107 protein-coding genes, 1 tRNA gene and 2 riboswitches (2 of these 110 cut by a window edge) are annotated in these 113,769 nt (G+C 59.1%); of the genes, 40 read left to right on the top strand and 68 right to left on the bottom strand.

Features of this window, described 5'->3' with window-relative positions:
- Positions 1–232 carry the end of a ketol-acid reductoisomerase gene (ilvC, locus tag BOA8489_RS14725; protein WP_093975055.1) on the top strand. The gene continues 791 nt to the left of window position 1, outside the view, so the window shows 232 of its 1,023 coding nt (coding positions 792–1,023); its start codon lies off the left edge, out of view; its stop codon occupies positions 230–232.
- A 63-nt stretch (positions 233–295) separates the two neighbouring features.
- Positions 296–1,204 carry a DMT family transporter gene (locus tag BOA8489_RS14720; RefSeq protein ID WP_245813876.1) on the top strand — a complete coding sequence of 303 codons (909 nt, stop codon included), beginning with the start codon at positions 296–298 and terminating at the stop codon, positions 1,202–1,204.
- On the opposite strand, the gene glmM is transcribed toward BOA8489_RS14720, so the two are convergent.
- The 6 genes from glmM to BOA8489_RS14690 all read right to left on the bottom strand — a co-directional run bounded on the left by glmM (position 1,201) and on the right by BOA8489_RS14690 (position 10,063).
- Positions 1,201–2,547, bottom strand: coding sequence for a phosphoglucosamine mutase (gene glmM / locus BOA8489_RS14715; protein WP_093975054.1), 1,347 nt, complete (start codon positions 2,545–2,547; stop codon positions 1,201–1,203). The two genes, BOA8489_RS14720 and glmM, sit on opposite strands and share 4 nt — an antisense overlap.
- Positions 2,548–2,670: 123 nt before the next feature.
- Entirely contained in the window at positions 2,671–3,360 is a 690-nt protein-coding gene (locus BOA8489_RS14710; protein WP_245813874.1) for a cell wall hydrolase, read from the bottom strand.
- Between the two features lie 180 nt (positions 3,361–3,540).
- A complete protein-coding gene (locus BOA8489_RS14705; RefSeq protein ID WP_245813873.1) occupies positions 3,541–6,096 on the bottom strand; it encodes a putative PEP-binding protein in 2,556 nt (851 codons plus the stop codon).
- A gap of 234 nt (positions 6,097–6,330) precedes the next feature.
- On the bottom strand, positions 6,331–8,583 hold the full coding sequence (gene glyS, locus BOA8489_RS14700) for a glycine--tRNA ligase subunit beta (protein ID WP_093975053.1): 2,253 nt from the start codon (positions 8,581–8,583) through the stop codon (positions 6,331–6,333).
- Positions 8,584–9,114 (bottom strand): DUF6446 family protein, encoded by a 531-nt coding sequence (locus BOA8489_RS14695; protein WP_093975052.1) that lies wholly within the window; start codon positions 9,112–9,114, stop codon positions 8,584–8,586.
- 25 nt (positions 9,115–9,139) lie between these two features.
- Positions 9,140–10,063, bottom strand: coding sequence for a glycine--tRNA ligase subunit alpha (locus tag BOA8489_RS14690; protein WP_093975051.1), 924 nt, complete (start codon positions 10,061–10,063; stop codon positions 9,140–9,142).
- A 154-nt stretch (positions 10,064–10,217) separates the two neighbouring features.
- On the opposite strand from BOA8489_RS14690, the gene BOA8489_RS14685 reads away from it, so the two are divergent.
- Positions 10,218–11,906 carry a serine protease gene (locus BOA8489_RS14685; RefSeq protein ID WP_093975050.1) on the top strand — a complete coding sequence of 563 codons (1,689 nt, stop codon included), beginning with the start codon at positions 10,218–10,220 and terminating at the stop codon, positions 11,904–11,906.
- Here the strand turns inward: BOA8489_RS14685 and BOA8489_RS14680 are convergent.
- From BOA8489_RS14680 to metZ, 6 genes are all read right to left on the bottom strand, one after another.
- Positions 11,890–13,479 (bottom strand): thiamine pyrophosphate-binding protein, encoded by a 1,590-nt coding sequence (locus tag BOA8489_RS14680; protein ID WP_245813870.1) that lies wholly within the window; start codon positions 13,477–13,479, stop codon positions 11,890–11,892. The genes BOA8489_RS14685 and BOA8489_RS14680 overlap by 17 nt on opposite strands.
- The gene (locus BOA8489_RS14675; protein ID WP_093975049.1) at positions 13,479–14,927 is read right to left on the bottom strand and encodes a TrkH family potassium uptake protein; all 1,449 of its coding nucleotides are present in this window, start codon (positions 14,925–14,927) and stop codon (positions 13,479–13,481) included. Before BOA8489_RS14675 ends, BOA8489_RS14680 begins: the two co-directional genes overlap by 1 nt.
- A 33-nt stretch (positions 14,928–14,960) precedes the next feature.
- Positions 14,961–15,548: a DUF6151 family protein gene (locus tag BOA8489_RS14670; RefSeq protein WP_093975048.1), complete on the bottom strand. Its 588-nt coding sequence runs from the start codon at positions 15,546–15,548 to the stop codon at positions 14,961–14,963.
- Between the two features lie 53 nt (positions 15,549–15,601).
- Complete coding sequence (folE2, locus tag BOA8489_RS14665) at positions 15,602–16,702, bottom strand: GTP cyclohydrolase FolE2 (protein WP_093975047.1); 1,101 nt, start codon at positions 16,700–16,702, stop codon at positions 15,602–15,604.
- Positions 16,703–16,798: 96 nt separating this feature from the next.
- On the bottom strand, positions 16,799–17,533 hold the full coding sequence (locus BOA8489_RS14660) for a glutamine amidotransferase (protein WP_093975046.1): 735 nt from the start codon (positions 17,531–17,533) through the stop codon (positions 16,799–16,801).
- A gap of 110 nt (positions 17,534–17,643) precedes the next feature.
- On the bottom strand, positions 17,644–18,825 hold the full coding sequence (gene metZ, locus BOA8489_RS14655) for an O-succinylhomoserine sulfhydrylase (RefSeq protein WP_093975045.1): 1,182 nt from the start codon (positions 18,823–18,825) through the stop codon (positions 17,644–17,646).
- 52 nt (positions 18,826–18,877) lie between these two features.
- Positions 18,878–18,956: riboswitch (SAM riboswitch) on the bottom strand.
- Positions 18,957–19,062: 106 nt separating this feature from the next.
- On the opposite strand from metZ, the gene BOA8489_RS14650 reads away from it, so the two are divergent.
- Complete coding sequence (locus tag BOA8489_RS14650) at positions 19,063–19,779, top strand: glutathione S-transferase N-terminal domain-containing protein (protein WP_093975090.1); 717 nt, start codon at positions 19,063–19,065, stop codon at positions 19,777–19,779.
- 29 nt (positions 19,780–19,808) lie between these two features.
- On the top strand, positions 19,809–20,138 hold the full coding sequence (locus BOA8489_RS14645; RefSeq protein ID WP_093975044.1) for a PilZ domain-containing protein: 330 nt from the start codon (positions 19,809–19,811) through the stop codon (positions 20,136–20,138).
- Here the strand turns inward: BOA8489_RS14645 and BOA8489_RS14640 are convergent.
- From BOA8489_RS14640 to BOA8489_RS14620, 5 genes are all read right to left on the bottom strand, one after another.
- On the bottom strand, positions 20,135–20,746 hold the full coding sequence (locus tag BOA8489_RS14640; protein WP_093975043.1) for an inner membrane-spanning protein YciB: 612 nt from the start codon (positions 20,744–20,746) through the stop codon (positions 20,135–20,137). The two genes, BOA8489_RS14645 and BOA8489_RS14640, sit on opposite strands and share 4 nt — an antisense overlap.
- Positions 20,747–20,799: 53 nt before the next feature.
- On the bottom strand, positions 20,800–21,699 hold the full coding sequence (locus BOA8489_RS14635) for an EamA family transporter (RefSeq protein ID WP_093975042.1): 900 nt from the start codon (positions 21,697–21,699) through the stop codon (positions 20,800–20,802).
- Positions 21,696–22,088 (bottom strand): GNAT family N-acetyltransferase, encoded by a 393-nt coding sequence (locus BOA8489_RS14630; protein ID WP_093975041.1) that lies wholly within the window; start codon positions 22,086–22,088, stop codon positions 21,696–21,698. Before BOA8489_RS14630 ends, BOA8489_RS14635 begins: the two co-directional genes overlap by 4 nt.
- A gap of 27 nt (positions 22,089–22,115) precedes the next feature.
- Positions 22,116–23,312 carry a signal recognition particle-docking protein FtsY gene (gene ftsY / locus BOA8489_RS14625; protein WP_093975040.1) on the bottom strand — a complete coding sequence of 399 codons (1,197 nt, stop codon included), beginning with the start codon at positions 23,310–23,312 and terminating at the stop codon, positions 22,116–22,118.
- A 66-nt stretch (positions 23,313–23,378) separates the two neighbouring features.
- The gene (locus tag BOA8489_RS14620; RefSeq protein WP_093975039.1) at positions 23,379–25,067 is read right to left on the bottom strand and encodes an NAD(P)H-dependent oxidoreductase subunit E; all 1,689 of its coding nucleotides are present in this window, start codon (positions 25,065–25,067) and stop codon (positions 23,379–23,381) included.
- A gap of 136 nt (positions 25,068–25,203) precedes the next feature.
- On the opposite strand from BOA8489_RS14620, the gene BOA8489_RS14615 reads away from it, so the two are divergent.
- Positions 25,204–25,599 (top strand): hypothetical protein, encoded by a 396-nt coding sequence (locus tag BOA8489_RS14615; RefSeq protein WP_093975089.1) that lies wholly within the window; start codon positions 25,204–25,206, stop codon positions 25,597–25,599.
- Here the strand turns inward: BOA8489_RS14615 and xseA are convergent.
- On the bottom strand, positions 25,596–27,134 hold the full coding sequence (gene xseA, locus BOA8489_RS14610; RefSeq protein WP_093975038.1) for an exodeoxyribonuclease VII large subunit: 1,539 nt from the start codon (positions 27,132–27,134) through the stop codon (positions 25,596–25,598). The genes BOA8489_RS14615 and xseA overlap by 4 nt on opposite strands.
- 73 nt (positions 27,135–27,207) lie before the next feature.
- On the opposite strand from xseA, the gene purD reads away from it, so the two are divergent.
- Complete coding sequence (gene purD, locus BOA8489_RS14605) at positions 27,208–28,473, top strand: phosphoribosylamine--glycine ligase (RefSeq protein WP_093975037.1); 1,266 nt, start codon at positions 27,208–27,210, stop codon at positions 28,471–28,473.
- Between the two features lie 28 nt (positions 28,474–28,501).
- The gene (locus tag BOA8489_RS14600) at positions 28,502–29,893 is read left to right on the top strand and encodes an FAD-binding oxidoreductase (RefSeq protein ID WP_093975036.1); all 1,392 of its coding nucleotides are present in this window, start codon (positions 28,502–28,504) and stop codon (positions 29,891–29,893) included.
- Between the two features lie 66 nt (positions 29,894–29,959).
- Here the strand turns inward: BOA8489_RS14600 and BOA8489_RS14595 are convergent, their stop codons facing one another.
- From BOA8489_RS14595 to hppD, 7 genes are all read right to left on the bottom strand, one after another.
- Positions 29,960–30,961, bottom strand: a complete 1,002-nt coding sequence (locus tag BOA8489_RS14595) for a DMT family transporter (RefSeq protein ID WP_093975035.1) — start codon at positions 30,959–30,961, stop codon at positions 29,960–29,962.
- A 112-nt stretch (positions 30,962–31,073) separates the two neighbouring features.
- On the bottom strand, positions 31,074–32,180 hold the full coding sequence (gene leuB, locus BOA8489_RS14590; protein WP_093975034.1) for a 3-isopropylmalate dehydrogenase: 1,107 nt from the start codon (positions 32,178–32,180) through the stop codon (positions 31,074–31,076).
- 173 nt (positions 32,181–32,353) lie between these two features.
- Positions 32,354–33,235, bottom strand: coding sequence for an endonuclease/exonuclease/phosphatase family protein (locus BOA8489_RS14585; protein ID WP_306345766.1), 882 nt, complete (start codon positions 33,233–33,235; stop codon positions 32,354–32,356).
- A 104-nt stretch (positions 33,236–33,339) separates the two neighbouring features.
- Positions 33,340–34,182: a hypothetical protein gene (locus BOA8489_RS14580; protein ID WP_093975033.1), complete on the bottom strand. Its 843-nt coding sequence runs from the start codon at positions 34,180–34,182 to the stop codon at positions 33,340–33,342.
- Between the two features lie 253 nt (positions 34,183–34,435).
- Positions 34,436–35,044 carry a 3-isopropylmalate dehydratase small subunit gene (gene leuD / locus BOA8489_RS14575; RefSeq protein WP_093975032.1) on the bottom strand — a complete coding sequence of 203 codons (609 nt, stop codon included), beginning with the start codon at positions 35,042–35,044 and terminating at the stop codon, positions 34,436–34,438.
- Positions 35,045–35,159: 115 nt separating this feature from the next.
- Positions 35,160–36,566, bottom strand: a complete 1,407-nt coding sequence (gene leuC / locus BOA8489_RS14570; protein ID WP_093975031.1) for a 3-isopropylmalate dehydratase large subunit — start codon at positions 36,564–36,566, stop codon at positions 35,160–35,162.
- Positions 36,567–36,847: 281 nt separating this feature from the next.
- Positions 36,848–37,933 carry a 4-hydroxyphenylpyruvate dioxygenase gene (gene hppD / locus BOA8489_RS14560; protein ID WP_093975029.1) on the bottom strand — a complete coding sequence of 362 codons (1,086 nt, stop codon included), beginning with the start codon at positions 37,931–37,933 and terminating at the stop codon, positions 36,848–36,850.
- A 133-nt stretch (positions 37,934–38,066) separates the two neighbouring features.
- On the opposite strand from hppD, the gene BOA8489_RS14555 reads away from it, so the two are divergent.
- Positions 38,067–38,528 carry an Lrp/AsnC family transcriptional regulator gene (locus BOA8489_RS14555; RefSeq protein WP_093975088.1) on the top strand — a complete coding sequence of 154 codons (462 nt, stop codon included), beginning with the start codon at positions 38,067–38,069 and terminating at the stop codon, positions 38,526–38,528.
- 9 nt (positions 38,529–38,537) lie between these two features.
- Positions 38,538–40,544: a cation:proton antiporter domain-containing protein gene (locus BOA8489_RS14550; protein ID WP_093975028.1), complete on the top strand. Its 2,007-nt coding sequence runs from the start codon at positions 38,538–38,540 to the stop codon at positions 40,542–40,544.
- On the opposite strand, the gene BOA8489_RS14545 is transcribed toward BOA8489_RS14550, so the two are convergent.
- The 4 genes from BOA8489_RS14545 to BOA8489_RS14530 are packed head-to-tail and all read right to left on the bottom strand — an operon-like array spanning position 40,541 to position 44,419.
- The gene (locus BOA8489_RS14545) at positions 40,541–41,455 is read right to left on the bottom strand and encodes a metal ABC transporter permease (protein ID WP_093975027.1); all 915 of its coding nucleotides are present in this window, start codon (positions 41,453–41,455) and stop codon (positions 40,541–40,543) included. The genes BOA8489_RS14550 and BOA8489_RS14545 overlap by 4 nt on opposite strands.
- Positions 41,452–42,657 carry a metal ABC transporter permease gene (locus BOA8489_RS14540; protein WP_093975026.1) on the bottom strand — a complete coding sequence of 402 codons (1,206 nt, stop codon included), beginning with the start codon at positions 42,655–42,657 and terminating at the stop codon, positions 41,452–41,454. The genes BOA8489_RS14545 and BOA8489_RS14540 overlap by 4 nt, the downstream gene beginning before the upstream one ends.
- Positions 42,658–42,661: 4 nt before the next feature.
- Entirely contained in the window at positions 42,662–43,462 is an 801-nt protein-coding gene (aztA, locus tag BOA8489_RS14535) for a zinc ABC transporter ATP-binding protein AztA (RefSeq protein ID WP_093975025.1), read from the bottom strand.
- Between the two features lie 9 nt (positions 43,463–43,471).
- Positions 43,472–44,419 (bottom strand): metal ABC transporter solute-binding protein, Zn/Mn family, encoded by a 948-nt coding sequence (locus BOA8489_RS14530; RefSeq protein ID WP_093975024.1) that lies wholly within the window; start codon positions 44,417–44,419, stop codon positions 43,472–43,474.
- Between the two features lie 195 nt (positions 44,420–44,614).
- A riboswitch (cobalamin riboswitch) is annotated at positions 44,615–44,817 on the top strand.
- 48 nt (positions 44,818–44,865) lie between these two features.
- Here BOA8489_RS14530 and BOA8489_RS14525 point away from each other — a divergent pair.
- Genes BOA8489_RS14525 through BOA8489_RS14510 form a run of 4 tightly spaced genes read left to right on the top strand, consistent with a single transcriptional unit; the run spans position 44,866 to position 48,459 of the window.
- Positions 44,866–45,990, top strand: a complete 1,125-nt coding sequence (locus BOA8489_RS14525; RefSeq protein ID WP_093975023.1) for a FecCD family ABC transporter permease — start codon at positions 44,866–44,868, stop codon at positions 45,988–45,990.
- Positions 45,987–46,742 (top strand): ABC transporter ATP-binding protein, encoded by a 756-nt coding sequence (locus BOA8489_RS14520; protein ID WP_093975022.1) that lies wholly within the window; start codon positions 45,987–45,989, stop codon positions 46,740–46,742. Before BOA8489_RS14525 ends, BOA8489_RS14520 begins: the two co-directional genes overlap by 4 nt.
- Entirely contained in the window at positions 46,739–47,539 is an 801-nt protein-coding gene (locus BOA8489_RS14515) for a cobalamin-binding protein (RefSeq protein WP_093975021.1), read from the top strand. The genes BOA8489_RS14520 and BOA8489_RS14515 overlap by 4 nt, the downstream gene beginning before the upstream one ends.
- Entirely contained in the window at positions 47,536–48,459 is a 924-nt protein-coding gene (locus BOA8489_RS14510) for a TonB family protein (protein WP_093975020.1), read from the top strand. Before BOA8489_RS14515 ends, BOA8489_RS14510 begins: the two co-directional genes overlap by 4 nt.
- On the opposite strand, the gene BOA8489_RS14505 is transcribed toward BOA8489_RS14510, so the two are convergent.
- The 4 genes from BOA8489_RS14505 to BOA8489_RS14490 all read right to left on the bottom strand — a co-directional run bounded on the left by BOA8489_RS14505 (position 48,456) and on the right by BOA8489_RS14490 (position 50,613).
- Positions 48,456–48,638, bottom strand: a complete 183-nt coding sequence (locus BOA8489_RS14505; protein WP_093975019.1) for a hypothetical protein — start codon at positions 48,636–48,638, stop codon at positions 48,456–48,458. The two genes, BOA8489_RS14510 and BOA8489_RS14505, sit on opposite strands and share 4 nt — an antisense overlap.
- Position 48,639: 1 nt before the next feature.
- Positions 48,640–49,440: an ABC transporter substrate-binding protein gene (locus tag BOA8489_RS14500; RefSeq protein WP_093975018.1), complete on the bottom strand. Its 801-nt coding sequence runs from the start codon at positions 49,438–49,440 to the stop codon at positions 48,640–48,642.
- Entirely contained in the window at positions 49,437–49,595 is a 159-nt protein-coding gene (locus BOA8489_RS20510) for a hypothetical protein (RefSeq protein ID WP_176440321.1), read from the bottom strand. Before BOA8489_RS20510 ends, BOA8489_RS14500 begins: the two co-directional genes overlap by 4 nt.
- 82 nt (positions 49,596–49,677) lie before the next feature.
- A complete protein-coding gene (locus tag BOA8489_RS14490) occupies positions 49,678–50,613 on the bottom strand; it encodes a hypothetical protein (protein WP_093975016.1) in 936 nt (311 codons plus the stop codon).
- 307 nt (positions 50,614–50,920) lie between these two features.
- Between BOA8489_RS14490 and BOA8489_RS14485 the strand changes: the two genes are divergently transcribed.
- Both BOA8489_RS14485 and BOA8489_RS14480 read left to right on the top strand, forming a co-directional pair.
- Entirely contained in the window at positions 50,921–51,877 is a 957-nt protein-coding gene (locus BOA8489_RS14485) for an NAD(P)-dependent oxidoreductase (RefSeq protein WP_093975015.1), read from the top strand.
- A gap of 32 nt (positions 51,878–51,909) precedes the next feature.
- The gene (locus BOA8489_RS14480) at positions 51,910–52,452 is read left to right on the top strand and encodes a pseudouridine synthase (protein WP_093975014.1); all 543 of its coding nucleotides are present in this window, start codon (positions 51,910–51,912) and stop codon (positions 52,450–52,452) included.
- 7 nt (positions 52,453–52,459) lie between these two features.
- Here BOA8489_RS14480 and BOA8489_RS14475 read toward each other — a convergent pair whose 3' ends face one another.
- The 4 genes from BOA8489_RS14475 to BOA8489_RS14460 all read right to left on the bottom strand — a co-directional run bounded on the left by BOA8489_RS14475 (position 52,460) and on the right by BOA8489_RS14460 (position 56,774).
- Positions 52,460–52,966, bottom strand: a complete 507-nt coding sequence (locus BOA8489_RS14475) for a hypothetical protein (protein ID WP_093975013.1) — start codon at positions 52,964–52,966, stop codon at positions 52,460–52,462.
- A 159-nt stretch (positions 52,967–53,125) separates the two neighbouring features.
- Complete coding sequence (locus tag BOA8489_RS14470) at positions 53,126–54,643, bottom strand: NAD(P)(+) transhydrogenase (Re/Si-specific) subunit beta (RefSeq protein WP_093975012.1); 1,518 nt, start codon at positions 54,641–54,643, stop codon at positions 53,126–53,128.
- A 12-nt stretch (positions 54,644–54,655) separates the two neighbouring features.
- Positions 54,656–56,227 carry a Re/Si-specific NAD(P)(+) transhydrogenase subunit alpha gene (locus BOA8489_RS14465; protein WP_093975011.1) on the bottom strand — a complete coding sequence of 524 codons (1,572 nt, stop codon included), beginning with the start codon at positions 56,225–56,227 and terminating at the stop codon, positions 54,656–54,658.
- Positions 56,228–56,339: 112 nt separating this feature from the next.
- On the bottom strand, positions 56,340–56,774 hold the full coding sequence (locus BOA8489_RS14460) for a methyltransferase family protein (RefSeq protein WP_245813868.1): 435 nt from the start codon (positions 56,772–56,774) through the stop codon (positions 56,340–56,342).
- Positions 56,775–56,822: 48 nt separating this feature from the next.
- Between BOA8489_RS14460 and kynU the strand changes: the two genes are divergently transcribed.
- Together kynU and BOA8489_RS14450 are read left to right on the top strand one after the other, a co-directional pair.
- Positions 56,823–58,016, top strand: coding sequence for a kynureninase (gene kynU, locus BOA8489_RS14455; RefSeq protein ID WP_093975010.1), 1,194 nt, complete (start codon positions 56,823–56,825; stop codon positions 58,014–58,016).
- Positions 58,016–58,489 (top strand): GNAT family N-acetyltransferase, encoded by a 474-nt coding sequence (locus BOA8489_RS14450; protein WP_176440320.1) that lies wholly within the window; start codon positions 58,016–58,018, stop codon positions 58,487–58,489. The genes kynU and BOA8489_RS14450 overlap by 1 nt, the downstream gene beginning before the upstream one ends.
- Here the strand turns inward: BOA8489_RS14450 and BOA8489_RS14445 are convergent.
- From BOA8489_RS14445 to BOA8489_RS14425, 5 genes are all read right to left on the bottom strand, one after another.
- The gene (locus BOA8489_RS14445) at positions 58,465–59,151 is read right to left on the bottom strand and encodes a D-lyxose/D-mannose family sugar isomerase (protein ID WP_093975008.1); all 687 of its coding nucleotides are present in this window, start codon (positions 59,149–59,151) and stop codon (positions 58,465–58,467) included. The genes BOA8489_RS14450 and BOA8489_RS14445 overlap by 25 nt on opposite strands.
- A 33-nt stretch (positions 59,152–59,184) precedes the next feature.
- Positions 59,185–59,727 (bottom strand): flavodoxin domain-containing protein, encoded by a 543-nt coding sequence (locus BOA8489_RS14440; protein ID WP_176440319.1) that lies wholly within the window; start codon positions 59,725–59,727, stop codon positions 59,185–59,187.
- Between the two features lie 85 nt (positions 59,728–59,812).
- Positions 59,813–60,586 (bottom strand): gamma-glutamyl-gamma-aminobutyrate hydrolase family protein, encoded by a 774-nt coding sequence (locus BOA8489_RS14435; RefSeq protein WP_245813866.1) that lies wholly within the window; start codon positions 60,584–60,586, stop codon positions 59,813–59,815.
- A gap of 209 nt (positions 60,587–60,795) precedes the next feature.
- Positions 60,796–62,937, bottom strand: a complete 2,142-nt coding sequence (locus BOA8489_RS14430) for a malate synthase G (protein ID WP_093975005.1) — start codon at positions 62,935–62,937, stop codon at positions 60,796–60,798.
- A gap of 73 nt (positions 62,938–63,010) precedes the next feature.
- The gene (locus BOA8489_RS14425; protein ID WP_093975004.1) at positions 63,011–63,154 is read right to left on the bottom strand and encodes a DUF2256 domain-containing protein; all 144 of its coding nucleotides are present in this window, start codon (positions 63,152–63,154) and stop codon (positions 63,011–63,013) included.
- Positions 63,155–63,194: 40 nt separating this feature from the next.
- Between BOA8489_RS14425 and BOA8489_RS14420 the strand changes: the two genes are divergently transcribed.
- From BOA8489_RS14420 to BOA8489_RS14410, 3 genes are all read left to right on the top strand, one after another.
- Positions 63,195–63,614 (top strand): hypothetical protein, encoded by a 420-nt coding sequence (locus BOA8489_RS14420; RefSeq protein ID WP_141138308.1) that lies wholly within the window; start codon positions 63,195–63,197, stop codon positions 63,612–63,614.
- A gap of 122 nt (positions 63,615–63,736) precedes the next feature.
- On the top strand, positions 63,737–64,597 hold the full coding sequence (locus BOA8489_RS14415; protein WP_093975002.1) for a lysophospholipid acyltransferase family protein: 861 nt from the start codon (positions 63,737–63,739) through the stop codon (positions 64,595–64,597).
- An 84-nt stretch (positions 64,598–64,681) separates the two neighbouring features.
- The gene (locus BOA8489_RS14410; protein ID WP_093975001.1) at positions 64,682–65,923 is read left to right on the top strand and encodes a hypothetical protein; all 1,242 of its coding nucleotides are present in this window, start codon (positions 64,682–64,684) and stop codon (positions 65,921–65,923) included.
- Here BOA8489_RS14410 and BOA8489_RS14405 read toward each other — a convergent pair.
- Both BOA8489_RS14405 and BOA8489_RS14400 read right to left on the bottom strand, forming a co-directional pair.
- Complete coding sequence (locus tag BOA8489_RS14405; protein ID WP_245813880.1) at positions 65,902–66,600, bottom strand: transglycosylase SLT domain-containing protein; 699 nt, start codon at positions 66,598–66,600, stop codon at positions 65,902–65,904. The two genes, BOA8489_RS14410 and BOA8489_RS14405, sit on opposite strands and share 22 nt — an antisense overlap.
- A complete protein-coding gene (locus BOA8489_RS14400; RefSeq protein ID WP_245813864.1) occupies positions 66,597–67,370 on the bottom strand; it encodes a transglycosylase SLT domain-containing protein in 774 nt (257 codons plus the stop codon). The genes BOA8489_RS14405 and BOA8489_RS14400 overlap by 4 nt, the downstream gene beginning before the upstream one ends.
- On the opposite strand from BOA8489_RS14400, the gene gatB reads away from it, so the two are divergent.
- Positions 67,369–68,880 carry an Asp-tRNA(Asn)/Glu-tRNA(Gln) amidotransferase subunit GatB gene (gatB, locus tag BOA8489_RS14395; RefSeq protein ID WP_093975000.1) on the top strand — a complete coding sequence of 504 codons (1,512 nt, stop codon included), beginning with the start codon at positions 67,369–67,371 and terminating at the stop codon, positions 68,878–68,880. The genes BOA8489_RS14400 and gatB overlap by 2 nt on opposite strands.
- 77 nt (positions 68,881–68,957) lie before the next feature.
- Positions 68,958–69,317, top strand: a complete 360-nt coding sequence (locus BOA8489_RS14390; protein WP_093974999.1) for a DUF4177 domain-containing protein — start codon at positions 68,958–68,960, stop codon at positions 69,315–69,317.
- Here BOA8489_RS14390 and BOA8489_RS14385 read toward each other — a convergent pair.
- Positions 69,314–69,571, bottom strand: a complete 258-nt coding sequence (locus BOA8489_RS14385) for a BolA family protein (RefSeq protein ID WP_093974998.1) — start codon at positions 69,569–69,571, stop codon at positions 69,314–69,316. The genes BOA8489_RS14390 and BOA8489_RS14385 overlap by 4 nt on opposite strands.
- Positions 69,572–69,648: 77 nt before the next feature.
- On the opposite strand from BOA8489_RS14385, the gene BOA8489_RS14380 reads away from it, so the two are divergent.
- From BOA8489_RS14380 to BOA8489_RS14355, 6 genes are all read left to right on the top strand, one after another.
- Entirely contained in the window at positions 69,649–70,278 is a 630-nt protein-coding gene (locus tag BOA8489_RS14380; protein ID WP_093974997.1) for a DnaJ domain-containing protein, read from the top strand.
- A gap of 85 nt (positions 70,279–70,363) precedes the next feature.
- Entirely contained in the window at positions 70,364–72,676 is a 2,313-nt protein-coding gene (locus BOA8489_RS14375) for a methyl-accepting chemotaxis protein (RefSeq protein ID WP_093974996.1), read from the top strand.
- Between the two features lie 285 nt (positions 72,677–72,961).
- Entirely contained in the window at positions 72,962–73,945 is a 984-nt protein-coding gene (gene cobS / locus BOA8489_RS14370) for a cobaltochelatase subunit CobS (RefSeq protein WP_093974995.1), read from the top strand.
- Positions 73,946–74,024: 79 nt separating this feature from the next.
- Positions 74,025–75,899 (top strand): cobaltochelatase subunit CobT, encoded by a 1,875-nt coding sequence (gene cobT, locus BOA8489_RS14365; protein WP_093974994.1) that lies wholly within the window; start codon positions 74,025–74,027, stop codon positions 75,897–75,899.
- A 2-nt stretch (positions 75,900–75,901) separates the two neighbouring features.
- Positions 75,902–77,698 (top strand): aminopeptidase P family protein, encoded by a 1,797-nt coding sequence (locus BOA8489_RS14360; protein ID WP_093974993.1) that lies wholly within the window; start codon positions 75,902–75,904, stop codon positions 77,696–77,698.
- 63 nt (positions 77,699–77,761) lie between these two features.
- Complete coding sequence (locus BOA8489_RS14355; RefSeq protein WP_093974992.1) at positions 77,762–78,106, top strand: DUF427 domain-containing protein; 345 nt, start codon at positions 77,762–77,764, stop codon at positions 78,104–78,106.
- 7 nt (positions 78,107–78,113) lie between these two features.
- Here the strand turns inward: BOA8489_RS14355 and BOA8489_RS14350 are convergent, their stop codons facing one another.
- Entirely contained in the window at positions 78,114–79,802 is a 1,689-nt protein-coding gene (locus BOA8489_RS14350) for a chloride channel protein (RefSeq protein WP_093974991.1), read from the bottom strand.
- Between the two features lie 295 nt (positions 79,803–80,097).
- Here BOA8489_RS14350 and BOA8489_RS14345 point away from each other — a divergent pair, with 295 nt between their 5' ends.
- The 4 genes from BOA8489_RS14345 (at position 80,098) to BOA8489_RS14330 (ending at position 85,072) form a co-directional block, all read left to right on the top strand.
- Complete coding sequence (locus BOA8489_RS14345; RefSeq protein ID WP_093974990.1) at positions 80,098–81,315, top strand: bifunctional alpha/beta hydrolase/OsmC family protein; 1,218 nt, start codon at positions 80,098–80,100, stop codon at positions 81,313–81,315.
- Positions 81,316–81,490: 175 nt separating this feature from the next.
- Complete coding sequence (gene deoC, locus BOA8489_RS14340) at positions 81,491–82,492, top strand: deoxyribose-phosphate aldolase (protein WP_093974989.1); 1,002 nt, start codon at positions 81,491–81,493, stop codon at positions 82,490–82,492.
- Positions 82,493–82,496: 4 nt separating this feature from the next.
- Positions 82,497–82,739, top strand: a complete 243-nt coding sequence (locus tag BOA8489_RS14335; protein ID WP_093974988.1) for a DUF1272 domain-containing protein — start codon at positions 82,497–82,499, stop codon at positions 82,737–82,739.
- Positions 82,736–85,072, top strand: coding sequence for an aldehyde dehydrogenase family protein (locus BOA8489_RS14330; protein ID WP_093974987.1), 2,337 nt, complete (start codon positions 82,736–82,738; stop codon positions 85,070–85,072). Before BOA8489_RS14335 ends, BOA8489_RS14330 begins: the two co-directional genes overlap by 4 nt.
- Positions 85,073–85,157: 85 nt before the next feature.
- Here BOA8489_RS14330 and BOA8489_RS14325 read toward each other — a convergent pair whose 3' ends face one another.
- The 7 genes from BOA8489_RS14325 to BOA8489_RS14295 all read right to left on the bottom strand — a co-directional run bounded on the left by BOA8489_RS14325 (position 85,158) and on the right by BOA8489_RS14295 (position 91,730).
- The gene (locus BOA8489_RS14325; RefSeq protein WP_093974986.1) at positions 85,158–85,625 is read right to left on the bottom strand and encodes an Hsp20 family protein; all 468 of its coding nucleotides are present in this window, start codon (positions 85,623–85,625) and stop codon (positions 85,158–85,160) included.
- A 121-nt stretch (positions 85,626–85,746) separates the two neighbouring features.
- On the bottom strand, positions 85,747–86,433 hold the full coding sequence (locus BOA8489_RS14320; protein ID WP_093974985.1) for a trypsin-like serine peptidase: 687 nt from the start codon (positions 86,431–86,433) through the stop codon (positions 85,747–85,749).
- A 39-nt stretch (positions 86,434–86,472) separates the two neighbouring features.
- Positions 86,473–87,324: a trypsin-like serine peptidase gene (locus BOA8489_RS14315; protein WP_093974984.1), complete on the bottom strand. Its 852-nt coding sequence runs from the start codon at positions 87,322–87,324 to the stop codon at positions 86,473–86,475.
- A 65-nt stretch (positions 87,325–87,389) separates the two neighbouring features.
- Entirely contained in the window at positions 87,390–88,712 is a 1,323-nt protein-coding gene (gene glcF, locus BOA8489_RS14310; RefSeq protein ID WP_093974983.1) for a glycolate oxidase subunit GlcF, read from the bottom strand.
- Between the two features lies 1 nt (position 88,713).
- A complete protein-coding gene (locus BOA8489_RS14305; protein ID WP_093974982.1) occupies positions 88,714–89,034 on the bottom strand; it encodes a hypothetical protein in 321 nt (106 codons plus the stop codon).
- Positions 89,034–90,212, bottom strand: coding sequence for an FAD-binding protein (locus BOA8489_RS14300; protein ID WP_306345765.1), 1,179 nt, complete (start codon positions 90,210–90,212; stop codon positions 89,034–89,036). The genes BOA8489_RS14305 and BOA8489_RS14300 overlap by 1 nt, the downstream gene beginning before the upstream one ends.
- Positions 90,213–90,281: 69 nt before the next feature.
- Positions 90,282–91,730, bottom strand: coding sequence for an FAD-linked oxidase C-terminal domain-containing protein (locus BOA8489_RS14295; RefSeq protein WP_093974981.1), 1,449 nt, complete (start codon positions 91,728–91,730; stop codon positions 90,282–90,284).
- Positions 91,731–91,878: 148 nt separating this feature from the next.
- Between BOA8489_RS14295 and BOA8489_RS14290 the strand changes: the two genes are divergently transcribed.
- On the top strand, positions 91,879–92,214 hold the full coding sequence (locus BOA8489_RS14290) for a hypothetical protein (RefSeq protein WP_093974980.1): 336 nt from the start codon (positions 91,879–91,881) through the stop codon (positions 92,212–92,214).
- 3 nt (positions 92,215–92,217) lie between these two features.
- Here BOA8489_RS14290 and BOA8489_RS14285 read toward each other — a convergent pair whose 3' ends face one another.
- The 3 genes from BOA8489_RS14285 to BOA8489_RS14275 form a co-directional block, all read right to left on the bottom strand.
- Positions 92,218–92,964, bottom strand: coding sequence for an SDR family oxidoreductase (locus BOA8489_RS14285; protein ID WP_093974979.1), 747 nt, complete (start codon positions 92,962–92,964; stop codon positions 92,218–92,220).
- A gap of 9 nt (positions 92,965–92,973) precedes the next feature.
- Entirely contained in the window at positions 92,974–94,428 is a 1,455-nt protein-coding gene (locus tag BOA8489_RS14280; protein WP_093974978.1) for an aldehyde dehydrogenase family protein, read from the bottom strand.
- 677 nt (positions 94,429–95,105) lie between these two features.
- A complete protein-coding gene (locus BOA8489_RS14275) occupies positions 95,106–95,372 on the bottom strand; it encodes a hypothetical protein (protein WP_093974977.1) in 267 nt (88 codons plus the stop codon).
- A gap of 306 nt (positions 95,373–95,678) precedes the next feature.
- Between BOA8489_RS14275 and BOA8489_RS14270 the strand changes: the two genes are divergently transcribed.
- The 3 genes from BOA8489_RS14270 to BOA8489_RS14260 all read left to right on the top strand — a co-directional run bounded on the left by BOA8489_RS14270 (position 95,679) and on the right by BOA8489_RS14260 (position 98,678).
- Complete coding sequence (locus BOA8489_RS14270; RefSeq protein ID WP_141138307.1) at positions 95,679–96,569, top strand: helix-turn-helix domain-containing protein; 891 nt, start codon at positions 95,679–95,681, stop codon at positions 96,567–96,569.
- 139 nt (positions 96,570–96,708) lie between these two features.
- On the top strand, positions 96,709–97,461 hold the full coding sequence (locus BOA8489_RS14265; protein ID WP_306345764.1) for a hypothetical protein: 753 nt from the start codon (positions 96,709–96,711) through the stop codon (positions 97,459–97,461).
- Between the two features lie 80 nt (positions 97,462–97,541).
- Positions 97,542–98,678: an MFS transporter gene (locus BOA8489_RS14260; RefSeq protein WP_245813861.1), complete on the top strand. Its 1,137-nt coding sequence runs from the start codon at positions 97,542–97,544 to the stop codon at positions 98,676–98,678.
- A 6-nt stretch (positions 98,679–98,684) separates the two neighbouring features.
- Here BOA8489_RS14260 and BOA8489_RS20505 read toward each other — a convergent pair whose 3' ends face one another.
- The 6 genes from BOA8489_RS20505 to BOA8489_RS20225 form a co-directional block, all read right to left on the bottom strand.
- Positions 98,685–98,858, bottom strand: coding sequence for a hypothetical protein (locus BOA8489_RS20505; RefSeq protein ID WP_176440318.1), 174 nt, complete (start codon positions 98,856–98,858; stop codon positions 98,685–98,687).
- 448 nt (positions 98,859–99,306) lie between these two features.
- Positions 99,307–99,383: transfer RNA gene (locus tag BOA8489_RS14255), tRNA-Met, on the bottom strand.
- A gap of 512 nt (positions 99,384–99,895) precedes the next feature.
- The gene (locus BOA8489_RS14245; RefSeq protein ID WP_093974967.1) at positions 99,896–103,033 is read right to left on the bottom strand and encodes an efflux RND transporter permease subunit; all 3,138 of its coding nucleotides are present in this window, start codon (positions 103,031–103,033) and stop codon (positions 99,896–99,898) included.
- Positions 103,030–104,184: an efflux RND transporter periplasmic adaptor subunit gene (locus BOA8489_RS14240; protein ID WP_093974965.1), complete on the bottom strand. Its 1,155-nt coding sequence runs from the start codon at positions 104,182–104,184 to the stop codon at positions 103,030–103,032. Before BOA8489_RS14240 ends, BOA8489_RS14245 begins: the two co-directional genes overlap by 4 nt.
- On the bottom strand, positions 104,181–104,693 hold the full coding sequence (locus BOA8489_RS14235) for a GbsR/MarR family transcriptional regulator (protein ID WP_093974963.1): 513 nt from the start codon (positions 104,691–104,693) through the stop codon (positions 104,181–104,183). Before BOA8489_RS14235 ends, BOA8489_RS14240 begins: the two co-directional genes overlap by 4 nt.
- Positions 104,694–104,911: 218 nt before the next feature.
- On the bottom strand, positions 104,912–105,130 hold the full coding sequence (locus BOA8489_RS20225; RefSeq protein WP_141138306.1) for a hypothetical protein: 219 nt from the start codon (positions 105,128–105,130) through the stop codon (positions 104,912–104,914).
- Between the two features lie 301 nt (positions 105,131–105,431).
- On the opposite strand from BOA8489_RS20225, the gene BOA8489_RS14225 reads away from it, so the two are divergent.
- Positions 105,432–106,040: a copper-containing nitrite reductase gene (locus BOA8489_RS14225; RefSeq protein WP_245813859.1), complete on the top strand. Its 609-nt coding sequence runs from the start codon at positions 105,432–105,434 to the stop codon at positions 106,038–106,040.
- A gap of 122 nt (positions 106,041–106,162) precedes the next feature.
- On the opposite strand, the gene BOA8489_RS14220 is transcribed toward BOA8489_RS14225, so the two are convergent.
- From BOA8489_RS14220 to BOA8489_RS14195, 6 genes are all read right to left on the bottom strand, one after another.
- The gene (locus BOA8489_RS14220; protein ID WP_093974959.1) at positions 106,163–106,690 is read right to left on the bottom strand and encodes a hypothetical protein; all 528 of its coding nucleotides are present in this window, start codon (positions 106,688–106,690) and stop codon (positions 106,163–106,165) included.
- A gap of 14 nt (positions 106,691–106,704) precedes the next feature.
- On the bottom strand, positions 106,705–107,433 hold the full coding sequence (locus tag BOA8489_RS14215) for an amino acid ABC transporter ATP-binding protein (RefSeq protein ID WP_093974956.1): 729 nt from the start codon (positions 107,431–107,433) through the stop codon (positions 106,705–106,707).
- Entirely contained in the window at positions 107,433–108,287 is an 855-nt protein-coding gene (locus tag BOA8489_RS14210; protein ID WP_093974953.1) for an amino acid ABC transporter permease, read from the bottom strand. The genes BOA8489_RS14215 and BOA8489_RS14210 overlap by 1 nt, the downstream gene beginning before the upstream one ends.
- Entirely contained in the window at positions 108,288–109,118 is an 831-nt protein-coding gene (locus BOA8489_RS14205) for an ABC transporter substrate-binding protein (RefSeq protein ID WP_093974951.1), read from the bottom strand.
- 106 nt (positions 109,119–109,224) lie between these two features.
- On the bottom strand, positions 109,225–111,753 hold the full coding sequence (locus BOA8489_RS14200; RefSeq protein WP_093974949.1) for an ABC transporter permease: 2,529 nt from the start codon (positions 111,751–111,753) through the stop codon (positions 109,225–109,227).
- Entirely contained in the window at positions 111,750–112,445 is a 696-nt protein-coding gene (locus BOA8489_RS14195) for an ABC transporter ATP-binding protein (RefSeq protein ID WP_093974947.1), read from the bottom strand. Before BOA8489_RS14195 ends, BOA8489_RS14200 begins: the two co-directional genes overlap by 4 nt.
- Positions 112,446–112,458: 13 nt before the next feature.
- On the opposite strand from BOA8489_RS14195, the gene BOA8489_RS14190 reads away from it, so the two are divergent.
- Both BOA8489_RS14190 and BOA8489_RS14185 read left to right on the top strand, forming a co-directional pair.
- Positions 112,459–113,130 (top strand): arylesterase, encoded by a 672-nt coding sequence (locus BOA8489_RS14190; RefSeq protein WP_093974945.1) that lies wholly within the window; start codon positions 112,459–112,461, stop codon positions 113,128–113,130.
- 67 nt (positions 113,131–113,197) lie between these two features.
- Positions 113,198–113,769, top strand: the 5' portion of a protein-coding gene (locus BOA8489_RS14185) for a LamB/YcsF family protein (RefSeq protein ID WP_093974942.1). The gene runs 202 nt beyond the window's last position; only the first 572 of its 774 coding nucleotides appear in the window; its start codon is at positions 113,198–113,200; its stop codon lies off the right edge, out of view.

Raw genomic sequence — 113,769 nt, 5'->3', positions numbered from 1 at the left:
GCGCATCCTGCCTTACGACGAAACCAAGGCGCGGATGAAAGAGGTACTGACCGACATTCAAACCGGTCGCTTTGTGCGTGATTTCATGGCGGAAAACATGGTTGGTCAGCCGATGTTCAAGTCTACACGCCGCATCAACGACGCCCACCAGATCGAAGAAGTCGGTGCGAAGCTGCGCGGCATGATGCCATGGATTTCCGACGGCAAGATGGTGGACAAAGCCCGCAACTAAGGCCACACCACACTTTCAAGGCCCCGGCGTTGTCCGGGGCCTTTTTCGTTTCAGGACCTGCCGATGCAACCCGACATCACGGCGAAAAGCTGGATCATGGTCGCGACCCTTGGACTAGTCTGGGGGGCGTCGTTTCTGTTTATCGAACTGGCGCTGGTCGGGATCGGTCCGTTCTGGTTGGCGGCGTCGCGGATACTGTTTGCAGGGCTTCTGACCGCCGCGATCTGGCAGCTCCGCGGCGGGCGGCTTTACGAGACAACGGCGAGCGCGCATTGGGCGCCTTTGTTGACGGTCGGTGTGCTGAGTTCCGCCCTGCCCTTCATGGCAATCTCTTGGGGGCAGCAATTCGTGACGTCAGGCTTTGCCGGCGTATCCATGGCGGCTGTGGCACTGATCGTGTTGCCGCTCGCACATTTTTTTGTGCCGGGTGAGCGGCTGACACTGCGCAAGACGCTGGGATTTCTAATCGGCTTTGTTGGGGTCGCCGTGTTGATCGGGCCTGAAGCCTTTCAATCAACAGGCGTGGACGGTGAGTTGCTGGGCCGGTTTGCATGCGTGCTTGGGGCGTCATGTTATGCGGTCTCTTCGGTGGTCATGCGTCGGCTCCCCCCAGTGGACCCAATAGGCTTGTCGGCAGTGACGCTGATGATAGGTGCTGTGCCAGTAACGGTTCTGGCCTTGATTATCGAGGGCCTGCCACCGGTCCCAAGCCGGGAAGTCATCGCCGTGATCCTGATACTGGGTCTTGTTCAGACGGCCGCGGCGAACCTGCTTCGTGTCATGGTAATCCGAAGCGCGGGACCGGTTTTCATGTCTCTCACGAACTATCAGGTACCACTCTGGTCGGTCTTGTTGGGCGTCTTGCTGCTCGGTGAAGCCGTCGAGCCGTCGCTGTTTGTGGCTATGGTCTTGATCCTTGCGGGCGTCTTTCTCAGCCAGTGGGGCGCGTTGAAACGCCTGTTTGCGCGCTAACCGGCGACGCTGGCAACCTCATCGACGATCGCGTCCACCAGACGAAGCAATTCGCCTTGGTCTTCACACTCGGCCATGACACGGATCAGGGGTTCGGTCCCGGATTTTCGGATCAGGACGCGGCCCTTGCCTGATAGCGTAGCTTCTGCGCTGGCGATGGCATCTTTGACGCGAGGATCGGACAGCGGGTCATTCCCCTCTTCGAAGCGCACGTTTTTCAAAAGCTGCGGAACTGGCTCGAAGGCCTGACGCAGAGCGCTCGCCGGTTGACCGGTACGCTTCAACTCAGCGAGGAACTGCAAGCCCGCCTGAAGACCGTCACCCGTCGTGGCAAAGTCGGTCATGACGATGTGGCCGGATTGCTCGCCGCCGAGGTTAAAGCCGCCTGCCCTCATCGCTTCAACGACATAGCGGTCACCGACGGACGTTCGATGCAAAGATACACCTTTAGTGCTGAGGTAACGTTCAAGCCCAAGGTTCGACATGACCGTGGCGACCAGCGTGTCATTCGCAAGGCGTCCTTCGGCTGACCAACGTGCAGCGAACAGGGCCATTATCTGATCGCCATCCGCGATGTGGCCGTTCTCGTCGATGATCATCACGCGGTCCGCATCACCATCAAGGCAGATGCCAACATGCGCGCCATGCGCGACAACAGTTTCAGCCGCGAGGCTGGTACTCGTCGAACCGCAGCCATCGTTGATGTTCTTGCCGTTCGGGGAAACACCGATCGGAATAACCTCGGCGCCAAGCTCCCAAAGGACCGCGGGCGCGGCTTTGTAGGCCGCTCCGTTCGCGCAGTCGACAACAACCTTGAGGCCGTCGAGCGTAAGGTCATGCGGAAATGTAGATTTGACGCGTTCGACATAGCGGTAAAGACCGTCGTCGATGCGCTTGGCGCGTCCGATGTTTTCGGCAGCGGCGGGAGCATTTTCGCTTGAGATGGCAGCCTCTATTTCGGCTTCTGCCTCGTCGTTCAGCTTGAAGCCATCGGGACCGAAGAACTTGATACCGTTGTCGTGGTGGGGGTTGTGGCTAGCGGAAATCATCACGCCCACATCGGCGCGCATCGAACGCACCATCATGCCGACTGCGGGCGTTGGCACGGGTCCAAGTAGCAGCACGTTCATGCCCGTCGAAGTGAACCCGGCGGTCAAGGCGTTCTCGAACATATATCCGGAAAGCCGCGTATCCTTGCCAATGACGACACGATGCGCCGGCGAACCATCGCGACGGAAATACCGGCCTGCCGCTGCGCCAATCCTGAGCGCAAGTTCTGCGGTCATCGGATAGGTGTTGGCAAGGCCGCGCACACCATCGGTGCCAAATAGCTTTCGGGTCATGTGACTGTCTCGTTTCTTATGCCTCACGCATGAGTAACACGTCGGTGCGTGCTCTGCACAGAGGGCAGCGCGTGCCTTTCAGCAAAGCGGCGCCTAGATTTGTGACAGTGTGAAACAGAAGGTCTAGTTCTGCGCGACGCGGCTCGGTTCGCGATAGAAGTGATGGTAGCCGATTGTCGTCGTGCGCGGAAATACACGGGCCCAACGCGGGTTCACGGATTTGGTGTGATAATGCGTCGCCCCGTCTGTCAATTCGCGCTCGGCGCCGTCGAGCATGAAGCGCGCAATCTTGCCGAGTTTCTTGTAGGCGTTCATTTCCGTGATCGTTTCAGGCTGTCCGTCACAGGTATAGGTGAACTGGCAGCGATAGCGCTCACCGGTGCCTTGGTTCACAACGTCACACACGGAGCCAGGATAACGCTTGTCGTCGACACGGTTCAGGATTACCTCGGCCACGCCCAAAATGCCTTTGAGTGACTCTCCGCGGGCCTCGAAGTAGAGCGCTTCGGTCAGACAGGACCATTGCTCACCGCCGCTTGCCGGGGGCATGGCCGCCAATTTCGTGGAAGTGAGATCATCAACGCTTTCAAGCACGGGGCCACCCTGATCGCTTGGCATCCGCGTCAGCCGTGCCATGTCGCGCGCGCCAAAGGCGGCAAGAGCATTGGTTTCGGCGCCGAACAGGCTGCCCAATCTTTGATTCAAAGATACGGTCGGATTGTTCGATGTGCCCATCGTCACATCGGCCACCGCAGGTACACACAGGGTCGAAGCAGCGATAAATGCCGCGACCCATTTCATGGGTTTTAACATCTTGGAGCCCCCTCCAGAACTTGTGGTTGACCGGTATTGGCCGCCTTCATTTAGCGGGGCGCATACCCAAAGGACGCCCAAACGTCCACCCTAGGCCTGTGCGACAGAGTGTTCCGCAAGGGGAAATGAACGCGAAAAGCAGGCTCTTGACGCATTGCTACATTTTTAGGCAATTGATTTCTATGGTCTTTTGGGCCGCGGACCGTCTGTTAACGCTATATGTGCGGCAGCTAGTCGCGCGACGGGCACACGGAAGGGTGAACAGCTTACATAGTCGAAACCGGCGTCGCGGCAAAAGGAAATCGAATCAGGGTCACCCCCGTGTTCACCGCAAATCGACAGTGTTATTTCGGGCTTGCCCTTGCGTCCCCGCTCGGCCCCGAGCGTCAGTAACTCGCCAACGCCTTCAACGTCCAGCCTGTGGAATGGGTCTTCGGGGAAGACGCCTTGATTGACGTATGCGCCCATAAAGCGTCCCGCGTCATCGCGGCTGAGACCATAGGCCATCTGTGTCAGATCGTTGGTGCCGAAGCTGAGGAACGCGCAATGAGGGGCGATCTCTTCGGCGCGCAAGGCGGCGCGCGGAGTTTCGACCATGACGCCGAGGCGGTAGTTGAATTCGGCGCCTGTTTCCGCCCGCACCGCCTCTGCAACGGCCTTGATCCGCTCGCTAACCAGCTCGACCTCACGGCGGGCCGACACAAGCGGAATCATGATTTCAGGGATGATGCTTTCACCGTCTTTGCTGGCAGCAATAGCCGCAAGGAAAATCGCACGGGCCTGTGCCTCGTAGATCTCAGGCATCGTCACACCAAGACGCACACCGCGCAACCCAAGCATCGGGTTGAATTCACTCAAGGCTTCCACACGGCGCGTCACTTTTGACAAGGACAGATCGAGCGCATCGGCAAGATCACGCAAGGCGTCGCGTCCCGAAGGCAGGAATTCATGAAGCGGCGGATCGAGGAGACGGATGCATACCGGCAACCCTGACATGATTTTGAAAAGATCTGTCAGATCAGACACTTGCATTGGTACTAACCGCTCAAGCGCGGCTTTGCGGCCCTCGGTGTTTTCGGCAAAGATCATCTCGCGCATGACGATCATGCGGTCGCCTTCAAAGAACATGTGCTCGGTGCGGCAAAGCCCGATGCCTTCCGCATCAAAAGCGCGTGCAACCTTGGCTTCGGCAGGCGTGTCGGCGTTGGCGCGCACGGCAATGTCGCGTACCTGGTCGGCCCATCCAAGCAGCGTACGGAACGCGTCGTCAAGCGCGGGCTCAAGCAAGGGAACGTCACCGCCCAGGATTTGACCCGTGGTTCCGTCGATCGTGACGATGTCTCCGGCTTTCAACGTCCGTCCATCAGGCAAAGTTATTAAATTATCTTTTCGATTCAATATGATATCGGACACACCGACAACGCCGGGAAGCCCAAGACCCCGCGCGATCACTGCTGCGTGGCTGGTCATGCCGCCGCGTTCGGTCAAAACACCCTGCGCGGCATGCATGCCGCGAATGTCTTCCGGGGAGGTTTCGCGACGCACCAGAATACAAGGCTCGCCGCGCGCCGCGCTGGCCTGGGCGTCGGCGGAATTGAACACAAGGCGACCGGTCGCAGCCCCCGGACTGGCCGCGACGCCGCGCGCCAGAACATCGCGCGGTGCCGCCGCATCCACCTGACGGTGCAGCATTTCCGACAAGGCGCGTGGTTGGACGCGCAAAATCGCGTCTTCGCGCGAAATGATCCCGTCTTCCGCCAGAGAAACGGCAATCCGCATATTGGCGCGTTCCGATCGGGCAATCCGAACCGCGTCCAGAACGCTGAGATTTCCACCGTCCAGCGTGAATTCAATCTGCATTTCTTCGCGCAGTTGTTCCCGACACACCCTTCCATACCCCAAAAGTGTTTCGAAAACCTGAGGGCATAGCTCTTCAAGTGAAATACCGCGGTGGTCGCGCGTCAGGTATAGCGCGCCTTCCGCATTCAGCGCATCGCGGCCTTGGCTTTGGCTGAGGTAGCGCCCGGTGATTTGGGGCATTCCGGTGGTCGGTTCGGCGAACTGTATGACGCCCGAGCCGGATTCGGGCGGGCCAAGGCCAGGGGCCATCGCTTGCACCACAAGTCCAAGTCCCGCATCCGCCGGCGCGCCCCGTGCCTGCCGCAGCAAACGCGCGGTCGTGCCCTCCCAGGCGCGCGCCATGGAACGCAGCACGCCCGTAAGTTGATACGCTGGGCCTTGAGGGAAGGTTTCGTCTGTCTCTTCCTCGTAGGTATCGAGCATTGCGTGCAGCGTTTCTGCCGAGATTTCGTCTTCAATTACAAAGAGATCAGGATCGAGGTGGGCGACATGAACCGAATAGGTCGTAATGAAACGCGCATAGAGCTTGTTGGCTGCTTCATGCCCCAGAAGGTTGGCATATTCTGCATGGCGGGCACTGTTCATGCCGATGTTCAGGATCGCACCGGGGCCGCCCCAGTCGGGGTCTTCGGATGAAGGCCGCACCGACACGAGGGGGGCTTCTCCGAAGTGGTCGAGAATGGCTTGCGTGTCGATCTCTTCGCCAGACGCGATATGGCGCACGGTTGTGAATGGCAAGGCGACGGTTTGCGGAACCGGTAAATCGAGGCGGATCAGGCGTTGCAAACACTTGGCGCGGCCGCCATGCGTGTGCGTGGCGACGTTTGCCGTTGGGTCGACGACAATAAATTCAGATATTTCAACGAGTTTCTGCACCGCGGCGATTCCTTCCGACACAGCATACGCACATGCAGAGTCCGATCAAGGACTGTCAGAAAAGATTGACACTAAGTCGCGGGATGCGTGTCTACGCGGTCGCATCGCAAAGCGGGTTTTGGGGCCCGAAATGGTGGAAACTGACGCATCGGTGCCACGTCGGTATGACGTCGGTTTTACGTCGGTGCGCCCGTTCTTTGCGTTTACCCCGGCTTAACCTCTGCCCCGCTCGGGTCAGGAGGCTTCGATGCGCGTCAGGTCCACGACGGCCAGGCAGGCGGCACTGATACGGTGAAGCAGGTTCAGACGGTTCCGGCGCAGGATCGCGCTTTCCGCGTTGACCTGAACCGCTTCGAAGAAGGCGTCGATGGGCGCGCGCAGACCGGCAAGTGCGGACATCGCGGCGGCGAAGTCTTCGGCCTCCATTGCGGGCGTGATGGCGGCTTCGGCAGAGTCGAGGGCGGCGAACAGGGCCGTTTCTTCGGGCGTTTCGGCCAGTTTGGTGTCGGGACCAAAGGAGTATTCGACGCCGTCTTTTTCCTCGGCCTGACGGAGGATGTTGTGGGCGCGTTTGAAGCCCTGGATGAGGTTTGTGCCGTCGTCGGTGGCGAGGAAGGACTGAAGCGCGGTAGCGCGGTTGACGAGGAGCGTGAGGTCGTCGGCTCCTGGCATGGCGAGGGCGGCGTCGATCACATCGTGACGGATGTCGCGGTCGCGCAGGTAGACTTTGAGGCGGTCGTGGAGGAATGCGAGGAGGTTGGCAAACGTTTCGTCAATGCGGGCGAGCAGCTCATAGTAGAGATCAAATGTATCCGAACTATCGCCTGTTGAGCTCGCAAATGCAGCTCTTGCAGCTGCGGATGTGTCATGAAGAGAAACGGCGACGGAAAAATCGAGGCGTTCACCAACAAACTTGTGAAATTCCAGGTCTGTGCCCCGCAAGTTAGACCGTTCTAAGAGTAGATCGTAAGTCGTCTTTCTAAACACACGCCCAACTTGAATTCTGGTATTATTCTCCAACACTAACCGAATAACGCCCAAAGCCGCCCTTCTCAGCGCAAACGGGTCTTTACTCCCCGTCGGCTTCTCATCAATCGCCCAGAAGCCCGTGAGCGTGTCGATCTTATCTGCAAGCGCCACGGCCACCGACACCGGATGCGTCGGCACATCGTCAGACGGGCCAAGCGGCTGGTAGTGTTCTTCGCAGGCCTCTGGCACGCCGTCGTTGTGACCGGCGGCTTGGGCGTAGTATTTGCCCATGGTGCCCTGAAGTTCCGGGAATTCGTAGACCATTTCGGACGCAAGGTCGGCTTTCACTAGGCGTGCGGCTTCTTCGGCGAGGTCGGGTTTTGCGCCGACGATTGGGGCAATCTCGCGGGCGAGGACAGCGATGCGGTCAACCTTTTCGGCGACGGTACCGAGCTTGTTGTGGAAGGTGACCTGAGACAACGGCTCACCTAGACCAGTCATGCCGATTTGCGCGACCTTTCGCAGATCGTTCTCCCAGAAGAACTTCGCATCTGCCAGACGGGCGGACAGAACTTTTTTATTGCCCGCAATAATCGTCGCGCCGTGGTCGTCGGTTTCGACGTTGGAGACGGTGATGAAATGCGTGATGCGGCCCGACTTGTCCCTCACCGAAAAGAACTTCTGATGTTCTTTCATTGAGGTTTGCAAAACCTCGGGCGGCAGGTCGAGGAAGTCCTCGGCGATTGCCCCCATGAGGACGACGGGCCATTCGACGAGGCCGGCGACTTCGGCCAACAAGCCCTTGTCTTCAACGACCTCCAGACCGTTGGCAAAGGCCGCCTGTGTCGCGTCGTGCCAGATGGTCTCCATACGTTGTTCAGCGGACAGGATAACGTGCGCTCGTTTCAGCTTTGCGGCGTAATCCTCGAAACTCGCGACGGAAAACCGAACCGGGCTGAGGAAGCGGTGGCCGGAGGTCATGTCGGACGATGTGATGCCGTCAATGTTGAGATCGACAATGTCGGTTTCGCCGTTTTCACTCAGTATGCAGACGATGGAATGCAAGGGGCGTACCCAGCGCATCGACCCTGCCCCCCAGCGCATGGACTTGGGCCAGGGGAAGTTACGAACGGTTTTTTCCAGCGTTTCGGCGATGATCTCGGATGCGGTGCGACCCGGCTTTTCGATCTTGGCAAACCAGACCTGACCCTTTTTGTCGTCTCGTGCTTCAAGTTGCTCTTTGGTCAGACCAGTTGAGCGCAGGAAGCCTTCAAGCGCTTTTTCAGGCGCATCGGTGCGCGGGCCTTTGCGTTCTTCATGAACGGTAGGGCTTTCGGCCAGAAGTCCTTCGACGCTGAGCACGAGGCGGCGCGGCGTGGCGAAGGCGCCGGCGCTTTCATAGGTCAGGCCCGCTTCGACAAGGGCGTCCGTCATCAGCCGTTTCAGATCGTCGGCGGCGCGCGACTGCATCTTGGCAGGGATTTCTTCGGAAAAGAGCTCGATCAGGAGATCAGGCATTTACTCGGTCCTCTCGGGGGGCGTGGGACAGCCTTCGGGGGGCGCGTTGCCGTCGAAGACTTCCTCGCCGCATTCGTTGATCTGGTGCCAGACAAAGCCACGGCCGTCTTCATGGATCGCGACGATGCGGTCGATTCCGTATGTCACGTTTTCAGTGCCCATGAAGGCGAATGCGGTGCCTGTATCGAGGGCTTCGGCGATGGCGTCGGCGTCAAAGCAGTCGAACCAGCCCGGTGCGTTCAGGGGCGTTGGTGTGTCGTAGAGTTCGTAGGTTTCGGTCATCATCGCAAGCGATTGCGGTGTCGTGAAACAGGCGCGATAGCGGATGGGCGAGCTGTCGGCGTCGATGGCCTGAAAGTCGGAGAAGAGGATTGATTCGGGCGCGTCTGTGGTGACGCTGGTTATCTGGACCATGTCGTCGGACGTGGCTTCGATGGTTTCATAAAACCCGTATTCCTGCAGGTAATATACGCCGGCTCCGCCGAAGACGCCGGTTGCGATGAGGATAATGCCGATCACTTTGCCGTTCATGCCTTTTGCTGCCTGTTGATGCGCATCAGGCGGCCCCTGCGGCGTCGGTTTGCACGAAGGCGTCGGCGCAGGCTTTAGCGAGTGTGCGGACGCGACCGATATAGGCCTGGCGTTCGGTGACCGAGATCACGCCGCGTGCGTCGAGGAGGTTGAAGAGATGGCTGGCCTTGATGCATTGGTCATAGGCCGGGTGGGCCATGATAATTTTATGGCCGGATTTCGGGTCTGTGGCGTCCTGTTCAAGGATGCGGTTGCATTCAGCTTCGGCGTCTTTGAAGTGTTGCAGCAGCGTGTCGGTGTCGGCCACGTCGAAGTTCCAGCGCGAGTATTCCTGTTCGGTCTGTTTGAACACGTCGCCGTATTTCAGCGGGAACGTCGCGTCTGGCGCGTTGAAGGGCATCTCCATAACGTGATCGACGCCAAGCACATACATTGCGAGGCGTTCGAGGCCATAGGTCAGTTCGCCCGAGACCGGGTGGCAGTCGTGGCCTCCGACCTGTTGGAAGTAGGTGAATTGCGAAACTTCCATGCCGTCGCACCAGACTTCCCAGCCAAGGCCCCATGCGCCAAGCGTCGGGCTTTCCCAGTCGTCTTCGACGAAGCGGATGTCGTGGGCGGCCATGTCGATGCCGATGGCCTCAAGGCTGCCAAGATAGAGGTCCTGAAGGTCGGGCGGTGATGGTTTGATGATGACCTGAAACTGGTAGTAGTGCTGCAGGCGGTTCGGGTTTTCGCCGTAGCGCCCATCGGTGGGGCGGCGTGAGGGTTGTACGTAGGCTGCGGCCCAGGGTTTGTTGCCGAGCGCGCGCAGGGTGGTGGCCGGATGGAACGTCCCTGCCCCGACTTCCATGTCGTAGGGTTGCAGGATCGCGCAGCCGTTTGCCGCCCAGTAAGACTGAAGGCGCAGGATAATCTCCTGAAAGGACGTCGGGGTGTCGGCGGCGGCCATGGGGCGTGTCTCCGGGGCGTGAAAATCGCGTTCTCAATAGGCAACAGGCGACAGGTGGTCAATGAAGCCCGTGTCGCTTTTGACGTGCATGTCCCTGTGGCCTAGGTAAATACGTTGAAACGATGCGAACACGCCAGATGCGAACAGGTGAAATATGACGATTGTGATGCGGTTTATTGCGGCGACGGCCATGGTGCTTTGGGCTGGCGTTGTGCTGGCTCAGGGCAGCGCCTGGGTGCAGATTGAGGCACGCCCGACGGCGGGTGCGGCACAGGAGCGGGCCGAGTTCTACGCCGGCAGTCTGCCGGATGTGCAGGGCTATCGGTTGGCATCGGGGTGGTACGCGATTGCGCTGGGGCCCTATAGCGAAGTCGAGGCCGCCAGCGTTCTCAGTCAGTTACGGGCTTCGGGTCGTATTCCGCGCGACAGTTTTCTGGCCAATGGCGCCAATTTCCGCGGCCAGTTTTTTGCGGGTGAACCCGGCGCGGCCCCTGTTGAGACCGTTGCAGCGCCACTGGTCGCGGGCGAGGAGACCGAAGCTGACGCCCGCAGAGGTGAGCGGCTTTTGACGCGCGAAGAACGTGCGGAAGTTCAGATCGCCTTGCGATGGGAAGGTGTCTATACGGCGGGGATCGACGCGGATTTCGGTCCCGGCACGCGGCGTGCGATGGCCGCATGGCAGCAACAAAACGGTTTCGAAGCCACGGGCGTAATGACCACCAAGCAGCGTCAGGACATGATCGCGGCGTATCGGGCGGCGGTTGCGGCCCTTGATATGACTACCACTATCGAGCCGACGGCGGGCATTCAGATCGATCTGCCGCTTGGTCTGGTCGCATTTGACCGTTTTGAGCCGCCGTTCGCGCATTATCGTTCGACCACATCGGACGATGTTCAGGTTCTGTTGATTTCTCAAACGGGCGATCTTGCGACGCTGGCGTCGCTCTATGAGGTGATGCAGACACTTGAGATCGTGCCCCTGAACGGAGCGCGGGATTTGCGGCGCAATGACTTCACTCTGACTGGCGCCAACGACAAGATCATTTCGCATTCGTATGCGCGGCTCGATGGCGGGACGATCAAGGGGTATTCGCTGATCTGGCCAGCAAGCGATGCCAAGCGCCAGCGATTGGCGCTTCAGGCGATGCAAGAGAGCTTTTTGCCGACCGAAGGCGTGCTGCCCGATGACGCCGGCGCGGGTGTACAGGATATCGATCTGCTTGCCGGACTGGCAATCCGCCGCCCCGAGCGCGCGCGATCCGGGTTTTACGTGGATGCAACAGGCACAGTTCTTACGACGGCCTCGGCTGTAACCCAGTGTTCCCGAGTGACGGTTGGTGAAGATATCGACATGTCCGTGGGAGCGGTGGATGCCGCTCTTGGCGTTGCCTATCTGACGCCGCAACGCACGATTGCACCCCTTGCCGCAGCACAATTTGTGGGGCAAGAGCCTCGGCTGCAATCTGATATCGCTGTCGCAGGTTTCAGCTTTGGTGGCATTCTGACGGCACCTTCGCTGACTTATGGCACCTTCTCGGACGTGAAGGGGCTTGATGGCGATATTCGGGTTCAGCGCCTTGACGTGGACAGCCAGCCGAGCGACGCGGGCGGGCCGGTGTTCGAAGCGTCAGGCGCGGTCATGGGCATGTTGCTGGAGGCCGAAGACAGCGCGCGGCAGTTACCGGGCAGCGTGGCATTTGCCCTGGATTCCAGTGTTCTGGCCGAGTTCCTGGCAGCCAATGGCGTTGCGACACCGGCCAGCGTCTTCGATGGTGTGATGGCACCCGAAGATCTGACGCTCTTGGCGGCGGATATGACCGTGTTAGTTAGCTGCTGGAACTGATCTCGGGCGTTGCTACGATCACTGTTGGGCGGCCTGCGTTCAGGGCCTCCAGCGTGGCCTCGCAAAGCGCCTTGGTGGTTGTCGGCGCGGCGTAAGCGCACCGGTACGCCGTTGCGAGGTTTTCCCAGTCCGGGTTGAGCGCGTGGACGGCGTTCGGGGCAATCTGAGCTTCGACCATGTTGTCGCGGATTTCTCCCAAGGCTTGGTTGTCCCAGATGAGAATGGGAAGACTCAGGCCCAATTCTGCTGCAGTTCCAAGCTCTTGCATGGTGTATTGAAAGCCATAGTCGCCCGCGATGGCGAGGGTTGCACCGCCGGTAACAGCGCATCCGATGGCGGCAGGAAGCGCGTAGCCCAAAGTTCCAAAACCGACCGGGTGGTGCCAAAGACCGGCGGCTTGCATGTCCCATATTTCCTTTGCGGCATAGGCGAATTGGGTCATGTCCGAATAGATGCGCAGATTCTGCGGAAGGGCCGCGCGCAGGGCATCGCTTGCTGGCACGATGCCGGGCCGCGCAGTTGCGACGTCGCGGCTCCAGCGGGTGCGTGTGTCCGCAAGGGCCTTCGCATCCCATCCGCCTGCGTTCTCGTTTTGGCTCAGTTCGGCATTCAGACCACGTAAGAAGAGGTCGGCGTCCGCGCGGATCGCAAGGTCCTGACCAGTGCATTGGCCAAGCATTTCGGGATCGATATCAACGCGCACTATGGCGGCCTTTGCACCGCGGTTTGCCCGCCAACGGTCGGTTGGAGCCAGTTCGGTTCCCACGGCGACGATCAAGTCCGCCTCGCCAATGAGGGATTCCGCTCCGCTGTGCGCGAGGTGTGCGCCGAGAAAGCGCGGTGTGTCCGCACGGACGATGCCGCGGCCGGCATAGGTGACAAAGCTGGCGGCCTTGGTGCGGGCCAGAACGTCGGTGATTTGCTTTTGCGGGATGCGTTTCGCGCCGCCACCAAAGATGAAGAGCGGCTTTCGTGCGGTCTTCAGGTGGGCGGTGACCCGTGTCAGGTCGCTGGGGTTTGGGGCCAGTTTGCCGCCGATGTGGTGGCTGCGGGGCGCAGGTGGCGGCGGCGCGAGTGCGCCCATAACGCTGACCGGTATCTGGATGTGTTTTGGGCGTTGGCGGATCGTTTCGAACTCGGCAAAGGCGCGGTCAATGAGCGTATAGGCGGCCTCGGGGGATTGCGCTGTTTCGGACCAGTCGCACACGGTGCGGGCCGCGCCTTCCTGATCGCGCATCTGATGAAGTTGGCCGCGTTTGGCTGCGGTCTCATCAAGCACGGTCGAGATCACCAGCATCGGCACACTGTCGGAATAGGCCTGCCCCATCGGGGTCATGATATTGGTCAGTCCGGGGCCGGAGATCACGAAACACACGCCCGGCTTGTTTGTCGCGCGAGCGTATCCGTCGGCCATGAAGCCTGCGCCTTGCTCGTGGCGAGCGAGGACGTGGCGGATACCAGCGTCGTCGATGCCGCGGTAAAGCTCGATATTGTGCACACCGGGGATGCCGAAGATCGTGTCGACTCCACGCGCCGCGAGCATGGCGGCGATTTCAACTCCAAGGGGACGCATCAGGTTCTCCAGAAACGCGACGTGAAAAGGACCATGACCACCATCAGTTCAAGGCGGCCGACCAGCATTCCGACGATCAGCAGCCATTTCGCAAGATCGTTCAACGGTGCGAATGTGCCGGCCGGTCCGATAATGTCGCCAAGACCGGGACCGATATTGGCGATAGCCGCAGCGGCTCCGCTGATCGAGGTCATGAAGTCGAGACCGGTCATCGACAGGAGCACTGACAGCACACCGAGGCTGACGATGAAAAGCGTCAGGAAGGCCATGACGGAGGAAATCACGTCCTCGGTTATCGTGCGCCCGTCGTATTTCGGTTGGAACACCCCGTGGGGCGAGTGGATGCGACGAATTTGGTTCGAAATCGCGGCCATCAGGATTTGGTAGCGGAAGATCTTGATTGAACAGCAGGTCGACCCAGCGCAACCGCCGATGAGGCCGATGAAGAAAAACATTGCAATCGGGAAAGCCCCCCAAAGCTGGTAGTCGGTGCTGGCGTATCCTGTGCCGGTGATGATCGAGGTGATGTTGAACATCGCCTCGCGGATCGATGTGCCGAATGGCGCGTCCCAAGCGACCAGAAGATAGCCCGTGATTGACGTGACCAGAACCACGAGCACCAGCAGGAAAGCCCGCACCTGGCTATCTACGAAAAGCGGGTGTGACGCGCCGGCGAGGAGTTGCACGTAGCGCACGAAGGGCAAACTTGCGAGGACCATGAACAGGGTTGCGACGTATTCGGGCGCGCCGCTGAAAGCGCCGAATGAGGCGTCATGGGTCGAAAAACCCCCGGTCGCGACGGTTGTCAGGGCGTGATTGAGCGCGTCGAAGAATGGCATCCCGACGCCGAAGTAGGAAAACGCGCAGGCCGCCGTTAGGGTCACGTAGACAATCGAAATACGAGAGGCGATCTCAGCGGCGCGGGGCAGGACTTTGCCAGCCGTATCAAAGGCTTCCGAGCGGAAGATTTGCATACCACCCACCCGCAGTTCGGGCAGGAAGACCATGGCGACAACGATGATGCCGATACCCCCGAACCATTGCAGCATCGAACGCCACAAGAGAAGTCCCGCAGGCAGTTGATCCAGGCCCGTGAAAACCGTGGAACCGGTTGTGGTGAGGCCAGACATGGCCTCGAAAAAGGCGTCCGTCACTGTGGCGTTGGTTGCCCCTTGATGAAACGGGATGGCTGCGAAGATCGGCAGGGCCACCCAGACGGCAGTGGTCAGGATGAATGTCTGCTGGATTGTAAGGCGCTGGCCGACGCCGTTGGCGCAAGCCAGAGCCATCAGGCCCCCCGTCAGGATCGTCAGGATCGCGCTTTCCACGAACACGGCTGCATGCCCATTGCCGGCCCATATATCGACCGCCAGCGGCACGGCCATCGTGGCGCCCAGACTGGCCACAAGAAGGCCGATTACATAGCCCACTGGGCGAAGGTCGATCATGGGTCCGAGCCTTGTCGCGTCATGTGGGCCAAGTCAACTCTGGGCAGGCTGATCGTAGATGTGCGCACGTTCGTCATCGCTCATGTGTTGAACCTCTGTCACGGGCGTGCCGTCTGGCGCGCGGAAGGGGGATTTCCATGGACCGAGCGTGACAAAGGACGCCGCCGCACGCAACGCCATGCCCGTCATCACGCGGTTCATATTGCCCATGTCTCCTTTAATGCGCGGGGTCGCATGTTTCCGGTGCGCGTGGGCAAGGATTGGACCGATGGTCGTCGCATCCGGAAAACCTGCGGCTATGACACTGATATAAGGAATGAAACGCGAAGACAGCGTGGTGGCAATCGGTGTGTTGCAGCATCTGGCAAACCACCGCAGCCGGTCGCGTCCAGTGATATTGAGGCAAGCCAGGTGCTCTTTGCCCGAGACGAAGTCGAAACGTTCTGGCAGCGTTTGCACGACCTCTGTTCCGCCGGCGGGCGTAAGTATGTTCGCATGGTCGAGGTATCGGGCGAAGGCGCGGCAGTCCCTGCAATAGCAGACCACCCGCGCGGCGCTCGACAGGTTGAAGTTGATCACGACCTTGCCGCAATCACACGTCCAGCTTTGTGCCTTTGCCATTGTCGTGCCCCTCTCGTCGCAACTTTAGGCTGGACGAGAGGCAAACGAAAGCATCAACCGGTGTGGAACAGGGTTTCGAAGAAGCGTGGATCGAGACTGGTTGCCTCAAAGGTCTCGCCTTCGGTCAGGATTGACACGGCATCGTGGCTGTGAAGGCTTTCCTGATGGCTGGCCACCACGCGGAAGTCACCGATCCGCGCATCCGACTGAAGCTGCTCGGCAAAAAGTCGGGCGGCGTCTTCAACGAAGATCGGGTTCGCTGCATTCAATTCTGCAAAGGCCTGTTCGTCTTCGCGTTTCACCATAACTTGCGTTTCGGTCGGCACGGCGATCCGGCAGAGGCCGACGATGTCTTCGAACCAAAGCGTGTCTGCGCTTGGGTCGATCACCACCGAGAGACGCGCGACGGATCGTTGTGAATGTGGTGTCGCAAGCTGACCACGCGTGCGACGCGCGTGTTCGGAAAGTTCGAGCGAGCACGGGCAGGTCGACGAGTAGACATAGTCGAGATGCAGTACGCGGGTGCGCACTCCGGCCTTGTCCACAACTTCCAGCGCGAGGTCGTAATACTGCCATCCGGAAAGTCCTGAGCGCAGGCTTTCGATCTTCATCGGATAGGACAGGCGCATCTGGATACGGGCGTCGAAGCTTTCGAGATCGGTCTTGTAGTCATCGAGCGCGGCTTCGATCACTTCAAAGCTGAATTCCTCTTCGGCATGGGTGTAAAAGCTGCGCATAATGCGGCTCATGTTGATGCCTTTCTTATCGGCATCGAGGCTGACGGTGCCCGTCACCGAGGTTTCCAGCGTGCGCGGCGCCCCCGTGGTCGATCGGAATTGAACCGGCAGGCGGAAGTTCGAGATCCCGACGTGTTGGATCGCGCGATGCGCGCCTTTAATCAACGATTCCGGGCCGTTTTGCAGGTCGGGAAGACTCGCTTTGTAGGCCGTGTCGACATTGAAGTCCTCTGCGTATTCTCTTGTAAAAAAGGGATAATCTTCCGGAGCCGACGGCATCAGGCGCGCAATGGCAGGATCAAGCGTGTCGATTTCAGCAGTATCGGCCTCGCGCGCCCATTTGCGCAAGAGGGCCAAAGCTTCCTTCGCCTCATCCCGGGTTGGTTCGCGGTCAAAATCTGTGGAATGGACGTTCATGGCACTCTCTCCTTCAGGGGAACCGACTACATGGGGCCTTGTGCCCCGAGTTTCAGCCTGTTCACGTTCCTTTTACGCAGCGAGAGCGGAATTGGTTCATCCGTAGCGGCTAAAAAACCTGCGCAAGATGTCTGGCGGGGTCGAAACATCCGCCTCATAGACAGCCTGCGTCAGGCTGTCAGCCGCCTCTGGCGGGAAGTAGCCGCGGTGCTTATAGACGCGGATGCGTTCGGCAAAGACGTCGCCGTCGGCTTCGGGGTGAAACTGCGTGGCATAGACGTTTTCGCCGTGTCGGATCATCTGAAACGGGCAAGGCTCCGAGGACATGAGGTGCACGGTGCCCGGGGGTAAAGCCTGGACCGCTTCCTTGTGGCCGACCAGCACGTTGAAACCGCGCGGCAGGCCCTGCAGCAGCGGGTCGCGCGCGCCATCTTCGGTCACCTCGCACGCTACAGGTCCCACAGGTTCGCCGTATCGTGCCTTGGAAACCTCGCCGCCAAGATGGTAGGCCAGAATGCCGATGCCATAGCAACAGCCCATGAATGGAATGTCGCGCGCGGTGATTTCAGGCATCAAAGTCAACATGGCCGCTTCGGCGCGCGCTTCGTCGACGGATTTCTCCTCGGGCGCATCACTGACGCAACCAGGACCACCGCCGACGACCACGCCTGCGAAGTCATCAAGCGACAGACCTTCGGGCAAGCCGTCCCGTTCAAGTCGCACCCGAACCGCACGTCTGCTATCAAGCCCGCCCTTTTTCAGGATCGCCCGATATTCCCCATCGGCGGCCTCATCTTCTGGTCGGAGTTGCAATATCAAGAACGGCTTCATGTCGCACACATTCTATTCACCTTTTTAAAAATACCACGGGGGAGGCCGACAGGCCGGGGGCAGAGCCCCCACCGCGACGCGCATCAGCGCGGCGCAACACAGCCTTGCCTTCAAACAGCATCCAAAGCCTGCCGCAGATCGGCAACCAGATCATCAGCGTCTTCGATCCCGACACTCAGCCGGACCAGCCCCGGCGTGATGCCCAGTTCAAGACGCTGCTCTTCGCTGAGCCGCTGATGGGTCGTCGTCGCCGGGTGCGTGATGATCGACTTCGCGTCCCCCAGATTGTTCGAGATGGTCACGATCTCAAGCGCATTCAGCATTTTGAACGCAGCCGCCTGCCCACCCTTTACCTCAATCGCAACGACAGTCCCGCCGCGTTCAAGCTGCGCTTTGGCAATATCGTGCTGCGGGTGATCGGGCAGATCAGGGTAGATCACACGCGACAGCCGCGCGTCGCCTGAAAGCGCCTGCGCCACCTTCAGCGCTCCGTCGGCTTGCGCGCGCACGCGCAGGTCCAGCGTTTCCATGCCCTTCAACAAGACCCAGGCCGTGAAGGGGCTCATCGCGCCGCCGGTGTGCTTGAGGTAGGGTTCGACGGTCTTGCGGATGAAGTCCTTGGTGCCAAGGATCACGCCGCCCAGAACACGCCCCTGCCCGTCGATATGTTTGGTCGCGGAATAGACCACCACATCGGCCCCGAGCGAGAGTGCACGGCTGAAGACGGGCGTTGAAAAAACGTTGTCGACCACGACAAGCGCGCCCTGAGCATGGGCGATTTCCGCGACGGATTTGAGGTCGATGACCTCAAGCGTTGGGTTCGACATGCTTTCAAGGAATACCGCCTTGGTGTCGGGACGCACCGCGGCGCGCCATGCGTCCAGATCGGTACCGTCCACGAAGGTCACTTCGACGCCGTAGCGGGTCAGGATGTCTTCTAGGATGTAGAGGCAAGAGCCGAAAAGCGCGCGCGCCGACACCACATGGTCGCCGGCTTTCAGCATGGACGTCAAAGCGCCATTCACGGCCGCCATGCCGCTGGCAGTGGCAAAGGCGTCTTCCGAGCCTTCCAGCGCCGCAATACGTTCTTCGAACATGGCGACGGTTGGGTTGCCGTAGCGGGCGTAGATGAATTCATCCTCGCCCAGCTTTTCGAACCGCTGCGCCGCCTGTTCGGCGCTGTCGTAGACGAAACCTTGCGTCAGATAGATTGCCTCTGACACTTCGCCGTACTGGCTGCGCCGAGTTCCGGAATGCACAAGCTTTGTGCGGGTGTTCCAATCCTTTGACATGGGGACGCCTCCTTTCCAAATAAAAAGCCCCCACCGCGGAGCGCCGGGGGCGTGGGTCACGTCCCTGACCTCTTTAGCGGAATGTTTAACGTGGCCCGCAATCCGGTGAACAAATCGCCACGGTAGACTTTGGCTACTCTGCCGATGGGCGGGCGTCAAGATTTGAACTTGCCGGGCGCGTGCCTTGTCATTAAGCGAAAGGACCCCAATTCGCAGGGGAGCGTGCAAGGAAATGATATGACCCAACCGATCGATCTTTACTACTGGCCCACCCCGAATGGCTGGAAAATCACCATTGCTCTTGAGGAAATGGGACTGCCCTACACAGTGCATTTGGTGGATATCGGAAAGGGTGATCAGTTCGCGCCGGAATTTCTGCGAATTGCTCCGAACAACAGGATACCCGCGATCATTGACCCGGAAGGCCCCGACAGCGCGCCGGTTTCAATCTTCGAGAGCGGTGCGATCCTGCAATATCTTGCGCGCAAGACCGACATGTATTGCGGCGACACCGAACGAGAGCGCATCGCAGTGGATCAGTGGTTGATGTGGCAGATGGGTGGCGTGGGTCCGATGGCCGGGCAGAACCATCACTTTATCAAATACGCGCCCGGTCTGGAGACGCCTCAGGTGCTGCCTTATGCGCAGGACCGGTATCGCAACGAAACCTCGCGACTTTACCGGGTGCTGGATACGCAGTTGGCCCGAAATGAATATGTTGCCGGAGATTTTTACTCGATCGCCGATATGGCGATCTGGCCATGGGCGCAGAACTGGAAGGGTCAGGAACAAACGATTGAAGACAAACCGCATTTCGCGCGTTGGCTGGATACGGTCGGGGCACGTGGGGCAGTTCGCAAAGGGCGCGCTGTCGGGCAGGAACTGCGGGATCGCAAGCAAACGGCCGAAGAAAAAGCCGAGGCCAATCGCATCATGTTCGGCCAAACAGGCTGACGCTCAGAATTCCTTAACGCGTCGGCCTTATGCCAGCGCAGATGAAGGCGTTCCGACAAACCAACGACGACTACCGTCCGACACGTCGCAAGGTCTGCGTGACCGTGCGGCTTTTCGTCGATGGCGAGGACGTGGCGGCCACTCTGTTGTATATCTCGCGCGACGGCGCAAAGCTTAAGGTGCCTTACGCGGTACTGCCGGGAAGTGCTGTCGCGTTACATCTCCATGGGGCGAACGTCCCTGCCCTCGTTCAATGGTCGCACGATCAAAGAGTGGGGTTGCGGTTTCTTGACCGGTTGGAACGTGATGTGCTGGTTGCATTGGAAGGGCGCGACGATACCGATGACGTCTTTGGCTAGGTGGTCTTGTCGCTGTCGTCTTCGATGATGTGGCTTTGAAGGCTCATGATCTGCGTCCAAAGGAAGATGAACATCAGGATCGGGAATCCGAACGTTTCAATTTTTACCCATGCATCGGTCGACATGGTCCTCCAGATGACCTCGTTTGCGATGGCCAGTCCGGCGAAAAACAGCGCCAGTCGCGTTGTCAGCTTCATCCAGCCTTCGTCGCTCATCGGCAGGAACTCGGACATCACCCAGGCGAGGTATGATCGCCGCTGCAAAAGGCCGATTCCGAGGATGGCGGCAAAGAGACCGTAGACCAGCGTGGTTTTCATCTTGAAGAAGCGTTCGTCGTTGAACCAGACCGTGAGGCCTCCGAAGAGGATCACCATGACAGCCGTGAACACCTGCATCCGGCTGAGTTTTCCGGTGAGTTTCCAAAGGATTGCGATGCTGACCAGCAGGATTGGCACGAAGACACCGGCAGCGACGATGAAACCATCGTAGTCCGTGCCGCCAAGCGTGTAGGTCTGGTCGCGCATTTTAAGATAGGCGACGAAGAACAGCAGAGGCGGCCCAAGTTCGAGGACCTGCTTGACGACGGGGTTCAACTTTTTTTCTTCCATGGCGCTCACTTAACCTTGGCGGTGCGGCCCTGCAATGACGCCGGTTGAATTATTCATCCCCCAAGCTCTACCACGACGGCTCCCAATGCGATGAGGGCCATCAGGGACAAACGGCGCGGGCCGACTTTCTCGCCCCAGAAAAGGTAGGCAATGAGTGCGGCGAAGACGACGGACGTTTCCCGCAGAACGGCAGCTTCGCCAACCTTGTCGAGGCGCGTCGCGAGCATGATGCCACCGAAAGAGAATATCGCGACGATGGCGCCCGTGATGCCAAGTCTGAGCAGCGGCGTGAAGGGACGTGGCAGGCGGCCCTTCCGGTAGGCGAGGTAAGCGAGCGGGAAAGCGATGCCGTCGATGAGAAAGAACCAGGCGACAAACGTGAATGGGTCTGCTGTCGCCCGTATCACGAAGGCGTCCCAAGTCGTATAAAGCGCAACAAAGCCACCAGTCAGTACCGCAAGGCCAAGTGCCATCGGCAGTCGGGCACGGTCGGTCGTAGTGTGGCGCAAGTTATAGACCGCAAGGCCGAGGATGCCGGTGGCGAGCATGGCGACACCAAGCCATTGAACACGCGCGAAGCTTTCGTTGAAGAGAATGCCCGCGCCGATGACCGTGAACACGGGCCCGATACCCCGCACGACAGGGTAGACGACCGTATAGGCGCCGACAGAATAGGCCGATGCCTGGGCCAGTTTGTAGCCAATATGGATGATCCAAACGACCGCGAACAGTGGCCAGACCTCGGGTTCCGGCCAAGGCACCATGAAGAGCGCGAAGGGCAGCGCCATCAGGGCGTAGCAGCCATCGATGGCGGCCCGCGTGGTGTAAGGATCGTAACGACCTTTTTGCAGGGCTCCGAAAAGTGCGTGTAGAATGGCGGCCATCAACGCGAGGGCAAGCGCCATCTGTTTCCCGGCGTCGGTGCCTTCAAGAGAGATGAGCCACGCGCTCAAGGCAGGGTTCGCGCCATGCCATGCAGCGATTTAAAGCCGAATTTGGCATAGAGGTTTTCCGCACCGGGGCCCGCGATCAGGCTGATGTAGAGGTCCTTCGGCAGAGTTTCGCGGGCTTGAAGCAGAAGCTGCTCCATCACGCGCGCACCGAGGCCCTGACGTTGGAAGTCAGGGTGAATGGCAACGTCCGTTACCTGCGCAAAACAGCCACCATCACCGATGATGCGAGCCATACCTATCAAGCGACCTTCATGACGCAGCCAGACTGCCGTCAGTGTGTTGGCCAATCCAATACGCGCGTTTTCATCGGGAAAGGCACCCAATCCTGACGCATCGCGCAGGGCACAATATTCGCGCACCGTAGCGGCATCAGTGGAAAAGCTGAGCATGTTTCAGGCTGTTTCTTGGGGCGGTGTTCATTCGTCAAGACCCGTCAGGGCGGCGGCGAATTCGCGGGGGTCAAACGGGGCGAGGTCGTCGATTTGCTCGCCCACGCCGATGGCGTGAATGGGCAGGCCGAAGCGGTCGGCGAGTGCCACCAACACGCCGCCTTTTGCGGTGCCGTCGAGCTTGGTCATGACAAGGCCCGACACATCCGCGATTTTCTGGAAAATCTCGACTTGGTTCAGGGCGTTCTGACCCGTTGTTGCGTCCAGCACCAGCAATGTGTTGTGTGGTGCATCGGGGTCTTTTTTTCGGATCACGCGGACAATTTTTGCCAGTTCTTCCATGAGATCCTGGCGGTTCTGCAAGCGACCCGCCGTGTCGATCATAAGAAGGTCCGCTCCGTCGGCTTCGGCTTTGGTCATCGCCTCGAAGGCGAGGCTTGCCGGATCGGAGCCTTCGGGGGCGGTCATGACGGGCACGCCAGCCCGGTCGCCCCAGACCTGCAACTGTTCGACTGCAGCGGCGCGGAAGGTATCGCCCGCCGCGATCACGACAGTTTTGCCCGCGGCGCGGAATTGCGAGGCCAGTTTGCCGATCGTCGTGGTCTTGCCGGAGCCGTTGACGCCGACCACAAGCACGACTTGCGGGCGTTTCTGGTAGATCGGCATTGGCTTGGCGACCGGCTCCATGATGCGCGCGATTTCAGTCGCCATGACGTCTTTTAGCTCATCGGTCGAGAATTTCCTGCCAAGGCGGCCCTCGGCCATATTGGCGGCCACGCGCATCGAAGTTTCAACGCCCATGTCGGCGGAGATAAGCAAGTCCTCGATCTGTTCCAGCATGTCGTCGTCCAGCGTGCGACGAATGACGGTTTTTTGCTCGGGGCGCGAGAATAGGCGGTTTAGCAACCCGGGCTTGGCGGGCTCCGGGGCTGGTTGCGACGTCGGAGCCACTTCACGAATTCGCTCTGGCTCTGGCTCTGGCTCTGGCTCTGGCTCTGGCTCTGGCTCTGGCTCTGGCTCTGGCTCTGGCTCTGGCTCTGGCTCTGGAAGGGTCGCCTCAACTGGCTTTGAGTCAAGTGACGGTGCGGGATCGGCGATCGGCACGGGTGTCTCGATAGTGGCCTCTTCTTCAACGCCACCGTCTTCGACGATGGCATTGAGTCCCCCGTCGATCTTCGAAGACGACTTGAACAGCCGATCCTTTAATTTCTTAAAAAACGCCATGAAGCCTCCGCGCCACGTTTCCTCTCACCTAAGCGGTTGCGCGGAGAAGGAAAAGCCTTTGCGACCTCAGATTTCGTCCGGGAAGTGTTTGATTGTCAGACGGATCGGATTCGGGGCTGCCTGCCCCAGGCCGCAGATGGATGCATCGGCCATGGCCTGACAGAGGTCCTCGAGCAGTGGCTGGTCCCATGTGTCGGCCTGCATCAGCTTCACGGCCTTTTCGCATCCCACGCGACACGGGGTGCATTGGCCGCAGCTTTCGTCTTCGAAAAAGCGCAGCATGTTGAGCGCGGCGGCTTTGGCGCTGTCTTTATCGGACAGAACAATGACGGCGGCTGAGCCGATGAAGCTGCCAAGAGGTTGGAGCGTGTCGAAGTCAAGCGGCACGTCGTTGATGGACGCAGGCAAGAGGCCGGAGGACGGGCCGCCGGGTTGGTAGGCTTTGAAGGTGTGGCCGGGGGTCATCCCGCCAGCGGCTTCGATGATGTCGGTGATCGTCGAGCCAGCGGGGAGAAGGTGGACGCCGGGGTTTTGGACGCGCCCGGAGACGGAATAGGAGCGCAGGCCCTTGCGGCCGTTTTTCTCGACGCTGGAGAGAACTTCCGGGCCTTCGCGGCAGATGCGGGCGACCCAGTGGAGGGTTTCGACATTGTGGACCAGTGTCGGGCGACCGAAAAGGCCGACCTGTGCGACGAAAGGCGGGCGGTGGCGCGGCAGGCCGCGTTTGCCTTCGATGCTTTCGATCATCGCGCTTTCTTCACCGCAGATGTAGGCACCCGCGCCGCGGCGGACCTCGATATAGCCTGGGGCTGCGATGCCTGAGGCCTCAAGCGCTGCGATTTCTTTTGCGAGGATGTGAAGGACGGCGGGGTATTCGTCGCGCATGTAGATGTAGACGCGGGTCGCCTCGACGGCGGCGGCCGCGATGAGCATGCCTTCGAGGAAGAGGTGCGGCGTGCGTTCAAGGTAGTAGCGATCCTTGAATGTTCCGGGTTCGCCCTCGTCGCCATTAACCGCCATGAGGCGCGGGCCGTCGTAGGAGCGCACAAAGCCCCATTTGCGGCCAGACGGGAAGCCAGCGCCGCCGAGGCCGCGGAGGCCGGAGGCAAGAACGGTTTCTTCAACGGCGTCCCAATCCCCTGCCGCGCGGTGTTTGGCGAGGGCTTCGTAGCCACCGGCGGCGCGGTAGGCGTCGAAGGTTTCATAGGCAGGAATTTCGGCGTGGATGTCGCCCTCTTTCGCGGCGGCGAGCACGCTTTCGGGGGTGGCGTGGTCGATGTGCTTATGGCCGAGTTCAACGACGGGCGCTGTATCGCAGCGGCCCATGCAGGGCGCGCGCAGGATGCGGATCTTGGTTGGGTCAGCGCCGGTTTCGAGCGCGGATCTCAGCGCCTGCGCGCCAGCCAGTTCGCAGGAAAGCGAGTCGCAGACGCGGACTGTGAGCGCAGGAGGAGGTGTTTCGCCTTCTTTCACAACGTCGAAGTGCGCATAGAAGGTTGCGACCTCGTAAACCTCGGCTTGGGATAAGCGCAGTTCTTCGGCCAGCGCGCGCATGTGGGCGGCGGAGAGGTGGCCGTAGGAGTCCTGGATGAGGTGCAGGAATTCTATTAGCAGATCGCGATTGCGGGGGGCGTCGCCAAGCAGAGCCAGGACATCGGCGTGCGCGCCATCGTCAAGCTGGCGTCCTTTGGGCGTGTGACGACCTTTGCCGCGGCCTGATTTCCAAACGCCTTTTTTGCTTTCGTCCAACGACATGCCGGTTCCTCGGTTCTTCCCGTTTCGCAGTCACCCTAGACTGTCGGCGGGGGCTTGAGCGACGAAAAGCGACGTCTTGGCGCTGTTTTCGCATCTTGGATTGGCAACGCGTGACGCGGATGCGAAACATGGGGGCATGAGAGTATTGATTTTCCTGTTGTGCGCCCTGCCGGGCATGGGGTTTGCCGCTGATCGCCCGGTCTCACCGTTGGAATTCGAATCCATCGTGACGGGCAAGACGCTGTCGTATTCGACGCGCGGGATGGAATACGGAGCTGAGGAGTATTTCAACGGGCGGCGGGTGCGGTGGTCGTATCTGGACGGCGAATGCGAGGAAGGCGAATGGTATCCGTCGGGCGAGCAGGTTTGTTTTGTTTATGATGAACTTCCATCGCCTCAGTGCTGGCAGTTCTACATGCGAGACGGTCGGCTTTTGGCGCGGTTTGAGAACAACCCGGAAGCGACCGAACTTTATGAACTGGATCGACGAGATGAGCCGTTGATGTGTCTGGGACCGAAGATCGGGGTTTAGAACAGGCTACCTTGATCGGGCTTTTTCTTTCGTGATTTTGGCTTCGGTGCTGCGCCGTCCGGGGTGACGCTGACGCGGCCGTCTTTGAATTGAATTTCGAGCGACGCGGCGGATTTGGCGGCTTCGGCTCCGGTGACGATTGTTTCGCCTGCCCGCACAACCGAGTAGCCACGTTTCAGCGTTTCTTCGTAGCCGATAGAGCGTCGGAGGCGGTCGAGGGCGTCGATTTTTTCAGCGGCGCGCGCGAGGCGTATCGTGAAAGCAGCATCAAGTTTCGGCGCCAGAGCGTTGAAATCCTTGTATTGCCTTTCAAGCTTTTGGGTAATCGGCGCAGATCGAAGATGTAGTGCATTCAGGCGGTCGCGGCGGCGGTCAACGCCTCGGGTCAAGGCGGGACCAAGGCGGCGGGACCATTCATTCAGGCGCGTTTCTTCGGTCTTGATGCGCGTCCGCAAGGTGGCGGGACGCAGGGCGCGGGCAAACTCCGAAAGTTTGGCTGCGCGGCGTTCAACGGTTTGGCGAAGCACGCGGGGCAAGGCGTCGTCTGCGCGATCTAGCCGTTGCCGGGGTTCGTTCAGCAGGGCGTCGGCGCGGGGCAGGACACGGATCAGGTCTCGGAGTTTTTCTTTGCGGCGGCTGACAGAATTGCCGATGGCGCGGGAGATGCGCGCTTCTTGGGCGTCCGTCCATGCCATGAGATCGAGCCTGACAGGGACTGCCAGTTCAGCGGCGGCCGTCGGAGTCGGAGCGCGTTTGTCGGAGGTGAAATCTATGAGGGTGATATCGGTTTCGTGGCCGACAGCCGAGATCAGGGGGATATCGCTTTCGGCAGCGGCGCGGGCGACGATTTCCTCGTTGAACCCCCAAAGGTCTTCAATGGAGCCACCGCCCCGTGCGACGATCAGCAAATCGGGGCGTGGGAGCGCGCCGCCGGGGGTAAGTGCGTTAAAACCCCGGATCGCATTCGCGACCTGTGGGGCGCAGGCTTCGCCTTGAACGGCGACGGGCCAGATCAGTACTTTGCGGGGGAAGCGGTCGCGCAGGCGATGGAGGATGTCACGAATGACGGCCCCTTGGGGTGAGGTCACAACGCCAATGATTTCAGGTAGATAGGGAAGCGGCTTCTTGCGTGCCTCTTCGAACAGACCTTCCGCGGCCAGCTTTTTCTTGCGCTTTTCCAGCATCGCCATCAAGGCGCCCTCGCCCGCGACGGCGACGCGCACGGCGTTCAGCGCGAACTTTGAGGAAAAGCCGGAAGCGGTCATTTTGCCCTCCGCGATGACTTCCATGCCTTCCTCGGGCATGGTGCCCAGCCCCGAGACCTGCCCTTTCCATGTCATGCAGGACAGGACGGACTTGTCGTCCTTGAGATCGAAATAAAGGTGGCCTGAGCGCGCCAAGGTGACCCGGCCCACTTCGCCGCGCACGCGGACATATGACAATTCGCCTTCGATCAGACGGCGCACCGTACCGGCGATTTCCGAGACCGAAAATTCGGGGGCGTTGTCGCCGGGGGTGTCTTCGAAAAGGTCCATGGGGCCTCTGGCTTGTGCTTGCACTTCCAGGACCCTAGAACGCCTGAGAGGCGAGGTGAAGCGGAACATAGCGATGAATATTCTCATTCTTGGCGGCGGCGGACGTGAACATGCTCTGGCGTGGGCGGCGCTTCAAAACCCGAAGTGCGATGTGTTGATCGTGGCGCCAGGCAACGCAGGGATCGCCGAGATTGCGACCTGCGCGGATTTGGACATCAATGACGGCGCCGAAGTTGTGGCCTTTGCGGAAGAACACAGCATCGATTTCGTGATCATCGGGCCGGAGGCGCCTTTAGCGGCCGGGGTTTCGGATGATCTGCGCGCTGCCGGTTTTTTGGTGTTCGGGCCAAGTCAGGCGGCGGCGGAACTTGAGGCTTCGAAAGGATTTACCAAGGAGGTTTGCGATGCGGCGGGCGCTCCAACGGCGGCTTGGGCGCGGTTCGACGATGCGGAGGGTGCGAAGACCTATGTCCGTGCACAGGGTGCTCCGATTGTCGTGAAGGCAGATGGCCTGGCGGCGGGAAAAGGCGTCGTGGTCGCGATGACCGAGGCGGAGGCACTGGACGCGATTGACGACATGTTCGGCGGGGCTTTTGGCGCGGCGGGCGCGGAGGTCGTGATCGAAGAGTTCATGGACGGCGAGGAAGCGTCGTTCTTTGTGCTGTGTGATGGACTGGACGCTTTGCCGATTGGAACGGCACAGGATCACAAGCGTGTTGGCGAGGGCGATACGGGGCCGAACACCGGTGGCATGGGGGCATATTCGCCGGCGCCGGTGCTGTCCGATGAGGTGGCGCAGCGAACGATGGACGAGATCGTGCGGCCGACATTGGCGGAAATGGTGCGGCGCGGGACACCCTATCAGGGGGTTCTTTATGTCGGGTTGATGATTAAGGACGGCGCGCCCCGGCTGGTAGAATACAATGTGCGGTTTGGCGATCCGGAGTGTCAGATCTTGATGATGCGACTGGGCGCTCAGGCGTTTGATCTGATTCATGCCTGCGCCGAAGGGCGGTTGGCGCAGGCGCGTGTCACCTGGGCGGACGATCACGCGATGACCGTGGTGATGGCCGCGAATGGGTATCCCGGCGCCTATGAAAAAGGCAGCAAGATCAGTGGGCTGGACCGGATTGGGGAAGATAGTTTTCACATGGTCTTTCACGCAGGAACCAAGCGGGATGGCGACCGGGTGGTCGCAAGTGGCGGTCGGGTGTTGAATGTCACAGCGCGGGCTGCGACGTTGGAGGCTGCGCGCGAGGCGGCTTACCGGAACGTGGATTCTATAGACTGGCCGGATGGATTTTGTCGCCGTGACATCGGCTGGCGCGTGCTATCATAAGCCGCTCGGGCCTCAGGGGGAGGAAACCATGACAGCGGCATTGACGCGCAACGACTTCGGCATTGAAACGGCCATCGGCATTTTGAAACAGCAGTTTGGCGAGCGACTGCAAACGGGACTGTCCGTGCGCGAACAACATGGTCATACGACCACATGGATCGAAAACCAGCCCCCCGATGCTGTGGTGTTCGCGCGCTCCCGCGACGAGGTCGCGGCGATCGTGAACGTATGCGCGACACATAAAGTCCCGATCATTGCCTTCGGGACCGGCACTTCGCTGGAAGGTCACGTCAATGCCGCTGCTGGCGGCATTTGCATCGATGTAAGTCAGATGGACAAGATCGTTGCGGTCCATACCGAGGATCTCGATTGCGTCGTGCAACCCGGCGTCACGCGAAAGCAACTGAATGAATACCTGCGGGATCAGGGGCTGTTTTTTCCGATTGATCCAGGCGCGAATGCGTCACTTGGAGGAATGGCCGCGACGCGGGCCAGCGGTACGAATGCGGTGCGTTATGGCACGATGAAGGACTGTATTCTGTCACTGGAAGCCGTGCTGCCGAGTGGTCAGGTGATCCGCACAGGGCAGCGGGCGCGAAAGTCGTCGGCGGGTTATGATCTGACCCGATTGCTGATCGGGTCGGAAGGTACGCTTGGGATCATCACAGAAATGACGATCCGCCTGCATGGCATCCCCGAAGCGATGTCGTCGGCGACCTGTTCTTTCCCAAGCGTCGAGGCAGCTTGCAATGCGGTGATCGCAACGATTCAGATGGGAGTGCCAGTGGCACGGATCGAGCTGCTGGACGCGCTTCAGGTCAAGGCGTGCAATGCTTATTCAAAACTGAACCTGCCCGAGACGCCGTTGCTCTTGCTGGAGTTTCACGGCTCGGACGCTGGCGTTGCGGAGCAGGCAAAAACTTTCGGCGAGATCGCGCGGGATGTGGGCGGAACGGGTTTTGCCTGGACCACATCGCCCGAAGAACGCACGAAGCTTTGGCAGGCACGCCACGATGTGTATTGGGCCGCCCTTGCCTATCGGCCGGGTGCGGAGGTCGTGGCAACGGACGTTTGCGTCCCCATTTCGCGGCTTGCAGAATGCGTGACGAAGGCGCAGGCGAAAACCGACGAGTTGGGATTGGTCGCTCCGATTGTCGGGCATGTGGGCGACGGGAATTTTCACACCAGTCTGTTGGTAATGAAGGATGATCCGGACGAGATGGCGCGGGGGCGCGCCTATGTCAGTTGGCTGAACCAGACGGCTATCGCGATGGAAGGCACCTGCACTGGCGAGCATGGCATCGGTCAGGGAAAACGCGCCTATCTTGAAGCCGAGCTTGGCGCTTCGACCGACGTGATGCGGGCGATCAAAGTTGCGATTGATCCGGATAACATCATGAATCCCGGCAAGATCTTCTGAAGACTGCTGCGAATGCGAGAGAGTGACCAAGAGCGGTTTGCAGTGGTTGAGTGACCACGCGGCGCACTACCTGCGTTGCTGTTTCAGAGCGAGAGCTTCGTATCCCGGTAGCACACGATCCGAACGCGCGCGCAGCATTGCGCTGATCCGGGGCGTCGTTCCGGTTTCAGCGCGCGACCGTGTGTGCAGGACGGGCGTGTTGTTCGACTTGCCGCTCATGCTTTCGCGCAAGACGACGTAAACCCCTGCCAGAACGATAACGCCCGCTCCGATCCAGGTGAATCGATCGGGGAATTCGTTGAAAAATGCGGCTCCGAAAACGGCGGCCCAGATGATCTGGCTGTACTGCATAGGCGCAACGATCGCGGCGTCGCCCGAACGGTAGGCCAGAATGGTGCACAGCGCGCCGATGAACCCGAAAACCGCGACAATCGCCAGCAGGCCAAGGTGTTCAATCGGCATGGGTACGTAAACAAAGGGCAAGATCATGCCCATGATCGCCACATTGGCCAACATGGGATAAAGCATCATCACAGCGCTGCGTTCTTCGGCTCCGATTTTACGCGCAATGACGGAGGAAAGCGCGCTGCCAGCCGCCGCCGTCAAGCCTGCGACATGACCCAGCGTGAAGGCTTCCGCACCGGGTCTGAGGACGATCAGCACGCCCAGAAGACCGATTGCGACCGCCGCCCAGCGGTGCGTGCCGACTTTCTCGCCCAGCATCGGGATCGACAATATGGTGATCAGGAGCGGGGCCGCGAAGATGAAGGCATAGACCTGCGCCAGAGGCAGAACGGAAAAGGCATAGAAGGCCGAAACGCCGGTGATCAGAGCGGCTGCGGTGCGCGCAAGAACCCACCAGGGATGCACTGGACGCAGGGTGCCGGGGGTCTTGTCGGATATCAGCATCAGCGTCGCGACTGGAAAACCGAGCAACGCCGAAAAGAAGAGGATTTGAAACGGTGCGTAGCTGCCGCCCAGCACTTTGATCACGACGTCATGGGTCGAGAACACGGCAAAACCGGTCAGCGCGAAGGCCACGCCCCTGAGATTTGACTTTTCAACCATGGCTTCGATCCTGCGGCAGGTATGCAAGACCTCGCGTTAAGGGGATGTTACGTCAAGTCGCCAATTGCAGATGGCAGCTATGACGCGGGCACAAGGCCCGCGTTGCCTGATATTATAGCGATGCGTCGAGTTTGGCGATGATCGCGGCACCCATCTCGCTGGTGGAGACAGGTGCGCGGCCTTCTTCGCCGATAAGGTCGGCAGTGCGCAGCCCGTCTGCCAGCACGGCTTCGACGGCCTGTTCGAGACGTGTCGCCTCGTCGCCCTTGTCAAAGCTGTAGCGCAGGGCCATCGCAAAGCTGAGGATACAGGCGATCGGGTTGGCTTTGCCCTGCCCCGTGATATCGGGTGCTGAGCCATGCACGGGCTCGTAGAGCGCCTTGGGACGCCCGTTGGCCGTTGGTGCGCCAAGCGAAGCGGATGGCAGCATGCCAAGCGATCCTGTGAGCATCGCGGCCAGATCGGACAGAAGGTCGCCAAAGAGGTTGTCGGTGACGATGACGTCGAACTGCTTGGGCCAGCGGGTCAGCTGCATCGCGCCTGCGTCGGCATACATGTGGCTGAGTTCCACGTCCGGGTATTCTGCGGCATGGATTTCGGTGACGACATCGCGCCACAGGACGCCCGATTCCATCACGTTTGCCTTTTCCATCGAGCAGACTTTGTTGTTGCGCTTGCGGGCCAGTTCAAAAGCGGAACGCGCGACGCGGGCGATCTCGCTTTCGGTGTACCGCTGGGTGTTGATGCCGACGCGCTCGTTGCCCTCTTTGTGGATGCCGCGCGGCTCGCCGAAGTAGACGCCCGAGGTCAGTTCGCGCACGATCATGATGTCGAGGCCGCCAACGACATCCGCCTTCAGGGACGAGAAATCTGCAAGTGCATCAAAGCATTGGGCGGGGCGAAGGTTAGCGTAGAGGTCCATTTCCTTGCGCAGGCGCAGAAGTCCGCGCTCGGGTTTGAGCGAGAAGTCGAGGTTGTCATAGGCCGGGCCACCCACAGCGCCGAGGAGCACGGCATCGGCAGCTTGCGCCTTGGCCATGGTTTCATCCGTGAGGGGTGTTCCGTGCGCGTCGTAGGCGCAACCGCCGACCAGATCCTCGCTGACATCGAAAGTCAGATCGCGTTTGGCGCCATACCAGTCGATGACTTTGCGCACTTCGGCCATCACTTCGGGGCCAATGCCGTCACCGGCAAGAATGAGGAGGGAAGGATTGGTCATTTTGATCTCCGACGTCAGGGTTTGAGGGGGCGTACTCCTGCCCTGCCGGAGCGTCAAGAAGCCTGTGGTATTTACAGCGGAAAGCGAAGGTTTTCAGCAGTCTGAGATGCAGACATCCAGCCAGACGAGGCGGTGTCGCGACGCGGTCGCGACATCCTGCCCGAGCGGGTCGGTCATGTCAGCGGGCCAGAGAAACTGACTGTCGATAACCCGCAGGTGGCGCGATGGCAGCGCAAGGGTGACACGCAGGTTGCCGGGGCGACCTGGGGCGTCTGGCCAGTCGACGGTATCGGTCGCGGCGGGGCCTTGTGGGTCAGGTTCGTGCCGCCATCCGTGGCGGCGGCGACGATCGCGCCCGGACTTTCTGGTGCTGGATCGAGAAGCATCAGGTGAGACATGAGGGCTTGGAGCGCAGCGGGACGACCGTCGCCGTCGATGGGATCGAGATTTGAGATGCCCGCCACGATAAAGGGAGCGTCGGGGAGTGTGCCAAGACTGCCGTCCAGCACTTTGAGCCAAAGCGCGGCCTCGTCGTGATTGCGCCGTCCGTTCAGGTCTTCGGGGCCGTCGAAAACCGGGGGTGTGGCGTGCCAGACAAGGAGGTTAAGTATCTGATTTTCTGCTACTTTCAGAGGCACAATCCAATATCCCGTGGTTGAAATGCGTTGTTGTGGGGCTGCCGCTTCGGGGGCGATCTGACCCTGAAGATCCTGCCACAGCATCGATGAGAAATCCTGGACGGCGGAGTTTTCAATCGGCCATTTCGACAGGATGGCAAGTCCGCCGTCGCCTGCAAACCGACCGTAGCCCTGGGCATCTTCAGGTTCTCCGAAACGACCATCGCGGTCGAGGTCATGGCCGGTCTGTACCCCACGGTTCGGGGCGAGAGCAAAGCGATGAGGATAGATTTCGAGGAGGTCGGCAAAGGCGTTCAGCGCCGCGAGGTTCGCGTCATAGTCGAAATCGGCAAGCACAATTGCATCCGCCCCCGCGCTTTTCACGACACGCAGGCTGGACCGAATCTGCGGATCATCGCCTTTTTCGATATCGCGCAACAAAAGTCCGGGACCGTCGCCGGACAGTTCGGTGTGATATACTGCAATTCTTAATGTTTCGGAAATCGCCGGTCCGCACAAAAGTCAAACCGCAAAGCAGAGGCTTAGGCGGGCAGCAATCCGTTGCCGGCTTCGTCGTCGATTTTGGTCTGGCGCCGCTTTTCGGTGATCATGCCCGCAATCCGTCCCATCGCGATACCGCGCATGAAAAGAGAAGCCGGTAAGAATGCCCATGCCGCCACCGTCCAGATTAACGTATGCGGGTTTTCAAGCGAGACAGAGCCAAACAGAGCCGTTGCCGATTTGATCACCGCTGGCGTCAGGAATGGCAGCAAAAACCCTAAGGCAATGTTAAAGCGCGCATCTCTTTCAAGGCGCTCGACCACGTCTCCGCCGGCCGTGGGGTCAAATGTCGGGAGGTTGACCCAGACGTTGAACGAGCCGTTTTTCAATGGCCAACGCCGCACACGTTGCAAAATGATGAAGATCGCAAGGGTGACTAGCGAGATCAGGTAACTGATACCGGCCGAATTGCGCACAAGTGCAATATGGTCGACCGATGTATCAGGCGGCAGCATCAAAACAACGAGGCGCACAGGAGAATATGGGAAGTCGATGACATCGCCGATGGATGCTCCGACGCCAGAAACGAAGGTGGTCAAACCCGACGGCTCAACCTGTCCGCGGGTCAAAAGTGCAAGTAAAACAACGGTCAAGAAGAGAGACATGAAGCGGATGCGGTTAAAGGGCGGTGCGTCGCGAAACTCAATGAGCCCCGGATAGGATGACGCATATTCGAAGAACGTAAGCCCTGCGCCAAAGATCGCCACAAGCATAACCATCTGTGCCGTATCGCTGGTCATGCCAGGCAACAACAGCGACGGCGTGGCCAAAAGAACCACGACCAGTAATGCACGGACGATTGCCCCTGTCAGCCGGATTATCACCGGAACTGCCCCTTATTCAGGCCTGATCCAACACTTAGGATCGGCTTTTTATTCTTTGTGTTCCGCCAATTATGACGGACTGCCTCAATTTTGCCCAATTTTTGCCTTCTTTCCCCAGATACGGCAACAACCCGTTAACCCTGATGGGAGTCTGAGGCATTTTCGTGGTGTGAATGGTGCGAGATTGCATCATTTTGGCATGAAAAAAGGGCCGCCCCGAAGGACGGCCCCATATTTTGTGGTTGATTTTGGCTTAGACCCAAGGACGCTCGGAAGAGGCCTTGGCTTCAAATGCGTCAATCGCGCTGGCAGCGGCTTCAATTGTGAGCCCGATATCGTCCAGACCATTCAAAAGACAGTGCTTGCGGAATGGATCAACATCGAAGGCGATCTCGCCACCATCGGGTCCTTTGATCGTCTGGCTTTCAAGATCGACGGTCAGCGTGGCATTGGCCCCGCGGGACGCATCATCCATCAGTTTGTCGACGTCTTCCTTGGGCAACACGATCGGCAGGATGCCGTTCTTGAAGCAGTTGTTGTAGAAGATGTCCGCAAAAGACGTTGAAATCACACAGCGAATTCCAAAGTCCAAGAGCGCCCAAGGGGCGTGCTCGCGGCTGGAACCGCAGCCGAAGTTATCGCCGGCGACAAGGATTTCCGCCTTGCGATAGGCCGGTTGATTAAGAACGAAATCTTCGATCTCGCTGCCTTCCCGATCAAAGCGCATCTCGTCGAAAAGGTTCGCGCCAAGGCCGGTGCGTTTGATTGTCTTCAGAAACTGCTTGGGGATGATCATATCGGTGTCGATATTCACCAGCGGCATTGGTGCTGCGATCCCGGTGAGGTTGGTAAATTTTTCCATTGTCTCGTCTCCTGACCTCAGTTGACCGGCATGTCGGTGCAACGTCGGTATTGCGTCGGTATTGCGTCGGTGCGACCGTGCGGGGGCTTAACCTCCTGTTCACGGTCGCCCGGCGTCACATCAGATCGCGCACATCGGTGAGCTTGCCGGTGATTGCGGCAGCGGCGGCCATGCCGGGTGACATGAGGTGCGTGCGGCCCTTGAAGCCCTGACGCCCTTCGAAGTTGCGGTTCGAAGTGGACGCACAGCGCTCCTCGGGAGCAAGCTGATCGGGGTTCATCGCAAGGCACATGGAGCATCCCGCAAGGCGCCACTCAAAGCCGGCCTCCTTGAAGATATCCGCCAGCCCCTCTTCCTCGGCTTGCGCGCGCACAAGACCTGAACCGGGAACGACCATCGCGCGCTTCACGGCAATCTTCTTGCCTTTGACGACTTCAGCCGCGGCACGCAGGTCTTCGATGCGACCATTGGTGCAAGAGCCGATGAAGACCGTGTCGATCTCGATGTCCGAGAGCTTCTGCCCGGGCGTCAGCCCCATATAATCGAGCGAGCGCTGCGCGGCGCCGACCTTGCCGCCTTTAAAACTGTCAGCCGACGGGACGACCCCGGTGATCGGCAGCACATCCTCAGGCGAGGTGCCCCATGTGACGACGGGGGCGATGTCTTCGCCTTTGATCGTAACAACCATGTCCCAATGCGCATCGTCATCAGAGAAGAGCGTCTTCCAATAGGCCAGCGCCGCCTCCCACTGAGCACCTTTCGGAGCATGTGGGCGGCCTTTCACGTAGTCGAACGTCTTCTCGTCCGGCGCAATGAGGCCCGCACGCGCGCCCCCTTCGATGGCCATGTTGCAGACCGTCATGCGGCCTTCCATCGACAGATCACGGATCGCTTCGCCGCAGTACTCGATGACGTAACCGGTTCCGCCGGCGGTGCCGGTCTTGCCGATGACCGAAAGCGTGATGTCTTTGGCGGTCACACCGGGGCGCAGTTTGCCGGTGATCTCGACCTTCATGTTCTTCGATTTCTTCTGGATCAACGTCTGCGTGGCCAGGACGTGCTCAACTTCGGATGTCCCGATGCCATGCGCCAGTGCACCGAACGCGCCATGGGTCGCCGTGTGGCTGTCGCCGCACACCACTGTCATGCCCGGCAGCGTCCAGCCCTGCTCGGGGCCAACGATGTGGACGATGCCCTGACGGATGTCGGACACCGGGTAATAGTGGATACCGAAGTCCTTGGCGTTCTTGTCCAAGGCTGCCACCTGAATGCGGCTGTCTTCCGGCATCTGGTCGGGATTATTTCGCCCCGCCGTCGTCGGCACATTGTGATCCGGAACCGCGATGGTCTTGTCCGGCGCGCGCACCGCGCGGCCTGCCATGCGCAGACCTTCAAAGGCCTGAGGCGACGTCACCTCGTGGACAAGGTGGCGGTCGATATACAGACGGCAGGTGCCGTCGTCGGCTTCGTGAGCGACATGGTCGTCCCATATCTTGTCATAGAGAGTGCGTGGGTTTGTCATTTGAAAAGTCCCTGAAATACATGAAAAGATGCGCGATACCGCGCCGAGCGGGCGTGGCTCAGGACAGGCGGGCCAGCACGGTCAGCGTCGCACCAAAGAACCGCTCTCTAAGGCGCGCGCGATCATCCATGTCAAAAATTCGCTTCATGAGCCTGTGAATACCGGGCTTCCACAGCCGGGGCAAGCGTCCACCATGCCCCTTCTTGTGTTCAAAAATATCCCGGGGGGTCCGGGGGGCAGCGCCCCCCGGCGGATCGCATCCCTGAAGGATGCGAAAAGCGTCAATACTCGCCCGACGCCATCTCTTCAGCTTCGATGCTCTCGAACAGCGCCTTGAAGTTCCCCTCTCCGAACCCGTCGTCGCCTTTTCTCTGTATGAACTCGAAGAAAATCGGCCCGATCACGGTCTTGGAAAAGATCTGCAACAAGATCTTCGTCTCGCCTCCGTCAACCACCCCTTCTCCGTCAATCAGGATGCCATGTCGTTTCATCTTTTCCAGCGGTTCGTCATGCCCCGGGATGCGCTTCAGACTGAGCTCGTAATACGAGCCCGGCGGCGGCGGCATGAAACGGATGCCGCGTGCATGGATCGCGTCCGTCGCCTCGTAGATGTCGCGCGCACCTACAGCGATATGCTGGATGCCTTCGCCGTTGTACTTCTTGAGGTAATTCACGATCTGCCCGGTCTCGCCGCGGTCTTCATTGATCGGAATGCGGATGCGGCCACAGGGCGAGGTCAAGGCACGGCTCAGCAAGCCGGTGAACCTTCCTTCAATATCGAAAAAGCGAATTTCACGAAAATTAAACAGATCTCCGTAAAAACGGAACCAGACGTCCATGTTTCCCTTGAATACATTGTGCGTGAGGTGGTCGAGATAATGAAATCCAACGCCGGCGGGATGGGCGTTGGTGATCCAGTTGAACTCGGCATTGTAAGGCGAGGTGTCGTAGTATTGGTCGATGAAATAGATCAGGCTTCCGCCAATGCCGATGATGGCGGGCACGTCCAGCGCCTTGCCGGGGCCGGTGTATTCCTTCGCACCTTTTGCCACTGCGTGTTTCAGAGCGTGATCCGCATCCACGACCCGCCAGCCCATCGACGGCGCACAGGGGCCGTGTTCTTCGATGAACCGCGCGGCATGTGTGTCGGGTTCGGCATTGATCAGATAGGTGATGTCGCCCTGCTGCCAGACCTCAATCGCTTTCGTGGCATGGGTTGCGACATGCGTGTACCCCATCTGGTCAAAGAGGTCGCGCAGGGCTTGCGGGTCGGGGTGGGCGAATTCGACGAATTCAAAACCGTCCGTCCCAGCCGGGTTCTCGGCTGTGATCTTGGCGCGGGGTGCATCGTGCGGGAACGGACCCATAAGGGCCTCCTATCTGTTCGCTTCGCCTCAAAAGTAAGCCAATTCATGCGCGAATTTTGCGCAAACTGGCGATCTTCTGTTGTTTATTTGCGAACTATTTGCGTCCTAAATGCATTTCCTGCAATATCACCGCATGACCAAGCTTGATGACATAGACCTGCGGTTGCTGACTGCGCTGCAAGAGGACGCCCATGCAACGGCGGATGCTCTTGGCACGGCGCTTGGGCTTTCGGCCAGTCAGATCGGACGGCGGCGGCAGCGGCTTGAGGTGGCGGGACTCATCGAAGGATACGTTGCCAAGCTTGACCCTGCCGCCCTTGGTCTGAGCGTGCAGGCCTTTGTGACCGTGCAGATGGCGACACATGCGCCCGACAAGGTGAAAACCTTCACAAGGATCGTGAAATTGCGTCCCGAGATCACCTCGGCGTGGACAATGACCGGTGATGCCGACTATCTGTTGCGTGTATATTGCATGGACCTCGCCGGTCTTAACGAATTGATTCATCAGGTTCTTCTGCCGCATCCGGCTGTAGCCCGCGTTCAAAGCCAGATCGTGATGGATCAGATGAAAACAGACGGCCCCCTGCCGATTTGAAGGAGACACATGGAAGGCTTTTTGTTTCAGGCGGTGATCTATTTGCTGGCAGCCGTTATCGCGGTGCCTTTGGCGGTGCGTCTCGGGCTTGGCTCGGTGCTTGGCTATCTCTTGGCCGGTATCGTGATCGGACCCATTCTGGGGCTGGTCGCCGATACCAAGGATCTGCAGCATTTCGCCGAGTTCGGTGTTGTTCTGATGCTGTTTCTCATCGGATTGGAGCTTAGTCCGCGCACTCTTTGGGACATGCGTCACAGGCTGGTCGGGCTTGGGGGCTTGCAGATTGTCGTCACGCTTGGCGCGGTGGCTTTCGGATGCGCTTATGTCTTTGGTCTGCCCTGGCAGGCGGCGGTCGCGGTGGGCATGATCATGTCGCTGTCGTCGACCGCGATCGTGTTGCAGACGCTGAGCGAAAAACAACTGATGCAGACTGGCGGCGGACGGGGTTCGTTTTCGGTTCTGCTCAGTCAGGACATCGCCGTCATCCCGATGCTGGCGTTCTTGCCGCTGCTGGCCATTGGCGGCATGACGAGTTTCGGGCCCGACGGTTCCATCACGCGCGCCGGAACCGAGGTCCAAGACGCGGATCACGGGGAAAGCCATGGTGCCGAATTTGCGGTGAACTTCCTTGCCGAACTGCCCGCGTGGGGCGTGACCTTGGTCACTGTGGCAGCAATTGCCGGGGTGATCTTGTTTGGTGTTTTTGCGACGCGGCCCCTGTTCAAATTCGTGCATTTCGCACGCCTGCGCGAGCTTTACACAGCCTTCGCTTTGCTGATCGTCGCGGGCATTGCGTTCCTGATGATCCTTGTGGGCTTGTCCCCGGCACTGGGGACCTTCCTTGCTGGCGTGGTTCTTGCGAACTCGGAGTTCCGGCACGAACTGGAAAGCGACATTGCACCGTTCAAGGGCCTGTTGCTAGGGCTGTTTTTCATTACGGTGGGTGCGGGTATCAACTTTGCGGTCTTCTTCCGCGATCCGTTCGAATTGCTTGGATTCACGCTGTTGATGATGGGTGGCAAGGGTCTGGTTCTTTACCTACTGGCTTTGATTTTCCGCATGAAGGGCCGCGACAAGTGGTTGTTCACCTTGGGTCTGGCGCAGGCTGGCGAGTTTGGGTTCGTTCTGATCTCGTTCTCGCTTCAGCAGAATGTATTCGGCGCAGCCCTTGGTGAAAGGCTGCTTTTGGTTGTCGCGCTTTCGATGTTGCTGACGCCATTGTTCTTCATCGCCTATGAGCAACTTTCCAAGCGCATGTCGGGGGATCATTCCGACACACCGCACGAAGATGAGATCGATGAGAAGCAGAAGATCATCATCGTCGGAATCGGGCGTTTTGGGCAGGTCGTGAACCGGCTTTTGATGCTGGCGGGGTTTCGGGCGGTGGTTCTGGACCACAATCTGGAGGCCATCAGCACCATGCGCCGTTTCGGGATCAAAGGCTTTTTCGGGGATCCGACAAGGCCTGATCTGTTGCATGCCGCCGGGCTGGAGGAAGCGAAGGTTCTGGTCGTGGCGATGGACGACAAGGAGGCGGCGGTGCGGCTGGTCAAATATGCGCGCTCGAAGCGGCCGGATCTGCATATCGTGGCGCGGGCGCATGACCGGGTACATACCTATCAGCTTTATCAGGCGGGCGCGGATGACATTGTGCGCGAGATGTTTGATTCGTCCTTGCGCGCCGGGCGGTATGTGCTTGAGAACATGGGGCTGACCGATATCGAAGCGTCCCGGATCGAGCATTTCTTTTACCGCAAGGATCGCGAGGGTTTGCGTGAGCTGGCGGGTCTTTGGAGAGCGGACACGCCGGTTGAGAAAAACGCAGAATACATCAAGCATGCGCGGGCTTTGAATGCCGAACTTGAGACGGCGCTGGTGTCACATCTGGACGAACATTCAATCTCGGATCTGGACATCGACGAGGTGACGCGGCGCTTGCCTCCGATCGCGTCGGACATGGCGGGATATGGAGACGATGAACCGGCGCGGGTCGACCGGCCCGGAGGGGCGCCTTAGGTCACCGCGCGCCGTCTTGGCCCGGCCACTGCGGTGATTGCAAGGATCACGCCGGATACGGTGGCGATCATTCCGGCCGCGCTGACAGCGTCTGTGCCGCCGATCCAAAGGGGTCCATAGCCTGCCAGAACAAAGCCGACAATCGCCGATGCCAGCGCGAAGCCAACGGACCAGGCTATCTGCGCGCCGAGGCGGTTGGTCATGAGGTGCGCCGCTGCCGGTGGGCAGATGAACATCGCGATGACGATGATCGAGCCGACCGCGTCAAAGGCGGCGACGGCGGCCAGCGCCGAAGCGATCACAAGGCCGAGCGAAATGACCGTGACGGGCAGACCGAGGGTGGCCGCGAAGCCTTCGTCGAAGGTCGAGATCGCCAGAGGGCGCCAGAAGACGGCCAGAAGCGTGATGATTATCACGACCACTGCGGCGATGCGGAACAGTTCGGGTGGCAGGCCTTTCAGGGCGTCGATCTCGAGCAGGGACCCCCACCCCGTGGCGTCGAGCCAGATCAGGCTTTCGAGGTTGCCATAGAGCGCGTGTTCCACATCGAGGTGGACGCCGGAGGTATCGGAGAGTTCAAGCAGCAGAACGCCTCCCGCAAACATGGCGGTGAACACGACACCCATCGCGGCACCCGCTTCGATACGCCCGAAGCAACGGATGCCTTCGATCATCGCGACAGCTGTGACAGCGGCGACAGCGGCGCCCAGCATCATCGCGGTGGCGCTGATGGCTCCGGTGAGGAGGAACGCGACGACGATACCAGGCAGGACGACGTGGCTTATGGCGTCGCCGATCAGGGCCTGGCGGCGCAGGATCAGGAAGTTACCCGGCAGAGCGCAGGCGACGGCGGCGAGACAGCCGATGATCAGTGGCGTAAGGCTGAGAGGGACGAATTCCGAGCCGCTCATGGGGTCACCCCGCGCGGGCCACCGATGCGGGTGTCCAGTTCGGCGATCTGGTCGGGCGTCAGGACGTCTTCGATTTGCGTGAGACCGTCGTAGCGGGCGGCGGCCATTTCAAGCGCCGGGTCCGAGCGCGCGGTTTCCCAGCGTTTTTCGTCCCGCAGAACGCGGGATGCGCGGGCGACACCGTCTGGGGTCGGCACTCCGTCGGCGCGTGCAAGGCCTTCGGCGCGCAGAAGGCGGATGGTCATGGGTTCGTAGATCGGCTGGCCCTGGGCGAGCGAAACGAGGCCCTGGCGGATGTGCACACCACGTTGGAAATTGCGGTGGTGGATGGCGCTGATAAGCAGACCTCGGGCCGGAGCGAAGAGCATCGATGCGGTGAAGATCGCAAAGGCGGTCAGGACGATGATCGGGCCGGTTGGAAGGTTTGGTGCGACGGCTGACGCCGAAGCGCCGATCCATGCGGACAGGCCTCCGAGACCGCCTGCGATGACGACGACACGGTCGGCGCGGTCGCTCCAGAAACGGGCGGCGACGGGCGGAATGATCAGGAGGGCGACGATCAGGATGAGGCCGACGATCTTCAGGCCGATGACGGTGACGCCCATAACGAGCCCCATCATAATGAGGTCGGTACGATCAAGGTTGATGCCGCTTGAGCGCGCGAATTCGGGGTCGAAGCTGGCCATCATCATCGGGCGGCGGAAGATCGCAACAAGGATCAGGGCGAGCGCGCCACCGCCCGCGATAAGGAGTGCGTCGGCGTAGAGCATCCCCGCGGTGGAGCCGAGGAGGAAGCCTTCGAGGCCTGCCTGACGGCCCGAGGACATGGTTTGTATGACAGTCAGGAGGACGATGCCGAAGCCGAAGAACACTGAGAGCACAGCGCCGATGGCGGCGTCTTCGGTGAGGCGCGTGCGCGACGAGAGCCACTGGACGGCGAAAAGGCCTAGGGCGGCACTGATGGCGGAGCCAAGGAGGAGGCCGGGGAGGTTTCGCCCGTCAAAGCCAAGCGTGACCATGACGATGAAGGCAAGTGCAACGCCCGGAAGGGTGGCGTGGCTGATCGCGTCGGAAACAAGTGCGCGTTTGCGAAAGAACAGGAAGCTGCCCGTGACGCCTGCCGCAATCCCGAGAAGCGTCGCACCAAAGGTCACGAGCGTGGCATTGTAGCCAAGCTGGAAGAACAACGCTTCGAGGAACATGGGGTTAGCCTGCGACCGCGGCGGGGTCGATCCGCGCTGTGGCGAGGCGACCACCGTAGGCCGCACCGAGGTTTTCGTCGGTGAAGGTTGTCGCGACGGGGCCTTCAGCGATTTTGCGGACGTTCAGGAGCAGAACGTTGTCGAAGTAGTCGGGCACCGTGGACAAGTCGTGGTGAACTGCGACCACCGTGCGGCCTTCGGCGCGCAGGGATTTCAGGACAGCGATGATCGCCTTTTCGGTGGCCGCATCGACGCCTGCAAAAGGTTCGTCGAGAAGGTAGAGGTCAGCGTCTTGAGCCAAAGCACGCGCGAGGAAGACGCGTTGTTGCTGGCCGCCGGAAAGCTGCCCGATCTGGCGGGAGGCGAAGTCGGTCATTCCGACGCGTTCGAGGCAGGCCATGGCGTGTTTGCGGTCGGCACCCGAGAGGCGGCCCAGAAGGCCGGTTTTGCGGAAGAGACCCATGAGAACCACGTCAATCACGCGGACAGGGAAATCCCAGTCTACGCTTGCGCGCTGTGGCACATAGGCGATCCGGTGCATTTCGTCGGCAACCGGACGGCCAAGGTGTGTGACCTGACCGGAAAGCGGTTTGATGATACCAAGAGCCGCTTTCAACATGGTGGATTTACCAGCGCCGTTGGGACCGACGATGGCCGTCAGCTTGCCGGGTTCGATTGTGGCGTCTACCGAGAAAACGGCAGGTTTCTGGTCATATGAAACCGTCAATCCACGGATCGCAAAAGGGCTTTGGCGCAAGGATTGCGCTTCGGCCCGGACGTTCTCTGCATTTGCGAGCTGTAACATCTGTGTTCCCTAGCTTCCTGCGCTCAAGCGGCCATTCAGGCCGCGCACAGGGGCATTGCCGCCCAGTGCGTTGGTAATTGTTGTGGCGTTGTGGTCGATCATGCCGACATAGGTGCCTTCGTAGGTGCCGGGCTGGCCCATCGCGTCGGAGAACAACTCGCCACCGATCTTGAGGGTATGGCCTTGGGCGGCAGCGCCTTCAATCAGAGCGCGGATCGAGCGATCGGAGACGGAGCTTTCGACGAAGACCGCGCCAATCCTGCGCGTGACGATCATATCGACAAGCTCGCTGATGCGGTTCACGCCCGCTTCGCTTTCAGTCGAGATGCCCTGAATGCCTGTCACCTCGAAGCCGTAGGCACGTCCGAAGTAGTTGAAGGCGTCATGGGCGGTGATGAGAACGCGGGCATCGGGCGGGATGCTTTCCAGTGAAGTTTCCGTATAGGCCGCAAGCCCGGTCAACTCAGCGATGTACGCATCAGCGTTTGTCGTGAAGGTCGCAGCCTTGTCCGGCGCGGCTTCGATCATCGCATCGCGCACGGCGGCGACGGCGTATTTCCAAAGGCTTGGATCCATCCAGACGTGCGGATCAAAACGGTCGGCGTAGTCATCGTGGCTGACGAGGTTATCGGCAGGCACCGCCGTTGCGACTGAACGGACGGGAGTTTTGCGACCCAGATCGGCAAGGAAATCTTCCATCTGCGCTTCGAGATAGAGGCCGTTCCAAAGCACGAGATCAGCCCGCGCCATAGCAAGGATATCGGTGCGGGTCTGGCGGTACGCATGCGGATCGACACCCGGCCCCATCAGGGCTTTGACGTGGACCAGATCACCGCCCACGCGGGTCGCCGTGTCGGCGATCATGCCCGTGGTTGCCACAACATTCAGCGTCGCGGACTGCGCAAACGCCTGCAGTGGCAGGCTTGCGGCGACAAAAACGCCTCCGATTGCTGTCATGAACTGTCGTCTTTGCACGTGTCGTCCTCGTATTCAGGTTTTGAAAATGAGAATAATTCGCAGTCACATATACTAAATGAGAACAATTCGCAAGAAGTCAAGGATCCGGGCAAAAGATATTCTTGCAGGACGTGTCGCAGATGACCTCTTGAGTGGCGGGCGTGGGCTTGACTCTGAAGGGCTGAAGCCGTCATGCAGAGTGTTGATAGCTTCGGTTCCGGCGGGTGACTGCCGGGCAAAAGGGAACGCGGTGCGGGCTTTGGCCTTATTCCGTGACTGCCCCCGCAACTGTAAGCGGCGAGCGACGGCTGAGCGCGCCACTGGACGTAACGTCTGGGAAGGCAGGCCCGAGCTACGACCCGCGAAGTCAGGAGACCTGCCGAGGCGTTCACCCAGTTCGGGGCGCGGGGCGCGTGTACGGACTACGGTTTCTCCGGCGTGGTGGCATGAGTTCGCCGTCCGGGGTGTGTTTGCATTTCGGACATTTGGAAGAGACGTGGCGACCCGGCACAGGGTCGTTTTGGGGGTCGGCCTTGGCTGTGGCAGACGAAACAACCGGCCGTTCAGGGGCCTCGCGGAATGCGGGGGGCTTTATTGTGGTGTCGGGCCTTTGCGCTCTGGTGGTTTTTGCGTTCGCGATATCGCTGATCACCGGGCCTTCGGGGATGACTGCATCACGGGCTTTGTCGGCGCTGTTTTTCGACAGTGCAGGTCCTGAGACCGTCGTGATGCGCGAGATTCGCCTGCCCCGCGCGGTACTGGGGGCATTTGTCGGGGCGGCTTTGGGGCTTTCAGGGGCCGCGATGCAGGGATTGCTGCGCAATCCGCTGGCCGAGCCGGGGTTGATCGGCGTTTCGGCGACGGCGGCATTGGGAGCGGTGATTGCATTGCAAACCGGATTGGCGGCGGCGTTTGCTTTGGCGTTGCCTTTGTTTGCTTTGGTGGGTGCCGGTATCGCGGTTGGTTTGCTGCTGTTGTTGGCGGGGCCTCGGGGGACGTCATTGGTGTTGATCCTCGCGGGGATTGCAATTTCGGCTTTGGCGGCGGCAGGAACGTCGTTGGTTTTGAATTTGTCGCCAAACCCCTTCGCGGCGAGCGAGATCGTGTTCTGGCTGATGGGGTCTCTGGCGGATCGAAGCTGGACGCATGTCTGGTTGGCGGCTCCGCTGATCGCATTGGGTGGCGGGGTATTGTTTTTGACCGGACGCGGTTTGGACGCCCTGACCTTGGGCGAGGACGCCGCGGAGGCCTTGGGGGTTCGTATTGCGCGCCTTCGGTTGATGGTCGTTGCGGGAACGGCATTGGCGGTGGGGGCCGCGACGGCTGTGACGGGTGCGATCGGGTTCGTCGGTTTGGTCGTGCCGCATATCCTGCGCCCTCTGACGGGCGGGCTGCCGTCGCGTTTGCTGCCTGCTTCGGCCTTGGGCGGCGCCGCGATGGTTCTGTTGGCGGATAGTGCAGCCCAGGGATTGCTGCCGGACCGGGACCTGAAGCTTGGCGTTTTGACAGCGTTCATCGGCGCGCCGGTGTTTTTGCACTTGATATTCCGCACGCGGAGGGCTGGGGTATGAGCCTTTTGACGCTGGAGGGTTTGACGGTGCTGCGGGGCGGGAGTCTGGTGGTAGACGGCGTATCTTTAGAGATTGGCCCGAGCGAGGTCGTTGGGCTGATCGGGCCAAATGGAGCGGGCAAGACGACACTTATGCGGGGCGCTCTGGGGCTTTTGACGGCGTCGGGGATGTCGTCTCTGACCGCCCTGCCCGCGCGTGACCGCGCAAAGGCGGCGGCTTGGTTGCCGCAAGCGCGCGAGATTGCATGGCCTGTCACCGTCGAAACTTTGGTCGGACTTGGGCGGTCACCTTATCTGGCAGGCGGTCGGAAGTTGTCGGAGGCGGATCATGCTGCGGTCGCGCGGGCGTTGGCGCAGATGGGGTTGACGGACTTCGCGCAGCGCGATGCGACGGCATTGTCGGGCGGTGAGCAGGCGCGTGTTCTGATTGCGCGGGTCCTGGCGCAGGAAACGCCTTTGATTGTGGCGGATGAGCCTGTCGCTGGTCTCGATCCGGCTCATCAGTTCAGCCTGATGCAGGTCTTTCTGACCTTGGCATCGCAGGGCAAGTCGGTGCTGGTATCGATGCATGATCTGGGATTGGCGGCGCGGCATTGCTCGCGGTTGGTGATGATCCATCGCGGCCGGTTGGTGGCGGATGGTGCGCCTCGTGAGGTGCTGCGCGAGGATTTGCTGCGGGACGTGTTTCAGGTCTCTGGACGTTGGGATGGCGACGCGTTCCACGTGACCAATGCCTTGGAGGGCGCGGCATGATGGGGCCGCAGCGCATCGTTTGTCTGACCGAGGAGACGGTTGAGACGCTTTATCTTCTGGGCGCTGAAGATCGCATTGTCGGGGTGACCGGCTATGCCGTACGACCCGCCCGCGTGCGGCGCGAGAAGCCTCGGGTCGGGGCGTTCACCTCGGCAGATGTGCCGAAAATCCTGGCGCTGGAACCGGATTTGGTGCTGACCTTTTCAGATTTGCAGGCCGACATTGCTGCGGACCTGATCCGGGCGGGCGTGGCGGTGCATGCGTTCAACCAACGCTCGGTCCCGGGCATTTTCGAGATGATCTCGATGCTGGGGGCATTGGTTGGCCGGGGGCCTGAAGCCCAGGCTTTGAATGATGAATTGCGCACAAATATTGATGGGGTCCGGCGCGCTGCCGAGGGGCGACTGCGGCCTCGGGTCTACTTTGAGGAATGGGATGAGCCGCCGATTGCTGGGATCGCCTGGGCGTCGGAGTTGATCGAGATTGCGGGCGGAGTGGATGTGTTTGCGGATCGGGCGACCTCGCAAGGGGCGAAGGGGCGGATCCTTGATGGGACGCAGGTGATCGCGGCGCGTCCCGATCTGATTATCGCCAGTTGGTGCGGCAAGAAGGTGCGCCCCGAGAAGATCGCCGCACGCCCCGGTTGGGCGGATATTCCGGCTGTTGCACGGGGTCGGATTGTTGAGGTGAAGTCGCCTCTGGTGCTGGCGCCTGGGCCTGCGGCTTTGAGTGACGGTTTGGCAGCGATTGCGGTGGCTATCCGGGAAACTGCGGACGCGATGGAGGCCGTGGCATGATGGGGCGGCTGGATTTCCTTGTGGCGTTCGGACTGGCGGCGGGCGTGCATGTGGCGGGCTTTGGGTATTTCGCGGCAACGGGTGGATTTGAAGGTACTGGCGCTGAGGGGCGCGCCGCGCTGAGCTTGCAGGCGGCATCACCCGGCGTTGCCGATCTGGTTGCAGAGTGGGAGGCCGTGCCGGAGGTGTCACAGGTCAGCCAGTCGCCTGAGGCACCGGTTTCCGAGCCAGCGTTTACCAAGGTGAATGTCTGGTCGGATTCGCCCGTCGATGTCTCGGTTTCAAAGCTGGGAGAGGGTCCGCAGATTTTGACGGCGCCGGTGGTTTCCGCCGCACGTAGTCCGGTGTTGGCTGCGGTTCAGGTCCCTGCCCCGCGCGAACCGGATGCGGGGCGTGACATTGAAATTGCGCGGGTGATTGCTCCGGCGATGCCAGAGGCACCGCCATCTGCCCCCGCATTTGAAGCGCCGGAGGAGGCTGTGACCGCAGCCCTGACAACGCCACGCCCGATCGCCCGGCCCGTTCGTCGCGAAACGGCACCGACGGCCGCGATTGTGGCGCGGGGCACTGGGGGCGGGGTCAGCGCGGGAAACCTTGGTGCCACACAAGTTGTGGCGACGCTTTCTCCGGCGGCGTGGCAGGCGGCGCAGGCCGCCTGGGCGAGCAAGATCCAGAGTCGGATTGCGCGGCATCAGAGTTATCCGCGCGGCGCGCGTGGCGAGGGCCGCGTGCGTTTGCAGATGGATATTCTGGCGGATGGGCGCTTGGGCGGCGTGCGCATCGATCGCTCAAGCGGTGTTGCGGCGTTTGACACGGCGGCCCTACGCGCGGCGGAGGCCGCAGCACCCTTCCCACCTGCTCCGGACGGGTTGCAACGTGCGCGATATGCTTTCGCGCAATGGGTGAATTTCTCGCGCTAGCGGCGTGCGGGGCGTGGGCCGACAAGATACCACGCCACAAAGCCAAGGACCGGGATCAGCAGAACCACCGCCCAGAGCGCCAGTCGGGAAAGTCCGGGGCGCGTGTCGTAAACGCCCATGAAGACCCAGATGTTGACCGCCCAGGCAAACAGCAGAGCGACCCCGAGATATTGCTCCATGTCAGCGGTCCTTTGCGTTTGGCGTGAAAAGCGTTTCGCCGGCGATTTCATAGGTACCGATAAGGGCTTGGCCTTTTGGAGAGACCAACCAGTCCTCAAGCGCGCGCGCGCCGCTGTGGTTTACATGGCCGTGGCGCGCGGGGTTTATGGGCAGATAGGCGTATTGGTTCTGAAGCGCGTCGTCTCCGGAGAACTGGATTGCGAGACCGTCCTTGTTGCCGAAATTCAGCCAGCTTGCGCGATCACTGAGCGTGTAGGCCTGCATCGCGACGGCGGTATTGAGCGTAGCACCCATGCCGGAACCGAGAGCGCGGTACCATGACTGCATGGGGGTGATATTGGCTTGTTCCCAGAGGGCCAGCTCGCGTTTGTGGGTGCCGCTGTCGTCACCGCGACTGGCGAATAGCGCTTGGGCTTCGGCGATGCTTGAGAGGGCCTCGGCGGCGGTGGAGGCGGATTTGACATGGGCCGGATCGTCGGTCGGCCCAAGAATGACGAAGTCGTTGAACATGATCTCGCGCCGGTGTGTGGCGTAGCCCTGAGCGACGAATGCCTCTTCGGCGGCGCGGGCGTGGACGAGGATGGCATCGACATCTCCAGCTTCGCCCAGGCGGATCGCCTGTCCTGTGCCGACCACCAGAAGCTGGACGTCCAGGCCGGTGTCGGCGGCGATTTCGGGCAACAGGACGTCACTGAGGCCGGAGTTCTGAAACGACGTCGTGACTGCGAGCCGCAGGGGCTCGGCCTGTGCCGTAAGGGCGATGCAACAGGCCGTGAGCACGGCGATCAAGCGAGCGATCATTCGACGATGTCTCCTTTCAGAAAGGCCTGGGCCGCGGCAGTCTCGGGGACAGCAGAGAAGTCGGCAGCAGCCGCGGATTCGACGTTTTTTCCGTTTAACAGAAAGTTGGCATGGGCGGCAATCAGGCGGGCCCGCCCAAGATCATGGGTGGCCATGACAAGTTTTGTGTCTTGGGTCCGGGGCGATTGGAGGGTTTCGCCTGCCACGGAATGAATGGGCCGAAAGGCTATTGCGACGTCAAGTCCGGCGCGCTTTTTCGAAACGCCATGCGCGTTTGTGTTCATCAAGCGATTTTCGGAAATCGCCAAGGTCTTCATAGACCCCCGCCAGAGCGAGCGCGAAATCGCGGCTCCAGAGATCGTAGCCCATTTCCTTGGCGATCTGTGCGCCGAACCGATTGAGGTCACGGGCGCGTTCAAGGTCGTGTCGCGCGTGTTCAAGCGCGGCGTGGCGTTGAATGATTTGGCACTGGGCTCGAAAATCGCGATCTTCGATTGCAATACCGAGGCCGTCCGTGAAGGCGTTTTCGGCTGCCGTGAAGTCACCAAGCGCCATCTGACAGGCCCCGAGCACTTCTTGTGCATAGGGCAAAACCACGCGATTGGCGTGTTTATGGCATAGCTCAAGCGAAGTTTTCGCGTGTTGCAATCCCTTTTCGACCACGTCGTCGCGCATCATGCCGCGGGCGATATTATGTTCGACTCGCGCCAGTTCCTGACCAGTGGCAAGGTCGCGGGCGAGGCCAAGAGTAAGACCGGACCGCGCACTGTCGCCCTTGTATCGCTGAATTGTCGCTCTGGTCGTCAGAAGGTCGATGTAGGCTTCGATGTGCTCATCGGGATTGACCAGCCCAAGACCACGTTTAACGGCGCTTGCGGCAAGATCGAGGCGATTGCGAGAGTAATGGAGGACGCCGAGGATCGAGTAGCCATGAGCACGTGACTCGGGGTGATGGATTTCGCTCAGGCAGTTTTCACAATCGAGGCAATAAGCCATCGAGGCATCGATTTCGCCGCGCCATTTCGCCTGCCATGCCAGAGTGAGATATGCAAACCCCCGCGGGACTTTCATGGTTTCGCCGGGGGCTTCGCAGGCCGTCCTGAGCGCCGCTTTGGCATAGGCTTCGCTTTTTTCGCGCGAGGACCAGCGACAGCGCCACGCGACGCGATTCAATAGGGCCGGATCCCCTTGAGGTAACACATCCGATGCCAGGGCCGGCATGGTCAATGGGCCGCTCGCACGGGTGGAATATCACACATAGATCGCAAAGGACTTCTCAAAAAAGGTATAAGAATCGGAATGTTTTAGCCGGATTGCACTGACACACCAAATACAAAATCGGAACGCGCCCTTTGGTTTTCATTTAATATGCATTGTCCGGAAAGCGTCGCAACAAGCGGTGCCGTGCCGCAAACGGGCGCGATTGACGGCGGCTGCTGGGACAATCGTGCAGGAAACGCTCATTTTGGGGATTATGTGAATGAAGGTCGGGTTTATTGGTTTGGGAAACGTGGGCGGCAAGCTTGCGGGAAGTCTGTTGCGCAACGGGTTCGATTTGACGGTGCGCGATCTGGACCCGACGCTGGCGGAGCCGTTCCTGGCAAAGGGTGCACATTGGGCCGAAAGTGCCGCTGAATTGACCAAAGCCGTGGACCTGGTGGTGACCTGTCTGCCCTCGCCCGCCGCTTGTTCGGCCGTGATGGAAGGCGATAAGGGGATCCTTGAAGCGATGGTTCCCGGCAAGATCTGGGCCGAGATGTCGACCACCGATGCGGATGAAATGGCGCGGCTTGCCAAACTGGTTCAGGCCAAGGGCGCGGCGGCAATCGAGTGTCCTGTGTCGGGGGGCTGTCATCGCGCGGCCACGGGGAATATCTCGATCTTCGCAGGCTGCGATCGCGAGACGTTCGAACGGATGCTGCCGATCCTGACCACACTGGGGCGACGGGTCTTGCACACGGGGCCTATCGGGTCCGCCTCGACGTTGAAGGTGATGACGAACTATCTGGCCACCGCGAACCTTTTGACGGTTTGCGAGGCAATGGTGACGATGAAGGCGGCGGGTTTGGACCTTGCGACGACTTATGAGGCGATCCGTATCTCGTCCGGCACGTCCTTCGTGCATGAGACGGAAAGTCAGGTGATCCTGAATGGCTCGCGGACGATCGATTTCACGATGGACCTGGTGCTGAAGGACATCGGTTTGTTCCAGAAAATTGCCGAAGAAGAAGGCGTGCCTTTGGAAATTTCACCCCTGCTGATCGAGATATTCAAAGACGGTCAGGCACGCTATGGCGCGCGGGCGCAATCGGACGACATTATCCGCAGGCTGGAAGAAGCGACGGGACTGGATATCACGGCACCGGGCTTTCCCGCCGAGATGGTGGATGATGAGCCGGAAGAACCCGGCTATGAGGTAGTTGTGAAACGCGCTTGATTGTCGGGTTTCATTGACGATAGCCCAAGGGCATGGCCGGTCTGATCCTTTTCAACAAACCTTTTGGGGTTCTTTCGCAATTCACGGATGCCAAGTTCCCGACCGAGCGCGCGACCCTGTCAGGTTTTGGGCTGCCTCCCGGTGTCTATGCGGCGGGGCGGCTGGATCGCGACAGCGAGGGGCTTCTGGTCTTGACCGATGATGGTCGGTTGCAGGCGCGGATTTCCAGTCCCAAGGCCAAAACGGAGAAGGTGTATCTTGTGCAGGTCGAAGGCGATCCTGGTGAAGCTGACCTCGAGCCGTTGCGAAAAGGTGTTGTGCTGAAGGACGGGAGGACGCGGCCTGCGAAAGTGCGATTGATCGACCCGCCCCGTCTGTGGGAGCGTGATCCCCCTGTTCGCTTTCGCAAGTCCATTCCAGACACCTGGCTGGAAGTTGCTATTTCCGAGGGTCGCAACCGACAAGTAAGACGAATGACGGCACATATCGGTTTTCCGACGTTGCGCCTGGTGCGCTGGCGCGTGGGCGCGTGTTCGGTTGATGGGCTGGCACCGGGGGAATGGCGCGCCGCTTAGACAGACATCAGGAGTCGCAGGATGACCAACTGATCGTAGCTCTGGCGCTTGCATCGAACACAGCATTCCTGGTTTCGTCGCCCATTTGAACCGAGACCGCCGCTCCCGCGATTTCACTTCCCGAGACGGTGATCTCTCGCCCGCCCAAAGTATCATCGACATCAATGGTGAAAGCAAAAGAAGCGCCCGAAGGCAGCGAAGCAAGGTCAATGGCAACCCTTTGTTCTCCATCCAGAACAGTTGAAGTGCGCACCAGAAGCTCAATACCTTCAACCACCTCAAGCGGCTGGAAAACCTCGACGCCCGCGCCGCCATCTGAAACATCGAACACCAACTTCCCGGTCGATCCCACAAGGTCAAGATCGATCGCAACTGGCCCCTGGGCGCACAGATCTTCACTTGCGGAAAAGGTGAACCGGTCCTTTGGTGCGCCTTCGATGAAACGGACCTCCAGATCAGCGAAAGCAGGTGTCCCCGACAGCAAAAGAGACACCACCGCTATTTTCGACATCATTATCCTGATCCTTTTTACCTCCCGTCGGACCTGTAGCCCAATCCATCTGGGTCAACCGCGAGATTGCATTTCTTCTTGGAAAAATATCCCCGCCGGAGGCAAAAAGGGCCGCTGCGTCAGCAGCGGCCCCCTCGCGACGCGCGGCAGCGCGGCGCAATCTCAGTCGATTTTCGGCAAGAGCATATCGAGCGATGCTTTCGCGTCCCCATAGAACATGCGCGTGTTCTCTTTGAAGAACAGCGGGTTCTCGATACCCGAGTAGCCCGTGCCCTGCCCGCGCTTCGAGACGAAGACCTGCTTGGCTTTCCAGCATTCCAGTACCGGCATACCGGCGATGGGGCTGTTGGGGTCGTCCTGCGCTGCGGGGTTCACGATGTCGTTCGAGCCGATGACAATGGCGACGTCCGTATTGGGGAAGTCGTCATTGATCTCATCCATTTCAAGCACGATGTCGTAAGGCACCTTCGCCTCGGCCAGAAGCACGTTCATGTGGCCCGGCAAGCGGCCTGCGACCGGGTGGATCGCGAAGCGCACGTTCTTGCCTTGCGCGCGCAGTTTTCGCGTCAACTCAGCAACGGCCGTCTGTGCCTGTGCTACCGCCATGCCATAGCCGGGGATGATTACGATGCTGTCGGCGTCGTTCAGAGCGGTCGCGACGCCGTCGGCGTCGATCGCGATCTGTTCGCCTTCGACTGCCATTTGAGGGCCAGAGCTGCCTCCAAAGCCGCCGAGGATCACCGAGACGAACGAGCGGTTCATGGCTTTGCACATGATGTAGCTGAGGATCGCACCGGACGAGCCGACCAGTGCACCGACCACGATCAGAAGATCATTGCCCAGCGAGAAGCCAATCGCCGCTGCCGCCCACCCGGAATAGCTGTTCAACATAGAAACGACGACGGGCATATCCGCACCGCCGATGCCCATGATCAGGTGATATCCGATGAACAGCGCCAGAAGCGTCAGAAGGACAAGCGTCCAGCTGCCTGCACCGCCAAGGTACATGAACAGCAGGATAACCGAACCCGCTGCCGCTGCCGCGTTCAGAAGGTGACCGCCGGGAAGTTGTTTGGCGGAGGTGTCGATCTTGAATGGCAGAAGGCTGGAGTTGCCGGAAAGCTTGCCATAGGCGATGACGGAGCCGGTGAAAGTGACCGCACCAATCCAGATGCCAAGGGCAAGCTCGACGCGCAGGATAGTGATCTCAACACCTGACTTTTTGGCGACAAGTTGGCCGAAGGCAGAAAGGCCGTCGGTGATTTCTTTTGGCAGGCCGATTGCTGTATAGCCATCCGGGCCGACAGCGCCAAGAACGCCGCCGTTTTCAGCATAAAGCGCTGTGGCTGCGTTGATCATGATATCGGCGTTGAAGCCTACAAAGACCGCCGCGAGGCCGACAAGCGAGTGCATGATTGCGACAAGCTCCGGCATTTGGGTCATTTCGACCTTGGTGGCCAGTTGGTAGCCGACAACGCCTCCGAGTGCGATCAGGATGATCGACAACCACCAAAGACCGGCACCAGGACCGATGAGCGTGGCCAGAACCGCAATCGCCATACCGACGATACCGTACCAGACTGCACGTTTCGCGCTTTCCTGCCCCGAAAGACCACCAAGCGAGAAGATGAAGAGAACTGCTGCGACAACGTAGGCCGCTGTTGTGAAACCGAAATCCATTATCCCGCCCCCTTACGACTTTTGGAACATGGCGAGCATGCGCCGTGTGACGAGGAAACCGCCGAAGATGTTTACTGCGGCCATGAGGACCGCGAGCATCGACAGGATCGTGATGATCGTCGAGGACGACCCGATCTGGATCAGCGCGCCGAGGATGATGATCGACGAGATCGCGTTCGTGACCGCCATAAGAGGTGTATGCAGCGAATGCGCGACGTTCCAGATGACGTTGAAGCCGACGAACACGCTGAGCACGAACACGATGAAGTGCTGCATGAAGCTGGCGGGAGCCACCAGGCCAACCGCGAGGATCAGCGCACCACCGATGGCCAGCGCGGTGATCTGCGTCTTGGTCTCTTTCTTGAAGGCGGCAGCTTCTGCGGCCTTCTTCTCTTCGGGCGTCAGTTCTTTTGGTTTGTCTTTCTTGGGCTGCGCCGCGATCGCCTTGGTTTTTGGCGGTGGGGGTGGCCAGGTGATCTCGCCTTTATGGGTGATCGTGGCACCCCGGATCACGTCGTCTTCCATGTTGTGCACAACCTGCCCGTCTTTTTCGGGCGTCAGGTCCGTCATCATGTGGCGGATGTTGTTCGAGTACAGCAGCGAAGACTGTGCGGCCATGCGGCTCGGGAAATCTGTGTAGCCGACGATAGTCACGTCATTCTTCGTGACGATCTTTTCGTCTTTGACCGTCAGTTCGCAGTTACCGCCACGTTCGGCAGCAAGGTCGACGATCACCGAACCGGGCTTCATCATCTCGACCATGTCCTTGGTCCACAGGATAGGTGCGTCGCGGTTCGGGATCAGGGCCGTCGTGATGACGATGTCAACGTCGGGGGCCAGTTCGCGGAACTTTTTCAGCTGCGCTTCGGCAAATTCAGGCGAGGATACAGCGGCGTAGCCACCCGTTGCAGAGCCGTCCTGCGCCTCTTCTTCGAAGTCGAGGTAGACGAATTCAGCTCCCATCGACTCGATCTGTTCCGCCACTTCAGGACGGACGTCGAAGGCCAGTGTGATCGCACCAAGCGAGGTCGAGGTGCCGATTGCGGCGAGGCCTGCGACACCAGCACCGACGACCAGAACCTTGGCGGGAGGCACCTTGCCAGCGGCTGTCACCTGACCGGTGAAGAAGCGGCCGAAGTTGTTTCCGGCTTCTATAACAGCGCGGTAGCCGGCGATGTTCGCCATGGAAGACAGAGCATCCATCTTTTGAGCGCGGCTGATACGCGGGACCATGTCCATTGCAATGACGCTTGCGCCCTGCTCTTTCGCTGTCTCCATCAGCGTCTCGTTCGAGGCCGGATAGAAGAAGGAAATCAGAGTTTGGTTGGCCGAAAGCTTTTTGGCTTCGGCGTCGGTGGGCGGGCGGACCTTGGCGACGATATCGGCGTCTTTCCAAAGCGCGGCCCCAGAGACGACCGAAACACCGGCCTTTTTGTAAGCGGCGTCAGAAAAACCAGCGGCTTCGCCAGCGCCTTTCTGGATCAAACATTCATAGCCGAGCTTTTGCAGGTCCTTGGCACTTGCTGGCGTCATCGCCACCCGTGCTTCTCCGCTTGCGCTTTCTTTCGGCGCTCCGATCTTCATGGACTATCCCCCGAATGGTATTGTTGTTGGCAGACATGGGTCGAATACGGGCGATGTCTAATGGTCTGGAACGGGTTTCTCAATGCCTTAACGTCCTGAGCGCCCTTAGATTTCATATCCAGCGCCGTGTCTGTGCGCGATAGGCGTCGTATTCGCCTGCGAAGGCCGCCTGCAGGCGCGCTTCTTCGTCCGCGATAAAACGTCGAAAAAGCAGCCAGCCGAGGACCGGTACCAGAACAAGGCCGAAAAATTTGCCCCAGATCAAAGAAAAGCCCGCGAGGATCAACAAGTCTGCCAGGTAGATCGGATTGCGCGAGAGGCGGAATATGCCGGTAGTGATGAGGGCCGAAGGGGCCTCACGCGGAATAACTGTTGTGCGTGCGCGCATGAACTCGAAGAGCGACGCGGCGATCAGAAGCGCAGCGGCGCCCAGAGCGATGCGTCCAGGCAGGGTTGCAGGACCCCATGGCGCGGTAATGGGCATGAGCCAGGTTAAGCCCAGGGCAGCGATGGTCCAGACGGGCGGAAGATCAATCCATTTCATCATGACGTCCAGCCTAGCGGTGCGGCCCTTGCGGCGCTATGGGCTTTTGTCATGACAGATTTTGAAAAAACCCGCCGCTTCTTCAATCTGCCCGAGGGCATGATCTATCTTGATGGAAATTCGCTTGGTCCCTTGCCAAGGTCCGTACCGGCCCGCGTCGAGGCTATGATACGCGACGAATGGGGCGAGATGCTGATCACCGGTTGGAACAAGGCGGGATGGATGGCCATGCCGCGCCGGGTCGGTGACCGCATTGGACGGTTAATCGGTGCGCCCGCTGGCAGCGTCGTCATGGGCGATACGCTGTCTATCAAGGTCTATCAGGCGCTGGCATCAGCATTGGATTTGCGCCCTGAGCGTCGTGTTATATTGAGCGATTCCGGTAACTTCCCGAGTGATCTTTACATGGCCGAAGGGCTGTTGAAGTCACTTGATCGCGGACATGAACTGAAGGTCGTCGCACCCGAGGACGTCGCCGACCATATCGATGAGAGCGTTGCCTGCCTGATGTTGACCGAGGTCGATTATCGAACCGGGCGGCGTCATGACATGCCTGCTTTGACGCGCCGGGCGCATGACGCCGGAGCCTTGGCAATCTGGGATCTGGCACATTCGGCGGGAGCCTTTCCTGTGGACGTCAGGAACGGCAAGGCGGACTTCGCCGTGGGATGCACGTACAAGTATCTGAACTCCGGCCCCGGTGGTCCGGCCTTCATCTATGTCGCGCCCGAGATCACCGAGGATGTGCGCCCCGCTTTGTCGGGATGGCTTGGACATGAAGCTCCGTTCGCGTTTGATCTGGATTACCGCGCAGGTCAGGGTATTGACCGGATGCGCGTCGGCACACCGGCGATGTTGCAAATGGCGGCTTTGGACGCAGCTCTTGATGTCTGGGACGACGTCGACATGGACCAGCTGCGCGCGCGCTCGATCGAATTGATCGACCTCTTTATTGCTGAAGTCGAGGCGCGCTGCAGCGATGTGACGCTTGCATCTCCTCGGGACGGCACCAAGCGCGGTTCGCAAGTCGGATTTCGCCACCCTGAAGGCTATGCCGTAATGCAGGCCCTGATCTCGCGCGGCGTGATTGGTGATTTCCGCGCACCAGACATCATGCGTTTCGGCGTGACGCCTCTTTACATCGGCGAAGCCGAAATAATCGGCGCCGCCAAACATCTCGAAGACATCCTGAACTCCAACGAATGGGACACGCCGGCCTATCGGGCCCGTGCTGCGGTGACATAATGCGCAAATGGGAACCAACTGACGCCGAGGCGAGCTACGCGGTCTATTTCGAAGCTGTCCATCAAGGCGCAATTGATCTCTATGACGCCGCTCAGCGCCATGCATGGGTTCCCTCTCCGATCGTTCAGGAATGGTGGCTGCCGCGATTATCGGCCGCCCGCGCGTGGGTGACCTCGGATGAGCACGGTCTGACCGGTTTCATCAGTCTGAGAGAAGATGGATATCTCGATATGTTTTTTGTCAGTTCCCGAGCACGCGGTGATGGCACGGCCTTACAGCTTTACGACAAACTGTTGGAACAGGCGCGCGCAAGCGAGTTCGTCCGCCTTACAACGCACGCCAGCCACTATCTGCGACCTTTCCTCGAAAAGCGCGGTTGGCACGTCATGGCCCGTGACGTCGTCACGCGGCTGAATGTCGAACTGGAGCGCTTCGAGATGGAATTGCCTCAGACCGGGAGCCAGGTGTCGTAATCGCTGACCAGAAGGTGGGTCGGTGCCACGTCCTCATCGATTTCGGCAAAGCGGCCAATCGGTTCACGGAAGATATTGTCGGTGATATCGTCGTTCACGGTTGAGACCTCACCGATCAAGACGTCCCCCCCTTCGCCCCAGAATGCGTGCCAGTCACCTGGCATCAACGTTATGCTTTCGCCAGGGGCAAACTTCAGCTTTTCACCCGGCGCGTAAGCGCGCTCGATTCCGTCGCAAAGCACGACACCACCGCGATCTGACGCGCAGTTCCCATCATCATCCGAGCCAAAGAGTTCGATCACCATCGTAGCCCCGCCCCGGTTGATGATATCCTCGGACTTGATCACATGGGTGTGCATCGGGCTGATCTGGTCTTGCCGCGAAATCAGCAGTTTCTCCGCATAGACCATGCCGCGACCGCGCTGCAGATCGGCGAGTGAGCCATTCCTGAGGGTGAACAGGAACAGGCCCAGCGCATCGAAATCGCCCTGACCATAGTCGGTTATATCCCAGCCCATACGCGCCTCGACAATGCGTCGGGCGTCGGTTCGGGCGCGGAATTCGTCCGGCGTCCAATAGGCAAAAGGCGGCAAGGTAAAGCCATGGTGGCGGATCAAGTCGTCCGCCGCAGCCATGATTTCGTTGATCGTCGAGCGTTTCATGCGCGCCGCACTCCCTGTAGGTTGTCCGACGACCTAACTGGCAGCAGACCGGGCGCGCGTCCAGTCCTTCAAGGTTTTGTCCAGTCTGTCCCAGTCGGTATATTCGCGATCCTCGCCCGCGGGGGCCGATGGGTCTCTCTTGGACTCCATCCACCTCATCGCCCAATAGCGAAAGAAGTCGTATTCCGTGAACTTGAACGCGCCTGCGACGTGTTCGACCTTGTCGGGAGTCCAGCCCGTGTCGTTTTTCAAGTCGTCGACATAGCATCGCAAGGCGCTCCATTCGGTCGCGTCGTCGCCCGCCGCCCCGAGCGAGACAGACAGGAACATCGACGCCACTTGGTTCAGCGCATTGGCGTGATCTTTCGCATAGGCGACAATTTCCGACTGATATTTCCCGGCATGCACCGAGGCCGCCAGAATGACCGCGTCAAACTCGCTCAGGCGAAGGTCTCCGGCATCGGTGGCATTTCGCAGAGTGACGCCGTGCCCCTCCCCTTGCAAAAAGTCTTCGGCGTGATGCGCAATCTTGCGCGTCTGGCCTTCGGTCGAGGCATAAATGATCGCGGTTTTCATCGGGGTACCTTCGTTTTGACAAAGCATACCTACCCGAGAAGCTCCCGCACGATTTGATGGGCCTCAATCAAAGAGAACTTGGAGATCAGGCGATTTTCAGATCACCCGAGCGCTTGCCATTCTTCCAATCGGCAATGGCCTTGCCGAACGCTTCGAAAAGCGGTCGCGAAACCGGATCCTCTGCCGCCTTGTATTCGGGATGCCACTGAACCCCCAAGGTGAAACCCGGTGCGCCGTTCACATAGATCGCCTCGGGCGTGCCGTCATCGGCCCAACCATCAATGACGATCCGTGCCCCCGTGTCCTTGATCCCCTGCCCGTGCAGCGTGTTGGTCCGCACGACTTCGGCGCCCATCAGACGATGAAACACACCATCCCGCGTGAACGTCACGTTCTGGCGGATCTCGAATTTCTCCTCGATGGTACCGTCGGGCGGCATCCGGTGGTTCACCCTGCCCGGCAGGTCGCGGATTTCAGTGTAAAGCGAACCGCCCATCGCAACATTCAACTCCTGAAAGCCGCGACAGATCGACAGGATCGGCTGGCCGCGTGCAACACAGGCCCGGATCAACGGAATGGTCACGCCATCTCGCGCCGGATCAAACACACCATGCGCCTCGGTGGGTTCTTCATTGTAATGAACGGGGTGTACGTTTGCCCGGGCTCCGGTGAAGACGAAACCGTCACAGGCCGCCATCAAATCGTCCACATCAACCAGAGCAGGGTCTGCCGGCACGATCAGGGGCAGCGCGCCACAGACCTCAGCCACAGCCTGACTGTTCATCCGCCCCCCGGTATGGGCCGGATATTCATCGTTGATCAAAAAAGCATTGCCAATGATGCCGACAACTGGACGCAAAGAAATTTCCTTCCTCGTTGGCAACCTCCTAAGGCAAATGCCAACACTTGATAACTGCACTTAGCGCACAGGTTCACTCGCCCAACGTGCAAATTCGCGCAATGGCATCCAACACGCGCGCGGCTGTACCCTTCTCTTGTTGGAAAATATCCTCAAGGAGTCCGGGGGCAGAATGGCCCCGGCGGATCGGCGCGCAAGGCGCGTCGATCTTAAAGAGATGCTTTCAACTCAAGGCGGCGGCGGTGGAGGATCGGTTCGGTATATCCCGATGGCTGCACACGGCCTTCGAACACCAGATCACAGGCAGCTTTAAAGGCAATCCCTTCAAAGCCCGGCGCCATCGGAGCATATGACGGATCGCCCGCGTTCTGACCGTCGACGACCACCGCCATGCGCTCCATGATCGCGCGCACCTCGTTCCGGTCCACGACGCCGTGATGCAGCCAGTTCGCGATATGCTGCGCGGAGATGCGGCAAGTTGCGCGGTCTTCCATCAAACCAACATTGTTGATGTCCGGCACTTTCGAACATCCGACGCCTTGATCAATCCAGCGCACGACGTATCCCAATATGCCTTGCGCGTTATTTTCGACCTCGCGGGTGATCTGGCGCTTGTCCCACATACGGAACGCAGCCAGCGGAATATCAAGCACCTGGTCCACATGTGCGCGCGATCCGCCTGCTTTCAATTTGGCCTGCACCGCAAAAACGTCGACCTTGTGATAGTGCAGAGCGTGCAGCGTCGCCGCCGTCGGAGACGGAACCCAGGCGCAGTTTGCCCCGGCTTGCGGATGTTCGATCTTGGCTTGCAGCATCGCCGCCATCTGGTCCGGCATCGCCCACATGCCTTTGCCGATCTGCGCTTTGCCCGAAAGACCGCAGGCCAGCCCGATATCGACATTGCGGTTCTCATAGGCCGAAATCCAGGCTTTGCGCTTGATCCAGTCCTTGCGACTGAATGGCCCCGCTTCCATGGAAGTGTGAATTTCGTCTCCCGTGCGGTCGAGGAAACCAGTATTGATGAATGCGACGCGTGATTTCGCGGCACGAATGCATTCCTTGAGGTTGACCGTCGTGCGGCGCTCTTCGTCCATGATCCCTAGCTTAACGGTGTCGCGTGCCAGCCCCAGCGTTCGCTCAACGTGCGTAAAGGTGTCGTCTGCAAAGGCCACCTCGTCCGGCCCGTGCATTTTGGGCTTTACCACATAGACCGACCCCATGACCGAATTGCCGCTATCGCGCGCCAGATCATGTTTGGCGATCAGCGTCGTAATCATCGCGTCCATCAGGCCTTCGAAAATCTCGTTGCCGTCGCGGTCCAGTATGGCCGGGTTGGTCATCAGGTGACCGACGTTGCGCACCAGCATCAGCGCGCGGCCCTTGACCGTCACCTCGCTTCCGTCCGGCGCGGTGAAGACCTTGTCGGGGTTCAGGGCGCGCGTCACGATTTTGCCGCCCTTTTCGAAGGTGTCGGTCAGATCTCCCTTCATCAGGCCCAGCCAGTTGCGATAGGCCACCACTTTGTCTTCGGCATCGACACAGGCGACACTGTCTTCGCAATCAAGGATCGCGCTGACCGCTGCCTCCAGCCGCACATCCGCCAGCCCCGCCTGATCTCGGCTGCCGATCGGGTGGGTGCGGTCAAAAACCAGCTCTACATGAAGCCCGTGGTTGCGCAACAAAACCGCTTCGGGCGCTTTCGGGTGGCCCTTGAAGCCGATGAATTTGGACGGATCGACGAGTGGCTGGTCGTCGATCAGAAGTGCGCCGTTGTGGACATGATAGCGACGCGCGTCGGCGTGGCTCAGGCCTTCGATCGCGAAGGCTTCGTCAAGAAAGACCCGCGATTTGGCAACGACACGCGCGCCCCGCCCCTTGTTGTACGGCCCGGAGGGCGGTGCGCCATCTGTGGCGTCGGTCCCGTAATAGGCATCATAAAGGCTGCCCCAACGCGCATTTGCCGCGTTCAGCGCGTAACGTGCATTGGTGATCGGCACGACCAGTTGCGGCCCCGGAATGCTGGCGATTTCCGGATCCGTGTTGGAGGTGGTGATTTCGAAGTCATCGCCTTCGGGGACGAGATATCCGATGTCTTTCAGAAAAGCCGTGTAGGCCGTGTGATTGTGGGGCTGATTACGGTGGCGTATATGCCAGTCATCGATCTGGGATTGGATTGTCTGTCGGATTTCGAGAAGTTCGCGGTTCCTTGCACCAAAGTCATGCGCGAGAGTGCTGAGACCCGACCAGAACGCATCGGCAGTGACGTCGCTTCCGGCAAGCGCTTCGGTTTCGATGAACTCTGCAAGCAGGCGATCAACCTGTAGCCCGGCGCGATCCACACGATCTGACATGACGATGCCTCTCTGTTTGAAGTGTCCGGAGAGGATTAAAAGACCGCGCGGCCCGAGGCAAGGCGCTGTATACTCAAGTATTCCGTTCCCGCCGACAGCGTTCGGAGCAATATTTGACCTCGCCCCAGACTTTGGCCCATTTCTTGCGCCACGAAAACGTGCGGCCACAGGTCACACAGGTCTTGGAGGGCAGCGTCGCTTTGGTGTATTTCGCCATTTCTCTTGCCAATCCTGCCAAGCTGCGGCACCCCACAGCCATGTCCGAGACTTTTACACATAGGCGCACTTCGCGAAATGCCACCAGCTATCTGATGGTTACCTTTGCGATTGTTGGTCTGCTGGTGCTGATGTTCGGACTTCAAGCGCATCCGTTTGTCGTCGCCTTGTTTGCCGTGCTGATTGCTCCGGCGATCTGGTCGATCATCGCCAACACGGAAGCCCGCCTCAGCATCGATGAGAACTCGGTTTCCTGGCAGGTTGGCGCGCGTGGGGACCGTGTGGACCTTGATGAAATCGATTATGTCCGCGCCCGCACCGCGCTGGATTTGTCGCAAAGGGTCGCGATTTTCCGTAACTCCGGGCCAAAGCTGCATGTTCCGGGACCCTGCCTGCCGTCAGGGCGGCAACTGGACGAGGCACTGGAAGCACGCGGTGTAAAGGTGAAGCGGCTGTTTTAAGCCGACCCGGCAGGTCTTTGGCGCAAGATCATGCCGAACCACTTGCGCTATCTCAAAAACGCGCAACGAAACCATTATATTCTTGTTATCGGACCGTCACAAAGTGGGTGTTTTGTGCGCGTATGGAAGAACGAATTGACCCTTTGATCGAAGAGCGCGCGCCCTGGTTGTTTCGCCAGGACGCCGTGTCGCGTAATCTGCGCGATGTGTTCAATGCGATGCTTGGGTATCAGCGTACGGTGGACCTCGGGAGGCTGTATCAGACCTGGACCACTGACCGCATCATGCACCATATCGCAGGGCTGCTTGTGCGCGATCTGACGGTCATGGGATTGGAGAATATTCCGCGACAAGGGGCGGCGCTGATCGTTGCCAACCATCCGACGGGCATCGCGGACGGCATTATGTTGCATCATCTGCTTTGGCCGCTGCGCCCCGATCTGTTCATTTACGCCAATTCGGACATTCTGCGCATCCTGCCTCAGTTCGAGAGCCTAATCGCACCGGTCGAATGGCGCGCGGAAAAACGCAGCCATGCCAAGACCCGAGAAACCATGGCCTACACGAAATCGGCGATTGAAGCGGGGCGGCTTGGGGTGATTTTCCCGTCCGGGCGTCTGGCCAAGCGGAAAGGGCTGCGCCTGCACGAACGCGACTGGATGAGCTCGGCGGCGATGATTGCGCGCAAATACGATCTGCCGGTGATCCCCATTCATATTCGTGCGCGAAACTCGGTCTTGTTCTATCTTTTCGACGCGATCCATCCGACTTTGCGCGACATCACTTTGTTTCATGAGACCTTGAACAAGGATCGCCAGCCATATCGCATAACAATCGGCGAGCCGATTTCTGCTTTTGCTCTTCCCTCCAACTCGCAGGATGCGATTGAATTGTTGCGCAGAGCGACGCTTTCGCTTGGCGGACGCCATGCGCCGACGTTTTCGCTGCTTCAAAACACCCGTATTCCCAGTTGGGCACGGTGAAATCGCCGGTTTGGGCGAAAATCGCCTTAAAGCTGCCCGATTCCCGCGATTGAGTGCAATGGTTGCGGCGGAGAAAAGACACACATGCCCCTCGAAACAACCCCCTACCTGGCTGGCCTGACAGATACTCTGTCAGGTCCGGTGGGGATTGCGTTTTCACTGACTTTGCTGGGCGCGCTGACCATGGGCAGTCTGCGCAGCTTCAAGCGCGCCGCCATGGCGGAACGTGCGAAGCCGACCTCGACTTCCGATCTGGCGCGGGAGTTGCTTATTCCCGTGGCGCGAAACGATCCCGATCTGGTCGCACATGCTGCTGTTGCGAACCGTGTGTCGGACTTGTTTGCCCGCTGCGAATGGGCGCAGTTGTCGCGCGAGATCTCGATATGGGAACGGCGACTGGATGCGACCCCCGGTGGCACCCGTCACCACGATATCGCGATCGAAACCTGTCTCATGCCACTTCAGGCCTGTCTGGACGACGCTTCTCGAAACTCTCTGGATGATCTGAGCGACGCCAACGACCTGATTGCTGACTATGTGGCGCGTCACAACGAAGCCCCGGAAGACCCTGTTCATGCGGTTCTGGCGGCTTGCGCCCATATGCTTGTCGCTGACAATTGTCGTGCCGAATTCTGGCCAGAAAGAGAGAAATCGCGGGCGTGGCGTCATATGGCGCAACATTACCTGAGGGCCGAAGTGATCCTGTCGCGATTTGACCCTGTGGCGCATATGTCCCCTCTGCTGGCCAGCGCGTACTATGAACTTGCTCTCGGGATGCCGGATGGTGCTGCGCGTCTGAAACATGCATTTGAAGACTGGATCGACCTCGATCCATCGAACCCGGCGATCTATGCCGTGCATATACCGCAGCTTTTCAAAGACGGGCCCGTGAGCCTTTCGACATTCAAAGCCGAGGTTGCCAAAGCAGAGGCGCGCACGGCCGAAACGCTCGGAAAAGGCGGTTATGCTCTTTGTGCCTTGCCTGCACTCGCCGATTGTCCGGAATTGCGTGACCATGTCGATGCTGCGAGACTTGCAGCAGGATTGACGGACCTTGCGCGGCTGTCTGGCACGCAGGCGGATGTGAACTGGGCTGCGGCGACCTTGCTGAAGGAAGGCACGCTGGTCACCGGCGACCGGCGCGATGTATACCGCGACGCCTTCGATACGCTGGTGCGGCGACATCTCGGGGTCATTTATCCGCGTCTGTGGCATATTCCTCTGGACCAGATACGCGCCAATCTGGCGGATACTTTCGAGCGCACCGGCGCGCCGAAGATCACTGAAAATCCTGATTTCCCAGTTTATTCCGCCAAAGCGGCCTGAGTCTCCGGTCGTTTCTTCGGGCGTACCTCGCCAAGCGCGCGGCAATAGGTCTGTTTGCGGGTATAGCGCTGCATATCACGGCGCTTCCAATCATTTCGAATCGGCCCGCAATCAGCTGCAACCCCGCGCCAACGGGTGTTTTTCACCGAGATTGCCCCGTCTCGCGGCACGGTGGTGGCCATGATCCGGATTGCGCAATTGAGATTGGCGCTGGCGCGTTTCAGCCCTTCGCCGGTTTGAACGCGGCAATCGCGGAATTCCGCCGTCGGAGGAAAAATCTGCATGAGGCCGAACCAACGCCCGTTGCCGCCTACGGCGTTCGGGTTCCAGGTGCTTTCGTAGCGCGAGAGCGTCGACAGGAGTGCGGCCCAAAAAGCCGCACGGTTTTCAGCCGTTTGATCGGGATAAGCGGGACACCACTCGGCGATGTCACGGGGCACGACCTCCAGCAAAGGCGCGCCATGGGATGCGACCGCTGCCAGGGCGATGCGGGTCCAAAGCGCGCCGTTGCGGCGGTTCTCCCAGCTTGTCCGCGGCAAGTGGTTGTCGCGGGATGCTGGGGCGACCGCAAGGGCTTGGGGCGCTGCGTGGGTTTGGGAGATCAAAGGCCCTTCCTGCGCGAAAGCACCTGATCCTAGCCCCATAAGCACCAGAAATATCGCGGTTTTTCCGATCACTGGCAATAGGGAAGCTTTCGCGTATATGCCTTGATCCCGGAGCGTTTGCGTTCCTGGTGGAAAGGTCCCCAATCGGCGGCGATCCCGCGCATCCCTTGCGATATCACATCGTCGCGCGGAACCGTTTCGGCCATGATCCGAATCCCGCACGAGACATTCAACGCCCCGTCTTTCAGCTCGTTTGCGTCCGAGGCCACACATCCATACCCCTGCGCCGTGGCAGGCGCGATCTGCAGCAAGCCATGCCAGCGCCCGTCTCCGCCCGATACATCGGGTCGCCATGTGCTTTCATAGTAGGAAAGCGACGCGATGAGGTTCAGCCAGAACGCCTTGCGCTGACGCTCGGAAGCTTCGGGGTAACCGGGGCAGTATTGGTCAATGTCGGCGGGCACCATTTCGACGAGTGGCGCGCCATGGCTGTCCAGCGCGGCCATCGCCGCTTTGGTCCAGCGCGCACTTCGTTCTTCCGTGTCCCAGCGGACTTTGACAGGCACCTGAACTGAAACGGTGGTCTCGGGTTCGGGGGTTCGGGAACACGCGAACGCAAGCGCGGCGATCACGCCAAGTCCGACAATACCAAGTCGCGCCATTTGCATCATTACTCCAGACGCCCCCACCGCGGCATTTGGACACGAAATCGTTGTCTCTGCCAAGTCCGCGAGCACACAGGAGGGGACCAGATCGGCAGACAAGCGCCGACGATCTGCCCCCTTGCCGCCCTGCGCTGCCTCGCCTAAAACCGCAGCGTTCCAACCAACGGTGCCTGACATGCTTGATCTGACCTATGAACCTCCGAAACCCAAAGTGATTTCCGGCGCTACCGGCGACTGGGAATTGGTGATCGGACTTGAGGTCCATGCGCAGGTCTCGTCACGTTCCAAGCTGTTTTCGGGGGCGTCGACGAAGTTCGGATCGGAACCGAACTCGAACGTGGCCTTCGTGGACGCCGCGATGCCGGGCATGTTGCCGGTCATCAACGAGTTTTGCGTCGAGCAGGCCGTGCGCACCGGACTGGGGCTGAAGGCAGAGATCAATCTGGTCTCGGCGTTCGATCGCAAGAACTATTTCTATCCCGATTTGCCGCAGGGCTATCAGATCAGCCAGCTTTATCACCCGATCGTCGGCGAAGGTGAAATTTTGGTCGATATGGGTCCGGGCATTGCGCGTCTGGTGCGGGTTGAGCGCATTCACCTCGAGCAGGACGCGGGCAAGTCAATCCACGATATGGACCCCCATATGTCTTTTGTGGACCTGAACCGGACCGGCGTCGCACTGATGGAGATCGTAAGCCGCCCTGACATTCGCGGTCCCGAAGAGGCCGCCGCTTATGTGGTGAAGTTGCGTCAGATCCTGCGCTATCTCGGCACCTGTGACGGCAATATGCAAAACGGCAGCATGCGCGCGGACGTGAACGTTTCGGTCTGTCGTCCGGGCGATTACGAGAAGTATCAGGAAACACAAGACTTTTCACATCTCGGAACGCGGTGCGAGATCAAGAACATGAACTCGATGCGGTTCATTCAGCAGGCGATCGACGTGGAAGCCAGGCGCCAGATTGCGCTGCTGGAGGACGGCAAGGAGGTCGTTCAGGAAACACGGCTCTACGATCCCGACAAGGGAGAAACACGGTCGATGCGTTCGAAGGAAGAAGCGCATGACTATCGCTACTTCCCTTGCCCCGATCTGTTGCCGCTGGAGATCGAGCAGGCCTGGGTGGATGACATCAAGGCGTCGTTGCCCGAGTTGCCGGATGCAAAGCGTGTGCGGTTCGTGACGGATTATGGAATGACGGAATATGACGCGTCCGTTCTGACGGCGGATGTTGAAAACGCGGCGTTTTTTGAGGACGTGGCGACCGGGCGTGATGGAAAGCTGGCGGCGAACTGGGTGATCAACGAATTGTTCGGACGTTTGAAGAAGGAAGATCGCGAGATTGCGGACAGCCCTGTTTCCGCGGCTCAGCTTGGTGGGATCGTCGAGTTGATTTCCAAGGGTGACATCTCTGGCAAGATCGCCAAGGACCTGTTCGAAATCGTCTGGACCGAGGGCGGCGACCCGGCAACGCTGGTCGAAGAGCGCGGCATGAAACAGGTGACTGACACCGGCGCAATTGAAACCGAGGTGGAACGCATCATTGCGGAGAACCCGGCGCAGGTTGAAAAGGCCAAGGTGAACCCGAAACTGGCGGGCTGGTTTGTCGGTCAGGTGATGAAAGCCACTGGCGGCAAGGCCAACCCACAGGCGGTGAACGAAATCGTCGCCGCAAAGCTTGGTCTTTGAGGTCGCAGCGTTAAAGTTGCCATAAGGGGCCGATCTCGGGCAGGATCGGGCTTACGACATGACAAAGGAGCGACCTCGTGGTCAGGTTTGAATACAAGGCAGTCCCCGCGCCGATGCGCGGGACCAAGGCCAGAGGCGTGAAAACAACGGAAGATCGCTTTGCATTGGCGATAACCGAAACGCTGAACGAGTACGCCGGAAACGGCTGGGAGTTCGTCCGGGTCGAAACCTTGCCTTGCGAATCCCGCAGGGGATTGACCGGCACTCAGGTCACAGACCAGTCGGTCATCGTGTTCCGGCGCATCAAACAAACGGCTACAGCGACCGAGACCAAAGAAGCATCCTTGCCGCCGCTGACACTGGCACCCGAACCGAGGCCCGCACGCGTGGATCCACCGATCAGCCGCATTCCCGGCAGCGCCGAGCCCAACTCCTAAACCGAAATCTTCAGTTCCAACGCGTGGATGCGTGCGACGAGATCCGCACCGAGCGCGTTATGCACAGCCCTGTGCCGTGCTATTCTGTTCATCGGTTCAAAACTGGGTGACTGGATGGTCACCTGAAAGTGGCTTTCGCCGCCTTCCTGAAATCCCGCATGGCCGCGGTGGCTTTCACTGTCATCCACGATCTCGAGCGTCGTCGGTCGGAAAGCGGCCTCAAGCCGTGTCCGAATTTCTTCAGTGACTGACATTTTTTTGCGCCCTACCCCTTCAATCTTCACAGCGAGACTGTAAACTCATGCGTCCGAGTCGGAAAGGTGCAAGGCCCATGAGTGAAGACCCCTTTGGTTTCAATCTGAGTGTTTCTGCGGATAAGAAGAAACGGTCGCGGACGCGGCGCGGCATGTCGGGGGCTTTTGAGACCTCAACGCGTGTTTGCGAACATTCGGGCTGCGAAGAGGTCGGGCAATATCGTGCGCCGAAATCACCGGACGATCTCGATGAGTTCTTCTGGTTCTGCAAGGATCATGTGCGGGAGTACAATCTGAAATGGAACTTCTTTAACGGCTCGACCGAGGAAGAGTTCGCCGAGCAGGTCGACAAGGACCGCGTGTGGGGCCGTGCGACCAAGCCTTTTTCGAAACCGGGCGAAGAGCAGCGTGCATGGGCACGATTGGGCGTCGACGATCCGCATCAAATTTTAGGGGAAAACGCGACGCGCAATCACGGCAAGGGCACGGGGGGTTCGCGCAAACTGCCCCCCACCGAGCGGCGTGCGCTGGACATTCTGGATGCGCGAGATCATTGGTCTAAGCCTGAAATTCGCAAGTCATACAAAGCACTTATCAAGGTTTTGCACCCCGACATGAACGGTGGCGACCGCAGCCATGAGGACCAGTTGTCCGAAGTGGTCTGGGCTTGGGATCAGATCAAGGAAAGCCGGAATTTCCAGTCTTAGGCTGATCCGGCGAAAGGCTGCGATAATTCACGATCCAGTAAGGCATTCACGCTAGAACTCCTCTCCATCTAACGGAGAGGTCGACATGAACAACTGGACGATTCGTAAGCAGATTACTGCTCTTAGTGGCATATCGGTGGGCTTCCTGCTGCTTGTTGCGGCAGCTTCATTTGCGGCTGCAGTGTTGCTCAATATGTCGTTCAAGCAGTTCAATGGCGCAACGCAAAGGACGGAACGTCTCAACCTCATTCTGGAAGATTTGTTGGAGGCCAACACTGCCGCCGTTGCTTTTGAGTATTCCGCCGACCCGAGATTTGCGACGGCATTCCGAAGCGAAGTCGCCGAGATCCTTGAGGTTTCCAGTATTGGCGACACCGTCAGGAACTCGACCGACGAATTTGCGGCACTTATGGTTCAGATCCACGACCGGACCGAACAATACATATCTCAGTTTGAGGCCTTGGAAGGCGTTGTCGCGAACAAATCAAGACTGGTGGAAGAGCTCAGTCAGTCAGGGGTTGCCGTTAATGAGGCGCTCGCCGAGATCGGCACGCGCGCCAGCATTGACGGCCAACCGGCCGGGGTGAAACAGGTCACAAGCGCGATGCAGGCGTTCTCCCTTTCCCGCCTCTATCTTGAGCGGTATATCAGAACAGGCGCGCAATCCGACCTGACGACATTCGAAGACAGGCGTGCCGAGGCGGAAACAGCGTTCGGACGCGCCGTAAGACTGCTTGGTGGTGACAGGTTTCAGCCATTGGTTGACGCGGCACAAACGGAGTTAACCGCGTATTTTGAGTTAAAGTCCCGACTTTTCGAGGACCTGGCGCGGCGTGACCAGACCAGTTCGGACTTGCTGTTTTCATCGGGTGCTATGGGCATCCTTGTGGAAGATGCCACGGATGCGGCCTCCATTTTTCAGGCAGAAATCTGGGCTGTGGCAAGAAAGCATTCGGGCCTGCTTGCGGCCTTCAAGGCCGTCGTGGTCTTCGCTGCACTGACTATTCTGTTTATGGCAGCGCGTCGCATCTCGACGCGCATACGTCAGGACATTGAGCGGACATTGAGTGACATGAACACGCTCGCCTCCGGAACGTTGGACTTTAAGATCGCCGGAACCGATCTGGCGACGGAAATCGGGGATATGGCGCGTGGCCTTGAAGTATTCAGAACGAACGCCGCTGAAGCCCGCAAGCTTCAGGAACAACTGCGACTTAAAGAAAAAGAAGAGGTTCGCATGCGGGCCTTGCAGACTAAAAAGGATCAGGCGGCGGATGCTGAAAGACAGGCAGCAATGGCGCGCGAACGCGAGGCCATCATTCGTGATCTCTCCTCTGGTCTTGGCGGCGTCGTGACCGCCGCCGCGAACGGTGATTTCTCGCAGCGCATTGATCGACGTTTCGGACAGGCTGATCTTGACGAGATTGTCATGTCAGTGAACGCGCTTGTGGAGAGCGTCGAGGACAGTATCAAAGAAACCGCACGGGTTTTGGGCAGCATGGCGGATGGCGACCTGACAATAAGGATGCAGGGAAGCCATCGCGGATTGTTTCACAATCTTCAAAAGGCGATTGACGAAACGGCTTTGACACTGGGCGAGGTCATTCGCGAAATCTCGCATCAGTGTGACGATATCGGCAAAAGCTCTTTGCAGATGGAGAGCCAGGCCAACGATCTGTCTTCACGAGCGGAAACCCAAGCTGCAGCCTTGGAAGAAACCAGCGCGGCAATGAAGGAGTTGTCGAATTCGGTGCAGTCCGGGGCCGCGGCGGCTCGCAAGTCCTCGACAATCGCGAAGACCGCGAAGCAGCATGTGAGCGAAGCAGGCGAGGTCGTGGGCGCTTCAATATCCGCCATGACGGATATCAAAGGCGCGTCCGAAAAGATCAAGGACATCGTGGCTGTGATGGACAGTATCGCCTATCAAACCAATCTGTTGGCTCTGAACGCTTCGGTTGAAGCGGCGCGCGCAGGCGAAGCAGGCAAGGGGTTCGCTGTCGTCGCAACCGAGGTTCGCGCGCTTGCGCAACGCTCAGGCGACGCATCGCGAGATATCAAGGCGCTGATCGAGGAAACCGTATCGCAGGTCGAGCGCGGCGTCGGCCTTGTTGAGCGCACAGGGAGCACGCTCAAGGACGTCGTTGAGGGTGTTGAATCCATGTCTGCAACGATGGACGGACTTACCGTTCGCGCGCAGGATCAGGCGTCCGGCGTGAGTGAGGTGACAAGCGCAGTCCTTCAAATGGACAGCATCACTCAGAAAAATGCCGCACTTGCGGACGATAGCCGAGAAACCGCCCGCAATCTCAGCGGCAAGATGGATATCATGCAAGCCCTCATAGGTCGGTTCAGAGTCGATCACAGCGCAACGCACATGTCCCAAATCGCTGCAGAATAAGCATCATATTCAGAACCAATATCCAAAGCACTACACCGGTTCATTTTCGCTGAACCAGACCAGGGCAACGGACACCGGGGGATTTCGTCGTTTGGAAACCGCTACCTGCCGTCGAGCTGGAACGGGCAACCTTCCTTTTATTGATCTAATCAGCAGTCCAACGGCAAGTCACACTTGGCAATCAAATAGGAATCCTGACCGCTCAACCCCTTGCAAAATCGCTGGTATTCAGGCACGTCGAAACAGACCAGCGTAGAGCTTTTGTTTAGATATTAGGGACCGGTAATGGATTATACGCGGATAGACACCGATGCGAAACCGTCCGAAGAGATCAACGTTCGCGAGGTCTTCGGTATAGATAGCGATATGAAAGTACGCGGTTTTTATGAATCGAACGAACGCGTACCCGAAATCGATCCAACCTATAAATTCGACCCTGACACAACTCTCGCAATCTTGGCAGGCTTTCAATACAATCGCAGAGTTCTAATCCAAGGCTACCACGGAACTGGTAAATCAACACACATTGAGCAAGTCGCAGCGCGTCTGAACTGGCCTTGCGTGCGCGTGAACCTTGACAGCCACATCAGCCGGATCGACCTTATCGGCAAAGACCAGATCAAAGTCGACAAAGGCATCCAATATACCGAATTTCAGGAAGGTATTCTTCCTTGGGCGCTGCGCAATCCGACGGCGATCGTCTTTGATGAATACGATGCCGGACGGGCAGATGTGATGTTCGTGATCCAGCGCGTGCTTGAGATCGACGGCAAACTGACGCTTTTGGACCAGAACGAAGTGATTGATCCGCATCCCTATTTCAGGCTTTTCGCGACAGCCAACACAATCGGACTTGGCGACACAACGGGTCTTTATCACGGCACGCAGCAGATCAACCAAGCTCAAATGGACCGCTGGACGCTTGTCGCGACACTTAACTACCTGAGCCACGACGCCGAGGCGGCGATCGTCTTGTCGAAAGCCCCGCATTATAACACCGAGCGTGGACGCAAGATCATCAGTCAGATGGTAAATGTCGCCGATCTTACCCGGACGGCCTTCATGAATGGTGACCTTTCCACGGTGATGAGCCCCCGAAGTGTAATCGCCTGGGCCCAGAATGCAGAGATTCTGCGCTCGGTTGGCTATGCATTCCGTCTGACGTTCCTTAACAAGTGCGATGAACTTGAACGGCAAACAGTCGCGGAGTTCTATCAGCGTTGCTTCGATGAGGAACTTCCGGAGAGTGCCGCAAGCGTCGCGGTGTGATGCGCGCGCGTCCTGCTACTTTTGACACGTCCCTGAAGCGGAAGCGCACCGTCGCTTTAGCGCCTGTCGGTGGATTACCATGAAAAGTAACGAAAATCCCGCGGATCCGTTCAAGAAAGCACTCGCCGAGGCTACCAAGGTCTTGGCGAACGACCCCGAATTGGGGGTCAGCTTTACCGTAGATCCGCCCGGGATGAACCAGGAAGGCGTTCGGCTGCCACAGGTGACGCGTCGCATGACTCGCGAGGAGGTCCTTCTGGCCCGCGGCACGGCGGACGGTTACGCGCTGCGCCGGCGTTACCACAATGCGGCGACCCACATGAAATTTGCGCCCGAAGGGGACATGGCCCGCGACATCTATGAAGCCATGGAGGTCGCGCGTTGCGAGGCAGTCGGTGCCCATGACATGCCCGGAACGGCCGGAAATATCGACGCCCGGATCGCGCATGAGGCACAAAGGCGTGGCTATGCGCAAATCCGCGAATCCTCTGAGGCGCCGCTTGCCGTTGCTGCCGGATATCTGGTGCGACACCTGGCAACCGGACGGCCGCTTCCCGAGGGTGCCGACAATGTCTTGGACTTGTGGCGCGGTTTTATTGAGGAACAGGCTGGCGGCACACTGGAGGACCTCGGCGACGTTTTGAAAGATCAGTCCGAGTTTGCGCGCTTTACGCGCAAGGTCATCAGTGACCTAGGGTATGGCGACCAGTTGGGCGATGATCCGGACCTAGATGATCCTGAGCAGGACGATCAGTCGGAAGAAAGCGCCGAAGACGACGAAAACCCCGATGCGCAGGGAGAAGATCAGGGCAGCGAGGAAGATGCCTCGGAGGCGTCGCCGGAGCAAAGTCAGGATGCCGAGCAGGACCCAAGTCAGGCCCAGATCTCGATGGACGATATGTCGGACATGGAGACGGGCGAAGAGGCCAAGATGCCCGACGGCGAGTCCGAAATGGAGCCCCCACCGGTTGCCCCCATCAGCGACGCAGACCCGAATTATAGAGTGTTTTCAACTGATTTCGACGAAGAGATCAAGGCCGAAGACCTTGCCGAGCCCGCCGAACTTGAGCGTTTGCGTGCCTACCTGGACCAGCAGCTTGACCCATTGAAAGGGGCTGTCGGGCGGTTGGCCAACAAGTTGCAACGCCGCTTGATGGCGCAACAGAACCGTAGTTGGCAGTTCGATCTTGATGAAGGCATTCTGGATGCGGCGCGCCTTGCCCGGATAATTGCGAACCCGACGATTCCGCTGGCGTACAAGCAGGAAACGGACGTGGAGTTTCGCGACACGGTCGTTACGCTCTTGCTGGATAATTCCGGCTCGATGCGGGGGCGGCCGATTTCCATTGCAGCGATCTGCGCCGATGTGATGGCGCGGACGCTGGAGCGATGCAACGTCAAGGTCGAGATCCTCGGCTTTACGACGCGCGCCTGGAAGGGCGGACAATCGCGCGAAAAGTGGCTTCAGGAAGGACGTCCACAACTGCCGGGCCGTCTGAACGACCTGCGCCATATCGTCTACAAAAGCGCGGATGCGCCGTGGCGTCGGTCACGAACGAACCTTGGCCTCATGATGAAAGAGGGCCTGTTGAAGGAAAACATCGACGGTGAGGCGCTTGAATGGGCGTTCCGTCGGCTTGCGGGTCGGCGCGAGGCGCGCAAGATCTTGATGGTGATCTCTGACGGTGCGCCGGTGGATGATTCCACGCTTTCCGTGAACCCGGCGAACTTTCTCGAAAAGCATCTTCGCGACGTCATCAATATGATCGAAAAACGCAAGGCGGTTGAACTTTTGGCGATCGGCATCGGCCATGATGTGACGCGGTATTATTCGCGCGCGGTGACCATTACGGACGTCGAGCAACTTGCCGGCGCGATGACCGAGCAACTTGCCGCGCTGTTTGATAACAATCCACGCTCGCGCGCCCGGATGCAGGCCGTCAAAAAGGGCTAATCATGTTCCAGTCGTTCGAGGCAAAATCGTCCCCCGATCAGGGGCCTCCCCGTTTGAAAGCGCTGCGCGCACAGATGGCAAAGTCTGATGTCGACGCCTTTGTAGTGCCGCGGGCCGATGCGCATCAGGGGGAATACGTCGCCCCATGCGACGAGAGGCTGGCATGGCTGACGGGCTTTACCGGCTCGGCAGGATTTGCGGCGATAACGCAGGACTTGGCGGGTGTTTTCATCGATGGCCGCTATCGGGTGCAGGTCAAATCTCAGGTCGCGGACGAATTCACACCGGTCCACTGGCCCGAAATCAAGCTAGGGCCATGGCTGGTCAAGTATCTGAAAAAGGGAAATAAAGTCGGTATTGATCCGTGGTTGCATACGGTAACGGAGGTGCGTGGATTGCGCGCGGCATTGGAAAGTGCCGGTGTTTCGCTTGTTATGACGCCAAACCTTGTCGACGCGGTTTGGGACAATCGACCGGACCGGCCGAAAGCGCCGCTTTTGGTCCATTCCGTTGAAGTCGCCGGGGAAGGCAGCGCAGACAAGCGCGCGCGTCTTGCGAGCGATCTGAAGGACCAAGGCAGTGACGCTGTTGTTTTGACCCTGCCGGATTCCATTTGCTGGCTCTTGAACATCCGCGGCAGCGACATTCCCCGCAATCCGTTGGCGCAAGGATTTGCGGTGTTGCATGGCTCTGGCAAGGTCGCCTTTTTCACGAACGCCACAGCGGACGAGGCCGTGAACGCGCATTTGGGCAGCAACGTCTCGCTTCATCCCTACGACGGTTTGGCGGCTTATCTTGAAACACTGTCCGGCACGGTTCAGATCGATCCCGGGTCTGCGCCGGAAGCCGTTCACGCCGTATTGGTGGCCGTGGACGGTATCGAGATCGTCGAGGGTGATGATCCGTGTGTTTTGCCAAAAGCGCGCAAGACACAGGCCGAGATTGCCGCTACGCGGGGCGCGCATCTGCGCGATGGGGCCGCGATGGTCGAATTTCTGTCGTGGTTCGACGAACACGCCCCAAGCGGCGCGCTGACCGAAATTGACGCGGCCAAGTCCCTTGAAGGGTTTCGTCGGGCGACCAATACGCTGCATGATATTTCCTTTGATACCATCTCGGGAGCCGGGCCGAATGCGGCGATGTGCCATTACCGGGTGACCGAGGACACAAACCGCGCCATTCTGCCCGGAGAGCTCTATCTGGTTGATTCCGGTGGACAATACAGAGACGGAACAACCGATATCACACGCACGATCATCGTGGGAAACCCCACCGATGAGCACCGCGCGTGTTTTACACGGGTTCTGCAAGGCATGATCGCGATCTCTTGTGCGCGATTCCCACGCGGTTTGGCAGGGCGCGACCTGGATGCGCTTGCGCGGGCGCCGCTCTGGCGTGCGGGCCTAGATTATGACCACGGCACCGGGCATGGTGTCGGCGTTTTCCTGAGCGTTCACGAAGGACCACAACGCCTTTCGCGGATTTCCGAGGTTCCTCTGCAACCCGGCATGATCCTGTCGAACGAGCCCGGTTATTACCGCGAGGGTGCATTCGGTATTCGCATTGAAAACCTGATTGTGGTGCGGCAGGCTGAAACGCTCGGCGACGGTCGGGACCAACTCGATTTCGAAACCCTGACCTTTGCGCCGATCGATTTGCGTCTGGTAGATGTGGAGTTACTGAGCAAATTCGAGCGTGACTGGCTGAACGATTATCACCTGCAGGTCCGCGAAAAACTTCAATCGCGCGTCTCGAAAAGCGCAAAAGACTGGCTGAACGCGGCCACCCGCCCTATCTGACACGTCTGAACCCGTGCAAACGTCTCGCGCCCTGCGCGACGCGCACGCAAAAGGAGCCGCATCATGGCCAAACATATTACAATATCGAAGGCGGACGGCACTTGGGTTGTTCGCGCGGGCGGTGCTGTTCTTGCCGAAAGTCAGAATGCACTTGAATTGACAGAAGACGGCTATGGCCCAGTGATCTACTTCCCTCGGGACGACATTGCGATGGATTTTCTGGATGTCTCAGAGCGGACATCGCATTGTCCGCACAGGGGCGACGCCAGTTATTTTTCGATTATTACAAAGAGCACGACTATTCAGGACGCGGCCTGGAGCTATGAGAACCCGAACGAAGGCATGCGCGAGATCGCAGGTCATCTGGCGTTTAATGGGGGCGATCAGGTGGCGGTCGAACAGGTCTGAGCGACCGTCAACTGTGCTCTTCTGCTGCGGTTGCCGCAAGCGCACGATTGTAAGCGCGTAAAGCATCAACCTGGAACAAGGCGCCGTGAATTTTCGGAGCCTCGCCTTCTTCTCCCAGCGTGACGACGGCCAGAAACTGACGGTTCGTCGCTTCGAACACAGGCATCGCGGCTTCAAGCGTGTCGTTGCGCCCGATCGTGTGCCCTCCTTCGATTGCCTCCCAGATTGCGTCATCCGGCGCTGCGCGGGGATCATCGGGCTTGCGCATCACATTGGCCACACGGAATATGGACAACAGATAGGCCTGCGGTCCTGCGGCTAGGTGAATGTTGCGCCGTTCCAGTTGGGACAGAAAGAACGAGCGGTCTACCAGCCGGGACGCCAATGCCGTCGACATGGAAACCGCGACCATCACGGCAAGGCCCGTCTGCCAGTCTCCGGTCAGTTCGAAAACAATCAGCGTGGTCGAGATCGGTGCACCGAGAACCGCCGCTGCAACCGCTCCCATACCGGCCAAAGCATAGAGCGTTTCGGAGCCGGACACGTTCGGCGCGATGGATGTCGCGACCAGCCCGAACGCCAGCCCCAGCAAAGCCCCTACCATGAGCGATGGAGAAAACACTCCGCCCCCCATGCGGCCCGCCATGGTGATGGCAACGGCGACGACCTTCAACACGCAGAACACGACGACTTCGTGGAGCATCAGCGAACCGGTCAGAGCCGCCGATGTGGTCTCGTAGCCAACGCCGATGATGTGGGGGTAAAAGATCGCAAGCGCCCCAAGAAGGGCACCGGCCACCGCCGGACGCAGGAACCGGGGCAAGCGGACCTTGTGCTGGAAGAAAGTGCCAAAGTCGTCAGCCCAAAAGATCGCCCGCATCATCAGGACAGCGACCAATCCGGACAATAGCCCGAGGATCAAAAAGGCGGGAAGCTCGACATAAAACGCCAGAACGCTTGCCTGACCCAGCGAGAATTCGGTGATATCACCAAAGGTCAGGCGATTGATAACCGTCCCCGCCACCGACGCGATGACAATCGGGGCGAAGGCGTGGACGGCGAAATGCCTCAGTATGACCTCAAGCGCAAAAAGCGCCCCCGCGATCGGCGCATTGAACGACGCCGAAACAGCCGCGGCAACCGCGCATCCCAAGAGGTCACGCCCGGTGATGCCATCTGCCGCCATACGGTTGGAAACCCAGGTCGAAATCACGGCCGCCAGATGCACCACAGGCCCCTCTCGACCGGTTGAGCCCCCGGTACCAAGCGTAATAAGAGACGCTGCCGCAGACGCGAAGCCTTCTTTCATCTCAACGCGACCATCCTTGATTGCGGCCCCTTCGATAACTTCCGCTACCGAGCGCACCTTGCCGTCGGACGTGAACCGGTTAAGGATCAACCCCACCGTCAGCCCGCCAAAGATCGGAATGATGAAGATCACATACCAGGGTAGCGTTTCGGCAAACGAGTGGATCAGACGAACGTCATCCGTTCCGTAAAGCGTCTGTTGCAGCAGGGTAATGCCGGTTCGAAACAGAACTGCGGCAAAGCCCGCAGCGATCCCGATCAGAAGCGCGATGAACCAGAATTGAATACCGCTCGGCCCTTTGGTGCGCAGGACGTGCCAGCCTGTTTTGCAAGCGCCAAGGGCCGCGTGCATTTGGGTACTGGCAATCGACTTGCGAGGGGCGTCCATGCGCAAAGGTCCACCCCGGACACTTTCGGACCGAAAGACGTCCTGTCCGGGAGACGCCCAACGCACCGCGCTGTTTCTTTCTGGCGCGGTATCTCTTGGTAGGCGCTTGATGGCAAAGGGGAAAGGGCGAACTCACGCTCTGCGATGCAATGTAGCGAACTGTGATCGAATGGGCCGACCGCCCAGTTGCGAAATGACGCAGGCGTCACGGTGACGTGACAGTGCTGACACAGCCCTTGCCTTGCCGCGCATCGGCGCACAGGTTGTGAGACCAGACCAGCAGGGAGACGGCCCGATGAGCATGGAACGCTTTACATTCGAAGGACACGCAGGCGATGCGCTTGCCGCACGACTTGATCTGCCGGACGGCCCTCATCTTGCGACGGCGCTCTTTGCCCATTGCTTTACTTGCGGCAAGGACATCACCGCAGCACGCCGCATATCATCGCGACTTGCCTCGATGGGGATTGCCGTCCTGAGGTTCGATTTCACCGGGCTCGGACACTCTAAAGGCGAGTTCGCCAATACAACTTTTTCGTCCAACGCTCAGGACCTGGTCCGTGCTACCGAAGCGCTGGATGAACGCGGTATGGCGCCTTCCCTGCTGATCGGCCATTCGCTCGGGGGCGCCGCTGTGCTTAAGGCGGCTGCCAATATCCCATCAGTCAAAGCGGTAACGACCATTGGCGCGCCATTTGATCCCGGCCATGTAACACACAACTTCGGCGATGCTTTGGACACGATCAGAACACAAGGCAAAGCGCAGGTTTCTCTCGCCGGTCGGCCCTTCACTATCGGGAAAGACTTCCTCGATGACGTTGATGCCGAAACGCTTGCGCCTGCAATCGGTAGACTCGGCAAGGCGCTTCTGGTCATGCATGCACCCCGAGACGAAACGGTCGGCATAGAGAATGCGACGAACATCTTCACCGCCGCACGTCATCCCAAGAGCTTCGTAACGCTGGACGACGCCGACCACCTCATCACGCACGCCGCCGATGCCGAATACGCCGCCGAAGTCATCGCGGCATGGAGCGCGCGCTACCTCGATCTGAAACAACCCGCCCCTCCGCCCGGCGCACCAGAAGGCATCGTGCGTGTGGCCGAAGTGGACGAAACTGGCTTTCTGCAAGACGTCAACGCAGGCCCTCAACACCATACACTTGCAGACGAGCCAGAGGCCTACGGGGGCACCAACAAGGGCATGACACCCTACGGGTTTCTGTCCGCGGGATTGGGCGCTTGCACATCGATGACGATCCGCATGTACGCGCGGCGCAAAGGCTGGCCGCTCAGCCACGTCTCGGTCGATGTGTCTCACGACAAAGTCCACGGTCAAGACGCCGCCACGGGTGAAGATACAAAAATCGACGGCTTTCGCCGAGTAATCAATCTCGAAGGCAAACTCGACGCCGATCAGCGCCAACGGCTTCTGGAAATTGCGGACAAATGCCCGGTCCACCGCACTCTGGAACGAGGCGCGACTGTTGAAACTATCTTGGCGGACGACTGACCGGCGGCTTCATCCTTTCAAAAATACCACGGGGGACGCGCGAATGCGCGGGGGGCAGAGCCCCCTCTCCGCATGGAATTTGCACTGCGCGAAAAAATTTGACCAAATGGTCAATCTTGATTAATCGCTCAGACCATGCGACGCTTTTCGCACCCTAATCAGCCGGGCCACCGCCATGACCGCCAAGACCACTTCCGCCGTCGAAACTTCGCTTGCGCATTTGCCGCAAGTCCACGAGCCGCGCAATCCCGGCACCGCTCTTGATCTCGATCGCATCGCCTCGCTGCAGGCGAATACCTCCGCTATCGAACGCCGTGCGGCGACCCTCCCGGGGCGTCGCAGCGTGAAGAAGGAATATCAAGCCGCCTGGCTCTTGCGGGCAATAACTCTGATCGACCTCACCACGCTTTCCGGCGACGACACCGAAGGTCGCGTCAGCCGTCTTTGTGCCAAGGCCGCGCACCCTGTGCGGGACGACATTCTCAAGGCACTCGGCATGGATCCGATTACCACCGGAGCAGTCTGCGTCTACCATGAAATGATTCCGACGGCAGTCGCCGCGTTGCAGGGCACCGGCATCCCGGTCGCTGCTGTGTCTACCGGATTTCCTGCGGGCCTGTCCCCTTTCCATCTGCGCCTCGCCGAAATCGAAGAAAGCGTCAAAATCGGCGCGAAAGAAATCGACATCGTGATCTCGCGCCGCCATGTCCTGACCCAGAACTGGCAAGCGCTGTATGACGAAATGAAAGCTTTCCGCGCTGCGTGCGGCGAAGCCCATATCAAAGCAATTCTCGCGACGGGCGAACTTGGCACCCTGAGAAACGTTGCGCGGGCCAGCTGGGTCTGCATGATGGCCGGGGCGGATTTCATCAAGACTTCCACCGGAAAGGAAAGCGTAAATGCGACGCTGCCGGTCAGTCTCACGATGATCCGCGCCATTCGCGCCTATCACGAGTCCACGGGTTATCGTGTCGGATACAAGCCCGCCGGCGGCATTTCCAAAGCCAAAGACGCTGTCACGTATCTCACTTTGATCAAGGACGAACTTGGTGATCGCTGGCTCCGACCTGACCTCTTCCGTTTTGGTGCCTCCAGCCTTCTAGGCGATATCGAGCGCCAGCTTGAGCATCACGTCACGGGCCGGTACTCGGCCGCAAATCGTCATCCGATTGGATAAGTCAATGCTGGACCTCCGCCCAAGTTGTGAATGCTGCGACCGGGCCCTCCCACCCGAGAGCCCCGACGCCATGATCTGTTCTTTCGAATGCACCTTTTGCCGCGATTGCGTGACCGACAAGCTCAAGGGCATTTGCCCGAACTGCGGCGGCAACTTCGTGCCCCGCCCCATAAGACCAAGCAACAAACTGACGCGCTTTCCCGCCTCGACGAAACGTGTTTTCAAACCCGAAGGATGTGACGCATGAACGTCCGCGAGATCTTCGAAACCATGGACTATGGACCGGCGCCAGAGGATGCTGCCCAAGCGATGGCATGGCTTGATGCGCACAAGCGCACATTTGGCCACTTCATTGATGGCAAATGGACAAAGCCAGCGCGTTCGTTCCCGTCAAAGAACCCCGCCACTGGTGAAATACTCGCCAAAGTCAGTCAGGCCAACGCCAGCGACATAGACAAGGCGGTCGCTGCCGCGCGCAAGGCACACAAGGCATGGGCCAAAGACGCAAAGACGCGCGCGCGCGTTCTCTATGCGCTGGCACGACTAATACAAAAGCAATCTCGGCTTTTTGCGACGCTCGAAACACTCGACAATGGAAAGCCGATCCGAGAAAGCCGCGACATCGACATCCCTCTGGTCGCACGTCACTTTTATTATCACGCCGGGATGGCGCAGTTGATGGACGCCGAATTGCCCGACCGCGAAGCCCTTGGCGTTTGCGGGCAAATCATCCCGTGGAACTTTCCGCTCTTGATGCTGGCATGGAAAATCGCTCCGGCCCTTGCGATGGGCAACACGGTGGTTTTGAAACCGGCGGAATACACATCTTTGACCGCGCTTTTGTTTGCGGATCTGTCGCGTGAAGCTGGCGTTCCGCCGGGTGTCCTGAACATCGTGACCGGCGACGGCTCAAGTGGCGAAGCGATCGTCAAACATAGCGATATCGACAAGATCGCCTTTACCGGATCGACCTCTGTCGGGCGGAAAATCCGTTCCGAAACAGCAGGGTCTGGCAAGAAGCTTACGTTGGAACTGGGCGGGAAATCCCCCTACATTGTCTTTGATGACGCCGATATCGACAGCGCCATTGAAGGTCTGGTGGATGCGATATGGTTCAATCAGGGACAGGTCTGTTGCGCAGGCTCCCGATTGCTGGTGCAGGAAGGCATTTCTGACGGTTTTTATACCGCTCTTAAGGCCCGAATGGACAAGCTGCGGGTCGGTGATCCTTTGGATAAATGCATTGATGTCGGTGCGGTGGTCGATCCGGTGCAACTGGAGACTATCACCAAACTGGTCTCGGAAAGTGCCGGCGATATTTATCACGCAGCCTGCGAAATGCCCGAGAAAGGATGCTATTATCCGCCCACCCTGATCACCGGACTTTCGACTGCGGACAATCTGATGCAAGAAGAGGTCTTCGGTCCTGTTCTGGTCGCGACGACATTTCGAACTCCCGGTGAAGCCGTCGAACTGGCCAACAATACGCGATACGGTTTGGCGGCGACGGTTTGGACCGAGAATGTCAATCTCGCGCTCGATATCGCTCCTAAGCTGACTGCTGGTGTAGTTTGGGTGAACGCGACGAATCTGTTCGATGCGGCCGCGGGCTTTGGGGGCGTCCGTGAAAGCGGATTTGGTCGCGAAGGCGGCTGGGAAGGTTTGGCCGCCTATACCAAATCAAAGGGCAAGGCGGCGAAACTGGTGCAGATTGCACCCGTGGCGGCACCTGAAAAGGCGGACGTCGAAAGCCTCGACCGCACCGCGAAGCTCTATATTGGCGGCAATCAAGCGCGCCCGGATGGGGGATACTCGCAGGCCGTCTGGTCTCCAAAGGGCCGACTTCTGGGACACGCGGGACTTGCCAATCGCAAGGACCTGCGTAACGCAGTAGAAGCCATGAATGGCGCACAAGGCTGGGGCAGGACAACCGGGCACCTGCGGGCGCAGGTGCTTTATTATCTGGGTGAGAACCTTTCCGCACGTTCAGACGAATTTGCGCGCCGTATCAATCACATGACTGGCAAGCGAGGTGGCGCGGCCGAAGTGGACGCCAGCATTGATCGACTGTTCACATGGGCGGCCTGGGCGGACAAATATGACGGGGCCGCTAAAGGTGTGCCGCTGCGCGGGATCGCGCTTGCAATGAATGAACCCGTGGGCAAGATCGTCGCCTTCGCGTCCGATGACGCGCCGCTTTTGGGCCTTGTCTCAGTGATTGCGCCGGCCATGGCGATGGGCAACCGGATCACCCTGATTGCAAGTGAGCCCTACCCGCTTGCCGCTACCGACTTCTATCAGGTGCTGGACACATCTGACGTTCCCGGCGGCGTGATAAACATCCTGACCGGCAGCCACACCGAACTTGCGCCGCAGGCAGGCGGTCACATGGACGTGGATGCCGTCTGGACCTTCTCAGGCAGAGATCTTTCGACTGTCATCGAGCGCGAGGCCGCAGGAAACGTCAAGCGGACATGGGTGAACAATGGCAAGGGGCACGACTGGTCAAAAGTCGACGCCGCGACGTTCCTAGCAGCCGCGACCGAGGTCAAAACAGTTTGGGTCCCTTACGGCGAGTAGGCCCGCAAACTTGGAGGCCCGCAATCAAGAAACCCCCGGTGCGGCGCACCGGGGGTTTCGCTTTGTCAGCCGATGGCTGTCGGACTTAGTTCAGCTCTTGTGCCGCGACGGCTTTCGTATCGAAGGTCTCGCCTTTTGCGATCTCAATACGGCGAGGCTTCAGGCTTTCGGGCACTTCCCGCACAAGGTCGATGTGCAACATACCATCAACATGACTTGCGCCGGTCACGCGCACGTGGTCGGCAAGCGCGAAGCGACGCTCGAACGCGCGCGTGGCAATACCTCGGTGTAGATAGGTACGCTCTTCGTCGTCTTTTGCCTTGTCGGCGGTGACAATCAGCGCATTTTCGCGCAATTCGACATTGAGGTCTGCGTCGCTGAAACCGGCCACGGCAATAGAAATACGCCAGCCGTCTTCGCCGGTTTTTTCGATGTTGTAAGGTGGATAGGACGTGGCGTTCGACGTGTCTGTCAGAGCGCGGTCCATTAGGTCGGCGATCTGGTCAAAACCAACGGTCGCACGATAAAGCGGTGCAAGATCAAAAGTTCGCATGAGGGATCCTCCTTTGAGCGATTCCAATGTTTGAGCCTCCCCGACACCGGGCAAGGCATATGTAGCAATCAGAGCCATTTGGCCTCCGACGGTTTTTAGGTAGGCATGTGAATTCGCCGCTTCAAGACCCTTCGCCTGCTTTCACAGCGCGTTCAAGCGGGGGCAGTCTGATCGCGACGTTTGTAGCAAGACCGATCGGTTGCTGACCGAGGCTGGACCGGCTTGTCAAAACGGCCACAAGTTCAAGCCCTGATTGGGTTTTTCTGAACAATGGCGCGCCGCTTTCACCCCCACCAACTGCACAGGCAACCGAAACCAGACCCGGCGTTCCGTCAACCACCAGGCAGCCCCTTTGGCGCGGCGGAGTGGGGTTTGCGCCCCTCCAACTGACGAGAAAAAGTGTTTCGCCAACACGGGCTTCTTCGCCGACAACCATCGGAACACCAATGGTTCGCGGCACGTCCCGGTCCAGCGTGAAGATCGCAATGTCGAACCTCAGCTTTTGCAAATCCCGTGCGAAGGGCTGGTTGAAAAGCGGGTGCATGGCGCTGTCGATGATGCTGAAAGTCGGGCCACCCACTGGCTTGCCGGGTCGAAACAAGACCTGCGCGTCCGAGGAACCCTCGGCGTTGCGCAAGGCCCCAACGCAATGGGCCGCAGTCAGCACGTAGCGCGGCGAAATGAGCGCGCCTGTGCAGGTCTGATCCGTCGAGGTGTTTTCAAGCCGACCGACTGCCGAAACGTCCGCCAATGCTGACGTGGCCGCGCCAAGCGCAAGAAGTGTCAGAACAGAGTGAAGCAATCGCATGACGCCAAGGTGGTCGTCGTACCTTCTGTGGTCAAGTCGTCACGGCCTTACGAATTTTGCACCGCCTTCGCCGCCAGAAAGCGCCAGCCCGTTGTTTCCGCCGACCGAAAGGCGGCGCGGCTCGGTTGCGCCGGAATTCATGACAGCGTCCCCCGAAGCCAGCATCCCCATCAAGTCGTCTAATGGCTTGGTCAAATTCGTCCCCAGCGAGACCTTGCGTCCCTGCACCATCGCTTTTGCGGAAACCACTGAAACGATTTGCGGTTCGCCGTCGATGTCAGCGAAAATCGGAGCGCCGCTTGAGCCGAAATCAACGTCGCAGGACAGGACCAGAGCCCCGCTGCGGCGCGCCAGAACGTGGCAGACCTCTTGCAGGGACAGGCTGTCTTGGCGGTCATGCGCATAGGACACGACCCCGACCGAAGCGCCCTTGCGCGGGCGATCGGCTGTCTTGAAGGGCTGAATGTGGGCGAGGCGAATTTCGCTTTCCAGTTCAAGAAGCGCCAGATCATTTGCGACACTGAGCGGACCTTCCGGACCAGCGTATTCGTACTCGGGATGCACAACCGCGCGACGCACCTTGCGGGATGCCGAGGCCCGGCCATTGCGCCAGCCCGCCAGAAACGTCACATCGCGGACATTCACATCGCGTCCCGTTCTTTGATCAATAAGGCAATGCCCGGCGGTCAGCACCAGTCGCGGCGCGATCAGCGCCCCGGTGCACATCCCGCCAAAGCCGATGTTGAGCCGACCGACACCTTCCCAGCCGCGTGCTTCGTAGGATGTCATCAGCGCCGTCATTTCGGAAGCGGCTTCATAGTCCTGCGCGACGACGGCTGAGGGCATCAACAAGGCAACGGCCGCAATCAAAGCGTTCACAGACATTCGCATACCGTTTCTCCTCGTCCAACTTACGACGTAGTCCGAGGTTTGGACAAGAATATGACGGTGATTTGTTATCGGAGGTTTGGCACTTGGGGTGCATCGCTCGCGCCGCGCGCGAAAGCAGGCGGTTTGGGACCACCCGTCGCCCAGTCCAGAAGTTCGACCGTATGCACGATCGGCACATCCGTTCCCGAACCGATCTGCATCATGCAGCCGATGTTTCCGGCGGCAATCACCTCAGGCGATTTCTCCTCCAGCGTTTTGACTTTGCGCGCTTTCAGTTCTTTCGAGATCTCGGGCTGCATCAGGTTGTAAGTGCCTGCTGAGCCACAACAAAGATGCGCATCACGGGGTTCGACCACTTCGTAGCCAACTTTTTTCAACAAGTCCTTGGGATAGGTCTTGATCTGCTGACCGTGCTGCAACGAGCACGCCGCGTGATAGGCAACGCGCAATTTTGTGGCGACGCCTTCGGGCAGGTCCAGCTTCATCAGAACTTCCGAAACATCCATCGCCAGTTCGCTTACGCGTGCAGCGTCTTCGGCCAAGGGATCGTTGCGGAACATATGGCCATAATCCTTAACCGTCGTGCCGCAACCTGAGGTATTGATCACAATCGCATCGAGCCTCCCGGCGCGATCTTCAGCCATCCAGGCCGTGATATTCTTGGCGGCCGCATCATGGCTTTCGGCTTCCTTGCCCATGTGATGCACAAGCGCTCCGCAGCAGCCCATCCCCTCGGCGACGACAATTTCACAACCAAAGCGGCGCAAAAGCCGGATTGTCGCGTCATTGATATCCGTGTTGAGCGCGCGCTGCGCACAACCGGTCATCAGCGCCACCCGCATCTTTCTTTCACCCTTTGGTTCAAAGGTTTGCGGATCATCATTGCGACTGACTGGCGGTATGGTCTTCGGGGCCATCTCCAGCATCGCCTTTAGACGCGGATCCGGCATGAATCGCGCAAACGGTCGGCCCATTTTCGCGCCCAGAAGGGCGACGCGAAAGCGCATGGGATAGGGAAGGATCTGCGCAAGCGTCCAGCGCAGGACACGTTCGAACACTGGCCGCTTATAGGTCTTTTCGATATGAGCGCGCGCGTGATCGACAAGATGCATATAATGCACCCCGGACGGACAGGTCGTCATACAGGCAAGACAGGACAGGCAACGGTCGATATGTTTGACGGTTTTCGCATCCGCAGGCCGGTCGTGTTCCAACATGTCCTTGATCAGATAAATTCGGCCGCGCGGACTGTCGAGTTCATCGCCAAGCACCTGATAGGTCGGGCATGTCGCCGTGCAAAATCCGCAGTGCACGCACGAGCGCAATATCTCATTCGAGCGTTTGATCGCGGGAATTTTCAACTGTTCTTCAGTAAATGTCGTCTGCATGTCAGGCGCTCCCGGCGAAAAATGAGATATTGGCAACTGAGGCCGCAAGGGCGGCGATAATCGCCACCGACATGCGGCCCCAAACGGTCGCATCCGGCCAGACACGCAAGTATGGCAACAAGATCAGCGCCCCGGCGGCCGCGCCGAGAAGGGCCGGCAAAGCGAAGGTGGCAAGACTTGGCGCTGACCCTGGCAATATCAAGAGCAAGCCGAACCCGCCGGACGCAACCGCCCCCGCAAGTCGCCAGTCAGTCAGCAGATACCCAACGACCAGCGCACCGAAAGCCGGAAGCGCGATGAAGGCAAACGTGGCGCTCTCCATCAGCCCATGACTCCGGGATTCAATATTCCGCGCGGGTCGAATTGCGTACGCAGTCCGTTGGCGAGTGCCGCCAAGGGGGCCGCTTCGGGCTGGAATACAGGCACACGCACTTTCAGGGCGTCGGGTGCCTTCAGCAATGTCGCGTGGCCGCCGATGGTCTTCATATGATCCTGCAAATGAGTGTGAAGCAGAGCGCCAGCCGCAACCGGATCCTGCGCGATCTTGCCAAGCTCTGCGTCGTCGCAGCCTATCCAGACCAGACCACCACCCCAGTCCAGCAAGGCATCACATGGAAATTTCGGCCAAATGCCGTCTTCCAGCATTGCAGGAACATCGCTGGCCTTGATCGCCAGACGCCAGACGCATGTCTTTGAGGCAAACGCTTCCACGTCCCGCACTGCGCGCCAGTCGTCTTCACCGCCAAGTGCAAAGTCAGCCGTACCGAACTGCGCCAAAGTCTTTTTCAATTGTTCACCGCGATAGCTGACCGAGCTTTCAAAGCCCTCAAGCCGCAACCGGACAATCGACTCGGCATCCCCCTTGGCCGGCGTCATTGCCGCCCCCGTGACCTCGTAAGGCGAGCCCAAAGCCGCCGACATCGCCGCAATACCGTCCGCAAGAGGCAACCCAGTCAGCGTAAGAACACCGGTTGCATCCGGCTTGGGCAACAGCTTGAAACTGACCTCGCTCAGAACACCAAGTGTGCCATATGACCCAGACATCAGTTTCACCAGATCATATCCGGTGACATTCTTCATCACGCGCCCACCGTTCTTCAGTACTTCACCGCGACCGTCCACAAACCGCACGCCGATCAAGGAGTCCCGGCATCCACCCGCCCGCAAGCGCCGCGGCCCCGAAACGTTCGCTCCCACCACGCCACCAATCGTCGGCTCCCCCGAGGTGCCGAGCAAAACGCGATGGTCCATGGGCTCGAAAGGCAACATCTGGCCCTCGGACTGAAGGGCTGCGTCAATCTCCGACATCGGCGTCCCGGCGCCCGCCACGATCGTCAATGCGCCCGGCTCATAAAGCGAAATACCCGAAACCCGCGCTAACGAAAAAACCTCACCGCTGGCTGGGGCCATACCGCGCGTCCCCCCTCCCCGGATCGAAAGTGGTCCCGCAGCATCACGCACCGCCTGCGCTATCTCTTGCTCTGTCGTCGGCTCAATCACGCGGCCCGTCCTTCTTTTTGGTCTCAATATTCTCGGGGGTTTGGGGGCAGACAGCCCCCAACCAATGCATCAGGCAGCAGCGTCGGCCTGCATGCGTCGGCTCGCGCTGCTTTCCAGCGGAAAGACCTTGGCCGGGTTCAAAAGCCAAGCCGGATCAAAGACGTCCTTGACCCGCATCTGTATCTCAAGATCTCCGGGTGCGAATTGCACATTCATCAGATCGCGCTTTTCGATCCCTACGCCATGCTCACCCGTCAGACATCCGCCGACTTCTACACAGAGCTTCAGGATCTCGGCACCCATCTCTTCGGAGGTTTCAAGATCGCCGGGTTTGTTGGCATCAAAAAGGATCAACGGGTGCATGTTGCCGTCGCCCGCGTGGAACACATTGCCCACTTCCAGACCGAACTCCTCGGACAACTCGCCAATGCGCCGCAGCACATAAGGCAGCGAAGACACTGGAATTGTTCCATCCAGACACATGTAGTCGTTGATCTGCCCCATCGCACCAAAGGCCGATTTTCGGCCAAGCCAGATGCGTCCGGCTTCTTCGGCATCCTTGGCTTCGCGCAACTCAACCGGATCATGTTTTGCTGCGATCTGCTTGATCAATCCAAGCTGTTCATCGATCTCGGCGGGCGACCCTTCGACCTCGACGATCAACAGAGCTTCGCAATCGGGATAGCCGGCCTTGGCGTAGCTTTCGACAACTTCGATGACCTTGCGGTCCATGTATTCGATGGCAACAGGCAATACGCCCGCCTTGATGATGTCACTGACGCATGCTCCGGCAATCTCGGCACTTTTGTAGCCGATCAGCACCGGGCGGGCGCCTTCGGGTTTGGGCAGGATGCGCAACGTGGCCTCGGTCACGACGCCAAGCTGGCCTTCCGACCCGCAAATCAGCCCCAACCAGTCATAACCGGCACTGTCCATATGCGCGCCGCCAATTTCGATGACGGTCCCATCCATGGTAACCATGGTTACACCCAACAAATTATTGGTCGTCACGCCGTATTTAAGACAATGCGCACCACCGGAGTTCATCGCGATATTGCCAGCGATCGCGCAGGCCAGCTGCGAGGACGGATCAGGCGCATAAAAGAATCCGTCGCTTTCCACGGCGCCGGTCACACTGAGGTTCGTGCGTCCGGTTTGCACTTTGATAAAGCGGTTGTCGTAATCCGTTTCGATCACGTCATTCAGGCGGGCCACACCGAGGATCACCGAATCTGCTGTTGGCAAAGCACCGCCCGCTAGTGACGTGCCCGACCCGCGTGGAACAACCGGGACACCTTCCTGGTGGCATATTTTCAGAACCGCCGAGACCTCCTCCGTCGAAGATGGCAGCACCGCGCACAGGGGCGGGCATTTATAGGCAGTCAAGGCGTCACACTCGTAGACGCGGGTCTGCATCTCGTCATCGATCACCGCGTCATGAGGCAGGACTTCGCGCAAACGCTGAACAAGCCGCGATTTCAGTGCGAGAATACGCGGATTCGGTGTTGGCATTTCCATCGCAAACCTCCCTGCGAGACAATTGGTAATATTTTATAACCAATTTATCAGAATGCGCAAGCATTTGTGATTGGCCGGCTTGCGTGCTTGCTTACACTATAGAGAGATGAAGACCTTAGTCACAAACTCTCTTGCAGTATTTAGCGTCATGCTTTTCGGCGTCATCTCATCCGCGGCTGCGGACGATGCTGTTGTCGAAGCCGTCGAGGCTAGAAAAAGCGGATCAGAATGGACTTTTTCGGTAACGCTTCGACATGGCGATACCGGCTGGGACGATTATGCGGACGGGTGGCGCGTCGTGACTGATGACGGGACAGAGCTTGGAGCACGCACGCTTTTCCATCCGCATGTCAACGAGCAGCCGTTCACCCGTTCGCTGTCGGGCGTGGCCATCCCCCACGGAACACCCAGTGTTTTTATTGAAGCCCGCACCAATATCGGTAGATGGGGCGACGTCCGGTTTGAAGTCAGCCTGGCGGACTAGCGATCAGATACAACGACCGCCATCGACTTCCATACAGACGCCGGTAACCATGCTGGCCTCGTCCGAGCAAAGATAGCAAGCGGCGTTGCCCATATCCTCGGGCGTCGAAAACCGGCCCAGCGGGATCGTCGCAAGGAACTTTGCGCGCACGTCGGGCGTGTCTTCTCCCATGAACATCTTCAAAAGGGGTGTTTCCCCTGCGACCGGGTTGATCGCGTTGACCCGCACGCCATGCGGTGCAAGTTCTATCGCCATGCCCTTGGTCGCGGTCGTCATCCAGCCCTTTGAGGCGTTATACCACGACAGCCGCGGGCGCGGGCTGACGGCAGCCGTTGAGGCCACGTTCAGGATCGCGCCAGCTTTCTGTGCTTTCAGAAGCGGCACGACGTGCCGTGCAGTGAGGTAAACCGATTTCGCATTCACCGCGAGCACCCGGTCGAAATCCTCTTCGCTGATGTCCTCCATCGGCGCGGGCATATGGGTCGTGCCTGCATTGTTCACCAGAATATCGATCCGCCCGAAGGCTTTGAGAGCCGCTGCGGTCATAGCGGCGACATCCTCGTTCTTCGCGACGTTGGTTTGTATTGCCGCGACGCTTTCGCCCAGTTCAGCAGCCAGAGCTTCGCCACCCTCAAGGTTCATATCCGCGATCAGCACACGCGCGCCCTCGGCCACAAACTTGCGCGCAATGCCTGCGCCAAAGCCCGAGGCCCCACCCGTTACAATTGCAGTCTTGCCATTCAGTCGCATTTCATTCCCCTAGCCGTGGCGCGCAGCGACGGTCTTCAAGACCGAAAACCCATAAAGCGCCTCAAATCCCTTTTCCCGCCCGTGCCCGGACAATCCCGTGCCACCGAAAGGCAACTCAACACCGCCCCCCGCCCCGTAGTTGTTCAGGAAAACCTGACCGGCACGCAGTTTCTTTGCCAAGCGCATCTGCCGCGCTCCGTCGCGCGTCCAGACGGATGCCACCAGCCCATAGTCCGTACCGTTTGCGATCTCGACTGCCTGTTCGTCATCCGCAAAAGGAATGATCACCTGCACGGGGCCAAAGACTTCGTCCTGCGCCAGAGTATGATCAGGCGCCACACCCGCAAAGAGCGCCGGAGCAACATAAGCGCCACCGGGTGGTGCGTTGTCGACAATGGTTCCGGTCCCGACTCGTTCGAGGTCGCCAGCCTTTTCGATGAACCCTTCTACGATCGCCTTTTGGCGTGCTGACACCAACGGGCCAACATCAAGGTCCTCCATGGCGGGTCCGGCTACCAGACCCGAATACCGTTCGGCCATTTTCTCGACGACCTCGTCGTAACGGGAATGGTGCACCAGAATCCGCGAAGAAGCCGAGCAGGTCTGACCGGCGTTCTGAATGCCGGCGTTCACCAGGAACGGTAAAGCTGCGTCGATGTCGGCGTCTTCAAAGAAGAGCTGAGGTGACTTGCCGCCAAGCTCAAGCGTCACTGGCACAACGTTTTGCGCAGCTGCCGCCTGCACCAGACGCCCGACTCCAACGGATCCTGTAAAAGAAAGGTGCCGCACGTCCGGATGTGCGGTCAGCGCAGCGCCAGCCTCGGCCCCAAGACCCGGCACGACGTTCAGCGCGCCATCGGGCAGCCCGGCGCGACGCGCCAGTTCCGCAAATGCAAGCGCCGTGAGACAGGCCTCTTCGGCGGGTTTCAGGACGGCAGCATTTCCGGTAGCAAGTGCCGCTCCGACCGAACGACCGATGATCTGCATCGGATAGTTCCACGGTACGATATGGCCAGTCACGCCGTGCGGCTCGCGCAGGGTATAAACGGTGTATCCATCCAGATAAGGGATAGTCGCGCCGTGCAGTTTGTCGGCCGCGCCGGCGTAGAACTCCATATAGCGGGCCAGCGCCAGAACATCCGCGCGCGCTTGCGTCAATGGTTTGCCAACATCAAGTGCTTCAAGTTCGGCAAGGTGCTCGGTGTTCTCAAGCACCAACTGACCGATCCGCGACAGAACCCGGCCACGCTCGGCCGCAGTTGCCTGCCCCCACTCTCCCGCGAGCGCGTGTTCTGCGCTTGCGACCGCTGCGGCGATGTCCTCGGAACCACCGCGCGCAATTTCACACAGAATTGCGCCATCGGACGGGTTCACAAGTTGAAGCGTTTCCCGTGATAGAGGCGGCCGCCACGTCCCGGCAATAAGGCATCTGGCCGGATCAAGATCGAGCGGTCTCAAACCCATGTGCGTTCCCCTTCGACGACAGTGTTACTTGTTGTCTAGACGGAGTGGGCACAGCATTGAAGCCGCAATACGCAAGCACTTGCGCCTAAGGTCTTGCAATGCACGTTTTAGGATTGAAGCCGCTTGTGGCCATGTGGGGCGCGCAAAGTGAATTTGCGCCCAGCGCCGCTTGAATGGCTCAGCCACTGCAGGACCGGGCAAGAGCGGCGCTGGGGAAACTAATTGTTTCTGATTGAATGTATTTTTTCACAAAAATGCCAGTTTCCGGTCTATTGGCCGTCAGCATTGACGTATTTTCTGAAACCTGACCGGAGCGAGGTCATCCCTGGCGGGAACAAACTACTTACTCAAACACACCCCTACCCGGGCAGGCGTGAACATTCTCATACAATGTTCTCGCCTGCATCCGTTCGGGTACTCGACTTACCGTCATACTCTTTACGCACACAAAAAACAAAACTCATTACGCAACCGAACACAACAACACGTGCTCGATGAATAGGAATTTGCCTGAAGTTGCGATTCCAAACAATTCCTTAAATTTTTAACTTGATGGGAGAATTATTCATCCAAGGTTGGGTGATTAATCATACATCGCGCATAGGACGACGTGCGACCTCTGGGCAGGCCGATCAAGAGCGCACCAGCGTTGAGCAGACAGACCCCGGAAAGGGAATTCAGGCGGCGGCGGTGGAAGCCAGTTCGATGGCGCGCGTCAGAGCAGCTTCGGCACACGGCATGACGACATCCGAAGCGCAGACCTGTCTGCGTCCCGGCCCTACTTGGAAAAGCCCTGAATAATAGACCCCGCCGCCAACCATCGTGGCGCATGGAACCCAACGTCCGCCCGGTCCTTCGACGATCTTGCCCAGACAAACGTTCACGGAACCAGGTGGTGGGCTGGACATGGTAAAGGAGGTGTTGAAAATTCCGTCGAGACTCATGGGCGATCCTTTCACGCCCCTTGTCTTCCAAAGCAATCTGTCGAAATCATGTCGGCGATTGGAAATCGTTCTTCGTCACAGACCAATAGCCAAACGCCATCTTGCAAATGACAGAACGTGCTCAGAACTTTTATTACTTTAAAACAAGGTATTGAAAGAATTTTGCCCCATGCACACGACAAAGGTCGAAATCCTCGGAATTGCTACAATTCTGCCTTCTTATCCCCGACCTCAAATGCGACAAACTTGATCTAACGGTCCGAGACTTATCCTACACGCAGCGATCCAATACGTTCAGGAGTCGATTTGTACGAAACGAAGAGTACCAGTGGCGTCACAGTCGCCATGTTGCGCGCCTTTGTGTGCATGAGTCGCAACCTGAACTTGTCCAAGACCTGTCAGGAGCTTGGGGCGACGCGTCAAACTGTGCGACGTCACCTCACGGATCTGGAACGCATCAAAGGTGAGCCGCTTTTCGAAGTGACTGACAGGCAATACCAGTTGACGCCCTTCGGACATTCCTCGCTCGATGGCGCCAAGTCACTCCTGCTGCACCTTGATACCTGGTCTGGTCAGTCATCTTTGAAGAAGAACTTCTCGGACGGTCTGGAATCCAGTTGCTACACCGATGCCGAAGGGCGTGAGTTTTTCTCGCAGCAGCATCCGGTTTCCAAAGTGGCCCTGAACGGTCTGCCGCTTCTCAAGAAGGCTTTCGTGGCCTGGGGTAACGCCGAGACGTGCATCGAGCATGAAGCTATGGAGGCCATCCGCCCCTATTCGGTGATTTATCGCAAAGGGCCTGCTGGTTGGGTCTTTGTAGATATCGGTATGGAATCGGCCTACGCGAAGTGGTTCGGCTGGGCCTGGTCGCGCAGCGCGATCGGCAAGCTGATGAATGAAGACAACGTCGGTGACGAATTCAACGAATTCATCTCTGGCGCCTACTCGCGGATTTATGACGAGGGCGGCGTACGGCTGGACCATTTGTTTGCTTACCTGCCAAAAGATGGCGGCGATCCTGTGCCGGTCACTTTCCAGCGGATGCTGCTCGGATGCGTGTTTCCCGATGGGACTCCCGGCCTCAGCGTTCTGGCGGTTATCACCAATCAGGTCGAGATCAATGCTCTGGATGAGCACCACCAAACCGACATCCCCGACGACCTCATTATGGATTGCCCGCCCGGCCTCGCGGCCTGAGTGACGATATGGTCACATGCAGACTGTGAACTGCTCCTAAATCTAGGAAATTGCGGCAGGAATCCTACTCAAATGTGTCTTTTTCATGGTAGCGTTCCCCTGCGGTTGCATATGACCGTGAGTGGGGTGCGGAAAGTCAGTGCGAAATCTCGTAGACACGGTCATGACTGCGTCGGGCATCATCCGAGAGCTCGACGACGCCGGTATGCGCGTCGTTATCGGCGATGATTTCTCGGAATACAGGGTCTATCGAAACGCACAGACGGATCGAAACCCGATGTATCCTATGTTTGATGTGGCCTGCTCTTATATCGACAATACGAACGGCTTTTGGATTTGCGGCTTCAACCACAAAGATGAATTGATCCATACGCAGGCGGTTCGCATGCTTGATCTCACCGGAATCTCTCTTGCGCAGCACCTGAATGTGCATCGCCACAAGTATATCACCCCATATTCGACGCCTGATCTGGACCTCACGTTCTACCAAGGCCCGGAAGCCCTCAGGTCGATCACCGGAAAGGTCTGTTACCACGGTGAGTTCTGGCTGCCCGCCCGCGGACTTGGCGGCCCTCGCAGTCAGGGAGTGACACCGCTTTTGTCGCGTATTCTGTTTGAAGTCATGTGCAGCAAATGGAACCCGAATTACGTGTTTGCATTCGTTCCGAAACAACTCGCCGAAAAGGGTGCGCATCTTCGCTACGGCTATCGCCATTGCGAGCCCGGGCGCTGGATCGGACCGGATCAACAAGTCACCGAGGAAGACTATTTTATCTGGATGAGTGCCAATGATATGTCCAATGCGCTGTCTTTGGCACCACAGTCGCTGAAATCCAAAGCTCAGGTCGCTTCTATCAGGACACAATTGACATCAATCGCTTCTAAGGGTTGATGTGTCTGCAGTCGACCTGCCCGAAAATCACAAAGTCAAAAAAATCCTTTCGTATGACAGACATTGAAACAGCAGGCGCCATGTCTGTATCAAACCGCCGAGTGATAGTCGGAGCGATCGCTGCTAGTATCGCGTTCGTTATGGAACTAACGCTGGTTCCGCTGCTCTTGCCGGCCATTCAAGATCATTTCGACCTTTCCATCGGACAGCTTGCCTGGGTGTTCAATTCATACGGAGTTTCGGTCGCCATTGGCGTGCTGGTGGGCGGGCTGCTGGGTGACCTGTTCAAGGCGACTCGGGTTTTCGCAGCAGGTGTCGTGTGTTTTGCAAGTGGGGCGGCAATCGTCGCTTTTGCCGGAAACTTTGAAAGCCTGATAGCCGGGCGCGTCCTCCAAGGCTTTGGGGGCGGTGTCTTTTCTCCTTTGATCCCGTTGCTGCTGACTCGTTCTTCCCCGCTCAGACCCGGAAAGGTGCTGATCGTCTGGGGCAGCGTCGCGGGTTACGTGGCCGCCTTTGCACCTTTCATTTACGGAAGCACACTTGCAAACAATGGCTGGAGCTATGCCTTCATCATCTTCGCGGTCGTCTCGCTGGTTGCTCTTTGCATCGTCTGGTGGTCACGATCGGATCACGAGCCGCATTCGGCAGACAGATCCATAGCGAACTACGCGCAATTGCTACACTCCAAGCGGCTGTGGATCATGCTGACCTATGTCCTTTGCACATACGGCGCGATTACCTACTACTTGTTCCGACTGCCGCTCTGGCTGGCGGACAACGCCTTTCCGGTTGTCAGTGTGGGCGTGATTCTGTCGTCGATGTGGTTAAGCTTTTCGGTCGTCAGCACGCTGCTTCGCAACTGGGTGGATCAACCACACGTGCACATCATCCTGTTGGTCGCACCTCTATTCATCGCGTCGGGATATCCGCTGGCCTATCTCTGCCCGGATTTCATTTGCGTGCTGTTTTCGGCAATCCTTGTGGGCTGTGGCCTGGCCTGCAGCAACGCACCATCGACGCAAATGATCCTGGAGTTCGCTCCCCGAGGCATGGGAGCTGCATCGGCAAGTCTGGACATTACATTCGCCAGACTGGGGGGCGTCGTGACCGTCGCTTTCCTCGCCCAGTCCATGTTCAGCTATGCGATATTTGCCGTTGCGGGGATGTCTGTGGTCGCGTTCATCTGCGCACTGACCGCGGCGCGGAAGTACCGGTGACTCAGATTACGCTGTCTTTGAGAAATCGCGGCGCATCGGAATAACGTTATCTTTCGCGACGTCTTCCAGCCAAACTTCATATACGGTTTTGCCAGGACGTGCGTCCCGAATATTCGACACCAAAGAATACAGAAGCGAAAAGACCAACGCTCCAAAAACCATTCCAACACCAAAAGTCATGACTACACTCTTACTTGTTACACAGGTGCGCCACGTGGCGCGCGTTTATTTGCTTCAGATCGAATGGACGCGGACATCCCCACCAAAATGCCCGCATCCGAATTCGTTCTAGCCCTCGATACACTTCAACACTCGTTACACACTCGGGTACTCAGTCACTCGTCACACTATCGAACTAACACAACACCGTTCGATGAAGCCAATTTGCCCGAGAGAGCGATTCTTCTCAATTCCTTAAAATTTTAACTTGATAGGAGGATTCTCTATACATCGTTGTATGATTTATCATCCATAGAAACAGGGGGACGAGCTGCCCTTTTCGATAAGTAGCCAATGATGACTATGCGAAGTCCTGCAAAACCATGAAAAACCGACCCCACCGCAGCATGGTCGCCGCCTGGGACCAGGCGTGTTTTCAGATCGTTTCCAGACATAGAGAAAGGGTTGCTGGTAGCGGAGGAGGGACTTGAACCCCCGACACGCGGATTATGATTCCGCTGCTCTAACCACCTGAGCTACTCCGCCAGAAGCGAGGCGGTTGGTAGAACCTGACGGCAAGGGCGTCAAGTGCCCATTGTCGCCTTTCTTCGCCTACGCTGTTTTAGTTCCGGTGAGCTATTCGCCATACTTCGGAAATCACAAGAATCTTGGCGGTATTCGAAGGTCTCGTGGCAATCGTCAGAATGGGTTCAGAGCCATTTTTTGCTTCGCCTCCAGCGAAAGCCCGCTTTGCGGGACGCCCTGCCCTTTGATGCCGATTGGCACAGCTTGCTTCGCCTGTGGATACGTCCGTGCTCCGACCTCTCGGAAGATCAGGCAAGCGTTGTTTGGCGGGAACACTGCATGACTGAGATGATGGTCTAGCATCGCTTTGACTTCCATTGCTTCTCTGGGTCCGCTAAGAATTGCTTCAAATCGGTTGCTCCGGTCGAAGGGACTAATATTGGTTCCTCATTTACGTTGCTCCAACGCATATGAGAAATCACAATAATCGTAGCAATGGCCGCCCGCCTTCGCTGAATGCTCCCGGCTCGCTATCAGGCGGGGCGATTTTGTTCGGCTGGCTGAATGCTCTTTCGAGCCTTATGCCTCATTCGTTCGCCCAGCATCAGCATCGCGGGTGTGACCACCAACGTCAGAATGGTGGCAATTACCAAACCTCCTGCAATCGCAGACGATAATTCTGTCCACCACTGCGTTGAAGGCGCTCCATAGACGACCTCGCGGGTAAAGAAGTTCAGGTTTACGCCGATGACCATAGGCATTAGCCCCAGTGCGGTGGTAACCGACGTCAGGATCACAGGACGCAAACGCTGTGCACCTGTTCGTAGTGCTGCTTCCAATGGAGATTGACCGGAACGTTTCAGATCGTTGTAGGTGTCGATCAGAACGATGTTGTTGTTCACCACGATGCCTGCAAGAGCGATCACGCCGATCCCTCCCATCACAATGCCGAATGGGCGGCCCGTGACGAGCAACCCGAGCAAGACACCCGCAATCGAGAAAATGATGGCGCTCATCACGACCAAGGCCTGAAAGAAGCTGTTGAACTGCAAAACCAGAATGACAAACATCAGAAAAACGGCAGTGATGAAGGCCCCAACAAGAAAGACCATACTTTCCTGCTGGTCTTCGGCTTCTCCGGCAAAGCTAAACTCAACGCCGCTCGGCAATTCAGCGCCATTCAGAGCGACAGTGAGTGCGATAACCTGATCGTTCACCAACACCCCCGGCGCCACGTTCGCCTCGATTGTGTTGACACGTTTTTCGTCGATGCGGCGGATAACGCCTGTGCGCTCGCTGGGTGCGAAGGTCACGAAATTGGCGATGGGCACCAGTCCTTCTGACGTCGGAACGCGCAGACTGCCAAGTTCAGCAAGCGACCGTTCCTCGCGCGGAAACCGCACGCGGATGTCTTGCGAGCCATCGACGTCATCGGGGCGATAGTCCGCCACGGTGATGCCTTGCGTCAAAAGCTGAACTGCTTGACCCAGAAGGCTGACATCTGCCCCGAAGCGTGCGGCCTCGGCGCGGTCGACGAGGATCGAAACCTCGACACCGGGAACGGGCCGTGTGTCGGTCACATCGGTAAAACCCCCGATGCGGTCCATGATTTCGCGCACCATGAGAACCGCCTCTGTCTGGGCGTCCGGGTTGCGCGCGGTAATCTGGAGGTTCACTGGCTTTCCGGCGGAAGGTCCGCCGCTTTCCGTCTGCACCTGAACGTCGACCCCTGCTATGTCCGCAACGCTTTGGCGGATGTCGACGCCGATCTCAGCTGCCGTGCGACGGGTGTCCCAAGGGGTCAACTCCAACTGCAGCGTTCCGATGGTTTCTTCGTCGCCCTGCCCTGCAGAAAGCATGGAGCGCGCATAGATGCTGGCGATTTCCTCGTAGGGCAGCAGTCGTTCCTCGACCGCTCGCACCAGGGCGTCGCGCTCGAAAATCGAAAGGTTGTCACGCGCCCGCACCTGAACCTGCATGAAGTCCGGCTCGACCGAGGGGAAGAAAGCCACACCCTTTCCGAACTGACCATAAAGACCGAAGCCTCCCAAGAGCAGAGCGAACGCAAGCAACAACGTGGTGGCAGGCCGCAGGATAGCCCATTCCAGCACGCCCACATATGCGCCCGTAAAGCCTGTCATATCCCGCGGATCGCCGACCTCAGCCGCATGAAGTGCGGCCTTTGCCTTGGCCGATTGCGGTTGGCGCTTGCCGATCAGCCCCCCTACGACTGGGATAAAAATCAACGCCATGAAAAGGGATGCGAAAAGGGTCAAAATCACGGTGATCGGCAGGAATTTCATGAACTCTCCAACCATGCCGGACCAGAACAGAAGTGGGAAAAACACACTGAGCGTGGTCGCGGTGGAGGCAATGATTGGCCATGACATACGTTTGGCGGCGAAGGCATATGCCTCGCGCGCGGGCGCTCCTTCCTGCAATTTCCGATCTGCAAGCTCGGTCGTCACAATGGCCCCGTCCACGAGCATTCCAACGACCAGAATGAGTGAGAACAGTACCACGATGTTCATCGTGTATCCCATGGACCACAGCGCAATGACGCCCGCCAGAAACGCGCCAGGAATTGCCAGACCAACCAGAATGGCGGACCGAAGACCAAGCGCGAGAACGATCACCACCATCACGAGGATCACGGCGGCGATAACGTTGGCTTCCAGATCGCTGAGGAGATCCTTGACCTGTTTGGACTGATCCTGAAGATAAGTGATTTCGATGGTATCGGGCCAGTCGGCCCTGATCTCTTCGATCAGAACTTTCACTTCGGCAACGGTCTCGATGATGTTCGCGCCTGAACGCTTGGTCACTTCCAGCGCGAGCGCAGGTTGACCGTTGATGCGCGCGAATGAATTCGGGTCCTCAAACGTGCGGCGTACCGTTGCAGCGTCACCGAACGTCACCACCGCATTGCCACGCACCTTGACCGGCATCGCCAGCACGTCCTGAAGATCCTCGATCAGACCCGGTACTTTCAAAACGATGCGTCCGGCTTCGGTCTCGATGGCACCTGCGGCAATCAGCCTGTTGTTGCGCTGTATCTGCCCTATCAGTTCATCAAATGACAGATTGTAAGTCTGGAACACGGTCGGGTCGATCAGAACCTCAAGAAACTCGAAACGCTGACCGCCGATATCAACCTCAAGCACACCAGGCAGGCCTTCGACTTCTTCCTGAAGCCTGTCCGCCAGATTGTTCAAAGTGCGTTCCGGCACAGGGCCGGACAAGATCGCGGTAATGATCGGGAACAACGCGGTGTTGATCTCGGTTATCGTAATGTCTCTTGCGTCGTCGGGCAGATCGCTTTGCGCGCGGTCAGCGGCTTCCCGGACTTTATCGAGGGCTTCGTCGTTGTCGCCGCCGGGTGCGAACTCAAGCTGGATGCTTGCGAACCCCTCGGAGGCATCGGACTTCATGCTGTCCAAACCGGCGATTGAGGCAAACTCGGTTTCCATTGGTTCGAGAAGCAACCGCTCGGCGTCAGTGGGGCTGATACCGTCGAGGCCCGTCGAAACGTAAAACAGCGGTAGCGGCACCTCTGGGTTGGCTTCCTTGGGGATCGAGACATAGGCATAAGCACCCACGGTCAGCACCATGACGAGCGCCATGACGACGACCCGTGAGCGCGAAAATGCGGCGTCGATAATACTGTTCATCGGTTCAGCTCCCCGGCGCTGGGAGCGACGGTCTCGCCTTCGTTCACGAACCCCTGCCCCACGGTGATGATGTCGACCCTATCCGGAAGGCCTGTCACCCAGATGCCATCGATTTGTGCCTTGACGACCTCGATTGGGAAAAAGACCACGACATCATCGTCGTTCACGGTCTTGATCCCAAGGGTGCCTTCCGTGTTCAGTGAAACAATCGACGGTGTCAGGAAATGTGCCACCGCTTCGCCGGTCGGAATGATCACCTCGGCTGAAATTCCCGCTGGGATTGCGCCGTCGTCGTTGGCAACTTCGATCTCGGCCAGAAAAGTGCGCGTTTCAGAGGCTGCCGACGTGCCGACGAAGGTCACTGTCCCGGCGCGCTCTTCGCCAGTGATGAAACGGACCGTTGCCGGCTGCCCGACGCCAAGCAGGGTAAGCGATTGCTGTGGCACCTGAATCGCGACCGTTAGCGGCGTAATGTCCACCAGCCGTCCAACGTCAGTGCCTGCGGACACGAACTCACCTTCATCAAGATCAAGAGCCTCTATGCGTCCGGCAAAAGGCGCAGTAATGGTCAGCGCGTCCGCATCCTGCTCAACCTCGGTCACCTCTGCCTGAGCCGCGGCGAGGGCTGCCCTTGCTTGAGACACACGGTCGGCTGTCGCGACGCCGCGTTCCAGAAGTTGCTCGGCATTGTCGAACTCGCGCTGAGCGCGTGACAGCTCCTGTGCGGCGCGGTTCGCGTCTGCGGTGTTATTGGCGGGGTCAAATCGGGCAATGATCTGACCGGCATCCACGTCCTGGCCCTTTGCAACCATGACCTCGGCGATGTCCCCTGAAATCTCGGCCCGAAGGGCGGTGTCCCGATCAGGAAGTGCCTGACCTTCCGCCTGATAGAACTGCGCGACGGTCTCGGCGGACGAGGTCTTGACGGCCACCGCAACGGGTTGAGGCTCTTGCCGCCGGATTACTTGAGGTTCCTCGGCAAAGGGAATGACAAATCCACTGCCCATCCAGCCCACGATGAGGATAACGAGAACACCGGCGATCCATGTCGAGCGCGACGCACCTTTGTCGGATGTGAAGGTCAGTTTCTGCGGCGCCTCAGGCGCCTCGGACGGGAAATGCGCTTTGGTCGATGTATCTTCAGTTGTCATTTCTTGCGTCCTTCTGGGGCCGACTCTGGCTTGTCCCGTTTTGCGTGTTTTGTTTTTGCGAGCTCATCCAAAGCCACGCCAATTGCAGCATCCGTCGAGACATAAAAATCGACGTATTCCTGTAATCTTTCGATAGCGCCAGCGCCTTTCGGCAGCGCGTCGATTGTTTGGGCTATCTCGTCACGCGTGGCACGCGTGCGTTTTTGAATGCCCTCCAGCATTGTCATGTAGGGATTAGAGGCAAGCTGAAAGTAATCCTGGCGTTCACCTGGCCTGGTCATTCTTTTCACCAGCCCGCGCTCTTCCAGAATACGGATACTTGTGCTGATGCTGGCGCGACTGACCTGCAATCGCTTTGCAAGATCACCAAAGGATACCATGTCGCCGTCAAATATCAGCATCCCGAAGACGCGTCCCGCTATGCGCGGCAGGCCTTCGGCCTGAGTGATCAGGCCGGTTTTCTCGATAAAATCAGATCTTATCGCGTTGATCACTGCATCTTCAGGCATGATGGCTCCTGTTTCTACGACCATGCGCTACAGCCAGCCATCGAGAACAGTCAAGTCCGTTCAGTTATGACTGAACATAACGTCGCGTCATGGCTCTGAGCGGTTTTGTTCCGCGCGGCAAATTCAAGGCCAAACGACAACGGCCACGCGTTTGGCGTGGCCGTCGGCATCGAACACTGTCCGACAACCTACTCGGTTTTCTGAAGTGTCAGAGCGTGTCAGCGCGACCGCGAACAGACACCGGCATCATCACAGAAGACACCGGCAAGTCCGCCGACAATCGCACCGCGGTCCGCATTGCCATCCAACGCTTTCGCAGCGCCATAGCCAACAGCGGCCCCGACGATTCCGCGCTCCATGTCGCTGTCTATGAAGTTGGCGGGACCGCAACCCGAAAGCAGCGCGACGAGGGCGACAAGGGATAGAGTAGATTTCATTCTCAGTCTCCAGAGTGATCGGCAAATCGCCGGCATGAACGCGCAAAATCTTGTCGGTTGGGGGGATGATCCGAACGTATTCGCTCAATGGAATCAGCCTGCTCGCCTTTTGTCTTGCGACATTCGATCTGTGCGCAGGTATGCCGTTGCTATCCAATATCGAACGGGCGAAATCGGGCCTTTGATGCGGGTCTACAGGGCGCTATCCGATAGCAACCCCTCGGATCTGAACCCCGACGTGCATCCTGCGGCTTTTCGCTGCGGTGAGACCGGTCAGGTGCTTTGTGGCACAGGAGGATCTGTGTCGACCATCGCGCACGCCTGCACTGAATGCGTTCCCGTCGCCATTTTGAACGACCGGCAAGTTGCGGAAAGCATTGCGGAACCGGCGGATCTCTCCGGGTATACCCGCGCAAAGCAGGAGCTTGTCGCGCCTCCTTTCGCACCGGCGCATGAGCAGGTGGCCACAAGTTGTCCAAAGATCATCGAGATCACAATGGAAACGACTGAACGCCTGATGCTCGTCTACGAAGACGCGGGGGCCTCGGTCTGGGCTCTGACCTGTTGCGGCTCTGTTCCCGGTCCGCCAATCATTTGCCACCAGGACGACATGACCGAACTGACACGGCGCAGTCCCATCGACAGAATGATGGAACACAACATCGACTTTCACGCCTCGACTGGCGCGCTCGCGGGCGAACATGCCCTGACGGCGTCGGTCGGCGAGACCGTCCCAATGATCCACAATCAGGCAGCCCGGGATTCGCGCCCTCACCTGATCGGAAGGCATGGGAACTATGTCAGGGAAAATTTGTTCACTGAACCGCGCTTGCAGGACATGGCAAGGTGGTTTGTCCGCGGCGGTTCTGCGGTTGCGGCCATGTATACCTTCGAGCAGCCCGGCGTTTAAGCCGACGTCAACCACAACCTCATCGAGGGCGTGTTGCTGAGGGTCACCGCGCACTTCGTCGTCAATGAAATCTGGGACAACGCGCTGATGGAACAAATGGGCAGCCCGCGTTCCTTTGAAGCCTAAACTGACGGGAAGAATCTGATGTCCGTCGCCCCGCGCCACGTGAAGTCATCTGAAGAAACCACGCGGTTTTTGGTGCTTGGCGTCGTGGTGGCGACCATCGCCATCGGGTGCGCGTTGACGATACGTAGCCCCGATCTTTCGGTTCTGCCGGTACGGCAGACCGCGAGATCATGCTCCCGAACGGTGCCCCGATCTATGCGCAGCGCTATGAGGTGACGATCCGGGAATGGACCACATGTGTCGCGCAGAAAGGCTGCACGCTTGCGCTTGGCCCGCGACCAGATCAAGATCCTGCAACGACACCGGCAACCGGCTTCCATTATCATCTCGACGTCCAGGAATAGGTCGCTTGGAAAAACACCAGGACCGACCACGGCTTTCGCCTGCCAACGACCGTGGAATGGCGATACATCGCTGCGCGTGTCGTGCCCGAGAAACCCGATCGACTGTTCACCACTCCATCGCTGACCTGGGCGTTTGCCAATCTGGTCGAAGGGATCGCGCCACGGGCGCAGAAACCGCAAGCGGCTTCGCGGTGTCAGAGGACGCGCGCCAGAAACGCGCAGGTTCTCTCTTGTTTTGGGTCCGAAAACAACTGCGCGGGAGGGCCCTCTTCGAGGATAACGCCCTTGTCGAGAAAGCAGACCTTATCCGCCAACTCGCGCGCAAATCCCATTTCGTGAGTCGCCAGAACCATCGTCATGCCCGCTTCCCGCAGCCTGCGCAGGACGTCCAGCACTTCGCCGACCAGTTCCGGGTCCAAGGCACTGGTGATTTCATCGAACAGCATGATTTCCGGCTTCATCGCCAAGGCACGCACGATCGCAACGCGTTGCTGTTGCCCGCCCGAAAGCTGATCCGGATAGTGATCCATCCGATCCGCCAGACCAAAGCGTGTGAACAGCTCGGTTACCTCGGGCAAAAGGTCATCGCGGGTGCGGTTGTGAACACGGCGCGGGGCAAGCATGACGTTTTCCACAGCCGTCATATGCGGAAACAGATTGAAGCTTTGAAAGACGATGCCAATGCGCTGACGCACCGGTTGCGGGTCGAGACCCGGCTCGGCGATATCCACCCCATCAAGCAGGATCACCCCATCATCGACGGGCTCGAGGAGGTTCATACATCTTAACAGGGTCGACTTGCCGGAACCGGACGCGCCAATCAGGCAGACCATTTCGCCTTCATTTATCTTCAGATCGATCCCGCGGCACACGACGTTTTCGCCAAACCGCTTGGTGACTCCCTGCAATTCCAGCTTGGTCATCAGCTTCGCGCCCGCGCCTGTTTGTTCATCAGGTAATCCGCATATCGCGTCGCCGGGATGGTCACCGCCAGGAAGATCAGCGCCGCCCCGACATAGGGCGTGAAGTTGGCCAGAAGGGACTTGTAGACACCCGCCTGTCGGAAAATCTCGACCGGTCCGATAAAACTCAGAAGGGCGACGTCTTTTTGTAACGCTATGAAAAGGTTCATGTTTGCGGGAACGACCCTTCGGATCGCCTGAGGCAAGACGACAAACCGCATGGTGTCCGAATGACTGAGGCCAAGCGACGCCGCCGCGGCCCGCTGGCTTTGGTGAATGCTTTCAATGCCTGACCTGAGCACCTCGGCCACATAAGCCGCATAAGTTAGAACCAGCGCAACGGTGCCCCAGATATAAGGCGAATTCCAAGGCCGTGGCAGACCAAGGCCCGGAATACCAAAGCCGATCAGATAGATGACCAGAATGACCGGCACACCGCGGAAAATATCGGTGTAGAGAATGCCAAAAAGTCGCAGAGGATAAAGGGCCGGTGACTGCGCATCGCGGCAAAGAGCGATCAACAAGCCAAGCAAGAAGATCAGTGGCGCCGACCAGGCGAAGATCGCCACATCCAGCAGAAACGCCTCCAAAAGCCCGGGAAATGTGCGGGCGAACACGTCGGCATTGAAGAAACTCTTCTTCACGCCTTCCCAACCCGGAGCAAGCGGAATGAGGATAAACAATGCAAGCAGGACCGCGCCAGTCGACGTCGCCGCAACGCGCATCGAGCGGCGCCGGATACGGGCTTCATAGACCTGTCGGCGGGTGAGGCCCGGCGGTGTTGCCGCCGGGCCTTCAAGATCGGTTTGGGTCATTTACTCGATGACCGGAACACCCGTGGCTTCGGCAAGCCATTCGGCCTCGATGGCCGCCAGCGTGCCGTCTTCCGTCAACTCGGCGATGGCCGCGTCGACACATTCCTTCAAGGGGTTGCCCTCTTCCATCAGCAGTCCGAACTGATCGGGGTTTTCGCTGCGTTCCGGTGGAAACTGACCAAGCACGACACCGTCGTCCATCAAGACCGCCGCCGTGAACAAAGCCGTCGGCAGGTCCATGAGGGCCGCGTCGATCTGGTTGGCTTTCATCGCCTCGACCACGTCCGCGTTATCACCGTATAGCAAAGGCTCGGCGTCGGGCTGAACGACCTCGGCAAGCATCGGCACGGCTGTCGTGGACGCGTGCGCACCCCACAAGAGACCCTTGAGCGAGGCAAGGGTCGCCTCGGCTCCGTTTTCGACGACCGGCTGACGTGTGATAACCGCCATCGCGGCCGAGTAATACGGCAATGAAAAGTCAACGATTTCTTCGCGTTCTTCGGTGATCGAGAACTGCTGGAGGTTGAAATCGAAGTCCTTTGCGCCTGGCTGGATTGCCTGATCAAACGACGAGCGGACCCATGTGACATTTGCGTCTTCAAAGCCCATCCGGTTGGCTACGGCATAGGCCACGGCTGCTTCGAAACCCGCTTTTGACTCGGGCGCATCATCCATAACCCATGGATAATAGGCCGGGTTTCCAGTTGCGATCGTCAGTATTCCATCGTTCAGCGTCTTTCCGGCGGCACAGTGACCACCCGCCAGCGCAAGACCGGCAGTCAGCACCAGGGCAACCGCGCTTGTCGCCGTTCGTGTGAGTGTCCGTTTCATTTTGTTCTCCCCAGGATTTTGTCTGAAGCAGAGCATGGCAAGCCCACCGAAATTGTCCAGTCCCGCGCGATGATCTTTCGCGAAATTCGGCTTGGGTCGGGTTAGATCACTCGCGGGCGCGCAAAACCTGAGCGGGCCGTGCCGCCAAAGGCCCCCACGCGAAAGCGAGCCCGGCAAAAAGCGTCGCAAACACACCGCCGGACACGATCAGGGCCGCGGACACCGGCTCGAAGAAATAGTCGGTGTCCATGACGAAGGTCATGACCGCCCATCCCGCCAGACCGCCAGCCACGATGGCAACCGCGCCCGCTGCCACACCCAAAATCGCCGAGCGTAGCGCAAAACTGGTCAATATTGTCCGCCGCGACGCGCCCAGCGTCTTCAGTATTGCGGCCTCGTAGGTGCGTGCGCGAACGCCCGCGGCGGCGGCTCCGATCAAGACGACGCCTCCTGTAACGAGTGTCGCAAGCGCGCCATATGTGATCGCCGCCGCGATCCCTGCAAGCACGTCGCTGACACGTTCGATCGCATCCTTGACGCGGATTGCGGTGATATTGGGATAGGTGTTGGAAACATCGCGCAGAATGGCCCCTTCGGCCTCGGCATCCGCGTAAACGGTCGCGATGTGGCTATGCGGGGCGGCCTGCAAAGCTGAGGGGTTCATCGACATGATGAAGCCGATGCCTGCCGTCGAAAAATCGACCTCACGCAGACTGGTGACCTCGGCGGTGATGTCGCGCCCGAGGATATTCACCGTAATGTTGTCGCCAAGGGACAGGCCCATTTCAAGTGCCTCCTCGGTGGCAAAACTGACCTGAGGCGGGCCGGAATAATCGGCGGGCCACCACGCGCCGTGGGTGACAACGGCATCGTCCGGGGCATTGGCAGAATATGTGACGCCGCGATCCCCTTGAAGCACCCAGTGGTCTCCGGCGACCTCGGCGGCAGGACGACCGTTGATCTTGGTGATGATGCCGCGCAACATCGGCGCGCTTTGGACATCTGACACAGCCGGGTTCGCGGCAAGGGATGCGCGGAATGTTTCAAGCTGGTTCGGCTGGATATCGACCATGAAAAACGAGGGTGCGATGTCGGGCAAATCGCGCTCGATTGCGCCGCGCAAGTTCGAGTCGATCTGACCGACGGCTGCCAGGACAGTCAGTCCAAGGCCAAGGGAAAGCACCACCGAAACGGCTTCACCCCCCGGACCGCCAACCGATCCAAGAGCCAACCGCGCAGCACTTTTTCCCCGGATGGCACGAAGGCGCGCGATCCGTTTCGCAAGCATCCGAACAGCCCAAGCGGCCGCGACCAGCACGATAAAGGCCGCCGCCATGCCTGCAGCCGACCAGACCGTCAGGCTGACCAACCCGGAGAAACCGGCGGCGAGAGCGACCAGCGCCGCAAACAGTGCTAGCGTCACTACAATCCAGCGCGCTCGCGGCCATCCCTGCCCGGCCGTTCCGACATCGCGAAACAGCGTTGCGGCGCGCACGTCTTCGGTTTGGGCCAACGGCCAAATGGTAAATATCAGTGCGGCCAAGACGCCATAAAGTGCGGCTTCGAGCAGCGGCATCGGATAGAGCGTGACCGCCGCCGGCACCGGCAGTCTGGCTTCGATCAGCGGTGCGAAGGCGATGGGCACAATCGCACCTAGGATCAGCCCCAAGCCGACACCCGCCAAGGTAAGCACCCCTATCTGTATGAAGTAGCTTAAGAAAATCGTTCGGCTTTCGGCACCGAGCGTTTTTAGCGTGGCGATGACTTCAGTCTTTTCGCCCAGATAGGCCCGCACGGCGGAAGACACGCCCACACCGCCGACCGCAAGTCCCGCAAGGCCGACCAGCACCAGAAACGATCCCAGTCGATCCACAAATTCGGCCACGCCGGGCGCACCGTTGCGTTTGTCGCGCCAGCGCGCTCCGGTGATTTCGGTCTCGGCCGCTTCGCGCAATGCATCCAGATCGGTATTCTCGGCAAGGCGCAGTTTGTATTCCGTCTCGAACAGGGTTCCGGGCTGGATCAAACCGCTGTTTTCCAGCGAGGTGGTGCGCACCATCGTGCGGGGCCCCAGAGCAAAACCGGCCGCAGCGGAATCGGGTTCAGCGATCAAAGCAGCCGTGAGCGTGAATTCCTGTTCGCCCAGACGGAAAGCCTCGCCGACCTCAATCCCAAGTCGCGCGATCAAGACGGGGTCCATCACGGCGCCCGGGCGCCCGTCGCGGTCGGCAAGAGCATCGGGCAACGTTATGGCCGGATCCAGGCTGACCGCGCCATAAAGCGGGTAGACATTGTCGATGCCTTTGACCTGCGTCAGACCACGTTCGGCGGTCTCGCCTGTTCCGAACACCGCAAGCGAGCGGAAATCGACCTGTTCCGAGACGGCTTCTGCGCGCGCGTCGATCCACGCGCGTTCCTCGGGTTCGGCAAACCGATAGGTCAGCTGTAGCGCCGCATCGCCACCCAGAATGATCGCGCCTTCCCGGTCCAGACCGCCGCGAATGCTCTCGCGGACACTGCCGATGGCGGCAATCGCGCCAACCCCCAACGCAAGACAGGCAAGAAACACGCGAAATCCCTTGAGGCCCCCGCTCAATTCGCGACGTGCAATCCGGCTTGCGATCGCAAGACTCATTCCGCGGCCCTTTCAAAGCTGTCGGCCAGCACCTTGCCATCCTGTAGCCGCACCACTCGGTCGCAGCGTTCAGCAAGTTCAGGCGCGTGCGTCACTAGCACAAGGGTTGATCCATGTCGGTCACGCAGTCCGAACAGGATATCCATGATCGCCTGCCCTGTGACACCATCGAGGTTGCCTGTCGGCTCGTCCGCCAAAAGGATGTCCGGACGGGGCGCGGCGGCGCGTGCCAGAGCGACCCGCTGCTGCTCGCCGCCCGACATCTGTGCGGGATAGTGGTTAACGCGGTCGCCAAGCCCCACAGCCTGAAGTTCGGCTTCTGCGCGCTCAAAGGCGTCCTTTGCGCCAGCAAGTTCCAGCGGAGTCGCCACATTTTCCAATGCAGTCATTGTCGCAATGAGGTGGAAAGATTGGAAAACCACGCCCATATGGTTTCTGCGGAAACGGGCTAAAGCGTCCTCGCCCAGTGTCGTCAGATCGTGGCCAAGTGCCATGACAGACCCGGACGAAGCGCGTTCAAGCCCGCCCATCAGCATGAGGAGCGACGACTTGCCCGAACCCGAAGGCCCAACCAAACCAACCGTTTCGCCACGCGCGATGTCCAGCGTGATACCTTTCAGGATGTCGACACGTCCGGCGTTGCCGTCCAGCGATAAAGTGGCGTCGTTCAGGGAAAGGATCGCGTCCGTCATACAAAAGGCTCCGATGCAAAGGGCTTGGTTGCCATATGGGGTGATACGCACGGTTCGCAACGCCGGATTGATCGTGGCGGCCTCTGTTGGTGTCGCATTTGCCAATCCCGTGACCATTGCGGCTCTGGGAGACAGCCTCACGCAGGGGTTTGGTCTGGTCCCCGAGGATGGCTTCGTTGCGCAACTGGAGGCATGGTTAACCGAGCAAGGTGCCGAGGTAACACTGATTAACGCGGGCGTTTCGGGTGACACGACGGCAGGTGGCCTGTCGCGTATCGAGTGGACTTTGACGCCTGACGTGGACGCAATCATCGTGGCGCTTGGCGGCAACGATTTGCTGCGCGGTATGGATCCGGCGGCAAGCCGAGCGAACCTGGAAGGTATTTTGCAGATCGCCACCGAACGCGATCTGAACGTACTTTTGGTCGGCATGGAGGCGCCTTCGAACTACGGCGCGGACTACAAGTCAGCCTTTGATGCGATGTATCCCGAATTGGCCCGGCAGTATGGCGTTGATTTTCATCCAAATTTTCTAGGCGCTCTGACGTCGCGTGACGACCGCGCCGCCACTTTGACGGAATTCATGCAAGGCGATCGCATCCATCCGAATGCGGCGGGAGTGGCGCTGATCGTCCGGGATATCGGCCCGGCCGTGCTGGAATTGATAGACGAAGGTGCAAATTAACTCCTGCCCCTTGCAAAGCGACCATTGCACGGGTGAACTGCGCGCAGCAACGTAAGGGAGCGCGGGAATGGGCATTTCGGTCGATCTGAATTCGGACATGGGCGAGGGCTTTGGCAGCTGGTCCATGGGAGATGATGCCGCTTTGCTTCAAATTGTCACTTCGGCAAATGTGGCCTGCGGGTTTCATGCAGGCGACGCCGACGCGATGGCCACAACCATGAGTTTGGCGGTCAATAACGGAGTGGGGATCGGGGCGCATCCGGGCTTTGACGACCTTCGCGGCTTTGGGCGGTTTCGGATGGAAGTTCCGCACAAGACACTGGCAAACCAGATAAAATATCAGGTTGGTGCAGCGGAAGCGATGGCGCGCGCGGCTGGCGGCTCGGTGCGACATCTGAAACTGCACGGGGCGTTAGCGAACATGGCATCGACCGACGCCAACCTTGCACGAACATGCTATGAGGCCGCTCTGGAGGTTGCGCCCGCGATCATCATCATGGGTCTGGCTGCGACGGCCATGGAAGAGGTCGCCCGCCAGTTGGGCTGCCGTTGGGCAGGTGAGATTTTCGCGGACCGGGCCTATAACGCGGACGGAACCTTGGTGGACCGGCGTCTGCCGGGTGCGATGATCCACGATGC

Source organism: Boseongicola aestuarii (genome assembly GCF_900184815.1).
Lineage (GTDB): Bacteria > Pseudomonadota > Alphaproteobacteria > Rhodobacterales > Rhodobacteraceae > Boseongicola > Boseongicola aestuarii.
Note: the sequence above shows the minus strand (reverse complement) of the source record. Positions and strands in the feature narration are given on the sequence as shown.

Excerpts from the sequence above, each read along its gene's own strand:
- BOA8489_RS14325 (WP_093974986.1), bottom strand. The coding sequence starts at position 85,625 with ATGCGAACTTTTGATCTTGCACCGCTTTATCGTGCGACCGTTGGTTTT.
- BOA8489_RS14335 (WP_093974988.1), top strand. The coding sequence starts at position 82,497 with ATGCTGGACCTCCGCCCAAGTTGTGAATGCTGCGACCGGGCCCTCCCA.
- BOA8489_RS14640 (WP_093975043.1), bottom strand. The coding sequence starts at position 20,746 with ATGGAAGAAAAAAAGTTGAACCCCGTCGTCAAGCAGGTCCTCGAACTT.
- BOA8489_RS14675 (WP_093975049.1), bottom strand. The coding sequence starts at position 14,927 with ATGATCGACCTTCGCCCAGTGGGCTATGTAATCGGCCTTCTTGTGGCC.
- ftsY (WP_093975040.1), bottom strand. The coding sequence starts at position 23,312 with ATGGCGTTTTTTAAGAAATTAAAGGATCGGCTGTTCAAGTCGTCTTCG.
- BOA8489_RS14680 (WP_245813870.1), bottom strand. The coding sequence starts at position 13,479 with ATGCGTCCCCTTGGAGTTGAAATCGCCGCCATGCTCGCGGCGCGTGGA.
- BOA8489_RS14480 (WP_093975014.1), top strand. The coding sequence starts at position 51,910 with ATGGCCGGTCTGATCCTTTTCAACAAACCTTTTGGGGTTCTTTCGCAA.
- BOA8489_RS20505 (WP_176440318.1), bottom strand. The coding sequence starts at position 98,858 with ATGACTTTTGGTGTTGGAATGGTTTTTGGAGCGTTGGTCTTTTCGCTT.
- BOA8489_RS14460 (WP_245813868.1), bottom strand. The coding sequence starts at position 56,774 with ATGATGAAATGGATTGATCTTCCGCCCGTCTGGACCATCGCTGCCCTG.
- BOA8489_RS14555 (WP_093975088.1), top strand. The coding sequence starts at position 38,067 with ATGACCAAGCTTGATGACATAGACCTGCGGTTGCTGACTGCGCTGCAA.
- BOA8489_RS14285 (WP_093974979.1), bottom strand. The coding sequence starts at position 92,964 with ATGCGACTGAATGGCAAGACTGCAATTGTAACGGGTGGGGCCTCGGGC.
- BOA8489_RS14400 (WP_245813864.1), bottom strand. The coding sequence starts at position 67,370 with ATGTCAGGCACCGTTGGTTGGAACGCTGCGGTTTTAGGCGAGGCAGCG.
- BOA8489_RS14195 (WP_093974947.1), bottom strand. The coding sequence starts at position 112,445 with ATGACGGACGCGATCCTTTCCCTGAACGACGCCACTTTATCGCTGGAC.
- BOA8489_RS14470 (WP_093975012.1), bottom strand. The coding sequence starts at position 54,643 with ATGGATTTCGGTTTCACAACAGCGGCCTACGTTGTCGCAGCAGTTCTC.
- BOA8489_RS14690 (WP_093975051.1), bottom strand. The coding sequence starts at position 10,063 with ATGGCCGCCGCCGACACCCCGACGTCCTTTCAGGAGATTATCCTGCGC.
- BOA8489_RS14720 (WP_245813876.1), top strand. The coding sequence starts at position 296 with ATGCAACCCGACATCACGGCGAAAAGCTGGATCATGGTCGCGACCCTT.
- BOA8489_RS14350 (WP_093974991.1), bottom strand. The coding sequence starts at position 79,802 with ATGGACGCCCCTCGCAAGTCGATTGCCAGTACCCAAATGCACGCGGCC.
- folE2 (WP_093975047.1), bottom strand. The coding sequence starts at position 16,702 with ATGAACGTCCATTCCACAGATTTTGACCGCGAACCAACCCGGGATGAG.
- BOA8489_RS14430 (WP_093975005.1), bottom strand. The coding sequence starts at position 62,937 with ATGTCAGATCGTGTGGATCGCGCCGGGCTACAGGTTGATCGCCTGCTT.
- glcF (WP_093974983.1), bottom strand. The coding sequence starts at position 88,712 with ATGCAGACGACATTTACTGAAGAACAGTTGAAAATTCCCGCGATCAAA.
- BOA8489_RS14620 (WP_093975039.1), bottom strand. The coding sequence starts at position 25,067 with ATGTCGTTGGACGAAAGCAAAAAAGGCGTTTGGAAATCAGGCCGCGGC.
- BOA8489_RS14685 (WP_093975050.1), top strand. The coding sequence starts at position 10,218 with ATGACGATTGTGATGCGGTTTATTGCGGCGACGGCCATGGTGCTTTGG.
- BOA8489_RS14330 (WP_093974987.1), top strand. The coding sequence starts at position 82,736 with ATGAACGTCCGCGAGATCTTCGAAACCATGGACTATGGACCGGCGCCA.
- cobT (WP_093974994.1), top strand. The coding sequence starts at position 74,025 with ATGAAAAGTAACGAAAATCCCGCGGATCCGTTCAAGAAAGCACTCGCC.
- purD (WP_093975037.1), top strand. The coding sequence starts at position 27,208 with ATGAATATTCTCATTCTTGGCGGCGGCGGACGTGAACATGCTCTGGCG.
- leuD (WP_093975032.1), bottom strand. The coding sequence starts at position 35,044 with ATGGAAAAATTTACCAACCTCACCGGGATCGCAGCACCAATGCCGCTG.
- aztA (WP_093975025.1), bottom strand. The coding sequence starts at position 43,462 with ATGTTACAGCTCGCAAATGCAGAGAACGTCCGGGCCGAAGCGCAATCC.
- BOA8489_RS14595 (WP_093975035.1), bottom strand. The coding sequence starts at position 30,961 with ATGGTTGAAAAGTCAAATCTCAGGGGCGTGGCCTTCGCGCTGACCGGT.
- BOA8489_RS14190 (WP_093974945.1), top strand. The coding sequence starts at position 112,459 with ATGCAAAGGGCTTGGTTGCCATATGGGGTGATACGCACGGTTCGCAAC.
- BOA8489_RS14525 (WP_093975023.1), top strand. The coding sequence starts at position 44,866 with ATGAGTTCGCCGTCCGGGGTGTGTTTGCATTTCGGACATTTGGAAGAG.
- BOA8489_RS14375 (WP_093974996.1), top strand. The coding sequence starts at position 70,364 with ATGAACAACTGGACGATTCGTAAGCAGATTACTGCTCTTAGTGGCATA.
- BOA8489_RS14410 (WP_093975001.1), top strand. The coding sequence starts at position 64,682 with ATGCCCCTCGAAACAACCCCCTACCTGGCTGGCCTGACAGATACTCTG.
- BOA8489_RS14515 (WP_093975021.1), top strand. The coding sequence starts at position 46,739 with ATGATGGGGCCGCAGCGCATCGTTTGTCTGACCGAGGAGACGGTTGAG.
- BOA8489_RS14650 (WP_093975090.1), top strand. The coding sequence starts at position 19,063 with ATGACCCAACCGATCGATCTTTACTACTGGCCCACCCCGAATGGCTGG.
- BOA8489_RS14200 (WP_093974949.1), bottom strand. The coding sequence starts at position 111,753 with ATGAGTCTTGCGATCGCAAGCCGGATTGCACGTCGCGAATTGAGCGGG.
- glmM (WP_093975054.1), bottom strand. The coding sequence starts at position 2,547 with ATGACCCGAAAGCTATTTGGCACCGATGGTGTGCGCGGCCTTGCCAAC.
- leuC (WP_093975031.1), bottom strand. The coding sequence starts at position 36,566 with ATGACAAACCCACGCACTCTCTATGACAAGATATGGGACGACCATGTC.
- BOA8489_RS14630 (WP_093975041.1), bottom strand. The coding sequence starts at position 22,088 with ATGCTCAGCTTTTCCACTGATGCCGCTACGGTGCGCGAATATTGTGCC.
- BOA8489_RS14315 (WP_093974984.1), bottom strand. The coding sequence starts at position 87,324 with ATGCGAATGTCTGTGAACGCTTTGATTGCGGCCGTTGCCTTGTTGATG.
- BOA8489_RS14600 (WP_093975036.1), top strand. The coding sequence starts at position 28,502 with ATGACAGCGGCATTGACGCGCAACGACTTCGGCATTGAAACGGCCATC.
- BOA8489_RS14660 (WP_093975046.1), bottom strand. The coding sequence starts at position 17,533 with ATGAAGCCGTTCTTGATATTGCAACTCCGACCAGAAGATGAGGCCGCC.
- BOA8489_RS14695 (WP_093975052.1), bottom strand. The coding sequence starts at position 9,114 with ATGAACGGCAAAGTGATCGGCATTATCCTCATCGCAACCGGCGTCTTC.
- BOA8489_RS20225 (WP_141138306.1), bottom strand. The coding sequence starts at position 105,130 with ATGAAATCTACTCTATCCCTTGTCGCCCTCGTCGCGCTGCTTTCGGGT.
- BOA8489_RS14500 (WP_093975018.1), bottom strand. The coding sequence starts at position 49,440 with ATGATCGCTCGCTTGATCGCCGTGCTCACGGCCTGTTGCATCGCCCTT.
- cobS (WP_093974995.1), top strand. The coding sequence starts at position 72,962 with ATGGATTATACGCGGATAGACACCGATGCGAAACCGTCCGAAGAGATC.
- BOA8489_RS14275 (WP_093974977.1), bottom strand. The coding sequence starts at position 95,372 with ATGAGTCTCGACGGAATTTTCAACACCTCCTTTACCATGTCCAGCCCA.
- BOA8489_RS14355 (WP_093974992.1), top strand. The coding sequence starts at position 77,762 with ATGGCCAAACATATTACAATATCGAAGGCGGACGGCACTTGGGTTGTT.
- BOA8489_RS14425 (WP_093975004.1), bottom strand. The coding sequence starts at position 63,154 with ATGGCGAAATACACCAAAGCGACGCTGCCCTCCAAGACCTGTGTGACC.
- BOA8489_RS14240 (WP_093974965.1), bottom strand. The coding sequence starts at position 104,184 with ATGACAACTGAAGATACATCGACCAAAGCGCATTTCCCGTCCGAGGCG.
- BOA8489_RS14205 (WP_093974951.1), bottom strand. The coding sequence starts at position 109,118 with ATGAAACGGACACTCACACGAACGGCGACAAGCGCGGTTGCCCTGGTG.
- metZ (WP_093975045.1), bottom strand. The coding sequence starts at position 18,825 with ATGTCAAAGGATTGGAACACCCGCACAAAGCTTGTGCATTCCGGAACT.
- BOA8489_RS14260 (WP_245813861.1), top strand. The coding sequence starts at position 97,542 with ATGTCTGTATCAAACCGCCGAGTGATAGTCGGAGCGATCGCTGCTAGT.
- BOA8489_RS14545 (WP_093975027.1), bottom strand. The coding sequence starts at position 41,455 with ATGAGCGGCTCGGAATTCGTCCCTCTCAGCCTTACGCCACTGATCATC.
- BOA8489_RS14445 (WP_093975008.1), bottom strand. The coding sequence starts at position 59,151 with ATGAAACGCTCGACGATCAACGAAATCATGGCTGCGGCGGACGACTTG.
- BOA8489_RS14440 (WP_176440319.1), bottom strand. The coding sequence starts at position 59,727 with ATGAAAACCGCGATCATTTATGCCTCGACCGAAGGCCAGACGCGCAAG.
- BOA8489_RS14345 (WP_093974990.1), top strand. The coding sequence starts at position 80,098 with ATGAGCATGGAACGCTTTACATTCGAAGGACACGCAGGCGATGCGCTT.
- BOA8489_RS14485 (WP_093975015.1), top strand. The coding sequence starts at position 50,921 with ATGAAGGTCGGGTTTATTGGTTTGGGAAACGTGGGCGGCAAGCTTGCG.
- BOA8489_RS14420 (WP_141138308.1), top strand. The coding sequence starts at position 63,195 with ATGTCCGAGACTTTTACACATAGGCGCACTTCGCGAAATGCCACCAGC.
- BOA8489_RS14505 (WP_093975019.1), bottom strand. The coding sequence starts at position 48,638 with ATGGAGCAATATCTCGGGGTCGCTCTGCTGTTTGCCTGGGCGGTCAAC.
- hppD (WP_093975029.1), bottom strand. The coding sequence starts at position 37,933 with ATGGGTCCGTTCCCGCACGATGCACCCCGCGCCAAGATCACAGCCGAG.
- BOA8489_RS14710 (WP_245813874.1), bottom strand. The coding sequence starts at position 3,360 with ATGTTAAAACCCATGAAATGGGTCGCGGCATTTATCGCTGCTTCGACC.
- BOA8489_RS14645 (WP_093975044.1), top strand. The coding sequence starts at position 19,809 with ATGCCAGCGCAGATGAAGGCGTTCCGACAAACCAACGACGACTACCGT.
- BOA8489_RS14540 (WP_093975026.1), bottom strand. The coding sequence starts at position 42,657 with ATGTTCCTCGAAGCGTTGTTCTTCCAGCTTGGCTACAATGCCACGCTC.
- glyS (WP_093975053.1), bottom strand. The coding sequence starts at position 8,583 with ATGCCTGATCTCCTGATCGAGCTCTTTTCCGAAGAAATCCCTGCCAAG.
- gatB (WP_093975000.1), top strand. The coding sequence starts at position 67,369 with ATGCTTGATCTGACCTATGAACCTCCGAAACCCAAAGTGATTTCCGGC.
- xseA (WP_093975038.1), bottom strand. The coding sequence starts at position 27,134 with ATGGACCTTTTCGAAGACACCCCCGGCGACAACGCCCCCGAATTTTCG.
- deoC (WP_093974989.1), top strand. The coding sequence starts at position 81,491 with ATGACCGCCAAGACCACTTCCGCCGTCGAAACTTCGCTTGCGCATTTG.
- BOA8489_RS14290 (WP_093974980.1), top strand. The coding sequence starts at position 91,879 with ATGCTTTTCGGCGTCATCTCATCCGCGGCTGCGGACGATGCTGTTGTC.
- BOA8489_RS14320 (WP_093974985.1), bottom strand. The coding sequence starts at position 86,433 with ATGCGATTGCTTCACTCTGTTCTGACACTTCTTGCGCTTGGCGCGGCC.
- BOA8489_RS14235 (WP_093974963.1), bottom strand. The coding sequence starts at position 104,693 with ATGCCTGAAGATGCAGTGATCAACGCGATAAGATCTGATTTTATCGAG.
- BOA8489_RS14520 (WP_093975022.1), top strand. The coding sequence starts at position 45,987 with ATGAGCCTTTTGACGCTGGAGGGTTTGACGGTGCTGCGGGGCGGGAGT.
- BOA8489_RS14245 (WP_093974967.1), bottom strand. The coding sequence starts at position 103,033 with ATGAACAGTATTATCGACGCCGCATTTTCGCGCTCACGGGTCGTCGTC.
- BOA8489_RS14305 (WP_093974982.1), bottom strand. The coding sequence starts at position 89,034 with ATGGAGAGCGCCACGTTTGCCTTCATCGCGCTTCCGGCTTTCGGTGCG.
- BOA8489_RS14450 (WP_176440320.1), top strand. The coding sequence starts at position 58,016 with ATGCGCAAATGGGAACCAACTGACGCCGAGGCGAGCTACGCGGTCTAT.
- BOA8489_RS14295 (WP_093974981.1), bottom strand. The coding sequence starts at position 91,730 with ATGGAAATGCCAACACCGAATCCGCGTATTCTCGCACTGAAATCGCGG.
- kynU (WP_093975010.1), top strand. The coding sequence starts at position 56,823 with ATGACAGATTTTGAAAAAACCCGCCGCTTCTTCAATCTGCCCGAGGGC.
- BOA8489_RS14465 (WP_093975011.1), bottom strand. The coding sequence starts at position 56,227 with ATGAAGATCGGAGCGCCGAAAGAAAGCGCAAGCGGAGAAGCACGGGTG.
- BOA8489_RS14385 (WP_093974998.1), bottom strand. The coding sequence starts at position 69,571 with ATGTCAGTCACTGAAGAAATTCGGACACGGCTTGAGGCCGCTTTCCGA.
- BOA8489_RS14475 (WP_093975013.1), bottom strand. The coding sequence starts at position 52,966 with ATGATGTCGAAAATAGCGGTGGTGTCTCTTTTGCTGTCGGGGACACCT.
- BOA8489_RS14210 (WP_093974953.1), bottom strand. The coding sequence starts at position 108,287 with ATGACCCAAACCGATCTTGAAGGCCCGGCGGCAACACCGCCGGGCCTC.
- BOA8489_RS14360 (WP_093974993.1), top strand. The coding sequence starts at position 75,902 with ATGTTCCAGTCGTTCGAGGCAAAATCGTCCCCCGATCAGGGGCCTCCC.
- BOA8489_RS20510 (WP_176440321.1), bottom strand. The coding sequence starts at position 49,595 with ATGGCCACCCATGATCTTGGGCGGGCCCGCCTGATTGCCGCCCATGCC.
- BOA8489_RS14280 (WP_093974978.1), bottom strand. The coding sequence starts at position 94,428 with ATGGGTTTGAGACCGCTCGATCTTGATCCGGCCAGATGCCTTATTGCC.
- BOA8489_RS14510 (WP_093975020.1), top strand. The coding sequence starts at position 47,536 with ATGATGGGGCGGCTGGATTTCCTTGTGGCGTTCGGACTGGCGGCGGGC.
- BOA8489_RS14415 (WP_093975002.1), top strand. The coding sequence starts at position 63,737 with ATGGAAGAACGAATTGACCCTTTGATCGAAGAGCGCGCGCCCTGGTTG.
- BOA8489_RS14530 (WP_093975024.1), bottom strand. The coding sequence starts at position 44,419 with ATGACAGCAATCGGAGGCGTTTTTGTCGCCGCAAGCCTGCCACTGCAG.
- BOA8489_RS14215 (WP_093974956.1), bottom strand. The coding sequence starts at position 107,433 with ATGACCAAGCTGGAATTGCAGGGAGTCACCAAGCGGTTTGGCGAAAAC.
- BOA8489_RS14380 (WP_093974997.1), top strand. The coding sequence starts at position 69,649 with ATGAGTGAAGACCCCTTTGGTTTCAATCTGAGTGTTTCTGCGGATAAG.
- BOA8489_RS14550 (WP_093975028.1), top strand. The coding sequence starts at position 38,538 with ATGGAAGGCTTTTTGTTTCAGGCGGTGATCTATTTGCTGGCAGCCGTT.
- leuB (WP_093975034.1), bottom strand. The coding sequence starts at position 32,180 with ATGACCAATCCTTCCCTCCTCATTCTTGCCGGTGACGGCATTGGCCCC.
- BOA8489_RS14615 (WP_093975089.1), top strand. The coding sequence starts at position 25,204 with ATGAGAGTATTGATTTTCCTGTTGTGCGCCCTGCCGGGCATGGGGTTT.
- BOA8489_RS14670 (WP_093975048.1), bottom strand. The coding sequence starts at position 15,548 with ATGGCAAAGGCACAAAGCTGGACGTGTGATTGCGGCAAGGTCGTGATC.